The organism is Roseovarius arcticus (assembly GCF_006125015.1).
GTDB lineage: Bacteria > Pseudomonadota > Alphaproteobacteria > Rhodobacterales > Rhodobacteraceae > Roseovarius > Roseovarius arcticus.
In genome coordinates, this window is the sequence record NZ_SZZN01000001.1 from 3,241,024 (window position 1) to 3,356,366 (window position 115,343).

93 protein-coding genes and 4 pseudogenes (2 of these 97 only partly in view) are annotated in these 115,343 nt (G+C 57.9%); 52 read left to right on the top strand and 45 right to left on the bottom strand.

Going from position 1 to position 115,343, the window contains the following annotated elements:
- The 8 genes from sdhA to MK6180000_RS15630 form a co-directional block, all read right to left on the bottom strand.
- A protein-coding gene (gene sdhA / locus MK6180000_RS15595; protein WP_138935562.1) for a succinate dehydrogenase flavoprotein subunit crosses the window boundary here: on the bottom strand, nucleotides 1-1,402 show its 5' portion. It extends 404 nt beyond the left edge of the window; 1,402 of the gene's 1,806 nt are visible here — the first part of the coding sequence; its start codon is at nucleotides 1,400-1,402; the stop codon falls past the left edge of the window.
- 20 nt (nucleotides 1,403-1,422) lie between these two features.
- Nucleotides 1,423-1,794, bottom strand: a complete 372-nt coding sequence (gene sdhD, locus MK6180000_RS15600; RefSeq protein WP_138935563.1) for a succinate dehydrogenase, hydrophobic membrane anchor protein — start codon at nucleotides 1,792-1,794, stop codon at nucleotides 1,423-1,425.
- A gap of 11 nt (nucleotides 1,795-1,805) precedes the next feature.
- Nucleotides 1,806-2,189, bottom strand: a complete 384-nt coding sequence (sdhC, locus tag MK6180000_RS15605; protein ID WP_138935564.1) for a succinate dehydrogenase, cytochrome b556 subunit — start codon at nucleotides 2,187-2,189, stop codon at nucleotides 1,806-1,808.
- A gap of 229 nt (nucleotides 2,190-2,418) precedes the next feature.
- On the bottom strand, nucleotides 2,419-2,652 hold the full coding sequence (locus MK6180000_RS15610; RefSeq protein WP_138935565.1) for a TM2 domain-containing protein: 234 nt from the start codon (nucleotides 2,650-2,652) through the stop codon (nucleotides 2,419-2,421).
- A 69-nt stretch (nucleotides 2,653-2,721) separates the two neighbouring features.
- On the bottom strand, nucleotides 2,722-3,003 hold the full coding sequence (locus MK6180000_RS15615) for an NINE protein (protein ID WP_138935566.1): 282 nt from the start codon (nucleotides 3,001-3,003) through the stop codon (nucleotides 2,722-2,724).
- 76 nt (nucleotides 3,004-3,079) lie between these two features.
- Nucleotides 3,080-4,276 carry a bifunctional phosphopantothenoylcysteine decarboxylase/phosphopantothenate--cysteine ligase CoaBC gene (gene coaBC, locus MK6180000_RS15620; protein ID WP_138935567.1) on the bottom strand — a complete coding sequence of 399 codons (1,197 nt, stop codon included), beginning with the start codon at nucleotides 4,274-4,276 and terminating at the stop codon, nucleotides 3,080-3,082.
- Nucleotides 4,277-4,336: 60 nt separating this feature from the next.
- The gene (locus MK6180000_RS15625; RefSeq protein WP_138935568.1) at nucleotides 4,337-5,098 is read right to left on the bottom strand and encodes a ChaN family lipoprotein; all 762 of its coding nucleotides are present in this window, start codon (nucleotides 5,096-5,098) and stop codon (nucleotides 4,337-4,339) included.
- Nucleotides 5,095-5,970: an RNA polymerase factor sigma-32 gene (locus MK6180000_RS15630; RefSeq protein ID WP_138935569.1), complete on the bottom strand. Its 876-nt coding sequence runs from the start codon at nucleotides 5,968-5,970 to the stop codon at nucleotides 5,095-5,097. The genes MK6180000_RS15625 and MK6180000_RS15630 overlap by 4 nt, the downstream gene beginning before the upstream one ends.
- Nucleotides 5,971-6,078: 108 nt before the next feature.
- Here MK6180000_RS15630 and cobU point away from each other — a divergent pair, with 108 nt between their 5' ends.
- From cobU to MK6180000_RS15650, 4 genes are all read left to right on the top strand, one after another.
- On the top strand, nucleotides 6,079-6,627 hold the full coding sequence (cobU, locus tag MK6180000_RS15635; protein ID WP_138935570.1) for a bifunctional adenosylcobinamide kinase/adenosylcobinamide-phosphate guanylyltransferase: 549 nt from the start codon (nucleotides 6,079-6,081) through the stop codon (nucleotides 6,625-6,627).
- Nucleotides 6,624-7,196 carry a histidine phosphatase family protein gene (locus MK6180000_RS15640; protein ID WP_138935571.1) on the top strand — a complete coding sequence of 191 codons (573 nt, stop codon included), beginning with the start codon at nucleotides 6,624-6,626 and terminating at the stop codon, nucleotides 7,194-7,196. The genes cobU and MK6180000_RS15640 overlap by 4 nt, the downstream gene beginning before the upstream one ends.
- 59 nt (nucleotides 7,197-7,255) lie before the next feature.
- Nucleotides 7,256-8,122 (top strand): glutathione S-transferase, encoded by an 867-nt coding sequence (locus tag MK6180000_RS15645; RefSeq protein ID WP_138935572.1) that lies wholly within the window; start codon nucleotides 7,256-7,258, stop codon nucleotides 8,120-8,122.
- An 81-nt stretch (nucleotides 8,123-8,203) separates the two neighbouring features.
- Entirely contained in the window at nucleotides 8,204-9,718 is a 1,515-nt protein-coding gene (locus MK6180000_RS15650; protein ID WP_138935573.1) for a YifB family Mg chelatase-like AAA ATPase, read from the top strand.
- Here the strand turns inward: MK6180000_RS15650 and MK6180000_RS15655 are convergent.
- The 4 genes from MK6180000_RS15655 to rsmI form a co-directional block, all read right to left on the bottom strand.
- Nucleotides 9,696-10,595: an alpha/beta hydrolase gene (locus tag MK6180000_RS15655; protein ID WP_138935574.1), complete on the bottom strand. Its 900-nt coding sequence runs from the start codon at nucleotides 10,593-10,595 to the stop codon at nucleotides 9,696-9,698. The genes MK6180000_RS15650 and MK6180000_RS15655 overlap by 23 nt on opposite strands.
- The gene (gene gshB, locus MK6180000_RS15660; protein WP_138935575.1) at nucleotides 10,592-11,527 is read right to left on the bottom strand and encodes a glutathione synthase; all 936 of its coding nucleotides are present in this window, start codon (nucleotides 11,525-11,527) and stop codon (nucleotides 10,592-10,594) included. Before gshB ends, MK6180000_RS15655 begins: the two co-directional genes overlap by 4 nt.
- Nucleotides 11,528-11,603: 76 nt before the next feature.
- Complete coding sequence (locus MK6180000_RS15665; RefSeq protein WP_138935576.1) at nucleotides 11,604-12,017, bottom strand: YraN family protein; 414 nt, start codon at nucleotides 12,015-12,017, stop codon at nucleotides 11,604-11,606.
- Nucleotides 12,017-12,892 (bottom strand): 16S rRNA (cytidine(1402)-2'-O)-methyltransferase, encoded by an 876-nt coding sequence (rsmI, locus tag MK6180000_RS15670; protein WP_138935577.1) that lies wholly within the window; start codon nucleotides 12,890-12,892, stop codon nucleotides 12,017-12,019. Before rsmI ends, MK6180000_RS15665 begins: the two co-directional genes overlap by 1 nt.
- 72 nt (nucleotides 12,893-12,964) lie before the next feature.
- On the opposite strand from rsmI, the gene MK6180000_RS15675 reads away from it, so the two are divergent.
- Genes MK6180000_RS15675 through murJ form a run of 3 tightly spaced genes read left to right on the top strand, consistent with a single transcriptional unit; the run spans nucleotide 12,965 to nucleotide 18,548 of the window.
- Nucleotides 12,965-14,152 carry a penicillin-binding protein activator gene (locus MK6180000_RS15675; RefSeq protein WP_138935578.1) on the top strand — a complete coding sequence of 396 codons (1,188 nt, stop codon included), beginning with the start codon at nucleotides 12,965-12,967 and terminating at the stop codon, nucleotides 14,150-14,152.
- A 23-nt stretch (nucleotides 14,153-14,175) separates the two neighbouring features.
- Complete coding sequence (locus MK6180000_RS15680) at nucleotides 14,176-16,962, top strand: [protein-PII] uridylyltransferase (protein ID WP_138935579.1); 2,787 nt, start codon at nucleotides 14,176-14,178, stop codon at nucleotides 16,960-16,962.
- 56 nt (nucleotides 16,963-17,018) lie between these two features.
- A complete protein-coding gene (gene murJ / locus MK6180000_RS15685) occupies nucleotides 17,019-18,548 on the top strand; it encodes a murein biosynthesis integral membrane protein MurJ (protein WP_138936545.1) in 1,530 nt (509 codons plus the stop codon).
- Here murJ and MK6180000_RS15690 read toward each other — a convergent pair.
- Entirely contained in the window at nucleotides 18,539-19,225 is a 687-nt protein-coding gene (locus tag MK6180000_RS15690) for a rhomboid family intramembrane serine protease (RefSeq protein WP_138935580.1), read from the bottom strand. The genes murJ and MK6180000_RS15690 overlap by 10 nt on opposite strands.
- 95 nt (nucleotides 19,226-19,320) lie before the next feature.
- Here MK6180000_RS15690 and trpS point away from each other — a divergent pair, with 95 nt between their 5' ends.
- From trpS to MK6180000_RS15705, 3 genes are all read left to right on the top strand, one after another.
- Nucleotides 19,321-20,340 (top strand): tryptophan--tRNA ligase, encoded by a 1,020-nt coding sequence (gene trpS, locus MK6180000_RS15695; RefSeq protein ID WP_138935581.1) that lies wholly within the window; start codon nucleotides 19,321-19,323, stop codon nucleotides 20,338-20,340.
- A gap of 163 nt (nucleotides 20,341-20,503) precedes the next feature.
- Nucleotides 20,504-21,931, top strand: a complete 1,428-nt coding sequence (locus tag MK6180000_RS15700; RefSeq protein WP_138935582.1) for an efflux transporter outer membrane subunit — start codon at nucleotides 20,504-20,506, stop codon at nucleotides 21,929-21,931.
- Between the two features lie 221 nt (nucleotides 21,932-22,152).
- Nucleotides 22,153-23,193: an NAD-dependent epimerase/dehydratase family protein gene (locus MK6180000_RS15705; protein WP_138935583.1), complete on the top strand. Its 1,041-nt coding sequence runs from the start codon at nucleotides 22,153-22,155 to the stop codon at nucleotides 23,191-23,193.
- A 36-nt stretch (nucleotides 23,194-23,229) separates the two neighbouring features.
- On the opposite strand, the gene MK6180000_RS15710 is transcribed toward MK6180000_RS15705, so the two are convergent.
- Both MK6180000_RS15710 and MK6180000_RS15715 read right to left on the bottom strand, forming a co-directional pair.
- On the bottom strand, nucleotides 23,230-24,456 hold the full coding sequence (locus MK6180000_RS15710) for a hypothetical protein (RefSeq protein WP_138935584.1): 1,227 nt from the start codon (nucleotides 24,454-24,456) through the stop codon (nucleotides 23,230-23,232).
- 15 nt (nucleotides 24,457-24,471) lie between these two features.
- Nucleotides 24,472-25,911, bottom strand: a complete 1,440-nt coding sequence (locus MK6180000_RS15715; RefSeq protein ID WP_171054657.1) for an oligosaccharide flippase family protein — start codon at nucleotides 25,909-25,911, stop codon at nucleotides 24,472-24,474.
- Nucleotides 25,912-26,198: 287 nt separating this feature from the next.
- Between MK6180000_RS15715 and MK6180000_RS20750 the strand changes: the two genes are divergently transcribed.
- Nucleotides 26,199-26,738, top strand: coding sequence for a VPLPA-CTERM sorting domain-containing protein (locus tag MK6180000_RS20750; protein ID WP_246040548.1), 540 nt, complete (start codon nucleotides 26,199-26,201; stop codon nucleotides 26,736-26,738).
- A 74-nt stretch (nucleotides 26,739-26,812) separates the two neighbouring features.
- Here MK6180000_RS20750 and MK6180000_RS15725 read toward each other — a convergent pair whose 3' ends face one another.
- Genes MK6180000_RS15725 through MK6180000_RS15740 form a run of 4 tightly spaced genes read right to left on the bottom strand, consistent with a single transcriptional unit; the run spans nucleotide 26,813 to nucleotide 30,814 of the window.
- Entirely contained in the window at nucleotides 26,813-27,697 is an 885-nt protein-coding gene (locus MK6180000_RS15725; protein WP_138935586.1) for a glycosyltransferase family 2 protein, read from the bottom strand.
- Nucleotides 27,678-28,508 carry a CpsD/CapB family tyrosine-protein kinase gene (locus tag MK6180000_RS15730; protein WP_138935587.1) on the bottom strand — a complete coding sequence of 277 codons (831 nt, stop codon included), beginning with the start codon at nucleotides 28,506-28,508 and terminating at the stop codon, nucleotides 27,678-27,680. Before MK6180000_RS15730 ends, MK6180000_RS15725 begins: the two co-directional genes overlap by 20 nt.
- Before the next feature lie 40 nt (nucleotides 28,509-28,548).
- On the bottom strand, nucleotides 28,549-30,090 hold the full coding sequence (locus MK6180000_RS15735) for a GumC family protein (protein ID WP_138935588.1): 1,542 nt from the start codon (nucleotides 30,088-30,090) through the stop codon (nucleotides 28,549-28,551).
- 1 nt (nucleotide 30,091) lies between these two features.
- Nucleotides 30,092-30,814, bottom strand: coding sequence for an ExeA family protein (locus MK6180000_RS15740; RefSeq protein WP_246040549.1), 723 nt, complete (start codon nucleotides 30,812-30,814; stop codon nucleotides 30,092-30,094).
- Nucleotides 30,815-31,551: 737 nt separating this feature from the next.
- Here MK6180000_RS15740 and MK6180000_RS15745 point away from each other — a divergent pair.
- The 5 genes from MK6180000_RS15745 to xrtD all read left to right on the top strand — a co-directional run bounded on the left by MK6180000_RS15745 (nucleotide 31,552) and on the right by xrtD (nucleotide 38,820).
- Complete coding sequence (locus tag MK6180000_RS15745) at nucleotides 31,552-32,241, top strand: sugar transferase (protein WP_138935590.1); 690 nt, start codon at nucleotides 31,552-31,554, stop codon at nucleotides 32,239-32,241.
- A gap of 65 nt (nucleotides 32,242-32,306) precedes the next feature.
- Nucleotides 32,307-34,772 (top strand): tetratricopeptide repeat protein, encoded by a 2,466-nt coding sequence (locus MK6180000_RS15750; RefSeq protein WP_138935591.1) that lies wholly within the window; start codon nucleotides 32,307-32,309, stop codon nucleotides 34,770-34,772.
- Nucleotides 34,773-34,933: 161 nt separating this feature from the next.
- On the top strand, nucleotides 34,934-35,557 hold the full coding sequence (locus MK6180000_RS15755; protein ID WP_138935592.1) for a polysaccharide biosynthesis/export family protein: 624 nt from the start codon (nucleotides 34,934-34,936) through the stop codon (nucleotides 35,555-35,557).
- A gap of 11 nt (nucleotides 35,558-35,568) precedes the next feature.
- Nucleotides 35,569-37,074: a hypothetical protein gene (locus MK6180000_RS15760; protein ID WP_138935593.1), complete on the top strand. Its 1,506-nt coding sequence runs from the start codon at nucleotides 35,569-35,571 to the stop codon at nucleotides 37,072-37,074.
- Nucleotides 37,075-37,218: 144 nt separating this feature from the next.
- The gene (xrtD, locus tag MK6180000_RS15765) at nucleotides 37,219-38,820 is read left to right on the top strand and encodes a VPLPA-CTERM-specific exosortase XrtD (RefSeq protein ID WP_246040550.1); all 1,602 of its coding nucleotides are present in this window, start codon (nucleotides 37,219-37,221) and stop codon (nucleotides 38,818-38,820) included.
- Nucleotides 38,821-38,826: 6 nt separating this feature from the next.
- On the opposite strand, the gene MK6180000_RS15770 is transcribed toward xrtD, so the two are convergent.
- Together MK6180000_RS15770 and MK6180000_RS15775 are read right to left on the bottom strand one after the other, a co-directional pair.
- Nucleotides 38,827-40,092: a glycosyltransferase family 4 protein gene (locus tag MK6180000_RS15770; RefSeq protein ID WP_246040551.1), complete on the bottom strand. Its 1,266-nt coding sequence runs from the start codon at nucleotides 40,090-40,092 to the stop codon at nucleotides 38,827-38,829.
- Nucleotides 40,079-41,341 carry a nucleotide sugar dehydrogenase gene (locus MK6180000_RS15775; RefSeq protein WP_138935594.1) on the bottom strand — a complete coding sequence of 421 codons (1,263 nt, stop codon included), beginning with the start codon at nucleotides 41,339-41,341 and terminating at the stop codon, nucleotides 40,079-40,081. The genes MK6180000_RS15770 and MK6180000_RS15775 overlap by 14 nt, the downstream gene beginning before the upstream one ends.
- 315 nt (nucleotides 41,342-41,656) lie before the next feature.
- Here MK6180000_RS15775 and MK6180000_RS15780 point away from each other — a divergent pair, with 315 nt between their 5' ends.
- Nucleotides 41,657-43,174, top strand: coding sequence for an oligosaccharide flippase family protein (locus MK6180000_RS15780; RefSeq protein WP_138935595.1), 1,518 nt, complete (start codon nucleotides 41,657-41,659; stop codon nucleotides 43,172-43,174).
- A 170-nt stretch (nucleotides 43,175-43,344) separates the two neighbouring features.
- Nucleotides 43,345-44,154: pseudogene (locus MK6180000_RS15785) on the top strand (IS3 family transposase); the annotation flags it as partial.
- A gap of 264 nt (nucleotides 44,155-44,418) precedes the next feature.
- Here the strand turns inward: MK6180000_RS15785 and MK6180000_RS15790 are convergent.
- Nucleotides 44,419-44,910 (bottom strand): annotated as a pseudogene (locus MK6180000_RS15790) (transposase); the annotation flags it as partial.
- An 84-nt stretch (nucleotides 44,911-44,994) separates the two neighbouring features.
- Here MK6180000_RS15790 and MK6180000_RS15795 point away from each other — a divergent pair.
- A pseudogene (locus tag MK6180000_RS15795) lies at nucleotides 44,995-45,291 on the top strand (integrase core domain-containing protein); the annotation flags it as partial.
- Between the two features lie 173 nt (nucleotides 45,292-45,464).
- Here MK6180000_RS15795 and MK6180000_RS15800 read toward each other — a convergent pair.
- The 3 genes from MK6180000_RS15800 to MK6180000_RS15810 all read right to left on the bottom strand — a co-directional run bounded on the left by MK6180000_RS15800 (nucleotide 45,465) and on the right by MK6180000_RS15810 (nucleotide 49,429).
- Nucleotides 45,465-46,421: a glycosyltransferase family 2 protein gene (locus MK6180000_RS15800; protein WP_246040552.1), complete on the bottom strand. Its 957-nt coding sequence runs from the start codon at nucleotides 46,419-46,421 to the stop codon at nucleotides 45,465-45,467.
- Entirely contained in the window at nucleotides 46,418-47,668 is a 1,251-nt protein-coding gene (locus tag MK6180000_RS15805) for a glycosyltransferase family 4 protein (protein WP_138935596.1), read from the bottom strand. Before MK6180000_RS15805 ends, MK6180000_RS15800 begins: the two co-directional genes overlap by 4 nt.
- A gap of 465 nt (nucleotides 47,669-48,133) precedes the next feature.
- On the bottom strand, nucleotides 48,134-49,429 hold the full coding sequence (locus MK6180000_RS15810; protein ID WP_138935597.1) for a right-handed parallel beta-helix repeat-containing protein: 1,296 nt from the start codon (nucleotides 49,427-49,429) through the stop codon (nucleotides 48,134-48,136).
- Nucleotides 49,430-49,603: 174 nt separating this feature from the next.
- Here MK6180000_RS15810 and MK6180000_RS15815 point away from each other — a divergent pair.
- A pseudogene (locus tag MK6180000_RS15815) lies at nucleotides 49,604-50,767 on the top strand (IS3 family transposase).
- 974 nt (nucleotides 50,768-51,741) lie between these two features.
- Here the strand turns inward: MK6180000_RS15815 and MK6180000_RS15820 are convergent.
- Nucleotides 51,742-52,935, bottom strand: a complete 1,194-nt coding sequence (locus tag MK6180000_RS15820; RefSeq protein WP_138935598.1) for an O-antigen ligase family protein — start codon at nucleotides 52,933-52,935, stop codon at nucleotides 51,742-51,744.
- Nucleotides 52,936-53,136: 201 nt separating this feature from the next.
- Nucleotides 53,137-53,856 carry a sulfotransferase family 2 domain-containing protein gene (locus MK6180000_RS15825; RefSeq protein ID WP_138935599.1) on the bottom strand — a complete coding sequence of 240 codons (720 nt, stop codon included), beginning with the start codon at nucleotides 53,854-53,856 and terminating at the stop codon, nucleotides 53,137-53,139.
- 304 nt (nucleotides 53,857-54,160) lie between these two features.
- Between MK6180000_RS15825 and MK6180000_RS15830 the strand changes: the two genes are divergently transcribed.
- Nucleotides 54,161-54,997 (top strand): capsular polysaccharide synthesis protein, encoded by an 837-nt coding sequence (locus tag MK6180000_RS15830; RefSeq protein WP_246040618.1) that lies wholly within the window; start codon nucleotides 54,161-54,163, stop codon nucleotides 54,995-54,997.
- On the opposite strand, the gene MK6180000_RS15835 is transcribed toward MK6180000_RS15830, so the two are convergent.
- The 5 genes from MK6180000_RS15835 to MK6180000_RS15855 all read right to left on the bottom strand — a co-directional run bounded on the left by MK6180000_RS15835 (nucleotide 54,966) and on the right by MK6180000_RS15855 (nucleotide 62,380).
- Nucleotides 54,966-55,595 carry a sulfotransferase family 2 domain-containing protein gene (locus MK6180000_RS15835; protein ID WP_138935601.1) on the bottom strand — a complete coding sequence of 210 codons (630 nt, stop codon included), beginning with the start codon at nucleotides 55,593-55,595 and terminating at the stop codon, nucleotides 54,966-54,968. The two genes, MK6180000_RS15830 and MK6180000_RS15835, sit on opposite strands and share 32 nt — an antisense overlap.
- Nucleotides 55,596-55,730: 135 nt before the next feature.
- A complete protein-coding gene (locus MK6180000_RS15840) occupies nucleotides 55,731-56,516 on the bottom strand; it encodes a sulfotransferase family 2 domain-containing protein (protein WP_171054659.1) in 786 nt (261 codons plus the stop codon).
- A 260-nt stretch (nucleotides 56,517-56,776) separates the two neighbouring features.
- Nucleotides 56,777-58,921, bottom strand: a complete 2,145-nt coding sequence (locus MK6180000_RS15845) for a right-handed parallel beta-helix repeat-containing protein (RefSeq protein ID WP_212751919.1) — start codon at nucleotides 58,919-58,921, stop codon at nucleotides 56,777-56,779.
- 364 nt (nucleotides 58,922-59,285) lie between these two features.
- Nucleotides 59,286-60,647, bottom strand: coding sequence for an HlyD family type I secretion periplasmic adaptor subunit (locus MK6180000_RS15850; RefSeq protein WP_138935604.1), 1,362 nt, complete (start codon nucleotides 60,645-60,647; stop codon nucleotides 59,286-59,288).
- Entirely contained in the window at nucleotides 60,644-62,380 is a 1,737-nt protein-coding gene (locus MK6180000_RS15855) for a type I secretion system permease/ATPase (RefSeq protein ID WP_138935605.1), read from the bottom strand. Before MK6180000_RS15855 ends, MK6180000_RS15850 begins: the two co-directional genes overlap by 4 nt.
- Before the next feature lie 426 nt (nucleotides 62,381-62,806).
- On the opposite strand from MK6180000_RS15855, the gene MK6180000_RS15860 reads away from it, so the two are divergent.
- The 5 genes from MK6180000_RS15860 to MK6180000_RS15880 all read left to right on the top strand — a co-directional run bounded on the left by MK6180000_RS15860 (nucleotide 62,807) and on the right by MK6180000_RS15880 (nucleotide 69,054).
- On the top strand, nucleotides 62,807-63,847 hold the full coding sequence (locus tag MK6180000_RS15860) for a right-handed parallel beta-helix repeat-containing protein (RefSeq protein WP_138935606.1): 1,041 nt from the start codon (nucleotides 62,807-62,809) through the stop codon (nucleotides 63,845-63,847).
- A gap of 414 nt (nucleotides 63,848-64,261) precedes the next feature.
- On the top strand, nucleotides 64,262-65,275 hold the full coding sequence (locus MK6180000_RS15865) for a hypothetical protein (RefSeq protein ID WP_138935607.1): 1,014 nt from the start codon (nucleotides 64,262-64,264) through the stop codon (nucleotides 65,273-65,275).
- A gap of 217 nt (nucleotides 65,276-65,492) precedes the next feature.
- Complete coding sequence (locus MK6180000_RS15870; RefSeq protein WP_138935608.1) at nucleotides 65,493-66,515, top strand: UDP-glucuronic acid decarboxylase family protein; 1,023 nt, start codon at nucleotides 65,493-65,495, stop codon at nucleotides 66,513-66,515.
- Between the two features lie 2 nt (nucleotides 66,516-66,517).
- On the top strand, nucleotides 66,518-68,032 hold the full coding sequence (locus MK6180000_RS15875) for a hypothetical protein (protein ID WP_138935609.1): 1,515 nt from the start codon (nucleotides 66,518-66,520) through the stop codon (nucleotides 68,030-68,032).
- Complete coding sequence (locus MK6180000_RS15880; protein WP_138935610.1) at nucleotides 68,029-69,054, top strand: glycosyltransferase family 2 protein; 1,026 nt, start codon at nucleotides 68,029-68,031, stop codon at nucleotides 69,052-69,054. Before MK6180000_RS15875 ends, MK6180000_RS15880 begins: the two co-directional genes overlap by 4 nt.
- A 52-nt stretch (nucleotides 69,055-69,106) precedes the next feature.
- Here the strand turns inward: MK6180000_RS15880 and MK6180000_RS15885 are convergent, their stop codons facing one another.
- A complete protein-coding gene (locus tag MK6180000_RS15885; RefSeq protein WP_246040553.1) occupies nucleotides 69,107-70,597 on the bottom strand; it encodes an NAD(P)/FAD-dependent oxidoreductase in 1,491 nt (496 codons plus the stop codon).
- A gap of 618 nt (nucleotides 70,598-71,215) precedes the next feature.
- Here MK6180000_RS15885 and MK6180000_RS15890 point away from each other — a divergent pair.
- The 3 genes from MK6180000_RS15890 (at nucleotide 71,216) to MK6180000_RS15900 (ending at nucleotide 75,321) form a co-directional block, all read left to right on the top strand.
- Nucleotides 71,216-72,637, top strand: a complete 1,422-nt coding sequence (locus MK6180000_RS15890) for a UbiA family prenyltransferase (RefSeq protein WP_138935612.1) — start codon at nucleotides 71,216-71,218, stop codon at nucleotides 72,635-72,637.
- Between the two features lie 160 nt (nucleotides 72,638-72,797).
- The gene (locus MK6180000_RS15895; RefSeq protein WP_138935613.1) at nucleotides 72,798-73,769 is read left to right on the top strand and encodes an NAD-dependent epimerase/dehydratase family protein; all 972 of its coding nucleotides are present in this window, start codon (nucleotides 72,798-72,800) and stop codon (nucleotides 73,767-73,769) included.
- 22 nt (nucleotides 73,770-73,791) lie between these two features.
- Nucleotides 73,792-75,321, top strand: coding sequence for a GMC oxidoreductase (locus tag MK6180000_RS15900; protein WP_138935614.1), 1,530 nt, complete (start codon nucleotides 73,792-73,794; stop codon nucleotides 75,319-75,321).
- Nucleotides 75,322-75,327: 6 nt separating this feature from the next.
- On the opposite strand, the gene MK6180000_RS15905 is transcribed toward MK6180000_RS15900, so the two are convergent.
- The gene (locus MK6180000_RS15905; RefSeq protein ID WP_138935615.1) at nucleotides 75,328-76,590 is read right to left on the bottom strand and encodes a glycosyltransferase family 4 protein; all 1,263 of its coding nucleotides are present in this window, start codon (nucleotides 76,588-76,590) and stop codon (nucleotides 75,328-75,330) included.
- Nucleotides 76,591-76,867: 277 nt separating this feature from the next.
- Between MK6180000_RS15905 and MK6180000_RS15910 the strand changes: the two genes are divergently transcribed.
- A complete protein-coding gene (locus MK6180000_RS15910) occupies nucleotides 76,868-77,944 on the top strand; it encodes a glycosyltransferase family 4 protein (protein WP_212751920.1) in 1,077 nt (358 codons plus the stop codon).
- Here MK6180000_RS15910 and MK6180000_RS15915 read toward each other — a convergent pair.
- Together MK6180000_RS15915 and MK6180000_RS15920 are read right to left on the bottom strand one after the other, a co-directional pair.
- Nucleotides 77,941-78,861: a glycosyltransferase family 2 protein gene (locus MK6180000_RS15915; protein WP_138935617.1), complete on the bottom strand. Its 921-nt coding sequence runs from the start codon at nucleotides 78,859-78,861 to the stop codon at nucleotides 77,941-77,943. The two genes, MK6180000_RS15910 and MK6180000_RS15915, sit on opposite strands and share 4 nt — an antisense overlap.
- Nucleotides 78,858-79,913: a Gfo/Idh/MocA family protein gene (locus MK6180000_RS15920; RefSeq protein WP_138935618.1), complete on the bottom strand. Its 1,056-nt coding sequence runs from the start codon at nucleotides 79,911-79,913 to the stop codon at nucleotides 78,858-78,860. Before MK6180000_RS15920 ends, MK6180000_RS15915 begins: the two co-directional genes overlap by 4 nt.
- A gap of 151 nt (nucleotides 79,914-80,064) precedes the next feature.
- Between MK6180000_RS15920 and MK6180000_RS15925 the strand changes: the two genes are divergently transcribed.
- From MK6180000_RS15925 to MK6180000_RS15965, 9 genes are all read left to right on the top strand, one after another.
- Nucleotides 80,065-81,174: an NAD-dependent epimerase/dehydratase family protein gene (locus MK6180000_RS15925; RefSeq protein ID WP_171054661.1), complete on the top strand. Its 1,110-nt coding sequence runs from the start codon at nucleotides 80,065-80,067 to the stop codon at nucleotides 81,172-81,174.
- Nucleotides 81,171-82,355: a glycosyltransferase family 4 protein gene (locus MK6180000_RS15930; RefSeq protein ID WP_138935620.1), complete on the top strand. Its 1,185-nt coding sequence runs from the start codon at nucleotides 81,171-81,173 to the stop codon at nucleotides 82,353-82,355. Before MK6180000_RS15925 ends, MK6180000_RS15930 begins: the two co-directional genes overlap by 4 nt.
- Nucleotides 82,352-83,866 (top strand): PepSY-associated TM helix domain-containing protein, encoded by a 1,515-nt coding sequence (locus MK6180000_RS15935; protein WP_138935621.1) that lies wholly within the window; start codon nucleotides 82,352-82,354, stop codon nucleotides 83,864-83,866. The genes MK6180000_RS15930 and MK6180000_RS15935 overlap by 4 nt, the downstream gene beginning before the upstream one ends.
- Nucleotides 83,867-84,154: 288 nt before the next feature.
- The gene (locus tag MK6180000_RS15940; protein ID WP_138935622.1) at nucleotides 84,155-86,203 is read left to right on the top strand and encodes a hypothetical protein; all 2,049 of its coding nucleotides are present in this window, start codon (nucleotides 84,155-84,157) and stop codon (nucleotides 86,201-86,203) included.
- Between the two features lie 196 nt (nucleotides 86,204-86,399).
- Nucleotides 86,400-87,326, top strand: coding sequence for a glycosyltransferase family 2 protein (locus MK6180000_RS15945; protein WP_138935623.1), 927 nt, complete (start codon nucleotides 86,400-86,402; stop codon nucleotides 87,324-87,326).
- A gap of 47 nt (nucleotides 87,327-87,373) precedes the next feature.
- Nucleotides 87,374-88,822 (top strand): protoporphyrinogen/coproporphyrinogen oxidase, encoded by a 1,449-nt coding sequence (locus tag MK6180000_RS15950; protein ID WP_138935624.1) that lies wholly within the window; start codon nucleotides 87,374-87,376, stop codon nucleotides 88,820-88,822.
- A 2-nt stretch (nucleotides 88,823-88,824) separates the two neighbouring features.
- A complete protein-coding gene (locus MK6180000_RS15955) occupies nucleotides 88,825-89,586 on the top strand; it encodes a polysaccharide deacetylase family protein (protein WP_171054662.1) in 762 nt (253 codons plus the stop codon).
- 201 nt (nucleotides 89,587-89,787) lie between these two features.
- The gene (locus tag MK6180000_RS15960) at nucleotides 89,788-91,155 is read left to right on the top strand and encodes a nucleotide sugar dehydrogenase (RefSeq protein WP_138935626.1); all 1,368 of its coding nucleotides are present in this window, start codon (nucleotides 89,788-89,790) and stop codon (nucleotides 91,153-91,155) included.
- A 22-nt stretch (nucleotides 91,156-91,177) separates the two neighbouring features.
- Entirely contained in the window at nucleotides 91,178-91,576 is a 399-nt protein-coding gene (locus MK6180000_RS15965) for a GtrA family protein (protein WP_138935627.1), read from the top strand.
- Here MK6180000_RS15965 and asnB read toward each other — a convergent pair.
- Nucleotides 91,534-93,474, bottom strand: coding sequence for an asparagine synthase (glutamine-hydrolyzing) (asnB, locus tag MK6180000_RS15970; protein ID WP_138935628.1), 1,941 nt, complete (start codon nucleotides 93,472-93,474; stop codon nucleotides 91,534-91,536). The two genes, MK6180000_RS15965 and asnB, sit on opposite strands and share 43 nt — an antisense overlap.
- Before the next feature lie 32 nt (nucleotides 93,475-93,506).
- Entirely contained in the window at nucleotides 93,507-95,177 is a 1,671-nt protein-coding gene (locus MK6180000_RS15975) for a glycosyltransferase family 39 protein (protein WP_138935629.1), read from the bottom strand.
- A 330-nt stretch (nucleotides 95,178-95,507) separates the two neighbouring features.
- Here MK6180000_RS15975 and MK6180000_RS15980 point away from each other — a divergent pair, with 330 nt between their 5' ends.
- The 6 genes from MK6180000_RS15980 (at nucleotide 95,508) to MK6180000_RS16005 (ending at nucleotide 99,373) form a co-directional block, all read left to right on the top strand.
- Nucleotides 95,508-96,164 (top strand): class I SAM-dependent methyltransferase, encoded by a 657-nt coding sequence (locus MK6180000_RS15980; protein ID WP_138935630.1) that lies wholly within the window; start codon nucleotides 95,508-95,510, stop codon nucleotides 96,162-96,164.
- Nucleotides 96,165-96,188: 24 nt separating this feature from the next.
- Nucleotides 96,189-96,554: a DMT family transporter gene (locus tag MK6180000_RS15985; RefSeq protein WP_138935631.1), complete on the top strand. Its 366-nt coding sequence runs from the start codon at nucleotides 96,189-96,191 to the stop codon at nucleotides 96,552-96,554.
- A gap of 283 nt (nucleotides 96,555-96,837) precedes the next feature.
- On the top strand, nucleotides 96,838-97,050 hold the full coding sequence (locus MK6180000_RS15990) for a hypothetical protein (RefSeq protein WP_138935632.1): 213 nt from the start codon (nucleotides 96,838-96,840) through the stop codon (nucleotides 97,048-97,050).
- A 209-nt stretch (nucleotides 97,051-97,259) separates the two neighbouring features.
- Entirely contained in the window at nucleotides 97,260-97,454 is a 195-nt protein-coding gene (locus MK6180000_RS15995; RefSeq protein WP_138935633.1) for a hypothetical protein, read from the top strand.
- Nucleotides 97,455-97,554: 100 nt separating this feature from the next.
- Nucleotides 97,555-98,298: a metallophosphoesterase gene (locus MK6180000_RS16000; RefSeq protein ID WP_138935634.1), complete on the top strand. Its 744-nt coding sequence runs from the start codon at nucleotides 97,555-97,557 to the stop codon at nucleotides 98,296-98,298.
- Between the two features lie 208 nt (nucleotides 98,299-98,506).
- Nucleotides 98,507-99,373 carry a branched-chain amino acid aminotransferase gene (locus MK6180000_RS16005; protein ID WP_138935635.1) on the top strand — a complete coding sequence of 289 codons (867 nt, stop codon included), beginning with the start codon at nucleotides 98,507-98,509 and terminating at the stop codon, nucleotides 99,371-99,373.
- A 36-nt stretch (nucleotides 99,374-99,409) separates the two neighbouring features.
- Here MK6180000_RS16005 and MK6180000_RS16010 read toward each other — a convergent pair whose 3' ends face one another.
- The 5 genes from MK6180000_RS16010 to MK6180000_RS16030 all read right to left on the bottom strand — a co-directional run bounded on the left by MK6180000_RS16010 (nucleotide 99,410) and on the right by MK6180000_RS16030 (nucleotide 106,394).
- Complete coding sequence (locus tag MK6180000_RS16010) at nucleotides 99,410-101,500, bottom strand: TRAP transporter permease (RefSeq protein WP_138935636.1); 2,091 nt, start codon at nucleotides 101,498-101,500, stop codon at nucleotides 99,410-99,412.
- Between the two features lie 78 nt (nucleotides 101,501-101,578).
- Nucleotides 101,579-102,595, bottom strand: coding sequence for a TAXI family TRAP transporter solute-binding subunit (locus MK6180000_RS16015; protein WP_138935637.1), 1,017 nt, complete (start codon nucleotides 102,593-102,595; stop codon nucleotides 101,579-101,581).
- A 158-nt stretch (nucleotides 102,596-102,753) separates the two neighbouring features.
- Nucleotides 102,754-104,040, bottom strand: coding sequence for a crotonyl-CoA carboxylase/reductase (ccrA, locus tag MK6180000_RS16020; RefSeq protein ID WP_138935638.1), 1,287 nt, complete (start codon nucleotides 104,038-104,040; stop codon nucleotides 102,754-102,756).
- Nucleotides 104,041-104,152: 112 nt separating this feature from the next.
- Nucleotides 104,153-105,541, bottom strand: a complete 1,389-nt coding sequence (locus MK6180000_RS16025; RefSeq protein ID WP_138935639.1) for a 1-acyl-sn-glycerol-3-phosphate acyltransferase — start codon at nucleotides 105,539-105,541, stop codon at nucleotides 104,153-104,155.
- A 58-nt stretch (nucleotides 105,542-105,599) separates the two neighbouring features.
- Nucleotides 105,600-106,394 carry a bestrophin-like domain gene (locus tag MK6180000_RS16030; RefSeq protein WP_138935640.1) on the bottom strand — a complete coding sequence of 265 codons (795 nt, stop codon included), beginning with the start codon at nucleotides 106,392-106,394 and terminating at the stop codon, nucleotides 105,600-105,602.
- 268 nt (nucleotides 106,395-106,662) lie between these two features.
- Here MK6180000_RS16030 and MK6180000_RS16035 point away from each other — a divergent pair, with 268 nt between their 5' ends.
- The 3 genes from MK6180000_RS16035 (at nucleotide 106,663) to MK6180000_RS16045 (ending at nucleotide 109,736) form a co-directional block, all read left to right on the top strand.
- A complete protein-coding gene (locus tag MK6180000_RS16035; protein ID WP_138935641.1) occupies nucleotides 106,663-108,630 on the top strand; it encodes a protein meaA in 1,968 nt (655 codons plus the stop codon).
- Nucleotides 108,631-108,694: 64 nt separating this feature from the next.
- A complete protein-coding gene (locus tag MK6180000_RS16040; protein ID WP_138935642.1) occupies nucleotides 108,695-109,141 on the top strand; it encodes a GNAT family N-acetyltransferase in 447 nt (148 codons plus the stop codon).
- Nucleotides 109,142-109,289: 148 nt separating this feature from the next.
- The gene (locus MK6180000_RS16045; protein WP_246040554.1) at nucleotides 109,290-109,736 is read left to right on the top strand and encodes a DUF2244 domain-containing protein; all 447 of its coding nucleotides are present in this window, start codon (nucleotides 109,290-109,292) and stop codon (nucleotides 109,734-109,736) included.
- A 69-nt stretch (nucleotides 109,737-109,805) separates the two neighbouring features.
- On the opposite strand, the gene MK6180000_RS16050 is transcribed toward MK6180000_RS16045, so the two are convergent.
- Entirely contained in the window at nucleotides 109,806-110,267 is a 462-nt protein-coding gene (locus tag MK6180000_RS16050; protein ID WP_138936550.1) for a GatB/YqeY domain-containing protein, read from the bottom strand.
- Between the two features lie 210 nt (nucleotides 110,268-110,477).
- On the opposite strand from MK6180000_RS16050, the gene carA reads away from it, so the two are divergent.
- Nucleotides 110,478-111,644, top strand: a complete 1,167-nt coding sequence (gene carA, locus MK6180000_RS16055; RefSeq protein WP_138935644.1) for a glutamine-hydrolyzing carbamoyl-phosphate synthase small subunit — start codon at nucleotides 110,478-110,480, stop codon at nucleotides 111,642-111,644.
- A gap of 82 nt (nucleotides 111,645-111,726) precedes the next feature.
- Nucleotides 111,727-113,631 carry a glycosyltransferase gene (locus tag MK6180000_RS16060; protein WP_138935645.1) on the top strand — a complete coding sequence of 635 codons (1,905 nt, stop codon included), beginning with the start codon at nucleotides 111,727-111,729 and terminating at the stop codon, nucleotides 113,629-113,631.
- Nucleotides 113,632-113,672: 41 nt separating this feature from the next.
- Here the strand turns inward: MK6180000_RS16060 and MK6180000_RS16065 are convergent, their stop codons facing one another.
- Nucleotides 113,673-114,317, bottom strand: coding sequence for a GntR family transcriptional regulator (locus MK6180000_RS16065; protein WP_138935646.1), 645 nt, complete (start codon nucleotides 114,315-114,317; stop codon nucleotides 113,673-113,675).
- 110 nt (nucleotides 114,318-114,427) lie between these two features.
- Between MK6180000_RS16065 and MK6180000_RS16070 the strand changes: the two genes are divergently transcribed.
- Together MK6180000_RS16070 and MK6180000_RS16075 are read left to right on the top strand one after the other, a co-directional pair.
- Complete coding sequence (locus tag MK6180000_RS16070; RefSeq protein ID WP_138935647.1) at nucleotides 114,428-115,072, top strand: pyrimidine 5'-nucleotidase; 645 nt, start codon at nucleotides 114,428-114,430, stop codon at nucleotides 115,070-115,072.
- Nucleotides 115,073-115,152: 80 nt separating this feature from the next.
- Nucleotides 115,153-115,343: the beginning of a UbiH/UbiF family hydroxylase gene (locus tag MK6180000_RS16075; RefSeq protein WP_138935648.1), read on the top strand. 1,006 nt of this gene lie beyond the right edge of the window; 191 of the gene's 1,197 nt are visible here — the first part of the coding sequence; the start codon lies at nucleotides 115,153-115,155; its stop codon lies beyond the right edge, outside the window.

Consider the following 115,343-nt stretch of genomic DNA (forward strand, 5'->3'; position numbering starts at 1 on the left):
GTTGCATATCGTCGCGCAACTCTGCCGTTGGTGTGCCGCCGTTGGCGTTGCGGATGTTGTCAAAGCGGTCGAGCGCTTTATCAACGCCAGCCTTATCAGTGGCGGGAATGGCGGCATCACGGTCCACCACTTTGCCCGCGCGGATCGCGGCGGCGCGGCCGAACACGACTAGGTCGATCAGCGAGTTGGAGCCGAGCCGGTTGGCGCCATGGACGCTTGCGCAGCCGGCCTCGCCGACTGCCATCAGGCCGGGGACGATGGCCTTGGGGTCAGCCTCCGTCGGGTTGAGCACCTCGCCCCAATAGTTTGTGGGGATGCCACCCATGTTATAGTGAACGGTGGGCAGAACCGGGATCGGCTCTTTGGTGACGTCGACGCCGGCAAAAATCCTGGCCGACTCGGAGATACCCGGCAGGCGCAGATGCAACGCTTCGGGCGGCAGGTGCGACAGGTTCAGGTGGATGTGATCTGCGTCCTTGCCGACGCCGCGCCCCTCGCGAATTTCCATAGTCATTGAGCGGCTGACATAGTCACGCGGCGCGAGGTCTTTGTACTGAGGCGCATAGCGCTCCATAAAACGCTCGCCTTCGGAGTTGGTCAGATATCCGCCTTCGCCCCGCGCGCCTTCGGTGATCAGGCAGCCTGCGCCGTAAATTCCGGTGGGGTGAAACTGGACAAACTCCATGTCCTGCAGTGGCAGTCCAGCGCGCGCCACCATGCCGCCACCGTCACCGGTGCAGGTATGCGCGGAGGTCGCGGAGAAATAAGCGCGGCCATAACCGCCCGTCGCCAGAACGACGGTCTTGGCGTTAAAGACATGCATCGTGCCGTCGTCCAACTTCCAGCAGACAACGCCAGTGCAGGCGCCATCGTCCGACATCAGCAGGTCGATGGCAAAATATTCGATGTAAAACTCGGCCTTTTGCTTCAGGCTTTGGCCGTAAAGCGTGTGCAGGATTGCGTGGCCCGTGCGGTCGGCAGCGGCGCAGGTACGTTGCACTGCCGGGCCTTCGCCAAATTCGGTTGTGTGGCCACCAAACGGGCGCTGGTATATCTTGCCCTCTTCTGTGCGGCTGAACGGGACGCCGTAATGCTCTAGCTCATACACCGCCTTGGGCGCCTCGCGGGCCAGATATTCCATCGCGTCAGTATCGCCCAGCCAGTCAGACCCTTTGACGGTGTCATACATATGCCACTGCCAGTGGTCCGGGCCCATGTTGCTAAGCGACGCGGCGATACCGCCCTGCGCCGCGACCGTATGCGAGCGCGTTGGAAACACCTTGGTCACGCAGGCTGTGCGCAAACCCTGTTCGGCCATGCCAAGCGTGGCGCGCAAGCCTGCGCCGCCTGCCCCGACGACCACGACGTCATAATCATGCGTTTCGTATTCGTAATCGGCCATGTGTCGTCACTCCGGTCTATTCAAAAGGCAAGCTTGGCGAGCGCGAAAAGCCCGACCGCGACTGCCGCATAGGCTATGCATGTCATCACGATCCGCGTCACCTTCTGCGGTGTGCCATGCATGTAGTCCTCGATCATCACCTGAAAACCACCGACAAAATGTTTCGCGCCTACGATCAGCGTTAGTGCGGCTATGATTGCCGGGAAGGGGCGCGCGAAATACGCGGTGACTTCGGCATAGTCCGACCCCAAGATCGGGCCAAACGTGAATACGAACAAAGGGATTAGCAGCAACAGCGCGACTGAGCTGACGATCATTGACCAGTGGTGATGAACCCCCGATTTGGCCGATCCCAGCCCCTCGGCACGCTTGCGGTCTGTTAAATATCGCATCTCCGGCCCCCTCAGATAATGATGACTGTAAGGATTGTCAGCAGAACAGACCCGCCAACGCAGATCCAGCCCAGCATCTCGGCGCGGCCGATTTCCAGCATTGATCCGGTATCCCAAATCAGATGCCGAATGCCCGCCAGCGTGTGATACCACAGCGCCCATAGTGACAGGAGCATGACTAAATCGCCGAACCAACTGGTAATCACAGCGTTAGCCCAGCTGAACGCCTCGGGCGAGGTCGCAGCAGCGGCAAACCACCATACAATCAATAGCATCGCCACGATCATCGCGTTTCCAGTAATCCGCGTGAGGATCGAGGTGATTGATGTCAGCTGAGGGCGGTAGATCGCAATATGCGGTGAAAGCGGGCGATCGCCCCTGTCCACATCGGCCATGTCTATTTGTCCTTTGCTTGGCTTTCGCGCGGCATAGCGGGCGCCTGCGCGATGACTTGCCGATGATTTAGCGGGTTGAGCGCGCTTGCCCAGAGCAAAGTCAACAAATCGAGCCGCAACCGCAAGGATACGGCATTTTGTGATCACACAATTATCTGTGTGATCACATATTTCTATGGTCGCGCCGTTAGTGTGCTAGGGCGGCGTGGACAGATTCGTCACCAGTGCCTCAATGCTGAAGCGGAAGGCCATTCTTGTCCTTCATCGAGCCAACGATGAGGCGCACAAAGTCGATGATGGTCCAAATACCCAAGCCCCCCAGCGTCAGCAGCATTAAAATGCCGGTCACGGCCTTGCCCAGATAGAAACGGTGGATGCCGAGGCTGCCTAGAAAAAAGCAGAGTAGAACGGCCGGAACGAACTTCTTTTCGCTAACGGGGCCGGTCATGTTTGTCTGTGTCATAATATGCGTTCCTTTTAATTGCACATTTCCCGTACGTGCCAAATTTGGGCAAACTACGGCTTAAATAAGCTAAAGAAGAAAGGGCCGGCCTTGGCCGTCGCGCCATTTTTCTATGATGAGGAAGTAAAAGATGATGATCGTATGCAAGCCGTCGATCAATAAAACCAGTAGCGCCAGGCCCGGATAGCCCTGCACCGCAAAACCTACGGCAAGGATGACCAGAGCGGCGTCGGCCAGCCCATAAAGCCAGTCTCCAAGGTAGAAATGATGGACGCCGAGAATGCCGAAAATTCCGCATAGCATCACGGCAATGCCGTAGGATTTAGGGGATTTTTCGGGCGAATGCTGCATCAGCGGGGCGCTCTATTTGGTTAAAGCGGTCTTTTTGTCGCAATCGCGGCGGGCGCGCAACTTAATTTCAGCGCGCCTATTTGGCCAATGTCTCGGCAATGCGCGCGGCCAGCCTGTTCGCCACGTCTGCCTTGGACATGCGCGGCCAATGGTCGGCGCCTTCATCGGAAATCAGCGCTACCTCGTTGTCAGCGCCGCCCATGATGCCCGTTTCGGGGCTGACGTCATTGGCGACGATCCAGTCGCACCCTTTGCGAAGCCGTTTAGCTATGGCGTTTTGGATGACATCGTTGGTCTCGGCGGCAAAGCCGATGACAAGGGCGGGCCTCCCTGCGCTCAACTGCGCGATGGTGGCCAAAATATCGGGGTTCTCGGCAAACTCCAACTGCGGCAGGCCGCCTGCGCCCTTTTTGATCTTGGATGTGGAGGCACTCTTAACATGCCAATCGGCCACAGCCGCCGCGCAGATCGCGGCATCAACTGGCAGCGCGGCATGACACGCCTCCAGCATCTGCTGCGCCGTCTGAACGCGGTGCAATTCTACGCCATCGGGCGGGGGCGTATCCGCCGGGCCTGTGACAAACACCACCTCAGCGCCTAAGCGCACTAGCGCGCGCGCAATGGCCGTGCCCTGCGCGCCAGAAGATCGATTGGCGATGTAGCGAACGGGGTCTATCGGCTCATGCGTGGGCCCTGAGGTGACGAGGATGCGGCGTCCCTTGAGCGGCCCTTCCGCTAGCGCAGCGTCGATTGCGGCGACAATCTCCAGTGGTTCGGCCATGCGTCCCGGACCATGCTCGCCGCAGGCCATATCGCCGTCATTGGGGCCGGTAAATGCGATTCCGTCACCGTGCAGCGTGGCGATATTGCGCTGCGTCGCGGGGTGCTGCCACATGCGAACGTTCATCGCGGGCGCGATCAGGACGGGCGTGTCCGTCGCCAGCAAGAGGGTGGAGGCCAGATCGCTGGCGTGCCCTTGCGCCATCTTGGCCATAAGGTCGGCCGTGGCGGGCGCAACGACGATTAGGTCAGCGCTGCGGCTTAGTTGGATGTGGCCCATTTCGGCCTCGTCCGTCAGATCGAACAGATCGGTATAGACCTTAGCCCCTGCCAGTGCAGATACCGATAGTGGCGTGACGAACTCGGCCCCAGCGCGGGTCAGGACGGGCGTGACGACCGCGCCACGCTCGCGCAAGCGGCGGATCAGGTCCAGCGCCTTGAAGGCCGCGATGCCGCCGCCGATGATGAGCAGTATTCGTTTGGATGCCAGCATAACGCCCTCCTGAGCGGGGCAACGGTATGACCCCAACGCGCCCAAGACAAGGCCAAGCGCCTAGCGGAACACCTCGCAAGGGTCATCGCGTTTAGGGGCGGGGGCGTAGACAACCTCGTCAAAAGTGCCATCAGGCGCGATGCCATCCTCGCCTTGGCCCACAGTGTAGATTTTTGCAGCCGGGCCAGCCTGTGCGATCAGCGCGGGCATCCCCCAATCGGTGCGCGCATGGCCGTTACCTGTGATCACAGCTACTGGGCCGCCCGTCTGTGCCAGTGCGGCCAGCGCCGCGCGCGCAAGCGAAGCGTCACGAAAACGCTGTATGTCGACCATCAGAGGCAGCATCACAGGTGGCAGCGCGCCGCAATGGGCATCGGCCTGCAATTGCGCGCGCGCGCGTTGCTGCTCGCTGGGCAGAGGCGATGTTAGACCAAAAGCGACCGCATTCTCACCAAAGGCCGCGGCGAGACCGACCTGACCCACCTTGCGGGCCATTTCCCGAGGCACGCCCGCCCCAAAGATAACCGCCTCAGGTGCCGCGGCAATTATTGGAAAATATTGGGAAAAACTTGGCCATCCGTTGCCTTCCCAATTCAGCGCAGCGGCCAGCGCATCTGCATCATCACGCAGATCAGGGGTCACCTTTGCGGCGTCCTGAGGCGTCAACATTTCGAAAATCAACGCCTTCGGCGCAATTTCGGCCACGCGTGAGGCCTGAACAGCATGATGGGCCGGGTTGTCATGAACCTCGCCCAACACCCAGATATCTTGCGCCGCAACTGGCGCGGCAAAAAGCGCCAGAATGCATGCCCAGCGGATCACGCCAACAGGCTCTGAACCTCGCCGCCATTCGCCTCAAGCGTCTTGCGCATCTTTTGAAACGCGGCTGCTTCTAGCTGCCGGACACGTTCCTTTGACAGGCATAATTCCTGTCCAAGGCTTTCCAGCGTGCGAGGATCATCGCGCAACTTGCGCTCGCGCACGATAAAGCGTTCGCGCTCGTTCAACTTGTCCATCGCCTCGGTCAGCCAGACCTTCAGCGCGCCGTGGTCGTGGTCGACCTCTACCAGTTGATCCCCGCGCGGGGCATCATCCTCTAGCGCGTCGATCCATTCGCGGCCCTCGTCCTCACTGCTCTGCGTGGCATTCAGCGAAAAGTCTGACCCAGAAAGACGTCCCTGCATCATCTCTACGTCGCGCAGCGGAACGCCAACCTCTTGTGCGATCAATTCGCGCAGTTGATAGCCATCCAGCTCATGACCTTGCGCCATGGCCTCACGCTCCAGCCGGGCCTGAACACGGCGCATGTTGAAAAACAGCGACTTCTGCGAGGAGGTGGAGCCGGTGCGCACCATCGACCAGTTACGCATAACGTAATCCTGAATGCTCGCCTTAATCCACCAAACAGCATAGGTGGAAAACCGTACACCACGATCAGGATCGAACTTTTCAGCAGCCTTCATCAGGCCGAGACCCGCCTCTTGGATAAGGTCGTTCATTGGCGCGCCGTAGCGGCGGAATTTGGACGCCATCGAAATCGCGAGGCGCATATAGGCGGTAATCAGTCGGTGAAGCGCCTCCTCATCGCGCTGATCGCGCCAGGCGAATGCAAGTTTTAGCTCCGTCTCGGCATCGAGGAGTTCGGCCTTCATGGCCTTGCGAGACATGCTGTTTTGCTGAACGTCAATAGCCATGGAACTTCCCCTCAGATAAGCGAGCGTTTTCCTGTGCGCTCTTTTTCACTCATTCGCCAAGTGTTACGGGTTAGGAAACGTTTCGGATCATAAAAGGGTTCATATTTAATGTTGCCACCGCTCGCATTGGTGCTGGGAGGCGCGGCCTCGGGCAAATCAGCCTATGCCGAGGGATTGGTGCGCGCCGCATCCCCTGCCCGCATGTACTTAGCGACGGCTGAGGCGTATGATGACGAGATGCGTGCCAAGATCGCGCGCCACCGGGACATGCGCGCCAACGATGGATGGATGACCATTGAAGCGCCGTTGGACGTGGCCCAGGCGCTAATTGCCGCCACGCCGGATCAGGCAATCCTGCTGGACTGCGCGACGCTGTGGTTGAGCAATCATTTGCTGGCGGAAAGTGACGTGGATGCCGCCACCACGGCATTGATAGAGGCGCTGGCTGCCTGCGCCGCGCCCGTTGTCGTCGTATCGAACGAGGTCGGGCTGTCGGTCGTGCCGGATAACGCATTGGCGCGCCGTTTTCAGCAGGCGCAGGGCGCGTTGAATCAGCGGCTGGCTGCCGAGGCCGGGCTGGTGGCGCTGGTCACCGCTGGCCTTCCTCTTGCGCTAAAAGGAACGCTTCCGTGCGCCCCGAAGGGCACCCTTTCGTGAGCCGGTTCTTTTGGGTGCGGCACGGTCCGACCCACGCAAAGGCCATGGTTGGCTGGACAGACCTGCCCGCCGATCTGAGCGACACGGCACAGCTAACCCGCCTTTCGGATCACTTGCCGCAAGACGCGCTGATCGTGTCGTCGGACCTGATCCGCGCCCGCGATACGGCCAGCGCGATCATGGGCGCGCGGCAACGTTTGCCTGACGACCCGCGCCTGCGCGAGATTAACTTTGGCGCTTGGGAAATGGCCGATTTCGATAGTGCGCCCCAGCCGGACCGCTTGCGTGCATTCTGGGAAACGCCGGGCAATCTGACCGCGCCAGATGGCGAATCGTGGAACATGGCAAGCGCCCGCGTGACCGCCGCCGCGACCGCCCTCTGCACCGCCCATCCGGGACGCGACATCATCGCCGTCGCCCACATGGGCGCGATCCTGACACAGGTGCAGATTGCGATGGGGATCACAGCCTATCAGGCCTTCGGCCACCGGATCGATAATATGTCGGTAACCTTACTGCAACATGACGGCGTGCGCTGGCACGCGGGCGAGATAAATCATTTACCTTGATGGCATGCCGCACAATTGCTGACTTTGCGCACGGTGGGGCGCGGGGTAGCATCATGCGCATGACATATGACCTCATCATTGGCGATTACGCCTATTCCAGCTGGTCCATGCGCGCGTGGCTGCTGTTCGATCACTTCGGCATAGACCGGCGGCTGACCGAAATCGCATTCGCAGATGGCCACGTACCGGACCTGATGCCCGACTGGGCGCCTGCGAAAACAGTGCCGTCTGTCCGTACATCCGACGGCGCGCTGATTGGCGAATCGCTCGCCATTGCTGAGGAATTGGCAAGTCGCCATCCCGATCTGCCTCTCTGGCCCGCCGAGCCGCTGGCCCGCGCCACCGCCCGCACAGTGGCGGCAGAGATGCATGCAGGCTTTACCGCCCTGCGCAGCGATTGCCCGATGAACCTGCGTAAGGCCTATACGGATTTCGCGCCCTCAGACGCCGTTCTGGCCGATCTGTGCAGGCTCGAGCTGGTCTGGGATCACGCCCGCGCCACCTGCGCGCCAAATGGCCCATGGCTGTGCGGCGAGTACGGTATTGTCGATGCGTTCTACGCTCCGGTAGCGGCGCGTATCGCTGGCTACGACCTGCCTGTCTCGACCAGCGCACGGGCATATGTAGACGCGCATCTTGCCGATCCATCCTTTCGCCGTTGGCGCGCGCTGGCGCAGGTGGTTGGCGACGATCTGGAGCGTTACCGCCGCGACGATGCTACCGGCACATGGCCCGGCCCCTCGCCCCGCCCAGCAAAGGCGGTGGATGGCGGCACGCCAGAAAACGCCGCTTGCCCCTATTCCGGCAAACCAGTCACGCATCTGATGGAAATGGACAGCCGCATCTTTGGCATGTGCAATCCTCGCTGCCGCGACAAGACCGTCGCAGACCCCGAGGCCTGGCCAAAGTTCATGGCACTGGTCTAGCGGTTTTTCACCATTCGTTAACCATTCTTAAATCTCTGCGGCGCATTCGTTAACCAACGTTTCCGCCAAAAGGGGCAATGAATGATTGCGCGCGCCTATACGGTCGCCTTTGAGGGGGTAGAGGCCCGCCACGTGGAGGTGCAATGCGCCGTCACGCCCGGCGTGCCTGCCTTTTCCCTCGTTGGGCTGCCGGACAAGGCGGTCAGCGAGGCGCGCGACCGCGTGCGCACAGCCCTGACATCCATGGCGATCGCGCTGCCATCGAAGTGGATCACAGTTAACCTTAGCCCCGCCGATATGCCCAAAGAGGGGAGCCATTTTGACCTGCCGATTGCGCTGGCCCTGCTGGCCGCGCTGGAGATCATCCCCAAGGACGCGATTGAGGGAACCACGTCGCTGGGTGAGCTATCGCTGGACGGCACCATCATGCCCGTGATCGGCGCCTTGCCCGCCGCCATGGCCGCCGCCGAGGAAGACCGCACACTTCTTTGCCCCAAGGCATCAGGCGCCGAGGCAGCTTGGGTCGGGGCGGCACATGTCATCGGCGCGGCAACTCTGGCAGACGTTGTACGCCACTTTACCGGCCAATCCCCCCTTACCCCGGCCGAGCCCGGCGAGGTCATCGCGCCCGCCTTTGCCCGCGACCTACGCGATGTCAAAGGGCAGGAGCGCGCCAAACGTGCGCTCGAGATTGCCGCGGCTGGCCGCCATCACTTGATGCTGATTGGCACACCGGGATCGGGCAAGTCGATGCTGGCCGCCCGCCTGCCGGAGATCCTGCCGCCATTGGACCCGCGCGAAGCGTTGGAGACGTCGATGATCCACTCGCTAGCGGGCCTGCTGACCGAGGGCGGCATCAGCCGCTCGCGTCCCTTCCGCGAGCCACATCATACCGCATCAATGGCCGCCATCGTTGGGGGCGGCAGGCGCGCATCCCCGGGCGAGATTAGTCTGGCCCATAACGGCGTCCTCTTCATGGACGAATTCCCCGAGTTCTCGCGCACCGTGCTGGAAACGCTGCGCCAGCCAATCGAATCGGGCGAAGTAATGATTGCCCGCGCCAACGCGCACGTCACTTATCCCTGCCGCTTTATGCTGATCGCCGCTGCGAACCCATGTAAATGCGGATATCTCAGCGAGCCCGCCCGCGCGTGTAGCCGCGCGCCAGTCTGCGGCGACGATTATATGGGCCGCATCAGCGGGCCGCTGATGGACCGGTTCGATCTGCGTGTCGAAGTGCCTCCCGTCAGCTTTGCCGATCTGGATCTGCCGGCGTCCGGCGACAGCTCTGCCGAGGTGGCGGCGCGCGTGGCAGGTGCGCAGGCCCTACAGGCCAACCGCTATGCGGACATGCCAGGAACGAGATTAAACTCAGACGCTGAGGGCGGCATTCTCAGCGATGTCGCCACACCCGACGCTGAGGGCCGCGACCTGCTGACCCGCATGTCAGAGCGGTTCGGCCTATCGGCGCGTGGCTACCACCGGGTATTGCGGGTTGCGCGCACCATCGCGGACCTAGACGGATCAGACACGGTTCGCCGCCCCCACGTGGCCGAGGCCGCCAGCTATCGCATCACAAGCGCGAAAGAGACGTAATCCAGCCAGTGAGTTCGGCCAGCGTCTGGCCCGCCTCAGGAATCAATCCGTGCATCATTGGCCAAACATGCGGTAAATCCCGCTCGATCACGCAGGTCACATCAATACCCTGTGTCATCAGCCGGTCGGCGATCCGCCTTGTGTCGTCCAGCAGAATTTCCGTTGTTGCCGCGGCCAACCAAACAGGCCCTGCACCGGCGAAATCCGCAAACAGCGGCGACGCGCGCGGATCGGTGGCGTCCGACCCTTGCATATACATCTGCGCCATTTCCGCCGCCCGGTGCGCGGACAGCAGTGAATCAGCCTCTGCGTTCGTGATAAAGGTGCCCCCTGAAAAGGTCAGGTCCGTCAGCGGCGAAAAGCAGAAGGTGCCAATCGGCTGGCGCAACCCCAGCGACCCAATCTGCGCCAGAAGGGCCAGTGCCAGCCCGCCCCCTGCGCTATCGCCGCCCAGAATCACACCGCCTGGATGGTCCATCACGCCTCGATATGCGCTCAGCGCATCGCTTGGCGCGGCGGGAAAGGGGTGCTCGGGTCCAAGGCGGTACCGCGGCAGGATTGCCCGCATCCTGGTACGCGCGGCAAGATGCGCCACCATCGCCCTGTGCGTTCGCGGCGAGCCAAAAAGGTAGCCGCCGCCGTGAAAATAAAGGATCAGAGGACCGGCGACGCTGCCCGGCGGCCTGACCTCAATCGCCGGAAGCTGCGGCTCGCCCAAAGAGATATTGGAGAATTTAGTGCCGCGCGGCGGATGAAAGCAAAGTCTCGCGGAACGTTCTATGTGGCCGCGCAATACCGCTGGGTCAGTGACGCGCGCCAGATACCTCTTCTCGGTCTGGCGCAGCCAGCCATTCAGAAGCCGCGCGCGCAAACTCACGCGCGTTTCGCCTCGATCACATCCCAAATCTTGCCCGCGATGTTGACCCCGTCAAAGCGCTCCAACTCCTGAATGCCTGTTGGAGACGTAACATTGATCTCGGTAAGGTAGCGCCCGATCACGTCTATCCCGACGAAAACCTGCCCCTTTTCCCGCAGGCGCGGGCCGATAGCTGCGCAAATCTCGCGGTCACGGTCAGTCAGATCGACCTTTTCAGGCCGCCCACCGACATGCATGTTCGACCGCGTCTCGCCCTCGGCGGGGACGCGGTTGATCGCGCCCACAGGCTCGCCATCGACGAGGATGATGCGCTTGTCACCCTTCGACACGTCCGGCAGAAATTTCTGTACGATCAGCGGCTCGCGGCTGAACCCGGTAAACATCTCGTGCAGCGAGCTGAGATTACTGTCACCATGGTTAAGCAGGAACACACCCGCGCCCCCATTGCCATAAAGTGGTTTCAAGATCACGTCGCCATGACGCTTGCGAAAGGCGCGGATTGTGTCCAGATCACGCGCGATTGCAGTGGGAGGCATCAAATCGGGAAAGTCGAGGATCAGCAGCTTTTCCGGAAAATTTCGAACCCAAAAGGGATCATTCACCACCAGAGTATCCGGCGCGAGCCGATCCAGCAGGTGTGTGGTGGTGATATAGAACATATCGAAAGGGGGGTCTTGCCGCAGCCAAACCACATCGAAATCCGCCAAATCGACAGTTTCCAATTCGCCGAGGATCGCATGATCGCCTTTCACGCGCTGCACCTTCAGAGATTGGCCGCGTGCCGTGACGCGCCCCTCGTCATAGGCGAGGTGCTCGGGGGTGTAGTAGAACAGCTCATGCCCCCGCGCCTGCGCCTCTTCGGCAAGGCGGAACGTACTGTCTGCGTCGAAATTGATCGGCCCGATCGGGTCCATCTGGAACGCAATTTTCATGGGCTGGCCCCCTGTTTTGCTACCTTGGCTGATTTGCCACCCGGTCTACATGCGTCAAGGGCGGCAAGGGTGCAATTCAGAAATGCGAGAACAGACCCTCCATGATTTTGCAGCGACCCGCGCCATCGACCACGGCGAGATCAAAGCGTACGTCCGTCAGCTGTCCTTTGGGGCAATGAGCGAGATACTCTGATCCGGCGGCGTGAATACGGCGCATCTGTGCGGTCCGAAGGCTGGCAATGGCCGCGTCATGGGTGCGGGCCTGCTTGACCTCGGCAAAGACGATTTTCTCGCCATCCGTGAGGATCAGATCAATCTCCCCACTTTTTCCGCGCCATCGACTTTCCAGCAGATGCAGTCCGGCGGCCGCATAAAGCGCTACGGCACGATTTTCAGCGGCAAGGCCGGAGTTATAGGCGCGTTTACCTCGGTCGCGTCGCGCCGGAGCAGGCGCCCGCTTGCTGTCTTGGGAACCCACCAATTGTGTCATCAACCGCCCCCTTCGTCTTCGCTGCTAAGCTTCAGGGCGATCTGATAGACCTGTCGCCGTTTCAGGCCTAAATCGTGCGAAACCGCGTCTGCGGCGTCACGTACAGACATATCATTCATCACCGCGCGCAACGCCTCTTCTATATCAGATAGGTTAACGGTCCGTTCGCCCGCCCTGTCTATCAGCACCACCATTTCACCTTTGCGCGGAGTCTCAGCCATCTCGGCGGCAAGCTCGCCTAGCGTGCCGCGCAGAACTTCCTCGAATTTTTTGGTTAACTCGCGGCAAACGGCGGCCTGCCGGTCTTGGCCCAGCACGGATGCGGCATCGCGCAGCATCGCCGCTGCTCGCTTGGGCGATTCGTAGAAAGCAAGCGTCGCTGGCACATCGCTCAGACTGCGTAGCGCGGTTTTCCGCGCAGTGGCCGTGTTCGGTAAAAAACCCGCAAAGAGGAATCTGTCAGTCGGCAATCCCGACAAAGTCAGCGCCGTGATCACCGCCGACGGGCCAGGCGCCGAGATCAGGCCATGGCCATCTGCAATCGCAGCGCGCGCCAGGTCAAAGCCAGGATCGGCCACCATCGGTGTGCCTGCCTCTGATGCATAAACCACTGATTTTCCGCTGCTCAGCGCTTCCAACAGGCGGGGGCGCACACGTCCTCCGTTATGATCGTGATAGGCCAGCAGAGGCCGCCCCTCCAGCGGAACTGCGTGGATATCCATCAGCTTACGCAGGCTGCGCGTGTCCTCGGCGGCAATCACATCGGCCGAGGCGAGGATATCCAGCGTCCGCAATGTGATGTCGCGCGCTGCCCCAATGGGCGTCGCCACCAGATACAGACCGGGGGCAAGAGTTTGCCTGATATGATTCACCACTGGACCCGCCCCTCATGACGTCTATTATTGCCCGCAACGCGTGTTCAAACGTCCGAAACGAGGAATCTCCCCATGTTTGCTGTTTTGCCTTCCGCCCGCAAGATGCTGGCCCGCATTGTCGCGGTTTTGTCCATTCTGTGGATCGCCGCGTGCGAGCCTGCGGGGATGGCCGGTCTGGGCGGCGGCGCAGGACAACCGATTGACCCCGGCGCCCCTGTAATGGTGGCGCTTTTGGTGCCCCACGGATCATCCGGGCCCGGCGAGGCCGCGCTAGCGCGTGATCTGGAGGCAGCGGCGCGCATGGCAGTTGCTGACCTGTCCGGCGTGCAGATTGATCTACGCGTCTATGGCACCGCAGGCCAGCCAGCACAGGCGCAGCAGGCCGCGCTCAATGCCGTCGCCGATGGGGCAAAGATCATCATCGGGCCGCTGCACGCCGAATCTGCCAACGCCGTCGCGGTGGCCGTCGCGCCTAAAAACGTGAATGTTCTCGCGTTTTCCAACAACCCGACCATCGCGGGTGGCAACCTCTTTATCCTCGGCCAGACCTTTGACAACACAGCAGATCGGCTGACCCGTTTTGCCGCGCGACAAGGCAAGAAGCGTATTCTGACCGTCTATTCCAATAACCTCGCTGGTCAGTTGGGCCAGCAGGCTATCGCCAAGGCGGCTGCAAACTCCGGCGCGCAAATCGTCGCGAATGTGGGCTATGATTTCTCGCAGAACGGTGTCGTCGCTGCGGTGCCCCAGATCACTTCGGCGGCGCAGACCAATTCGGCTGACGCGATATTTTTGACTGCCAATTCTGCCGGCGCTCTGCCGCTGTTCGCTCAGATGCTTCCGGAAAACGGCCTGGACCCGGCGATGATGCAGTATATCGGCCTTGCCCGCTGGGATACACCGCCGCAGACACTGGCGCTTCCGGGCGTTCAGGGCGGTTGGTTTGCCATGCCCGATCAGACCAAGGCTGCCCGTTTCCAGTCACGCTTTGCACAGACGAATGGCAATCAGCCGCACCCAATTGCGGGCCTCGCCTATGATGGGATCGCTGCCGTCGGCGCGTTAATCAAGACGGGTAAGCGCAATGCGTTGTCCAAATCTGGCCTGACGCAATCGGCAGGTTTTCAGGGCGTCGACGGTGTCTTCCGCCTGCGCGGTGACGGCACGAACCAACGCGGCCTCGCAGTGGCGACAGTGCGCGGCGGCAAGGTTGTGATCCTTGATCCGGCGCCTCGTGGCTTTGGTGGGGCAGGCTCGTAATCCTGCCCCGGACACGGGACGCTATGATACACATCCCAGGCGATAGCCCGGTGCAGCAAGGCGCGCCGGGCGATTTAATCTGCGCGGCAGAGGACATATTTGACCGCGAGGCAGTGGATGCACGGCTCGCCGAATGGCAGCCCTCAGAGGTCGACGACCTGCGTAAATACGCTGTTGATATCCTTGGGGCCGAGATGCGGCGCGGGCGCGACGTCATCGCCGCCGCGCTGGCCGCCGAGCCGTTGCGCGCGCGCGCCGCGACGCGCGCCTATAGTTGGCTAACGGACTGCCTTGTGCTGGCTACGTACCGTCTGGCGACAGATGTCATGCATCCCCTGCCGACCCCAACTGAATCCCAGCGCCTCAGCGTCGTTGCTGTCGGCGGCTATGGGCGCGGCGAAATGGCGCCCGAATCAGACGTCGATCTGCTGTTTCTGACCCCCTACAAAATCACCGGCTGGGCAGAGAGCGTGATTGAGTCCATGCTCTACATCCTGTGGGATTTGCGCCTGAAAGTGGGCCATGCAAGCCGCACCATTCGCGATTGTCTGCGCCTTGGGTCAGAGGATTTTACCATTCGCACCTCCCTGCTGGAGCATCGCTGGCTGGCGGGTGATACTGAGTTGGCCGGCGATCTGCGCCACCGCCTCTGGAACGATCTGTTTTCCGGAACCGAACGTGAGTTCACCCAGGCCAAGCTGGACGAGCGCGAGACGCGCCACCAAAAGCAAGGCGGCCAGCGCTATATGGTCGAGCCGAACGTCAAGGAGGGAAAGGGCGGGCTGCGCGACCTGCAATCGCTCTTCTGGATCGCCAAATACACCTACCGCGTCACCGATAAGGCCGATCTCGTCCGGCAGGGCATGTTCACGCCCGAAGAGTTCGACACCTTTGCGCAGGCCGAGAATTTTCTCTGGGCCGTGCGCTGCCAGTTGCATCTGATCACCGGACGCCCCAGCGACAAACTGACCTTTGATCTGCAAGTCGCCGTAGCCGAACGGATGGGTTACTCCGACCGCGCCGGGCGGCGCGGCGTCGAGATTTTCATGCAGGACTATTTCCGCCACGCCACCGCCGTTGGCGATCTGACACGCATTTTCCTAACGCAGCTAGAGGCGGCCCATGTCAAATCCGAGCCATTGCTTCAGCGTCTTTTCCGCCGCAAGCGCAAGCTGAAGGACGGTTTTGGCGAGGTGCATGGCCGCCTCGCAATCGAAAACGACACTGCCTTTCTTGGCGATCCGCTGAACATCCTGCGCATCTTTGATGAGGCGCTGCGCACTGGCCTGCTGATCCACCCCGATGCGATGCGGCTGATCACGGCCAATCTGGATCTTTTCACTGATGAGGTGCGCAACGATCCAGCCGCGCAAAAGCTGTTTCTTGGCCTCATGCTGCGCCACGGAAATCCTGAGCGTGCGCTGCGCCGCATGAACGAGCTGGGCGTGCTGGCCGCCTTCATCCCCGAGTTCGAGCCGATCGTGGCGATGATGCAGTTCAATATGTATCACCACTACACGGTGGACGAACATACGATCCAATGCATCAGCCACCTCGCCCGGATCGAGCGCGGGGAGCTGATCGAAGAGCTGCCGATCGCATCCTCAATCCTCAAGAATGGCGTGAACAGGCGCATCCTCTATGTCGCGCTGCTGCTGCACGATATTGGCAAGGGCCGCAGCGAGGATCATTCGATCCTTGGCGCCAAGATTGCGCGCAAGGTGGCGCCGCGTCTGGGGCTTAAACCGCGCGAGGTGGATACCGTCGAATGGCTGGTGCGCTATCACCTCTTGATGTCGGACATGGCGCAAAAGCGCGACATCGCGGATCCGCGCACTGTGCGCGACTTTGCCAAGGCGGTGCAGGTGCGCGAGCGGCTGGACCTGCTATGCGTGTTGACGGTCTGCGACATATCTGGCGTCGGGCCGGGCACGTGGAACAACTGGAAGGCGTCACTCTTGCGTGCGCTCTATCGCCAAACCCTTGGCGCGATGGAAAACGGGCTGGAGGATCTGAACCGCGAGCAGCGCGGATCAGACGCCAAGCGCAAACTGCGACAGGCGCTAAAGGGTTGGGACGCAAAAGCACTCAAAGAGGAAACCGCGCGCCATTACCCGCCCTACTGGCAGGGTCTGCACGTCACAGCGCATGTCATATTCGCCCGCCTGCTGCAGGACATCGGCGGCAAAGACGGCGAGATCGGCATCGACCTGCACCCTGACGAGGACCGCGATGCCACGCGAGCCTGCTTTGTCATGTCCGACCATCCCGGGATATTTTCGCGCCTTGCCGGCGCTCTGGCTCTAGTAGGCGCAAATGTGGTCGATGCGCGCACATATACGTCTAAGGACGGTTATGCCACGGCGGTATTCTGGATTCAGGACGCGGACGGCCATCCCTTTGCAAGCGAGAGGCTGCCACGCCTGCGCCAGACCATCCTCAAGACGCTAAAGGGCGAGGTGGTGGCCCGCGACGCGATCAAGTCGCGCGACAAGATCAAAAAGCGCGAGCGCGCGTTTCGCGTGCCTACGCATATTACCTTCGACAACGAGGGGTCCGAGATCTATACGATCGTCGAAGTCGACACCCGCGACCGTCCCGGCTTGCTATATGACCTGACGCGCACGCTGGCGGCGGCCAACGTCTACATCGCCAGCGCCGTAATCGCCACCTTTGGCGAGCAGGTCGTCGATACTTTCTACGTCAAGGACATGTTCGGTTTGAAATTCTATTCGGATGCCAAGCAGAAATCGCTAGAGGCGAAATTACGTGCGGCAATTTCCGAAGGCACGCAAAGGGCCATCGAGTGAGCGACGACAAGACAATTCAGACACCGCGCCCAGCACATACGCCGCGCCCTGTACGCATGCTAACAAGCGTTTTCACCGTGAGCGGCTGGACGATGCTCAGCCGTATCTTGGGCTTCGTGCGCGATATTATGATCGCGGGGCTGATCGGGCCCGGCCCCATCATGGACGCATTTGTCGCAGCATTTCGCCTGCCTAACATGTTCCGCCGTTTTTTTGCCGAGGGTGCATTTAATGCGGCCTTCGTTCCGATGTTTTCTAAACGGCTTGAGGGCGGCGACGATCCCGAGGGTTTTGCGCAGCTGGCGTTTAGCGGCCTCGCGCTTGTGTTGCTATTCGTGGTCGCACTCGCGATGATCTTTATGCCCGCGCTGGTCTGGGCCACGGCTGAGGGTTTCGCAGGCGATCAGCGGTTCGATCTGACTGTCGAATTCGGGCGCGTCGTGTTTCCCTACATCTTCTTCATTTCGCTTGCAGCGCTTCTGTCGGGGGTCCTGAATTCCACCGGGCGGTTCGTTGCCGCTGCGGCCGCACCGGTGTTGCTGAACATCATGCTCTGCACCTCAATGAGCGTCGCTGTCTGGACGGGCGGCAGCGTTCCGGGCGCGTTGGTCTGGACGATCCCGTTCGCGGGCGTCGTGCAACTGGCGCTGGTTTGGGTCGCCGCCACGCGCGCAGGTCAGCGTATCGTACCCGTGCGCCCCCGCTGGACCCCCGCCATGAAGCAGTTGGTGCGCATAGCCGTGCCTGCGGCATTGGCGGGCGGCGTGATGCAGATAAACCTTCTGGTCGGCCAGCAGGTCGCGTCGAATTTCGAGAGTGCGGTTAGCTGGCTTTATGCTGCTGACCGCCTGTACCAGTTGCCTTTGGGCGTGGTCGGCATCGCCGTCGGTATTGTGCTGCTACCGGATCTGTCGCGCCGTTTGCGCGCAGACGATGGATCGGGCGCCCGCATGGCACTCAGCCGAGCGGGAGAGATCTCGCTCGCGCTGACCGTGCCGTGCGCTGTGGCGCTGGTCGTTGTCCCAATCCCTCTGATTACCGTGTTATTTCAGCGCGGCAATTTTGGCGTCGACGATACTGCTGCCACCGCGCTGGCGGTGGCGATCTATGGCCTCGGCCTGCCGGCCTTTGTGCTGCAAAAAGTGCTGCAACCGATTTATTTCGCGCGCGAGGATACCAAACGGCCGTTCCACTATGCCATCGTTTCTCTGGTGGTGAACGCAGCGCTGGCCATTGGCCTTTCGCCCTATATCGGCTGGATCGCAGCCGCCATCGGCACAACGATCGCTGGCTGGGCGATGGTCTTGCTACTGGCACGCGGCGTGCGCCCGTTTGGCGAGGTCGCCCGCTTTGATGACCGCTTTCGCAGCCGCATGTGGCGTATTTGCGCCGCATCAGCCGTCATGGGCGTTGCCCTGTGGGCGCTGATGGTGGCGCTGTCGCCTTTCTTTGGTGTGGCCAATTGGCGATGGATGGCACTGGTCTTGCTGATCGTGCTGGGCGGCGTCGTCTATTACTTCGCGGGTCGCATGTTTGGTGCATTCAAAAAGAGCGAGTTGAAAGCCGCGCTAAAGCGTCAGCGCTGAAGCAATCGCGCCCGCAGTTTGGACCAGCCTCCGGGGCGCAGCACGAATGACGCCGAGAAGCCGGTGCAGAACCCCGTCAGGTCCGCGACCCAGCGCAGCGTGCCGCCAAAGAGCAGGCTAAAGAGGAGTTGCGCGCCCATCAGGAAGCCAATCAGCACAAAGGCACGTGATTGGCTGCCACCCTGCTGGCCCAGCTTGAGCCATAGAAGGTAGGTAAACGCCCCAATCAGGCCATAGATGCCCGGAAAGGCGCCATAGAGCCACGGATTGTCCCGCGCGATCAGGCCATAGACCAGCGCGCCGCAGATGGCGGGGATAAAAAACGCAGCCAGCAATGCCATGGGGCGAAACACCTCGCCCACGAATTTGCCCATTGCCAGCAATAGCGCGGCGGCAAAGATCATCTCGCTAAAGCTGCCATGCAGAAACGGGTAGCTAACAAAGCGCATCAGCAATTCAGGCGGATACGTCCCGTTAGCGAACATCCAGCGCAGCAGATCACCGCTAAAGGCATAGTCCTGAATCATCGCCTGCCGCCAGCCCACAGCCTGCGGGCCGCCGATAACTCCCTTGGAGCCAAGGAAGAACGCAAGCTCAGGGATCACCACGGCAAGGAACAAGACCACCACGACCGGCGGCAGTGGGTTGAATGGGCTGGAATCGTCGGGATGGCTCATGGGGGGCGCTCATGCGTTGAGTTGACCCCTCGCTTGACGGGGCATGGGCGCATGGGTAGTTGAGGACGGCACGGAAATCCAGACGGAGACGCAAGATGAGCCAAGCGCAATTCACCCCGCGGGTGTTTTCGGGCATCCAGCCCTCTGGCGACCTGCATCTGGGCAACTATTTGGGCGCGCTAAAACGCTTTGCCGATGCGCAGGAACGCGGCGTGCAGTCGTTGTATTGCATGGTCGACCTGCACGCGATCACCGTTTGGCAGAACCCGGCAAAGCTGCGCCATGCCACGCGCGAGTTGACGGCAGGCTTCATCGCCTCCGGCCTTGATCCGGAAAAGTCGATCCTTTTCAATCAGTCCCAAGTGCCTGAGCACACCCAAATGGCGTGGATTTTCAATTGCGTCGCGCGCATGGGCTGGATGAAGCGTATGACGCAGTTCAAGGACAAGGCGGGCAAAAATGCCGAGAACGCCTCCCTCGGGCTCTTTGGCTATCCGGCGCTGATGGCTGCTGATATTTTGGTCTATCACGCCACGCATGTCCCCGTTGGCGAGGATCAAAAGCAGCATCTGGAGCTGACCCGCGACATCGCGGCCAAGTTCAACCACGACTATGACGTGGAGTTTTTCCCAATGTCCGAGCCGGTCATTGAGGGCGCGGGTACGCGCGTGATGAGCCTGCGAGACGGGTCGAAAAAGATGTCGAAATCCGATCCATCAGACATGAGCCGGATCAACATGACCGACGACGCCGACACGATCTCTAAGAAAATCCGCAAGGCCAAGACCGATCCGGAGCCTTTGCCCAGCGATCTCAAAGGGCTAGACGGCCGGCCAGAGGCGCGCAATCTGGTAAACATATATGCCGGGCTGGCAGGCATAACTGCCGAGGATGTCATGCGAGACATGGGCGGGCGCACCTTTTCAGAGTTCAAACCAATATTGGCCGATCTGGCGGTGGACCGCATGGCACCCATCTCTGCCGAGATGGGCCGCCTGATGCAAGACACGGCCGAAATCGACGCCATTCTGGGCCGTGGATCAGAGCGCGCACGCGAAATCGCCGCGCCAATCCTTGCCAAGACCTATGAGATCGTCGGATTGGTCGGCAGCTAACGCCAGAGGGCGACTGTGTGGTTTTTGCCCAGCTTTCGGGCTTGCCATGTGGGTTTGGGCGCCCGCGCTTGTTTTGAAATGTGGGTTGTGGCAGGCTCTGCGCAATAATTACCGCAATTGAACAAGGCCGCATAGACGGCCAAAGAGGCAGGCGGGCAGTAAAATGACGAAACATTCCAGGCGTATTTTGCCTGTTGTCGGGTTTTCCCTGACCTCTATTGTCGGCTTGGCAGGATGCTCTACGGAAGAGCCCTATATCCGACCGTTTTTCAATTTCTCGTCTTCTTATCAGTCCGCGCCGGGTGGGGCGCCGGTGCTGATGACAAATAACGCATGGTGGGAAAAGCTGAGTGACAAGACGCTCAATGCGCTGATCGCCCGCTCGCTTCACGGAAATATCGATCTGCGTATCGCACGCGAACGAGTGGTTGAGGCCTATACAGGTATTCAAAGCGTTCCGGCACAGGGCCAACTGACGCCATCCGGGTCGATCCGGCGGCAGGGCGGGATTGGCAGCGACTCGTCTAGCGAAACCCGCTCCGAGGCGGCTCTTGGTGCCAATTGGCTGTTCGATCCCTACGGCTTGCGCCGCCAACAGATACAGGCGGCCAGCGCACTGGTTGAGGTGGCCGGCGCCGAGGTAGACGCCGCACGCCTGACGCTGGTCCTTAACATGACCAACGCCTACGTTGACCTGCGCTTCAACCAGCGACTTCTGATTTTGCGGCGCCAGCAACTGGCGTCACGGCGCCAAACTTTTGATCTGACGCAAACGCTGTTCGACAAAGGCGCGACTACCAAGGTGGAAATCACCCGGACAGAGGCGCTGGTGACAGAAACTCAGACCCAGATTCCGCCGCTTCAGGCCCAGATACAAAGCCTCAAGAACGAGATCGCTGTGCTGGCAGGGATGGCGCCGGGAACGCTTGGCATTGATCTGGATAGCCGGATACAACAGCCAAAGCCGAACATGGCCCCCAACACCGGCATTCCAGCCGATCTGCTACGCAATCGCCCGGATATACGGATCGCAGAGCGCAGCTATTACGCCGCAGTGTCCGAGATCGGCGTCGCGCGCGCGGCGCTCTATCCGCAGCTCTCCCTGGGCGGCTCAATCGGGCCAGCCCGAGAAGGTGGCAGCCAGGGGATCGAATTCTTCTTTGGTCCGTCAATCGTCTTTCCCTCGCTTCTGGACACTTCCATCAAAGCCCGCGTGGCCGCCCGTCATTCGCAGGCGCGGCAGGCCCATGAGACTTGGAAAGCCACGGTTCTGGAGGCGTTGCAGCAGGTTGAAAATGCCCGCGCCGCCTATGACGGCAGCGCCCGGTCAGTCAGCAGCGCACGCCGCACCGCGCAACTATATCGCGAGGCTCTCGATCTGACCCGCGACCAAATGGGCCGCGGCGACGTCACCATTCGCGATATGATCAGCGCCGAAGAAGACATTGCCGATGCCGACGTGGTGCTGGCCGATACAATCCGGCAACTGGCCCTAAACTTCGTCCTGCTCAACGTCAGCGTGGGGGCAGGCAGCAATGTGAATGGGGATGGCCAATTGCCTGAAGCAGTCGCGCAGGTCAGCGCTGATTGATACGCTTTGCGCGTCGCGCGAAGCTGGCATTCACAACGCAAGCCGACTGAGCGCCTGCCTGCCCTAAGATGAGCAGTCCCTTATCTGGCTTTCCATCCCCGCAAACACGCCTCAGGATCATTTGCGGATCCGATGAACCAATTCGGCCTCTCGATAGCTTACTCGACAGAAGGAACTTTCTGTGCTGAACTTCGTTTCCTTTTATTGGGCGAGGTGTGTTGATGGACTGGACGTCAAAGAATGTTCTTGTCACCGGAGGGTGCTCTTTTATCGGCTCGCATCTGGTGGAAGGTTTGGTTGATCGTGGTGCGACAGTGCGGGTCGCCGACGATCTTTCTAGCGGAATTCGCGAAAATCTAGAGGGTGCGCTCCAAAGCGGCCGTGTTGAGTTGGAAGTGACCGATCTGCTAGATCCTCGCACCGCCGCGCGAGCCGTCTCTGACATGAATGTCGTGTTTCATTTAGCTGCCACGCATGGCGGCAGGGGTTACATCGACACTCATCAGGCCGCCTGCTCGTCGAATCTAGCGCTTGACGGGATTATGATCCGCGAGGCGCAGCGCGCAGGGGTCGAGCAATTCACGTTCGCGTCCTCAGGTTGCGTCTATCCTACAAGCATGCAGCACGATCCCAAAAAAGAGGTCTTTCTTACCGAGGATCTCGTAAAGCCGCCCTATGAGGCCGACGATATGTACGGCTGGGCCAAGCTAATGGCCGAGCTATCATTGAAGGCATATCATCGGGAGATGGGCCTCAAATGCGCGTCAGTGCGCTATTTTACCGCCTACGGAGAGCGTTGCCCCGCTAACCATGCCGTTATCGCCATGATCGGGCGCGCGTTCCTGCAGCAAGATCCGTTTGTCGTCTGGGGAACGGGCGAGCAAATCCGTAACTGGACCTATGTGTCGGACATCGTCGAAGGCACAATCCGGGCTGCCGAGACCATCGAGGATGGCACTGCAATCAATCTGGGTACGATGGAGCGAACGTCCGTCCTGCAGGCCGCAAAGATGATCCTCGAGAGGTGCAATCATAACGTCAAAATTCAGCCCGATACCAGCAAGCCGACTGGCCCGTATAACCGGGTGGCCGACAACGCCCTTGGAAAGGAGCTCATGGGATGGGAGCCGAGGGTCAGTTTCTCAGATGGTCTGGACCGCACCATCCGCTGGTATTTTGACTCGCACGATCGCGATGATGTTGCCGTTGATTTTGAGGCATCGCTGACAGAACGCGGCCTTGAGAAGGCGGGCCTCAGATAGGTCTCGCAAATGCGCGGTCAATCACGTTATGCCGCGTCAATCAGGTGCCTTCACCCGCGTGGTGTATGAATAGCAACGGCTGGCGAGCACCTTGAGCAGCCAGTCGAAGCCGTCCGATACGAAGCTGCGCGACATTACGGGCGGTCTAACCGCATGATGGCCGACACCACGTTTTGTGTTCAATTCGCGCGGATCTGAAGGGTTCACGATGATCCGGTCAGCGTCAACCGACACGACCTTCGTAACGCCCATTCCGCTTTCGGCGAGCCGACCCCAGATCGTGCAGATCGCACGGATGGAGGGTGCCAGCAACGGGCGCATTAGCCGCGCGTTGGCCTCAAAGGGTTGATGCGCATAGTTCAGATCCAGATAGTCCACCTCTGGGCTAATGGTCAGGGCCATCTCCCCCACCGCCGCGTGGCATTTTATAATATAGGCGCAGCGCGACAGCAGAAGGAAATCCACCAGCACCTCGACCCCGCGCGCTGCTTTCTTGTCGGAAAGATGGAAATTATTTTCATCTGAATCGCTTAAAGACCATTGCGAAAAGGACAGGATCTTGCCCGGATAGGCCTCCTCCAAAACCTTGAGCCACTGGCGCTGGTCGGTGGCGACAAAGATGCCGGTGCAACCCGGATTGTGCGCTAAATACTGATCTATTTGTGGAAAGTATTCCTCGGGCAAAACTTTGCGCGACAGGTTTGGTCCAGTGCCAAAATCAAACTTGTCTGACCCTCTCAGCTGCAAGCCCAAAGTTATTCCTGTAAAATTTTCGCTCGCGAATTTATCCACTTGATCGAGAATGGGCTTTTGGAACCTCACGGTTCCGTCCGCCAAGAACTGCCGAGCATGGTTTCGCTGCATCTGCCACCACTCATGCGGGTAATCGCCATCGGCGGTATTACGGACGCTGCGGTAATATCCGAACGGGTTCATAAACCAGCTATCGCGCTCCCACATATAGAGGCGCGATAACTCGGATGCAGTGGTCAGAGTCACCACCTGCCCCTGCGCTACCAGCGTGGACAGTTCCTGCGCAGGTCCAACCGGCTCATAATAGTAATCCCACGCGTTCGGTCCGCGACTGGCGTCGAAATAGGGGTTCGGTCCACCAAAATAGTTGCTGCGCTCATGCAGGTATATGATCGGCTCTAGCCTCATGCGGCGCGCAAGCTGAAGCTGAATGACGACGCCGTTCAGCTGCGCGACAAGCCCGTCCGAGGTATTGCAGATCAGCAGGTATCGCGGCGCGTTCCTCTTCATGCGACTCCCCCTTCTTCATGTTTGGCGCACGGCATCGATAAAGGACTTTAAGCGCAATAGGACTGCAGGGGACAAGAAAACGAGTATTGCGATGCACGATACCGCGCCGATGGTTATGGCCGATGCGACATAGGGAACGTCCGGCATCCGGCCCAGCGCGACCATGCGCCACAGGACAACGGTAGCAGACATTCCCAGCGCGATCAGCAACGGCGCTCTGGCCGCGCTTGCGTAATCGGCAAACGCAATCTTCTCTGGCGCGAGGGCAAGCCACGTCCGGACGGGAAAAAAGAGTGCCGCCCTCAGGGCAAAAGCGGCTGCAGCAGGTGCAGCGCCATACAGACTGGCTACAGAGATCAATCCGACAGAGAAGACGGCTTCGATCATCACCACATTCAGGTATCTGCGTGTCCGGTCCATTGCCATCAGGTAGGATTCCTGAAGATCACTCAATGCCTGGATCGCTCCGGCTAGACAGATCCACGGCATGATCGTGGCCGCACCGCGCCACGCATCGCCAAAAATGATCTCAATCGACGGATGCGCAATCAGTGCAAGCCCCGCAAATCCGGCAAAGCCTGCCAGCGCCACGATCTGCGTCAGGTCGAGAAAGAACTCGTCCGTGGCCGTGTTGAGTCGGCGCATTGAGGCGATTGTAGACTGGGCGACAGATTTGATCGGGGCGACGATCAAGGTTAGCAAAACCTCGACAAGGCGCCAGCTCAGCGCATAGAGGGCCACCGCATTCGGGCCGACAATCACCCCAAGCGCCACGGTAGGCGTCTGGAACATAAGAAGCGTGGCTGCGCGCAGTATCACCACGCGCGGCCCCAGCCCGCCAATCAGGTGGAACTCCGACATTTTCGGCAATCGCTTGGGCAGCCACCCTGCTGCAGTTATCGCAAACACGCTGTTTATCAGGGTCATTGTCAGACGCTGGCCCACAAGGCTCCAAGCGCCGTAGCCCTGCACCGCCATTAACAATCCGACAAAACCTCCGGCGATCACACCGGCTGTCGATCGTATCGCCAAAACGCGAAACGCCATTTCCCGCCGCAAAAGGGCCGTGGACACACCCGCGACCGAGATCAGCAAAACGGTTGGGCTGGCCACGATCATCAGCCCAACGACCTCCGGCTCGCCATAGATCACCCCGGCGATCTGCGAAAATATAAGGAGGGCGCCGAACACAGCCAGTCCGAACCCAACCAGCGCTACAAATGTGGCCTCCAGACACCCGTCCTTAAGGTCCAGCCGCTCAATGATCCCTTCGGTCAGTGTCTCCCGGACAAGAACTTCGCCGAACAAGGTGAACGCGATTGCCATTGTGGCAAGGCCGAAGCTCTCAGTGCCGACAAGTCGGGCGATCAGGATGAAAATCAGGAAATTGAGCGCCTGCTCGACCCAGGCCGCTCCGCTGGACCAGGCAGCACCGATGACGAAATAACGCTTCAAAGTGCAGGTCCTTCTGCCGATTGACTTTCTTATACTGTTAGCCAGATTCCGGTGTGCAAAGATACCACCAACATATTGACTGATTGACAAATTCTCTGAGTCTTGCAGATTTCCGACGTTATTGCGCTATGCACCTTAATACCGCCCTCAAAATGACCGATTCGGGGACAATCACCATTGACGAATCTTAATATTTGTTAATACTGAAGGGGTTCGTGGTCATATCGGAAGGTGTGACTGCGTGATAGTATGTAACGAGCGTACTTTTTGTAGTAAGGGGAAACGGAATGTTGAAGACTTTGAAGATAACAGCTGCTGCGCTTGCCGCCGTAGTTGTAATGAGCGGATCGGCCAGTGCGGTCACCGTGGCGACCGCAGGTAATTCTTATGATATTACTTCGGACAACCTGTTCGTTGGTGCCGTTGGTTCGAATGGCGGCGCAGGTTCATATTCGGTGAACTTCACCTCACCGACTGATCCTTTGACCGGCAAGTCGGATGCTTCGCTGACAAGCGGTGTCTTGGGTACGTTCTCAGGCCTGACGATCAGCTGGCTTGATGCCGCAACAAGTTCCGTTTTGAACTCTGCTGTGGTAATGGCGGGGATCACTTCGCTCAGCACCACGTTCAGCGGCGCAAACCTTAGCCAGAATCTGGTGTTCACTTGGACAGACTCGAAACTGTCAAAGAACGGTCTCCCGATTGAGTTCGATTTTGACGTCTCGGCTGTACCGCTGCCAGCAGGCGGGCTTCTGCTTTTGACTGCTCTTGGCGGTTTGGGCATGGTTCGTCGTCGCAAGACAGGCGCAACTGCAGCCGCAGCCTAATACCAGATCTATCCGGTAAATATATCAACGCTAAGGGGCCTCGCGGCCCCTTTTGCATTTTCAACTAGTGTCTTTTAGATCGTGCCACCGACCGACTGCCGTAGCATCCAGAGCATCCGTGTACATCTTAACCGGACCAGCGTGGCAATCGCCCTAGAGGTTTCACCGGTAGACGTCAGCTTGTCACTGGCCAGAACCTTTGGGATGTGCACAACGGCGCTGAGGGGCATTGCGAGCCCCCGTATGGCCCACTTCAGACGCTGCATGGGGTTGGTGCCGTTTAATTGATAGCCTTCGCGCGTCGTCCGGCGCCATTTTGCCTTCAGCGCTGGCCAGTCCTGCCGCGACGGGTGGCTGACACGCAGCCGGTCCTCGTAGATTAGGCTAAAACCATTGGCAACGGCGCGCATGGTCCATTCGCGGTCCTCCGAAACACCATTTACGAACCCGCCTATCACGTCGAAAACGTCACGACGCGTTAGCAGATTGCCGGTGCCTGAAAATCCCTGCACTTCGATGTATTTGCGGAAATTGAATGCAAACACAGCCTCAAACGCCTCGGCTCCGCTGCGCGGTGGTGGGGTTTCATCAAACACATCGACGCGCCCACCGATGAGGTCGCCGTTCGCGCTGACTGCGCGCCCCAGCGCAAGCCAATTCGGAGCCGGAACGCAATCCGCGTCGAGGAAAAACAGTCTGGGCGCCGTGGTCTCACTAACACCGCGATTTCGCGACGGTGCAGCCCCCTGATCGCGTTCGATGACAAAGCGCACCTGCGGGAATGCCGCGCGCACCCCGTCCAGCGATACTGGCGAGGCGTTGTCCACGACGACGATCTCGGTACCTTCGGTATCGTTCTGCATCAGCGCTGCAAGACAGCGCTCCAGTCGCAGGACATCGTTGTAATGAGGGATGATAACGGCATCGGCCGACCCCGCCTTAGTAGACGCCGTACTCATTTCCGTAAGCCCCGCTGATATAGCGGCATTTGTTCAAAACGACTCCCATTACGTTGGTGAGTTCAGACAATTGCCGCTCGGCTAGGTCGATATGGTCCATGCTAGTCTTCTCGGCGGCAACCAAAAGCAGAGCGCAATCGACGTTCTTTAGAAACCCGTGGCTGTCATCGCTGCCCATCAGCGGCGGCGTGTCGAACATGATGAGGTCGGGTTTGTATGTCGCCTCAATATGCTCCAGCGTCTCGACCATCTGCCGACTTTGCAGAATTTCCGACGGGTTGCGGGCTGCGACGTAATTCAAACCAAAGATGACGTTCTCACCATGGCGGACAGCATGGTCCTCGAACCGTACTTTGCCCTTTATCACATCGCCCATGCTGTTCTTGCCGGTCTGACCTAGCACTCCGGCCAGCCCCATACGGCGCATGTCGAAATCGATGACAAGGATGCGCAAATCGGTTTGCCGCCCAAGGCTGAACGCGAGATTGGCAGTCGACGTGCTTTTGCCCGCTCCGCTATACGGCGAGGTCAGTGCCAGACGTCGCCACCCGTTGCTGAGGGTCTGTTGCAGAACCTTTGTACGCAGCATGTCATAGGGCGCGGCGTCGTGCCCGCCAGCGTAGGACATCAAACGATTGCTTTTCACCGTTTTCGCATCGATGCTAATCTCTGGCAACGCTGTCCAGAGACCATCATCCGGCTCTTCTGCGACCAGCTGTTGGTCTTCGGTCAGTTGCAGCGGCTCGGACCGGGGATTGCGCGCAGCACGTTCCTGCCGGGCCTTTTGAATGGCCTGTTGAAGACGATCCATTACGCCTCTCCGCTATAGATCAGAAAACAAATGGCATGCATTACCAAAGTACCTCCAACTTGTTCATAACCTTTTCGGCAATCAGGTCCAGCGGTTCATAATAAGTGTGCACAGCCCAGATCCCCAGAGGCACTCCGATAACGATCGCTATAATCACCGACGCCCAAGCGACACGGTGTCTCATGCTTTCGCCGCGCGAGCGGATATAGGGGATCGTGGCAATCGGCCAGATCTCAAGCTTGCTAATCAGGTCCTCTGGGCGGCGGGGGCTGCGGTTCAGAAGCTCCAGAAGCACGACTAAGGCTAGCCCTAGCGCAATGCCAAAGAACATGCCGCCGCCTGCAACCATCAGCCGGTTCGGCTTGGCTGGGGCGCTGGGGACGGCTGGCTGTTCGATCACGGAAATACGCTGGCCTTGCGCTGTCGTCTCGATCCGCTCGCCGGTCGATGCCTGCGCCAGATTGCTAACCGCAGCGTTGTACTGCAGTTGAATATTGTCATGGTTGCGTTGCAACTCCGCCAAGGTGATGGCGTTCGCCGGCGTCTGTTCGATCGTGGCTGTCAGCTTGGCAAGGCGCTGCTCGGTGACGGACCTTTGATCCTCTAGCGCCTCAATCTGACTGTCGAGCTGGGAGAGTTGTATATCTAGCGTCGAATTGCCAGTCTGATCGGCGGGCTGGTCCGGGTTCGAGTTCTGTTCGGCCGCCACGATATCTTCCAGCTTCTTAACCCTTGCCTGAAGTATTATGATCCGCGGATTGCTGTCGGAATAGACCACTAGATCGTTGCTAAGCTGGGCCCGCAACTGCTCTAGTTGCTGCTCGGCTGGGGTCAGGTTTTGGCGAACGATGCCAACGACCTGTCCGGTCGAGTTGTAAATCTCCATCAGCTTTTCGCGCTGGCCTTTGAGAGAGAAAATCTGCTGGTCGAGCTGCTCCAGATTGGTCTGAAGCGCGCCCTGCTGCGCCTGCCGGAACTGAAGGCTGTCAGGAAGCGTGCCGGAATTCTCTTCCTTGAATTGCAAAATGCGGCCGCTGCGCCTGCCCAGTTCCTCGCTCAGGCGGTCCACTTCCTGCTGAAAGAACTCCAGCGTTCCAGTGGCGCGGTCCTTACGGTAGCTCACATCCAGTTTTTGGATCTCGGTTAGGTATTCGTTCAGCACTCCGGCTGCGGCCTTGCCGGACGGGGCTTCAAAGGTGATTGTCATCAGGCTGGCTTCATTGCGCCCCGCACTGATCCGGATCGCTGTTTGGTTTCGTAGCGCCTCGATAATCTGATCCGGGCTCGCATCGGCCTGATCGCGACGCACTTCGTACTTCTTCGCAATATCCAGCAGCACAGGCCGCGTCAGCAATCGCTGCTCAACGATCTGAAGCTGCTCTTGGGCGGGTGTTGTGACGGTGCTTGATGCCAGATTCGTAGGGATCTGCGGCGACTCGACGATAAGCCGCATCTGCGCCACGTAGGTTGGCGGCAACGTCAGCGCGAGAATGATCGAGACCGCCGACACAATCGTCGCAACGATCAGGAAATACGGCAGTCGTCTCAAAAATATAGAGGTATAATAGCGCGCTGGCCCCATCTCAGACTTTCGCCTCCTTTTTCAGAGAGTTACCGCCAAAAAATACGCCGTCCTCAATCACCTGGCGAACGATATCCTCGTCTACCGTACGGATTTCGTTGGTCCAAGCGTAAAGCAGCGCAAAATCGCAAAATTGGTTTATGAGCCTCGGGACGCCAGATGTCTTCTCAAATATCTGTTTGCAGGCCCCATCGGTGAATTCTTCGCCAGTGCCGCCAGCGGTTTTCAGGCGGTGGCGGATATAATCTGCGACGGTCGTCTCGTCCATCCGCTCCAAATGGAAGCTGGCAGCGACCCGTTGGGTCAACTGCGTCATTTTGGGGTCGAGGATCAGATCGCGCAATTCGGGCTGCCCTACCAACACAAGCTGGATCAACTCGTCAGTGTTTGAGTTGATGTTGGTTAGCATCCGCACCTCTTCCAGGCCTTCGACCGTCAGGTTTTGCGCCTCGTCAAAGATCAGCACGACCCTGCGTCCCTTGGCATACTGGCCAACCAGAAAATCCTCCAGCGCCTGGAACATTCTCACGTAGCTTGTGCCTTCCTCAAAAGGCACCCTCAGTGCGTTTAGCACCCACTGCAGCAACTCGCCGCGCCCACCCTGCGCGTTTGAGATCAGACCGACTGTAATCGACTCTTCCAACTCGCTCAGAAGGTATTGAATCAGGGTTGTCTTTCCAGCCCCGATTTCGCCAGTCAGCACGGTGATCGGCGCACATGTCATTATTCCGTACTCTAATACAGAATAGCCACGCCTGTGCAGTGGCGACCAATACAGGAATCCTGGATCCGGAAGAAGTGTGAACGGACGCCGATCAAACTGGAAAAAATCTAGATAAAATCCATTACTGGTGGACATGGTGACGTGGAAACCTCCCACCCGAACAAAACCAAACTTTGGTCCTTCGGGGATTGCCGAAACATGAACCCAGAATTACCGATGAAAAATACACTGTATTCATTGCCTTGAAGCGCGCCTTGCTGCGCCGAAAGAGCACCCTCAATCTATTTGACCACGAGGTCAAGCTTGGCAAGCATTTTACCCGCCTCAGTGGACGAATTAAAGGCCACAAATGAGGCAATTTGAACGGTTTTCTCACACTGTTTCTTATGCGTCGTCAATAGGTCGCTGGCTCAACTAAAAGGCGAGCGGCGCTATACAGCTTATGCGTGTGTCAGGTAGCGAATCTACGTAACCAGATCAAACTTATAGGAAAATTAACAGACTCGTGGCCGAGACCGATGTAGTATTGGTGTTATCCTTTACGATCCGAAGTTAAATTTCTTCTATCTTTCAAATGGTTAGTCAAATTTCCGCCTAATCCAACACTTAATTTCAGCGCGGCGATTCGCCGTTGATTGGTACTAACTACGCCTACCGAGCAGAGCTAATCGGCCGGAAACAAGGCCGTGCAAGAGTAACGAGGAACTTTTTGTGCCGCTGGGACTTAGGACAGTGTTATGCCAAATCAAACAGAAGAATTCTCCGGCGCTAACGCTGACCGCTCTGCAAAAGGAATTTTGCCGACTCTTCCGGGGCGTGCTTGCGTTTATAGAAAGTTTGGCAAGCGTCTTTTTGATATTAGTTTTGTTTTATTGGCCGCGCCGATCATAGTGCCAATCACGCTGGCTCTTGCACTCATTCTTGTCTGCCGGGGTATCGCGCCTTTTTATCGTCAGCGGCGGATCGGCCGGAACGGCAAGGTTTTCTATCTGCTCAAGCTGCGCACAATGGTTCGCGATGCCGATGCCGTTCTGGAGCGGCATCTGGCGGAAAATCCTGATGCCCGCGCTGAGTGGGAGCGAAATCAAAAGCTGCGGCAAGATCCACGGATAACCAAAGGTGGAACATTTTTGCGCAAATCCTCTCTGGATGAGCTGCCACAGTTCTGGAACGTTCTGACCGGCGAGATGTCTTTGATTGGCCCGCGTCCGATCATGGTCTGCCAGAAGGATCTTTACCCCGGCAACCGCTACTACAAAATGCTACCGGGCATCTCAGGCACATGGCAGATCTCCAAGCGTAACAATTCGTCATTTTCCGACCGGGCGTTTTATGACAACGCTTACTGGCAAGAGATGTCGCTATCGACCGACTTTTTGATCCTCTACCGAACCGTTTTCGTTGTCATTCGAGGAACGGGTTGTTGACACGCGGTATTTGGCGCATTCAGGTCACTTGATGTGATTTTGTATATGAGTACCGCGGGAAGGCTATGATGGTTCGGACTGGTATCTTGAGCGGCGCGCGCATGTTCGCCGCCGTACTTGCGGCTTTGGTGCTGCTGACAGCCTGCGACTCGGCAGAAGAGCGCGCTGAGGAACACTTCCAATCTGGAATGGCTTTTGTCGAGGCGGGTGACATTGACCGCGCTCTGATCGAATTCCGTAACGTGTTCAAACTGAACGGCAATCACAAGGAAGCGCGCCTCACTTACGCCCGGATTGAGCGCGAGCGCGGAAACATTCCTGCGTCCTTTGGCCAATTTCTGCGCCTTATCGAACAAGACCCAGACAATTTGGAAGGCCGCCGTGCCCTTGCCGAAATGGCACTGGAAACCGGCAATTGGGAAGAGTTGGAGCGCCACGGCGCCGCGGCGGCCGAGCTTGCACCTGATGATCTGGAAATTCAGGCCCTTAACAATTCTTTGGCCTACTCCCAGTCTATCAAAAGCGGCAATATCGCTGCGTCACGTCTCGTGGTGCAGAAGTCCCGCGACCTTATACAGGCCGACCCCGGCCTCATGAACGCTCGGCGCACCCTTATCGATTATCTGGTACGCAGCCGGGATTGGGACGATGCGCTAGACGAAATCGACGCGGCGCTGGCCTTGGACCCCAACACGAGCGGTCTCTATGCGGTTCGTCTGAGCATCCTGCAGGAACTGAATCGGCCAAGCGATGTTGAAGCCCAGCTTTTGCAGATGACCCAGCTTTTTCCCGGCGACGAGGGCGTGAAACAGCTGCTCATGCAGCATTACATTGATCACGAGGATCTGGACGCTGCCGAACGGTTTCTACGTAAAGAGGCGGCGACTGCCTCCGAAGATTTCATGCCCGTGCAGCGGCTGACTGTTTTTCTGGACCAGTATCGCGGATCCGCTGTCGCGATCTCGGAATTGGATAAGGTCATCGCGCAGGGCGGCCCCAGCACGGAACGGATGAGGGCGATGCGCGCGGTGCTAAAATTCCGCGCCGGAGATACCGATACCGCGATCACCGAGATGAGAGCCCTGTTAAAAGATGCCGAACGTTCTATCACGACCCGCGAAATCGAGGTGGAATTTGCCCGCTTGCTGTTTCAGGCGGGCAAACCGGACGAGGCGCGCGCCCTTGTCGAGGCAATGCTGGTCGAGGATCCTACGCAGGTTGATGCGCTCAAATTCAAGGCCGCTTGGCTGATAGAAGAGGATCAGACTGGCGACGCGATCGTTCTTTTGCGCAACGCCCTTGGACAGGCACCGCGCGATCCGCAACTGATGACCCTCATGGCACAGGCGCATGAGCGCAATGGCGATCGCGCATTGATGGGCGAGATGCTGGCTTTGGCGGTCGAAATTTCGCTGAATGCAGCGCCCGAATCGCTGCGCTATGCCCAATACCTCATCACAGAGGGCAATCAGACTGTTGCGGAAAGAGTTCTGATCGATGCTCTGCGTCTGTCACCGCAGAATCGCGAATTGCTGGCAGCGCTTGGCGAACTTTATCTACAGACCCAAGATTGGCCTCGGCTTGATTCCGTGATTCGCACAATCAGCAGTCTGGATGACAGCAACGCCGTGGCCATGGCCAATCAGCTAAAGTCCAAGATGCTTTCTGCGCAGGAGCGTACCGGCGATCTGACCGAATTTCTGACCCAGCTGGCAGATGATCCCGAATTTGAGGTGTCCGCCGAGCTTGCCCTCGTCCGCTCCGAACTGGCGCAGGGAGAGGTGAAGAGCGCTTTGGACCGTCTGGACGAATTGCTAGAGGCGAGTCCCGACTCGCTGCCCCTCCGCTTTGTAAAAGCGCATACGATGAACATAGATGGAAACCCGGATGAGGCGGAAACCCTCTATCGGGCGATCCTTGGGGATCATCCCGATGCGGTGGCTGTGTGGGCAGCCCTGCGTGAGCTGAAAGTTGAGCAGGGAGACATGGATGCGGCGCAATCTGTGCTGGACGACGCGCTCGCGAAACTGCCGAAAGATCTAAATTTGCTAATGATGCAGGCGTCCGAATACGAACGCACCGGGCAGCTGGACAACGCCATTGACGTCTATGAGAAGCTCTATGCCATCGATAGCAGGGCCTTGGTGGTTGCGAACAACCTCGCTAGCCTGCTGACGACACACCGCACCGATGACGAAAGCCTGGAGCGGGCCTATGCGCTGGCCCGGCGCCTGAAGAATACGCGCGTTGCCGCTTATCAGGACACATATGGCTGGGTCGCTTATCGGTTGGGTAATTATGAGGACGCGCTGCGCTATCTCAAATCCGCAGCCGACGCCCTGCCCCAAGAACCACTGGTTTTCTATCATCTAGCAAAAACCTATGTTGCGCTGGAACGCATTGACGACGCGCTAGTGGCCTACCAGACAGCCCTAGACGTGTCAGGGAGTGCCGAGTCGCCTACAAAGCTCACCACGGAGTTGAAGTCGGAAATCGAACGTTTGTCGGCGGAGCCTGAAGTATCTCAATAAGTGCCGCACAAGATGACACGCGGCGGCTTAAAACCGCCGTATTCCTGCGCAAAAACAAGCAACCGCGGCAATTCTGCCGCATATCGCGGAATGCGCGATAGCAGAGGATTGTTTCGCAACACGCGAAATGCCAGATTATCAGAAAAAAGGAAGAGAGACAGATGCGCATGATGTTTAAATCACTCGTTCTCCTCGCGATTGCGATGGCCTTTGGCACGGCATCCGGGGCCTTGGCGCAGAGTTCCTACAAGATCCAACCGGGCGATGCGCTTCAGGTTGAGGTGCTTGAGGATCCCAATCTTAACCGCACAGTTCTGGTTCTGCCCGACGGGTCGATCAGCTTTCCGCTTGTAGGCTCGATCAAGGCGTCCGGTCGATCAATTGATTCGCTCAGCTCTTCGTTGGCGTCGGGACTGGCATCTAACTTCAACACACAGCCAACCGTCTTCGTATCGCTTCAGGCGCTTGCGCCGCCGCCCGTTGCCACCGTCCCCGTTCCGGTCGTCGGGCCAACGGTGGATGTCTACGTGATGGGTGAGGTGGTCGCGCAGGGCAAGATCGCCGCTGCCGAAGGGACTACGTTGCTCCAGATTCTCGCCGAAGCTGGGGGCCTGACCAGGTTCGCCGCTCGCAAGCGCATCGAATTGCGCCGCGAAGACCGCGCAACGGGCAATGTCCGCAAGTACCTCTACAACTACGATGGCACGGGCGTGAGCATCCGGGGTAATACCGTCCTCGGAGCTGGTGACGTCATCGTCGTACCGGCACGCCGATTGTTTGAATAGGGGACGCTGGGGTGGCCATATTCTTGAACAGGCTGTCCTTCCTGCTGATCGGCGGAACGGTCTGTAGCGTTGCACTGGCCCCGGCGATTGGGCAGCAGGCAATGTTGCAGCCGATCGCCGGGCAGCCATCTGGCCAATCCGGCCTGACAGGCAGGTCAGTATCACCCGTCCTGGCCCCCCAGCCCACGACCGGTGCAGCGGGCACAGGGTCCGGCGTGTCTATCACGCTCGATTATCTGTCGACGCTCCGATACGATGAAAACCTCGGCTTGGACGATCCCTCGCTTGGTTCGACATCGCGCTGGGAAAACACGCTTGCGCTTGGCGTTATAAACCAGACGCCGATTTCCACGCTGACCTTTAATCTGTCAGGGCTGCACCGGCTCTCGGATCAACCGACAATCGGCGGCAATGCTGAATTCAACGATCCAGCGGCGCGCCTGAGCTATACGCGCAACACCGGCAACAGTTCGATTGCTGCGCTGGCGGAATATCGTGAAACCGACCTGACCTTTAACCAGACCCTCACTGACATTAATCAGGACGGCATCATTGATAACGCCGACATTGTCATCGACCGCGGCACCCGTGCCTCGTCTCGCGCCGGTCTGACATGGCAAACTGGCATCAATGATCCACTGGGGTTCATCTTTAACTATAACCGCCGCGAACGAGACTATCAGAACACCAACGATCCTGGTCTCTTTGACAATCTGATCAACGATTACACACTGACCGCCCTCTTGCGCCTGTCTCCGGTCCTGCAGGGGAACGTTCGCGTCAGATATACCGACTACACGGCCGAGGATGTGCCCGGGACAGATCGTCAGACCACAACACTAACCACTGGCGTGACGTATGATGCCTCGGCAGTGACCAAGGTCGATGCAAGTGTCGGCGTGACACAGGTCGACGAAACACTCAGTGCCGTACCTTCAAACACGACCGACGAAGACTTCGTCGCCTCCTTTGCCGTGACGCGTGATATGCCGAATGGCACAGCCACCGCACTGATCGACCGGACCTTTGGCACCAATGGCGACCGCACAAATGCCACTGTTGGGCGGGCACTTCTGCTTCCGACTGGTACGCTCGATTTCAATATCGGCGCATCCTATGGCGCCTCTGGGAACACGACGGCGATCGGGGATATCACGTATGTTCACACGCTACCTAGTTCGCAGGTCACCGCATCGCTCCGGCGCCAGGTAGGCACCAGCACTCAGAGTGTGGAAACAAAGCAGACGCTGGCCAGTCTCGATTATGACTATCTCATAAATCCGCTTTCAAGCGTCACGCTTGGCGTCGCGTACGTCGATCAGCAAAACGAAGGCTCCGGCTCCACCAACCGCCGCCAGCGGTCCAACTTCAACGCTGCCTATAACCGTGTGCTGACAGAGAACTGGAGCATGACGGTCGGATATCAGTACAGCTATAACGACGACAACGGACCGGGCACCGCTGATAGTAATGCCGTTTATGTGACCTTGGGTCGGCAGTTTCTCCTAAAGCCCTGATTTAGCAGCGTTTAAGGCAACACCTAGACCGGATAGCGCGCCGCACTACATAAGGTGGCTCGGGGATAGGCCGTATCCGGCTTGACCCCGCAGCGCTTTTCATATCACGGTGCAGGCTTCTCATCCCGACCAAAGAGCTCGACAATGCAGAGTAACAGCACAGTTTCCGCGCCCATGCGGCACGCCCTGCCTGGGTTAAATGTTTCCGGATTGGCGCTGTTTTTGCTTTTGCTGGCTGGATCAGTGCCGATCTTCTGGATCGGGCTCGTTTCGCTGGGCGAGGCGTGGAGCACGCCGGAATACAGTCACGGGCCGATCATACTGGTGGTGTCACTCTATCTTTTTCTGCGCGAGTTGCGACACGCACCCTTGCCTCGGCCGGATATAACTGACCGCTGGCCCGGCGTGGCCGTGATCGCACTGTCACTGGTGGTTGCCTTGCTGGGCAACCTTGCCCGCATTCCTGATATTGTTACCTATGCGATGATTATCTGGGTCGGCGGCGTCGTATTGACTGTCTTTGGCTGGGAACGTGGCCGCCAGCATCAGCTGCCAGTGCTGCATCTGGTGTTCATGCTGCCCCTGCCGCAATTTGTCTATTGGAAGCTGACGATCCTGCTGCAGTGGGTATCGTCGGAAATCGGCGTCTGGTTCGTCCAATTGGCCGGCGTTGCCGTGTTCATTGAAGGCAACATTATTGATCTCGGCGTATACAAGCTTCAGGTGGCCGAGGCCTGCTCAGGGCTCCAGTACCTGTTCCCGATCCTCAGCTTTTCCTACTTGTTTGCGATCCTTTATCGCGGGCCGATGTGGCACAAGGCGGTCCTGTTGTTGTCGGCAGCGCCGATAACGGTCCTGATGAATTCCTTCCGGATCGGCGTGATCGGCGTGTTGGTTGACCGGTACGGTATCGAACAGGCCGAAGGCTTCATGCATTTCTTTGAGGGCTGGGTGATTTTCGTGCTGTGCGTGGCCATCCTGTTTGGAGTGGCCATCGGATTACAGCGACTGACGCGCGAGCCAAAGAGCCTGGCAGAAGTAATCGACCTCGATTTTCAGGGCTTTGGCCATATTGGTGGGCGTGTCTTTGGAATTCTGCCTGCGCGGGCGCTCGCTGCCGCAGCGCTGCTGACCGTCGCGGTCTCGGCAGTCTGGGTGCTGAAAGCAAGTCCTGAGGTCGAGCGCGTTGAACGCGATCCCTTCGCGATTTTCCCGCGCCAAATCGGCGAATGGTCGGGATCGACCGCCCGGCTAGACCCGCAAGTGGAGCGCACGCTGGGCGCGAGCGACTACCTCAACGCCAGTTTCATCAACACCGGGTCTGGCGATGTCGTGAACATCTTTGTCGCTTTCTATGACAAGCAAACCGACGGTGACGGCATCCATTCGCCCGAAGTGTGCCTGCCCGTCGGAGGCTGGGAGATTTTCCGCCTAGAGCCATATACCCTTACCCCCGGCGACACGCCCTACGGCAGGTTCACAGTGAACCGGGCGATCATCCAGAAAGAGCTGTCCAAGCAGCTGGTCTACTACTGGTTTGAGCAACGCGGCAAACGCATGGTCAATGACTTTCGCGCGAAGCTGAGCGTCGTCGTCGACGGCTTCACCATGGGACGCACCGACGGCGCGCTTGTGCGTTTCGTTACTCCGATTTTACCGGGTGAAACCGACGCGGATGCCGACGCAAGGCTCCAAGGCTTCATGGATGATGCACTGGATCGTCTACCCCGTTTCGTCCCGGAGTAGAGCTTTTCAACCCTTCCAGGCCTTTTGGTAGGCTGCGATCAGCGCTGGCACCTGATAGGGCCACGCCATCTCAGCCTCGACCCGCTCAAGTCCATAGCGCCCCATCTGGGCGCGGCGGGCGTCGTCCGCCAGCAACTCGGCTATTTTCTCGGCCATATCCACCGGATCGTTAGGGCGGGCGTAAAGCGATGCATCCTGCGCCGAATATCGCCCTTCGGTCACGTCGAACTGCACGATAGGCTTTTCAAACGCCATGTATTCCAAGATTTTGTTCATGGTGGATTTGTCATTCATCTCGTTCACCCGGTCCGGGTTCACGCAAACATCTGCTGTCGACAAAATCTCAAAGAGCTCATCATCTGGCGCGCGCCCGGCAAAGGTGACGAACTCGGCCAGCCCCATTTCTTCGGACTGCTCTTGCAATTTTTTGAGGCTTGGTCCGCCGCCCACGAGGCAGAACTGGATATCGTCGCGCCCCATGGTCCCGACCAAATGCGCGACCGAGTCCAGCAACAGATCAATCCCCTCCTGATCCCCCATGACGCCGACATATCCCACCATGTAGCGCCGCCCGCGCCGCCACGCCGGATTTTCTGGCATGCGTTTCAGCCGCGACAGATCAGGCCCCGAGCGTACGATAAACACGTTCTCGGGCGCCATGCCGCCGCGCTCGATGGCGATCTTGCGATAGCTTTCGTTGGTCGCGATGGACACCCGCGCCGATGCGAAAGTCAGGCGTTCGAACGTGCGCATCAGCTTCCAGAAAAATCCGCGCTTGCCGAATTTGGCCTCATATAGCTCAGGGTTGATATCGTGATGGTCGAACAGATACCGCACACCCAACAGCTTGAAGGGCAGCGCCACGAGAAAGATCAGGTCGGGCGGGTTGCAGCCGTGGATGACGTGAAAGCCGCGCGTCATCTTGATCCGCAGCGCCAGCCAACTCTCCCAAAAAAGCGCGGCACCATATTCCAGCAAGTACCCCATCGCCCCGCTGGCATCCAGCGGCAGCGGATGGCGATAGACGCGAATGCCGTCCTCCTCCCAGAGGCGTTCCTCATGCCCCTTGCCGGTGGGACAGATGATTGAAACTACCGCCCCTGCCGCCGCGAGGGTGCGTGCCTCCATCCAGACGCGCCGGTCAAAGGGGACTGGCAGGTTTTCAACCACGATCAGCGTCTTCAGCCCTGCCAAAGGCTGCGTCTGGCGCAATTCATCCAGTGTGACCGCCTGTGCGGGCCCGGCGTCTGCGCCCCGTTCAATCATATTCATACGTACGCAAAACTTCGGCTTCGCCCAAATCCAGCCCTTTAATAATCGAGTTTGATGCGACCACCAGATCCCACGGCCCCGCTTCAGCGGTGGCTTTATCCACCAGCAGTTCCCCGACGTTTGGCAGGAAGGCAAAGATGTAACCAAGGTTCTGACCGCGCAGGTCCTCCGGCTTGATCGCGGGATCATAGACTGACAGCTGGTAGCCGCCCTGCAACAGCCGCCGGGCGATGTCTACATTCGGACTTTCGCGCAAATCGTCGGTTTGAGCCTTGAAGGCCAGTCCGACCATCAGAACTCTGCCGCCCTTTGGCAGTTTCGCAATGATGTCCTGCGCTTGATAGGTCTTGTGGGCCTCATTGCTCTGCACAAGGCTGTCGATCAGATGTGTATATGCGCCGATCTCACTTGCCATATGCTGGAGTGCACGCACGTCCTTGGGCAGACACGACCCGCCAAAGGCGCCGCCGGGGCGGGTATAATAAGCTGAAATGTTGAGCTTGGTGTCGGATACAAAAATCTCGTGCACCTTCTTGGCCGAAATGCCCATCCGGTGACACACCCTGCCCATCTCGTTGGCAAAGACTATTTTGGCGGCGTGCCAGCTGTTGTCGACAAACTTGGTGATCTCGGCCTCCTCGTAGCCGGTATTAAACACTGGCGCGTCTAGGCCCTCATTCAGCTTGTCCATCACCTTTGATCGCTTGCCATCGCGGGTGCCGATCACGATCTTTGGCGGTGCAAAGAAGTCGTTAACCGCGCTTCCCTCGCGCAGAAATTCGGGGTCATAGACGATCTCGACCGCCGCATCGGTCTGCGCGCCCAGACGAGACTGGAAAATCGGCTCGACAAGCTGCCTGACCGTGCCGGGCCGAAAGGTCGAACGATACGTGACAGTCAGCGGCTCTGTCCGGCCAGTCCCGAGGCAATCTGCAATTTGCTCGGTGACTTTGGCGATATAGCCCATGTCGTGAGAGCCGTCGATCGAGCTGGGCGTGCCGACGCAAACGATCGCAAGATCGACATCCACCAAGTCTGAAATTTCGGTTTGCGCCCGGATCAAACCCTTTTCAAGCGCGGTCGTCAAAAGCGCGTCGACCTGCGGCTCTTTGATCGGGGAGTGGCCCGAATTAATTTCATTCACCTTGTCGGCATTGACGTCAATGCCAATAACCTCATGGCCTTCGCGAGCAAGGCAACATGCCGCCGTAAAACCCACGTACCCAAGCCCGTATATAACTATTTTCATTTCGTCACGTCACATTGTGGATCGGCGTATTTCCACCGAAATTAATGCAACCTACGCGGTACTCGTCATCCTTACGCATATAGAAACCAGTTCCTTAGACCATTTCTAGCTTAACCGTCAAAGTGTGCGGAACATTCCGGCACTGAAAGTAGTTGGTGTGCTTTGAAAGCTAAACAGATAAATTACTCGTTAAGATTAGCAGCGGGCCATGCCTATTGCTAGCGTGTCGATTCTCAGGGTAATAGTTTGGAGTGTACAAGATGGGAAGCAAACTGTGCTGATTGAAACCTTTTCCTCTATTCGGAAAGACCGTACGTGAAGCGCACCCCAAAGCTCGATCCCACACCAAGCAAATTCAGTCGAAGCTCGTCGCTCGCCCTAGGGGCGGTGACACTTCTTGCCTCCGGCGTTTTTCGCCAGGGGCTTGGCGTCGTCACTTTGGCCGTCACCGCGCGAATGCTGCGGCCCGAGGATTTCGGCATCATTGCGTACTTCCTGATTTTTGTGGCCCTGTTGGAAATGATCCAGCGACAGATTTCGATGGTTTTGATCCGTCTCGATGCAGTCTCAAACGAGCATATTCAGACAGTCTTCACGTTGCAGGTCCTTTTCGGGGTGCTCGCCGCTGGTCTTATCTGGGCGTCAGCGCCGGTGATGGCGCTCTTCGGCATCCCCGAACTTGTCGAAATCCTTCCGGCCGTATCGGCTATCTCGCTACTGATCGCCCTGCGAAACCCGCGATTTCTTCTCTATGAGCGAGGCCTGAGGTTTTCGCTCGCAGCGGCGGAAGAGACACTAAACCGTATGGTGTATGCGGCGGTAGCCATATATCTGGCTTGGCTGTGGCGGGATTTCTGGGCGATCGTCGTTGCCACCTTCGCGGGGATTGCGATGCGAAACCTCTGGACATTCATAACCGCGCCGATGACGCCCAAGCTGTCTCTTTCACGGTGGCGCGACAGCCTTGCCTTCTCGTCTTGGGCGATCGGCGCTCAGCTCTCGCAGTTTTTCGCCAACAGCGTCCCGCAGATATTGATCGGCGCCGCGCTGGGGCTGGCTGATGCTGGCATTTTTCGTGTCGGCAGCCGTATTATCGACACTATGACGACGCAGCTCTTCGCGCCTCTGCAGCGGGTGATCTATCCTGGCCTCGCGGATCTGGCGCGCTCCAGTGATCGCAAGAAAGAGGCTTTCATCACTCTCAACGCACTTTTGCTGACCATCGTATTGCCCCTCAGTATCGGAAGTGCCCTGATTGCTGAGGACGCCATCCTTTTCGGCTTGGGCTTCAAATGGATCGCGGCAGCACAGGTGATCTGGGTATTAGCTCCATTTAAGGCCTTGGAAACCCTGCAGGCGAATGTGCGTGCGGCCAGCTATATCGAAGGCTCGACCCAGTCTCTTTTCATGCGCAATGCGCTGCTTTTAGTGCTGGTCTGCCTGTTCATGTGGGTTGGAACCCAGTTCGGCTTTAATGGTGCCCTAGCCGCCGTTGCACTATCGAGCTTCGCCGCGCTGGTCATCACGCTGATCCTTGCCAAAGCATTCGGGAATGGCGGCTTATTCGAGCCTCTCACGGTCGCCTGGCGTAGCTTTGCCGCCTGCGCGCTGATGGTGGCGGCCGTGATCGCTGCAGATCAAATAATGCGGTCGGGGGAAGATGTGCCACGCCTCCTTGTCATCGTCTCGGCGAAGGTAGGGGTGGGGGCCGTCGTCTACACGACCACGCATATTGCCCTGTGGCGCTGGACCGGGCGACCCGAGGGATTGGAAACGCTGCTCCTTTCGCTGACGTCCCGCTTGCGTGGTCGGTGGGCGCGCAAGCGGCCATGAAGCTGAGTCCCTGAAGCGGTCTGGAAACTACTGTCTCGATGGAGGAAAGACCAGTCATGCACTATCCTCTGATCGGAATTACTCCAGTTGCTGTGATCCCCGAAAACGCCCTCGTTTTTGGTTAGAGTTTTCCGTTAGATTTTCCTTGGCTGGGAGAGGAGCGGAAGGGCATGAAGGCATCGAAGTTCACGGACGTGCAGAAGGCGTTCATCATCAAGCAGGGCGAACAGGGCACGACGGCTGCTGAGATCTGCCGCAAGGCGGGGGTCAGCTCGGCGACATACTTCAATTGGAAGAAGAATTACGCAGGCCTGCTGCCAACGGACATGAAGCGGCTGCGCGAGCTGGAGGACGAGAATTCTCGGCGAAAGAAGATCGTGGCTGATTTGGCCTTGGACAAGGAAATGCTTCAGGACGTGTTGAAGCGAAAGCTCTAAGGCCTGCTCGGGAAACGAACGCTGGTTGACGAGATCAGAACCGATTGGCGGGTGTCGATCCGGCGGGCTTGCGCGCTGATCCGGTTCGACCCTCGGACCTATCGGTACAGGTTCCGCTGACCCGATCAGGCCGCGATAGAACAGTGGATCAAAGAGATTTGTCAGACGCGGGTACGATTTGGATATCGCCGTGTGCATGTCCTGCTGCGGCGTGAGGGCTGGGACATCAACGCCAAGAAGACCTATAGGATTTACAAGGAGTTGGATATGCAGCTGCGCAACAAGACGCCCAAGCGGCGCGTGAAAGCCAAGCTGCGCGAGGATCGTAAGGACGCGGTTTATCCCAATGATGTCTGGGCGATGGACTTCGTGCATGACCAGCTGGCGACGGGGCGAAAGATCCGCATTCTGACAGTGGTCGACATCTTCTCACGCTACGTCCCTGTTCTGGATGCCAGGTTTAGCTAAAAGGGTGAGAACGTCGTTTCCACACTGGACCGAGTGTGCCGTCAGATCGGCTACCCGAAAACCATTCGGGTCGACAACGTCCTATGCGCGGAATAACTGGCTGATTTGGCATCAGGTCATTGTCGTATCGAGGTGCCTCGACACGTTCAGAAAATGCCTCAGTTTGGCGATTTGGTCAACGACAGTCTCTCCCATAACAAACACAGAGTACGCTTTTGCGGCTCTCACCGTCCTTAAGACGAGATCATCGGGTCGCTAACACAGAAGGCCTAAACATTATCTACGAGGTCAGATGTCTGCCTCCACGGCCCTTACAGAGAAAGGTCCTTCTGTGATCAATCACCCCTCAAAGAAGGGGCGATAGGGTTCTCCGTGCTTGATGATCCCGTGAACGGTTCGGGCCATTTTGGCGGCGATTGCGGAATACGCCTTGCGGCGCAAATGGGTGTTGTGGCGATCTTTGGCGATGTAGCGTTCGAACTTGTCCCGGAAGCTGTTAGTCCTCTGTAAAATGGCAACCTGTCAAGCCATCCAGAGGGTGCGGCGCAGGCGGGCATTCCCGTATTTTGACAACTTGGTTTGGCCACGGAAGGTGCCGGACTGGATTGTAGCAAGGTCCATTCCGCAGAACTTCAAGAACTGCCGGTGGTGTCCAAAGCGGCGCAAGTCGCCAGCTTCTGCCAGGATGGTCAGGGCGTTGATCGGGCCGATCCCAGATATTGATGTCAGCAACTGATAGTCAGGCAGATCTTTGAGAAGCGCGACGGCGCGATCTTCGATTTGATTGCGTTGCGCAATGAGACTGCGGCCTTCCCCAAGAACCAAGCGGAACTGAGACCCGGCTATGACCACCTGCTGCGCTATTTGAGGGCTGCGCAGGTGGCCATAGCCTCTCAATCAGCGTCATTCCGAATGTGTTATGGCAGCGAATTTATCTCGCGAGATATGGATCTGTGGGCCTATCAAAGGAACGTCACCCTCGACTTCTCACGCCCCGGCAAACCAACAGAGAACGCCTACATCTAGGCCTTCAATGGTACGTTCCGCGCCGAGTGTCTGAACGCTCATTGGTTCATGGGCCTTGAAGATACGGCCGAAAAGTTGGAGGCTTGGCGTGTAGACTACAACGAAGAACGACCGCACAGTGCAATAGGGAACAAAGTCCCGGCAGCGCTGATGAAATTACCGGACGCATCCAGCCCGTCTGTGTGATCAAAGTGCGGAAAATCTAGCCCCAACCGGGGACACTTTGGGTAGCACAGCAAACCTGAACGGAGCTAACTCATAAACGAGGACCCCCAGGGGAGCAGGTCTCTAGTCTTTCCGTGTTAACTATGTCTCTCGACAATGACATGCAAATGCAACGACGTTGTGAGAACTAGATATCAGACCTCCATCCGTATGAAGGCAAGCTGGCCAGCAACTACTTGACGGAAATGGCGTGCTCGATCAAATGCCTCAGGGCGTCTCTGAATTAAGCTCATTAGGCTCCAGAACGATGCCCGACTGAGGTTGAACAGAAGCAATATCAGCCAAGCACTGACGGCAGCTAGGCGCCCACCATGCTTTGCATGTAAACGCACCATAGCATCGGTGAGCAGAAGATCACGGCGATGGTTAAGCTTGGAGGCCGAAGCGCTGCCGTAATGTATGATTTCACCCACCGGCGCGAAGACCAACCGACAACCTGCCATGCGAATCCGTCGACACCAGTCGGTCTCTTCGCCAAAAAAGAAAAAACTCTCATCGAGCGGACCTACCTGCTCCAACACCGTGTTGCGCACCATAAGATAGCAGCCTGTGATACTATCGACGTCGCGTTCGCTGTCACGCTGCCAATCCATCATCTGATAGCGGCCGAGGAAACGTGGCCAAGGCAGTTTGCACAGCCCGGAGGTTTGTAAAGTCAAATTGATCAGGCTGGGCCACATTGAACAGGTTCGTTGCATGGTGCGGTCGGGATTTAGAACCCGACATCCCATAGCACCCACATCTGGATGGGAGTTAAGGTATCTTACGGAAGCGGCCAGCACGTCGCCCAAAACAATCGTGTCGGAATTGAGCATTAGGACATACCGCCCAATAGCAACTTCAAAACCTTGATTATTAGCAGCGGCAAAGCCCCGATTTCGCAGGTTTCGGATAAGCAGAACTCCGGGAAATTCCCGCGCCACCATATCAGCCGATCCGTCTTCCGATGCATTGTCAATAACGATAATTTGCATCCTTATCGCGCCACAGTTATTGAACACAGAATGGAGCACCTGGTGCAGCAGACTGACCGTATTCCAGTTGACTATGACGACTGACAGTTCAGGCACAGCTCGTGAAGCATCGTTCACGGTTCCTCCTTTGCTCGCGCAGCTAATATTTCGTGATATTGGTTTATCATCTCTGCCGCCCTGTCGTCCCAACTACCGAAGGATTTTAGGCGTTTGCGCGCTCCGGCTCCTAGAGCAATACATTTTCTTGGGTCACCCGCGAGATCACGAATGGCAGCCGCGATATCGCTAGAAAACTGTCCCGGCGCCTTGACGGCCAATCGGATGCCGCAACTTTCGTCGATGATAAAATCCGGACCTCCCCGGGAGGCCGCGATAACCGCAAGCCCATGAGCCATAGCTTCAAAAAAAACGCCGCCCATAGGTTCTCGAAAGCTTGGAAAGCAAAATACGTCAGCCTTTGCATACTCCTCTTCGACGGCCCCCCGCGATATGCGCCCCAAAAAGGTGATTTGGTCTGTCACGCCCAAACGTTCCGCTTCGGCCTTACAAGCGCTAAGGTCCTCTCCATCTCCAGCACTGGTCAAACGAACGCCGGGCAGGTCGCGTAACTGCGCCATCGCCCGCACTACATCACGTAGTCCTTTGGTGCGTACGACTCGTCCAACGTGAAGAAGGTTCAAGCGACCAGGTTCAGGGTAACGCACCCGTTCGGGAGGAAAGGTGTCATATCCCCTTTCAAGTGTCGCGTGAAAACGTTGGATGGGTATAGACCTTAACTCACCAGCGACATAAGGGGCCACTCCCAGAACCAAGTCGGCCCCAGCATAACTGGCCCTAAGCCAAGGATCGTGACGCAGTCGAAAATGGTCCAAGGCACGCAGTCGCGAAGCAAACGAGGTGCTTTGTCGAACTTCGTCACGAAAGCCTGTTGGGGTATTGAGCGCGCCACCCAAAGGTCCGACCACATAGGGAATGCCTGACCCACGCAAAGCAGTGGCATAACGCATTGCTTGAGGCAGGAGTTGGTGTCCAATGTCGAAGGTTTCGCCGCGAGCCCGTGCTCTGCGCATCCATCGACGAACCTGCAAATTAAAAAATGGCAAAGACGGCTTGGCCAGTGCATTGAATCTTTCGAACTTCTTATAAAGAAAAGCCGGTTCTGGCCAAGTTATCACACGTGCCGCAGGAAGCTGTAGGGCCAGTGGAACCGCGCCGATCCGCGCCGTCGCAAGAACCGTTACGTCGGCCTGCCGCGACAATGCCTCTGTCCAGTTGAAAGCCCATTCGACTTCGCCGATATCGTTGCCGTCGAGTGACGGCGCGACAATCAAAAGTCGCAGTCTAGGATTGAACGATTCAAGCATGCTCGTCGGATAACACCATATCAGCGAAAAAACTATACTATTCCATAACATAGTGTGAGCTAAGGTGTACGCAAGAACTTAATGAAGACGAACCTTTGTTGGTTGGGTCACGCCCCATTGATCCGTTTATTGGGCCGCGGATTTCACCATGAACCCGGCATTGGCACACCTCATTTTCCCTCAGTGGCCGCCAAAATACTGTTATGATACCGTGAAATCGCGCTCGCTGCGACCTTCATGTTCTAATTTTATTAATCAACAAGTTTAAAGACAAATTTCTTTCACACTCCTTCTCGTAATGCTGCCTTTCATAAACGATGTCAGACGGCAAGATCTGGCCTGCACCACGTTGGGAAACTGATGGTTGCCACCACTGTAATCACGCGAGACCTCACCAGATTTTGTAGACACCATCACAAAAAAATGGAGAATGCCAACAAGGCTGGTGCGACCATTAGCTAAAATCTAGCGGCACGGCCTAAAATCCCTCAGCAGCCTCGCCCCCGCATTCAACCGATCTACGCTGCTGCCAAGGCGTACACTGTAATCATTATATCCATTTGCAGGGCTGGTGGAGGAATAGATGAACTGGCGATCATAAAAGCCAGCAGAGTTTGGAGATGTGTCTTGGATGATAGCGTTATTAAGAACAACCCAATTCTGCTGACCTTCGTATCCGCCTATCGCGCCAACAACGTTTTGCTCTATGACGACATACCGTGAATCTTTTGAGACACGGATTTTGGGTATCGAAATATTCTTAGTATTTGACCGTCTAACTCGAATCAGCGAGTTCCGACGTACCGACAAGCCCTCCGCAAGATTAATTGATATTCCGTGCGTATGTGCGTTATAGATCAAATTGTTTTCGATTAGAATATTTCGATGCCAATTCGTTGGATCATTAGCGCTTGCTCTGTCGCGGCCAGCCCAGATGGTTTGGGTCCAGTCGCCAGATGCCATGTCAAAAATATTGTCACGGATCGTCAAGTCATTGACGCCGGCCCCACTGGACCGTTGAATTTGTATCATGTCCCGGTGATCACTTAGCGAGTCCGCGCCCTTGAAGTCATGAATGTAGTTTTTTTCAACCAGCGCTGTTTGTATCCTTCCCAACTTGATGCCATCCGATCGAATGCCGTGAATGTTATTCCCCAAAACATGTATGTTCGAACTAGTATTTATAGTCAAACCTGTCCACCACGAATGAAATTCCGAATTCACCACATCAATATTTTTCGACCCTTTTACTACTAGCCCTTTTCCCGTTCCTAAACCATCTGCGGCGGTACCTGTTCCGCTCGCCGTATCGCCTTCGAAGAGAGACGCGGTGAAGGTGATGTCGCTGCTATTTTCTACGCGGAACTTGCTGGAATGGTAGGAGGCCCCCGGCGAATAAGTATAGTTGAATTTAATCGTGTCAAAGGTAATGTTCGATGCGTGATCCAGATAAGCCTCGGAAAAGCTTGCCATCGCCTTCGCATCGGCGGAACGGAGCGTTACGGGGGAACGGAAATTTGATTTGATAGACAGCACTCCATAGTTACCCGCAGCAAGCAAGAAAGTTTCGCCGCCCCGCGCGTGATTAAGCGCGGAAAAAAGCTCGTCTACGGTGCGGATGGTCTGACCATGAAGCTCAATTGAGTTCGAGGTAGCAACGTCCATATCAGTGCAGGTCGTCGTGGCGGCGAGCGGGAAAGGCATCAGCAAGAATATCAGACTTACGAGGGAAAACGGGATGAAAGGGCCTATTTTGCACATGAAAAGCCGTCCCTAAATCTGGTCTGCGGCAGAAGGAAAGACTAAGGAAGAAATTATTTCGTGTCAATGATAACATAAAGGCTTCTAGGCGATGCCATGCTCACGGTGGAATGCCCCCACTGAAGTGGTCCACCTTTTGGGATATAATTATCCCGTTTTCAGGAGGACGACGAGATGGCTGGCAAGCGAGAGAAGCCCGAAGATATTGTGCTGAAGCTACGGCAAGTTGAAGTGCTGCAAGGGCAAGGGCGGTCGACGGCGGAAGCGGTGCGTCAGATCGGTGTGACGGTTCAGACCTATTATCGATGGCGCAAAGAATATGGCGGCATGAACCGCAATCAGCTCAAGCGGCTTAAAGAGCTGGAAACAGAGAATACTCGGCTTAGGCGTGCGGTGTCGGATCTGACACTGGACAAGATGATCTTGACTGAGGCCGCACGGGGAAACTTCTAAGCCCTTCCCGCCGCCGTCGGTGCATTGATCATGTGCGGCAGACCCTTGGCGTATCTGAGCGCCGGGCCTGCCGCACACTCGGGCAGCATCGTTCGACACAGCGCAAGGAACCTTGCGGCTTGCCGGACGAAGCGCGGCTAACCGAGGACATCATTGCACTGACGGAAGAGTTCGGACGCTATGCGCTGCCCGGCAGGCGATGCTCGCATCGCCGAGAGGGGGTACCGCATGATCACCGGGATGTTGAACAACAGCGGATGGCATGTGAATCACAAGCGCGTAGAGCGAATTTGGCGGCGCGAAGGGCTGAAAGTTCCACAAAAACAACCCAAGAAGGGGCGGCTCTGGCTGAACGACGGATCTTGCGTGAGGCTGCGGCCTGAGCGCCCAAACCACGTTTGGTCGTATGACTTCGTCCAAGATCGCACACACGATGGGCGGGTCTACCGCACACTGAATATCATCGATGAGTTCACGAAGGAGGCGCTTGTGATCAGGGTTAAACGTAAGCTCAATTCAACAGACGTGGTCGACGCCTTGACCGATCTGTTTATCCTGAGAGGGCCGCCAGAATATATCAGATCGGATAATGGCGCGGAATTTATCGCAAAAAAAGTGCGTGCCTGGATCGGGGCAGTTGGCGCGAAAACCGCTTTCATCGCGCCAGGCTCACCATGGGAAAACGGATACTGCGAGAGCTTCAACTCCCGCTTCCGCGACGAGCTGCTGAACGGGGAGGTCTTCTTCACGTTGCGCGAGGCTCAGATCCTGATCGAAAGATGGCGCCGCCACTACAACACAGTCAGGCCACACAGCGCCTTGGATTATCGTCCACCGGCACCAAAAAGCATCGTACCGATAGACCAGAGACCGACCATGCATTAACATTTAAACTGGACCACCCGATGGGGGCACACCAACGGCAGTCATTCGGCAGCCCGTACAGTTTTACACGACTTTTCGTCAGTTCTTTCGCCAGTCAACATAAAGCTTCCAATAAGCGTATGGACTGTTGTGACTGCAGGGTGACTGTAGCTGTCACGTCAATTTTAGAAGAAGGGGTCCAATGGACCATTATTCAAACTTTGCGTCAGGCAGGGTCGCCGAATGACGGTCTGTGCCGGTCTAAGTCGGCGCGGGTGTTGCTTAGGGGTATCTCATGGCGTGGTTTCCTGCAGGGCATCTCAATGAGAACTTCGCGGCGGTTTCTAACGATGTGGATGGCTACAAAAACGGGGCCGGATCACGTCGTTTGGTCGAAGGTCACGATCAGCCTTCCAGGCCTACGAATTCTTGCAGAACCACTGGAGAGACGCGAACCTGGTCTGCCACTTGCGAAATTCGGAGGCTAGGAAGGCAGCCCTATGCTTAATCAGTGCGTCATTCCGAGGGCTGTCTCTAGGAGTTCATCGACCGCCTCATTAGCACGCCCAAACGCTTTCCTGCCGCTAAGCACGAATTCTATCTGCTGCGCGGCAAACCTGGCGTTGGCGTCCCCCACACACACCATCGCCCATCGCCCATCGCCGAGCGTCCAAACGGTCGGGTTGAGGGCGTTATGCAAAGCGTCTACTTCCGATCTGACCAGGAAATAGAAACCGCGCGCCACCGCTATCTACTGCTTTAAAGCCATCAGCTGCCCCAATCGGCCTTCGTCCGCAAAACACCATGCGGATGCATGCAATTAATAACGCAAACTTACGCCAAGCCTTTTCAGGAACCAAAACTCTTCAGATAAAGCCATGATATTTGCTAAAACGCGATACCTAACTTCTAAATTGGACAATCCAAGTTGGGTTGCAGCAATCCAGAAACTCCAAACTTAGGCTTACTGACACCGTTTTAAAATTAGATCGAAATCAATGCTGACGTGGAAACCGAGTGTATCTAACTTTTCTTCTAGTAGAGATGTCACTGGCGATTTCGCTCTGGTCTAACTGAATATTGTCGGAATTTCCAATCCATACCCCACTCCCAAGCAGGAACATGAACAAACAGTACGTCGCTTCCCAAATATGAACAGTAAATGCAGCTAATCCGATTCCAATCATTGAAATGAGGTATCCAGTGCGGGCTTGTGAGCTGCGTTCTGATAATTGCGATCGACAAGCTCTAAACAACATTGTGAGGAAAGTTGCAATCAATAGTAGGAAAGACACTAAACCGTATCTGAGGGCAACAATTAGCCAAAAATTATCAACGCTGCCTCTGAGCCAGCTTGGCCGCGTCCACTCTGCAAATCCAATTCCAAAAATAGGATTGCCCAAAATATCGTCTATAGAATGATTAAAGATCAAAATTCTATTATATCCTGAGCTTCTTGAAAATGTCAGCTCGGAAGCAATAATTTGAAAGGCATTTCGATTTGAAGCAAGCTCAATAAAAACGTATGTGACGCCAAAAACAACGGCAAATATCACCCACCTTTTCTTGACTTTATTCAACAACTCATCCCAGGAAATAAGGAATAATTGAACCAAGACAGCCAGGAAAGCGCCAGAAGACAGTGAACTAAACACAGCTAAGACAACAGAGAATGGTCGGAGAATCTTCCTGAAGGGAGCATCCGAGGAGCCAAGTACATACCACGATAGTGCAAGTGCAGGGGCACAAAATACTCCGAACAGAATAGGGTGGGGCATAGATACCTGCGCTCGATTCAGGCCCAATCTTTGACCCTGATCTACCGAATTATAGACGCTAAACACACCTCGAAAAAGGTCGAGAATAATCTTCCTTCCCGTAAGATTTTCTACAAGGGCAAACGGTAAAAGAGTTACTACCACTGCGAAAAACCACCAAACAAAAACTTGAAAACTTTTGAAATCCCGAATCATTACACGGGCAATAAAATAAGGTACCAGAGTCTCGATGAGTAGAATCCCAGCGAATTCCCACTGTGCAGAAATTCCGTGATTTACAATGAGTGATATTGCCATCCAAAAAGCTGATATGACCAGCAAAATATCAGGGATGCAGATCGAACCCGCCGTTCCGCGCAAAAGATGTACTGTCACTGGAATGACGGCAACAAGTAGGTAAATACGATACATGCTTAGCCGGAATCCACCCACATAAAAGTAGAATGGCAAAACGAAGGCTATCAAGAGGAGTGCAGTTAAATATCCCCGCGACGATATATCCGGGGGAATTTGAACTGCTCTGCGGCGGGATCGAGTAACGTTTGTCAAGTTGCCGATCCCACTATCGATAGCGTCATTCTGAAAGAAACAGTAGACTGAAGCTGTATCCAGTCAGGTCGCAAGTCGTTGCTCCACTGCATCTAGATCATAGAGGCCACCAAGCAGCCTGTAGTCTGGCTGAGTGATTTGCAATAATGTATCAAGCTGCTTGCGGGTTAGTCTATCGTTCCGGCAATCTAGGCTTGAGTTATTCGAGTGGCTCATTGGAAGCTCTCGCCCGAGTCGCTCCGTCAGGAATGCACTCATCTCGCTCATCTCCTCGATACTAAAGATTCGATCAAAAAATCCAATATCATCGCCCAGATGCCATGAATAGGACGTGGTGTGAACCCGAACAGGGCGACTGACCGCGCGGTAGTCGTGAAAGTGATCGATGAATTGCCCAAAATTCGGGTTTAGCGGCAGGCCCTCGTTCTCGATATCCATTTCTTCACCGCGCCATCGGAACTGGTCTATGTGGATCTTGTCGCGCCAAGCCGATTTGATGCGGGCGGCCGGATCGCGGACTAGAGTGAAGGTAACATATCCGTCTGGTACTTCCGCGAGGCAGAACTTCTGAGTCAGGTAACCCTTCTGCTCATGAATGTTGCGCGGCTTTGATAGCTTGGCCTTGGCCAATCGCCAGCGCAGGTTGTTCGCAACCCGCGCCAATCCACGGCCCGCGAACGGCGCGCCGTGGTCCAACTCCCAAAGGGTTTCCTTCAAAGTGCTGCTTCCAACCTTTGTTATGTCGAAATAAACTGCTTTCAATGCCTGCGAGACGACTGCCATCGCACCTACCTTTTTGGCCACAATCTTGCTGCGGCATTCATCGAATCATAGCCATCCGCACGACGATTACAACAGACGAGGCAAACAACCAATCTACGCACAGGTCAGCGGGAGGAACTAAACATGACGGTTGCCATGGCACGGCGGTATTTTCTAATCTCGTTTCCAAAATCACTGGTAGCCTATGCAGCGCTGGCCCATCCACAATTTGACAGCTAAGATCCCTATCAGGCAAGGTAATGAGGTAGATGTGCGCACTGCGAAACCCTGGATTTGGCTGTTTGTTCTCGTTGTAGGCGTCCGGATGCTTCCCACTCTGTGGCGGCGCGCAATTAAGAAGGTTAAGGGCAAGCCTAACCTCAGCGCGCAATCAGCGCCGCGCCAAATACCGAAAACTATCTGGATCTACTGGGATTGCGGCGAAGCAGTTGCCCCTGACTTGGTCCGGCATTGCATTACCTCTTGGCGTGATCGCAATCCCGGTTGGGAAGTAAGGGTACTGGACATGTCAACGGCCGCCAAGGCAGTCAGCTTGCCGCAAGACCCCTCGGCGATTTCCGTTCAGTCCTATGCCGATTTGCTTCGTCTGCGACTTCTGAGGCAACGAGGCGGGGTCTGGGCGGATGCAACTGCATATTGTCTTGCGCCGCTTGACGAATGGCTACCGCCGTTGGCACAGAGGGGGTTCTTTGCCTTCATGTGGACCAGGAACGACGCATGGTTCATCTGGCCGGGTATGCGGCGGAGCCTTACCAACTGGTTTATTGCCTCCGAGCGGGAGGGTGGGATCATTTCCCGCTGGGAAAAGGCCTCGTTCGACTATTGGGAAGACCGTAGAAGGCCGCACAACTACTACTGGCCGCACATCATGATCGACTATCTAAACTTGACAAGCTTCTCTTTTCGTAAGCTTTTTAACGATTTTCCAAAAATCGGCTGCTACGGTGCGCATCTAGTGCATGATTGCGTGACCCACGGTCGTGATCCCGCCGAGATTGCTGCTTTGCTGAAAACCGGAGCCGTGCCTGTGCAGAAATTGCGCTGGGACTGGAGTGAGGATCGCATCGCACTGGCGAAGCAGCTGCTCGGGATCGAAGAACCCGTTGCGATCATTCGTCCGGATCGTAACCAAGCTTCGTGAAATCCTCGGCAAACCTGTCCCGGATCACTTTGCGATTGCGCGCACCTAACTGCTGCCGGGTTAGCCGCCTATGTCCGTTGGTCGACTCGTTGCGCTTCGGCAATGATCGCGAACAACCGAACACGCGCTGGAAAATCGCCGGCATTCTATCTTTCAGCTCTTCGAACTTTACAATCTCATTGACGAGGCAAGTGCCGTTTTTATCAAAAAGGTACCGACTCTGGGGCACGACGTGCCGCGCTATGTCGAAATAGTCGTCACGGTACTGTTTTCTGAGAAACCAAAAAAGCGGCCCGGTCTTGCGGAAACTACGATACCGAAATTCGGATAAAATGCGGTCATAAGGATTACGAACAATAGCGAATTTGAAATAGGAGTCCCAACGGTGCTGGTCGATATGACCGTTCCGCACATACTCGTCAGCATAGAGATGGCCCAAATGCTGTGGGCCAGATGTTGGGTCGTCATTGTACCGCAAGTTCAGTATTTCGCGCTCGTCCCATGACAGCCCTAAATCATCGACAAAAACTTGCTCAATGCTCTGCCCTGCCGTTTTGGGAACGTGGACGAAAATAGTTTTGTGTCGATGCGAAATCATCCCTCTGCCCTATCTGTTAACTGTCTCAAACGTTCCATCCAGTCAGGATATTCACCGCTGCATTCCGGCTAACATTCAAAATGGCATTTGCATGCGAAGCATTTCAAGCGTCGGTCGTGCAAAAAAGAACGAGGGTCATGTTGTTGCTTTCGCTGACGCAGCCTTATAAAGTGTAATGTCTGCGGAATAATAGCTACTAATGAATGCCTGCACAGAGACGTCGTCAAACATCGGAAGCGGTGCTGTGCCTCCGGGCTTCATCAGTTTTCGCCGCGTATGTACGCGGAGCGCCTCGTGTACCGCGCCTGGTAACAGCCACCGAGCCGCGGAGCTACTACTGCGCAACAGCGCTTTTAGTTGCGGGTGACGAAACACCATTGTTTCGTTGGCATGACCAATCGGCAAATCGTCCGTGCCAATCAGTCGACCAAGCGCGGCACCAAGAAGATCGAGCCGTTCGATCGGATAAAGGTGCCGAACCAATTGCGTGCCATCAATAGCGACAAAGTCCGATTGCCGCGAAAAATGAATGAATTCGGGTTTGATTACGCGCGGTTCAGCTTGCAGATAGTCGAAGACCCGACCGATCTCGGCGCGGATGTCACTTTGATCGAGTTGGGCAAACTCCTTGCCGAGGTACATTTTAGCCCGCTGCGCCAAGGCCGAGCGGAAACGCTGAAACGGATCGCGAAGAAGGGCGAAACTGTCATAGGTCTTCAATTTTTCGAAGGCATCGGGATCGATTTCGCGAAGCAATGCGAGCGGCAGGTGTCTAAAATCAATGTCGCCAAAATCCGGGTGCCGCTCGACTTCTTTCAAGAACCGGCTGTCGGCATCATGAAATGGCAGTACCGCCGCGCGCACCGACGTTCCCGCACATTTTGGGACGTGTATGAACACAAAACGATAGCGGTCCGACAAGATCACTCCATGCTCTCCCTCAACCGTCGCGCCATAATAAGCGTTGGTCTGACGTCTATTGGCCACGCACCCTTAAAAAGAACAAGGCCCGGAGCCCGCGCCTTGTTCCATCGCATAGTTTCGCCTGCAGCTCCGCCATTCCCGGCGACCTGTTGCTCTGCGGTTTTCGCCCCCACATCGCTCAACTCCATTCTCCTGCAAACGCAACCTTAGGTGAAAAGGGTGCGGAAGAAATCCGTAAAGCCATTTGGTCAACGACACTAGGCGAACATATCGTCAGGTACCATAGGTGGGTCGATGAATTGCACATCATCTTCAATCGCAAAGCCGCTAACTTCGCCATCGATATAGTCACCCCACCCCGTGCCAAGATTCCAACCCCACTCGTTATTATCGCCCCCGACAAAATCGAAGTCAGTATCCGTTTCATCGAGAACGAGTTTGTCGTCAACCAAAACCTGTAAACGGTCCGACGCCTGATCGACCATAAGGCTAACCGTATGCGTGTCGGTGTCGTTGAGGCCGAGATTATCGACCCTGAAGCCCTTATGGAACGGATCATCGTTGTTTCGGACATGCGCGATGAGCCCATCATCGGTAAGGGTTAGGCCGACTTTACGGTGATTCCAGACAAGTCGCTGGGTGCTTCCATCAGCCTCATCCCGAGTGAATTCGACATTGAAGGCGATCTGTTCGGAATTCTCGAACTGCTTCAACCGCCCCATACTCACGACATCCCCGTGACCATCAAACTGAATAGCTGTACCGGACGCCGTATCCACCACGGTGGCATCGCCTCGAAATTCCGCCTGCCCGTTGGTCGCCAGAACGGCAATGTCTAGAACGAAATCGTCAAAAGTCATCCCGGTCTGCGATTCATTGTTGGTATCAGACACCACGGAGTCTGCGACCTCGTAGTCGCCAGTTTCTGCCTCACCAGTTTCGGTCTCGTCGGTTCCAGTTGCATCGATTTCAGGTGCTTCGGCGTCTCCAGCTTCGTTTTCATTGGTTTCAGGCACATTGGTGTCGCCAACGGTGGCTCCCCCGTTTTCGGGCATCTCAGGGACTTCGGCCTCGCTCGGTCCGGACGCTGAATCGAGTTCGGTCACACTACCTTCCGTTCCAGTATCGGTGTTGGAGCTATCCGTGCCGACGACCCCGCCGTTTCCTACTCCACCCGAGCTGCCCGGATTCGAGACAACCGTGCTCGCGGTTCCGACCCAGTCGTCGTAGGAGAAGGACGGCTGGTTGCTCAGGCTTGATCCTGCAGTCAGCTGATCCACCATGCTGCCGACAGCAATCTCAAACTGGTTATGACCGTTTGCCAGCGCCGTTGCATGATAGATAAACTGGTTGTCATAGTAACCCGGCGCGTTAGCATCTGTATTTTGAATGAACGCGTTGTTCTGCACACTCCAATCGGCCTGTCCCTGTTCGCCACCGATCGCTGGCGTGATGTTATTCTCTACAACAACGGACTTAGACTCCGATGAAACTAGAATTTTGGGAATAGAAATCCCACCTGTTTGAGCGCGATCAACAGCAATTAGTGAATTATCTCTGATCGTCAGCCCATCCGTCAGATTGAGAGATATCCCGTGCGTGTGTGCGTTATAGATAACATTGTTTTCAATCAGCACATTCTGGTGCCAATTCGTTGGGTCATTCGCGTTTCCTTTGTCGCGACCCGCCCAGATAGTTTGGGTCCAATCACCAGATCCCATGTCAAAAACATTGTCACGGATCGTCAAATCACTGACGCCAGTCCCGCTGGACCGTTGAATTTGGATCATGTCGCGATGATCGCTAAGCGTATCGTCTCCGTTGAAGTCATGAATATAGTTCTTTTCGACAAGCACTGTCTGAGAACTTCCCAGCTTCATACCGTCTGATCGAATATTATGAATGTTGTTTCCCGAAATATGTATATTCGAACTCGTATTTATGCTTAAACCAGTCCAAAAAGAGTGAAATTCCGAATTTACTACATCGACATTCGTGGACCCTTTTACGACAAGGCCTTTTCCCGTTCCTAACCCGTCTGCGGCAGTACCGGTTCCGTTTGCTGCATCGCCGTCGAAGAGCGAGTCGTTGAAGGAGATATTAGTGCTATTTTCGACGCTGAACTTACTGGCATAGTACGCCTCCCCAGACGAATAGCTATAGTCGAACTTGATGGTGTCGAACGTGATGTTGGACGAGTTTTTCAGATAGGCCTCAGAAAAGCTTGCCATCCCATTCGCATCGGCAGACTTCAGAGTTACATTCGATGCGAATTGCGTGCCGCTAATACTTAGCTTACCGTAGTCACCTGCGGCAAGGATAACGGTTTCTCCGCCAGTTGCCGCCGCCAAAGCGGTTTTTAGCTCTGTCGCGTTCGAGACATTTATAATTTGATTTGTCATCATTGACCTCTAATTTGCGGCGCAGACAGCACCAGGAATCCGTCCAGTCCATCCGATTGGATAGAGCAGCGGCAAATGGCCACAGAATGGCCGAAATACGGCTAAGTCTGGAAACTCGTACCTGGTTTGAGGCTAATGCCTCGGTCGCTCGCAATGCGTGGGCTAACCCACGCAGACTCAATGAACTCACATTTTAACTTTGGGGAATTGTTTCCTTCCCCTTATTAATTGTCGGACACTTGTCGGTTTGTTCATCAAGGCGCAACAGAACCGCCGCCGATTAATCTTACTAGGCATAGATTCGCGCAAATCGAACGGCTGTCAGCGCGTAACGGCTTAGTGACGTGGATGACACCTAAAAGTGTTATCCTTCCTTGAAAGCACGGTTGAGTTGATCTGCCAAGGGTTTCGTAAGGTAATCTAAGACAGATCTTTCACCGGTTTGCATAAACGCCTCGACGGGCATTCCCGGCACCAAGTGCACCGGCCCGAGGCTGCGAAGCTCCTCGGCAGGTAGAACGACTGTGGCGCGGTAATAGGACCGCCCTGTCGTCTGGTCCAAGATGGTGTTGGGCGAAATCTTGACCAACTCGCCATATAGGATCGGCGCTGTCTTTAGGTCGAACGCGGGAAACTGCACCTTAGCGGTCTGCCCAATGTAAATCTGATCGATCGCTGTCGGGTCAACCCGTACTTCGAACTCGACCCCCTCAGAAACCGGGATTATCTGCATGATGACGGATTCAGGCGCCACAACACCGCCGACCGTATAAACTTGAGACTCGTGCACGATTCCATCCACCGGCGCCAGAATATCGATACGATCAAGCTGCTTTTCGAGGGTCACTATCTCCAGCAGTAATTCTTCGTGCTTGGTGGTAGTTTCGCGTATTTCGGTCACCACCTCTTCCATCATCTGACGGTCCGATTGCAAGATCTCCATCTGCGTATCGCGGATGGAATTGTGGATACGAGCAAGCTCGGACTGATGCCCGACACTGTCACCTAATAAAGCCGCTTCCGAACGTTGCAATTCCAGCAGATCACCCTGACGCGCAAGGCCCTGCGCATTCAATGCGCGAACGCTCTCCAGTTCCTGGCGGATATAGCTCAGCTGACTGCGCTTGGCCTCAATCTGTCCTTTGACACCGTTAATCTGGTTTTTGAACTGCTCGATGCGCTCCCGAAGCTGCTCCTTCTTGCCAAGCTGCAACGCTCGGCGCGCCTGAAAGATTTCATACTGGCCGGCATACTGGGCCTCCAGGTCCAGCCCGGCCAGTTGCTCTGGCGGCTCGCTACGTTTGATCTTGTCGAGCCCGAGGTGTTCCGCCTTCAGGCGATCCCCGCGCACCACGACTTCTGCCAAGCGGTTGCGATAAATGTCGCGGGTGATCTCAAGAAGTGTCGGATCAAGACTAAGTAGCAATGCGCCACGTTCGACCAAATCGCCATCCTCGACACGGATGTCGGCCACCACGCCGCCATCGAGGCTCTGAACCACCTTGGGATTGCCACGCACCACCGCTTGCCCTGTCGCGATGACAGCACCGTTGATCTGAGTATACCCCGCCCACAACACGAGCAGGACTAAAAGTACGACGCTGCCGATCCCGCCTAGAATTGCGGGCCAGCGAAGGCCTGTTTTCAGGTCCGCCTGTCGCGCCTTTTGCTGACCGGCCCCTGTTGGCGCGCCTTTTATGTTTGCACTCTTTGCTGGCGTCTTCATCCTTGGCTCTCCGATGCCGCACGCGGGCTTGTTGTGGTTGAGATCGCCGCCCGGATAGTGTCTTCCTTGTCGCCGAAATAGGCAACGCGCCCCTCGCGCAACAGCAACAGCTTGTTCAGCGATACGAGCGCGCTAGGCCGGTGCGCCATTACGATGACCACGCTGCCATGATCGCGTAGCGTCTGGATCGCAAAGGACATCGCGTCATCCCCGTCTGTATCCAGGTTCGAATTCGGCTCGTCTAACACCACGAGTTTAGGGAGCCGGTAAACGGCGCGCGCCAGACCGAGTTGCTGGACCTGGCCGCTGGACAGAGGCTGCGCCCGCGCGCCGATAGCGGTCGAGTATCCGTTCGGGAAGGTCAGGATCATGTCATGAACGCCGGCAGTCTTTGCTGCTTCTACGATATCACTATCTATCGGGTGCGGGTCGAAGCGTGAAATATTCTCGGCGATGGTGCCTGGCAACACCTCGACCGATTGAGGAAGATAGCCGATATGCCGACCCAGATCCTCGGGGCGCCATTGATCAAGCGCCGCGCCGTCGAGCCGGACGTCGCCCGCATCTGGCCGCCACGCGCCTACAAGAAGCTTGGCAAGGCTGGATTTGCCGGCTGCGCTGTTGCCGATCACGCCCAGCCCGTCTCCCGGCGATAGCTCAAAGCTAACCTGATTCAGAATGCGCTGCCGACCCTTAATGTGCGATTGCGGCGGCATCAGCTTGACCAAGCTCCTGACCACCAAATGACCCTTTGGCTCGGGAAGCGCGAGGCGCTTAGTTTCCGCAGGCATGGCGTCAAAGGCAGAGAGCAGTCGCTTATGGGCGGCCATCCCGCGCGAAATGGCGCGCCATTGGCCCAGCACTTGGTCGATCGGTGCTAGCGCACGGCCAGCGATGATCGACGTCGCGATGATCATACCCGGCGTGATCTCTTGGCGCAGCGCCAGATAGGCCCCAACCGTCAGAAGGGCCGATTGCAACAGCAGCCGGAAAGAGCGCGAGAACGACGAGAAATATTCGGTCCGGTCAATGCCCTCTTGCCCCTTGGCAAGCGCGGCATCGTGCAGTTGCCGCCATCGCAATACGATCGCGTCGCGCATCCCCTGCGTCATGACCGCGGCGGCATTGCGCCCGCTCGATTCAAGGAATTCATTCTCTAATTCCTCGCGCTGCGCCGAGACCGAAGTTGAATCTTTGGTGAGCACTTGATTCAAAATTGCGGCGGCAATCATCACGCCCGCCCCCGCTAACGTCAGGTAGCCAAGCCAAGGATGGATCGCGAAGATCACAATCAGGAACAGCGGTATCCAAGGGACATCGAACACGCCCATGATGGCCGGACTGGAAAGGAAACTGCGCACCACACTCAGATCGCGCACAGGATTATGCCGTCGCGACTGATCGTTAAGGCATTCCTGCATCCAGAAGGTCATTGCCGGACCGCCAAGGTTCTGGTCGAGCCGATAGCCTGCGCGCGACAAAAGGCGTGAGCGCAGGAACTGGTAAAACCCGAGGAACACATAGAGGATGACGACAATAATAAAGAGGCCCTGAAGCGTTGGTATAGACCCGCTGGACAGAACCCTGTCGTAGATCTGCAGCATGTAGATCGGGCCAGTCAGCATCAGAACGTTGATAATGGCGCTGAAAATCCCGACAACGACAAGCGTTCTTCGACGCTGTCTAAGCGCATTTCTATAGAGGTTTTGCCCCTTAATTACAGCTCGTCGCATATGTTATCGCCCTCGCTCCACGCACGTAGTCGGCGCGGTTGCCCATCTGAGACATCTTTGTCAATTTTACCGCGATATCCAACCTGAACCGCTGTACACGCCGCCCGTTAATGTCAAATGAAGCAATAAGGGCGCATAATCCTGCCTGCGACAGAACTCAACCCAGTCAAGACGCGGCATGCGGCGCGTGTTTGCTGCGCAATTCAACGTTCGCGGCGCATCCGATTGCACCGACAAGAAAATTTTCGGAGCGGCCAGCAAAATCTGGTTGGCGGATCTGTGCCGATTTTCCGGTGGATGCTCGCTGCGCCTCCGATCCCGCACGCTGAACCAGACGTACATTTTTATCATCTCATGGACAAAGGACGTCGCTGAGCATAGGTTTCGAAATTGCCGGATGCGGTATAAAAAAAGGGGTGTTTACCCATGCATATGCCCAACGCTTTTGCCAAGGCACTGCCCCTCGCGGGGCTTTTGCTCCTGCTAGTGCCTATCCCGGCTGCTGCCGCGCCAGCTTGTTCGGGGGTGAGCACCGGTTCGACCGCGCAAAAGGACGACGCCATCGGCAATGCAGCCGATCTTTCTGCCGCGCTCAAACGCGCGGAGGGCGGCGAGGTTTTCCTGCTCGCGGCTGGCGACTACGGCGCACTGACGCTTAAAAAGGAGTTCAGTTCTCCCATGACGATCCGCTCAGCCAATGCCAAGGCGTCGGCTTGCTATACCGAGTTGAGGCTAAATGGTGGCGAGAATATCGTGCTCGATGGTTTGGTGTTCGACTACGCTTACACAGAAGGTGATCGCAATTCCGCCAATAGGTTTAGCATCGTGCAGAGCCGTGCGATAACAATTACCAATTCGATCTTCGACGGGGGGGATAACCGTGGGGCTGGCAGCGGGCGCGGCCTTCGGATCAAGGACAGTTCTGCAATCGAGATAGGCAACAGCGTGTTTCGTAAATGGTGTAAGGCCCTGACCGGCGGCAACAGCAGCAATCTGACACTCAGTGGCAACGAGTTCACCGACATCCGCTCGGACGGAATAGCGTTGGGCGGCGCCCAACGGTTGAGGATTGAGGGAAACCGCCTGCACAATTTCCGGGGCGTCGAAGGCGGTAAGGATCGCCGCGACATGGTGCAGATCATGCGTGCGAGCAACCAGCGCGGCACCAATATCGTGATCCGTGACAACATCTTTGACATGGGCGCGGGCGATTACGCCCAGACGATCTGGATGGGCGGCGTCGGCAAGATCGCTGGCTGCAAGAACCAGCGCGACTGGGCCATCCTAAACAATGCGATTATTCAGGATACCTCGCCCAGCAGCCCGGGCTTTTACGACCGCGAGTTCACCTACTATACATCCGGCCGGACGAACGAATACAATGAATACCGCGTGCGGCCCGGCAGCACCATAGACCGGCTGGATGCGGGATTGACCCTGACCAAGTCCTATCCGACGCGGCGGTAAGTGTATCCACGCAGCGGCCTTCAATTCAGCATTTTGCCCACGCGAGACACAGTCGCGCCAACCCTTTTTTAGATCTCAATTTTCATTTGCGACCGTATCAGTATGACTGAACCGGACAAAGACAGGCTCCATTTTAGCAACCGAAAATATCGAACGCATCTGATTTTTAGCTTTCTCACCATCGCGATCCTCGTCTCCGCCGCGCTGCGACTTTGGGGAATGGAACTGCGCAGTCTGCCTGATCCCGAAACCTACGTTACCGGCATTTTTCTCGCTTTAGGATCGATCCCGCTCATCTTCTTGATCGCGCGGCGTATCTTCGGATCGACCGTCGGCGGCGTTGCCGCCCTGATGCTAACGCTTCACGGCTTTCACATTTCCTTAAGTCTAACCGCGCCCATATATGTAAGCGGGATGTTTCTGTCGCTATTGGCGACATGGCTGCTGTTTCTCCTTATCAGGGCCCGCACACCCAGACCGTGGCTAGAAGCTGGCTACATCGCATCGGTCATAGCGGGCGCGCTCACAGCCGAGCCTTTCTGGCTACTAGTCGTAATCCATCTTTGTTGGGCGATGCTGGTTCTGCCGTGGAAGCTTGCCTTGCCAGAGGTATGGAGTCGGCAGATCGGATTTTTCAAAGTGCCGCGGCTAATTCAGACGCAGACGATCGCGATCATTTTAGCCGCGCCTGCAATCAGTCATTCGATTTATCGGGCGCGCAAAGGGGTCGGTCAGGGTCTGTCCGATGATTTCCTGATGGAGTACTTCTCTTTCGGCTTCCTCTTTGCAAAGGACGACCTCACCATACCAACGCATCATGCCGGGGCAGTCGGGGTGTGGTTTCTCCTGGCTTTCGCGCTGATACTTCTGGTTGCCGGGCTCAAGGCGCCCAAGCGCGAGGCGCCGCTGTTCGCCCTGGGCCAGTCCCTTCCTCCTCGGCTTCCTATTATTTCCGCCGTAGTATCAACGGCGTTAATGCTCTGGCTGGCACTGATCGCCCAACGGCGCACCGAGGACGTGATTGCATTAACCGTGCTGCCGCTCATGGCGTCAGGCATTCCAGTTCTAACCACGATCTGGCGAAATTACGTCCCGCGATTACCCTCCGGAGCACTGCATTTCGTGCAGGAGAGGGCGATATTTTTATGGCTGGTAGCTGTGGTTTCACCGCTGATTTTGTTTGCCGCATACTGCAAAGCCCCAACTCTCGCCCCAGCGTCCTTTATGATATTCGTTCCTTATTATCTCATTCTTTGCGCGGCCGGCGCAGTCTGGATGTTCCGCCGCCGGACGTTCAGATGGATAATCATTAGCCTGACCATTATCGTTTTCGCCGCAAGTGTGCCCTATGTCACCGGCCAAGCCGAAACGCCCGACAACAACAAGGACTCTGCCCAAGCCACGCATACGACGGTGCGTGCAGACTAAAAATCTAGTAGAATGCCTCCCCTCAACGGGCCGGAAACACACTGTCCGATAATTGTTCTTCGTGACCCAGAAATTTGTGTGTAGGCTAAAACTACGTGCTTGATCAGATATTAGGGTCTAAGTGTTTTTTGCGAGTAACCAGAGATATGACCGGACATTTCAGAGACATGAAACAATTACCCCTCTCCATCCAACAGACTGGCGGCCAGGTGTGCCGATGAGCGATCCTAAAATCCCACGGGGTGAATTCGATCCGGACGATCTGTTGCATCTGAGCGCCAAGCGCATTCTGGTGACGGGCGGTGCTGGGTTTCTGGGGTCACACCTTTGCGCGGCGCTGTTAAAGCAGGGGCACGAGGTGCTGTGCGCCGACAACTTTTTTACCGGGCGGCGCGGAAATCTGCGGCATCTTCTTGGCAATCCGCGGTTTGAGGTCATGCGCCATGACGTGACTTTTCCGCTATATGCCGAGGTGGATGAAATCTATAATCTGGCGTGCCCTGCCTCGCCATTTCATTACCAGCACGATCCGGTGCAGACGACAAAGACGGCCGTTCACGGGGCAATTAACATGCTGGGGCTGGCCAAGCGCGTCGGCGCTCGGATCTTGCAAGCCTCGACTTCGGAGATCTATGGCGATCCGCAAGTGCATCCCCAGACCGAGGATTATGTCGGCTACGTGAACCCGATCGGCAAGCGGTCTTGCTATGACGAAGGCAAGCGCTGTGCCGAGACGCTGTTTTTTGATTACCACCGCCAACATGGGATTGAGATCAAGGTGGCCCGTATCTTCAACACCTACGGGCCGAACATGCATCCCGATGATGGCCGAGTGGTGTCCAACTTTATCATGCAGGCCTTAGCGGGTGAGCCAATCACGATCTATGGCAAAGGCGATCAAACCCGGTCTTTCTGTTTCGTGTCCGACCTGATCGACGGGCTTATGCGCCTGATGGGTTCACCGTCTGAAGTCACCGGGCCGATCAATCTGGGCAATCCGGTGGAGCTGAGCATCCGCCAACTGGCCGAGACAATCATTCGTATGACCGGCTCGACCTCGAAGTTGGTGTTCGAGACATTGCCGCAAGATGATCCGATCAAGCGCCAGCCCGATATTACCCGGGCGCGCAATCTGCTTGACTGGACACCCAAGGTGCAGCTCGAAGAGGGGCTGGAAACTACAATAGAGTATTTCAGTAAGATCGTCGCGGCGACACAGGGCGCCGCAGAACGGAAGTAACCGTGAAAGATGTCTCAATTGGCCGGGCATGGCGGGCCGGACCGATACTGCTGCTAATTGCAGCCGTGATGATTTGCCTATCGGTTCTCGCGATCAATCGCGGCCCGCTCTATTATTTCGACACAGGCAGCTATTTCAAGCAAGGCAACGCAGCGCTGGCTCTAATTCTACCCGAGCGCAGGCAGGAAAAAGACCCGGCGACAGCAGGCCAGAGCGGCCAGAAAAAAGCCAAGGCCGAAGACGAGACGACCGACGGTTCACGCTCAATGGTCTATGCGCTGCTGGTTGCTGCGTTCTGGCGGATCGGAGCGCTTGGCGGAATCGCTTTGGTGAACATGACCGCTGTTTTTGCGTCTGTCTGGCTGGCCGCGCGCGTAGCCTGCCGCACGGTGCCTCTGGGCCGGAGCAGTCTACAACTCACGGCAATTCCACTCCTTGCCGCCGGGGCGACGTCGCTGCCTTTTTACATCGCCTACGTGATGCCCGACATTTTCGCGCCGGTCATGATCATCCTCCTCGCCGCCGTGGTGGCTATGGGGAGGGAAATGCGCCTGTCCGAACGGCTTGCTGCCTTTGCGCTGGCGGCCTTTGCTGTGGTTTTGCACCCGTCGCATCTGGGAATTGCGGTGCTGATGCTGCCGGTCATCATATTAGCGGCCTTGCTGCGCGTGGGCCATGGTCGGTGGTTGGCAGTCGGGTTTGCCGCCAGCCTCGTCGTCGTGGCAATTGCTGAGCGCAAGGCCTACGAATTCGCAGCAGAAACCGTCACGAGCAAGGACGTGATCTATACCCCCTACATCACAGCGCGGCTGATTGTGGACGGCCCGGGGTTGGCGTATCTCGACGAAAATTGTGCTCGCGCGGATCTGCGACAGGATCTGGCGACCTGCGCGCTGCATGAGGCTTTGTCATGGTCGGACGATCCCTATCGCCTGACCGCGACGCATATAGTTTTTGAACGCTCTGCCCGTCTCGGATCGTTTCTGCTGATGCCCATCGAGGACCAGAAAGCCGTGGCAGCCGAACAACGCGAATTCTTCCTTCGGGTATTGGCCGACAATCCGTTTGGCATAGTCTATGCACTGATGGAAAATGCCGGGGTGCAGTTGATGATGAACAGCGTCGGGATGACGATTCCCAACACATCGGTCATCCTCAACACAAAAGCTATGTCGGGCCTGCCAGAGGCGCAGCTTGACGTTTTGAACGGCGTGTTGAATCGGGATCAACGCTGGTTGGGCTTAGCTGATAAGGTCCATTCTGTGATCTATATCCTGTCATTCTTGATCGTCGTTGGGCTGCTAATCTGGCCCGGACGGATCCCCCCGCCACTGAATGTGTTCGTTCTTTTTCTGCTAATCGGGGTAGTGCTCAACGCGCTGGTTTGCGGGGGTGTCTCGCAACCAGCCGACCGCTACGGCGCCAGAGTGATGTGGCTGTTACCTTTTTTGGCTACCTTCCTTCTTCTTTGCCTGCCTCGACGCAAGTCACAGGCCATAACCGGAGCTCCTTCATGACCCAGAACCCTGCGCTAACGATCAGCGTCGTGATGCCCGCCTACAATGCCGAGCATCTGCTGGACCGTGTGCTTGCACCCTTGATGCGAATGCTAGAGGTCGGCGATGTTCAAGAGGTGCTGGTCGTGGATGACCGCTCTACCGACAATACCGCAGCGAAGGCCCATGAAATGGGCGCGACGGTCTTGATAATGCCGGTCAATGGCGGACCGGGCGCAGCGCGCAATCTCGCCGCGCAGCAGGCCACTGGCGATGTGCTGTGGTTCGTCGATTCTGACGTGATCGCCTTGCCCGATGGCCCCAAGTATGTGCGAAGCGCCCTTTCCGAAGACAATGTGGCCGCGGTCTTTGGCTCGTATGATGATGCACCGGATGGCCAGGCATGGTTTTCTCGCTATAAGAACTTGCTTCATCGATATCACCACCAGCGCGCGAAACGCGAGGCGCGTACCTTTTGGGCGGGATGCGGGGCGATTCGCGCCGATGTGTTCCGCGAAGTTGGCGGATTCGACGTGAAAACTTATGAAGTGCCATCGATTGAGGATATCGAACTGGGCTACAGGATCGCTGCGATCGGGCGACGCATCGTGGTCGAGCCACGCCTGCAAGGGAAACACCTAAAGGTCTGGACGATTCGCAATAGCCTGACCACCGATATATTCTGCCGGGCGCTGCCTTGGTCGCGGCTGATGATTTCGCGCGAAGGGCTGGGTGATGACCTCAATACCTCAGGCGCTGAGCGATTGCGGGCAGGACTTGCACTACTTCTACTTTTGTCGGTGCTGATCCTGCCGTTCCAGCCGCATTTGTGGCCGCTGACACTGCTTCTGCTAGCTTTAGCATTTGTGGCCAACCGCGATCTTGCACGCATGCTGGCGACTCATGGCGGACTATGGTTTTCCTTCAAGTGTATCCTCTACCACCAGTTCTACTATCTCTATTCGGCCAGCGTCTATGTATGGTGCTTATTCGAGTACCATCTGTTGGGGCAAAAAGAGAAACTTGGCGTCAAGCGCAACTGAAGCGCGTCAGCAGCATTGTCCCACGCGAACCTGTGGAAAACGCAGCCAGCGCTCAGAGCACGGTGCGTTTGCGGAATGGTCGTTTCCTCAAACCCTTTTTCGAGGCTTCTGCTTCAAATTCCTCGTGGTAGGAGCGCTCAATATTGACCTCCCACACGTCATGTTTCGCGCCCATGATATTCCGCGCGGCATACATAGCCGACAGCATCGAATGGTCCTGATTATTATAGCGGTGCAGGCCATTCCGGCCGACCGTCTCAAAGTTCTCTAGCGTTTTGAGCCATCCGCTAACCGTATCAAGCGCCTCCTTGTAGGCACCGTCATAGACGGGATAGGCCTTAGGCTGCCTGATGACAGTACCGTCGACGACGTGGCTCGCTTTGGCCAATCCGAGTTTTTCCAACTCTTCGCCGGCCAGCTTGATCAGGTCCTCATTCGAGGACGACCACAGCCCGTCGCCCTTCTGGCAAAAATACTCCATCCCGATTGACGCGGTGCTCTGATCGGGCAGCATTTCCTTTGACCAAGCGCGGAAGTTCTGGATGCGGCCGACTTTGACCTTGGGGCTGTGGATGTAAATCCAGTTGTCCGGGAACGGATCAGAGTGATCCAGCATCAACGTCACGATCAGGAAATCGCGGTATTTCAGGCGGTCGGCTGCATCGACTACCTCTTGCGGGGGCGGAGGGTCAAAGGCGTGGATTAGCTCGCGCACCGCCATCGAATTGATGAAATGCTCGCCTTCCACACGCTCTGTCTTGTCGCTTTTGCCGTTCTTTTCGTCCCAGCGCTGCACATCAATCGAGGTCACGCGATTACCGTCGCGGTTCACCTTCACCACTTCCGATTGCATCTGGACGGTACCACCATTGCCTTCGACCAAATCGCGGGTCTTTTCCCACATCATGCCGGGGCCGAGGCGCGGATACTGGAATTCTTCGATCAGGCTGGCAGTATCGTTGGAACCCGAAATGGCGTTCCAAACCGCCTTAGGCAGCGACAGGTTCTTGATCCGCTGTGCCGCCCAGTCGGCGCGGATTTCCGATGGCGGAATCCCCCATACCTTCTTGGTATAGCTGCGGAAGAAATGCATATAGAGCCGCCCGCCAAAGCGATTGATGACCCACTCCTCGAATGTGTCCTCCTGCTTCTTCGGGCGGAGCTTCCATTTGATGTAGCTGCCTATGATCCTGTAGGTCTCATAGGGGCCAATATTGCCGAGTGCGTTGAAGATGCGTAGCGGGTAGTCGTAAAACCGGTCCCGGTAATAGATGCGGCTTAGTCTGCGGACGGTGATAAAGTCATCACCCAGCACCTCGTGCCACATGTCCTCGACCTCGCGCACCTTGGTAAAGAAGCGGTGGCCGCCAATATCGAACCGATACCCTTTGTAGGTTGCTGTCCGCGAAATGCCGCCCACCATATCGGATGCCTCAAAGACATGAGGGACGTGCTTGTCGCTCAGCTTTTGAAGTTCATATGCAGCCGTCAGACCCGCTGGTCCCCCGCCTATAACGACAACCGGAATATCACTTTTAGTCACGCAAACACCTTCCATACCCTTACCCACTGTAATGGTACAGGAGATTCCAAAATAATCACAACAGATTCAGCAGAAACGTACTGTAATCATATCTGTTCCAATCTTAAGGGTCTTGGCTTGTGCGCGCAGGTGAAATCGGGAACCGACGTGTCTCTCGCTCCTTCCGCTCAACCTTAAGTTTATTGTGATTTATTGCGCAAGCCAGTTTATCGCTATGGGCGGCGTCCCGCTAGCGGGATTAAGTCAGCGCAGTACGGTCAGGTGGCGGGATCAGAACGAACTTGCGGGTCGAAAATTGTGCACGCACAGGCGCGAACTCACGGCGCATTGCCACTGCGGTGATGAACTGATCCGTCCGGTACGCAGCACTAGATGCCACATTTCCAGGCCTCGCGAGGCCACATCAGCCAATTTTCTGATAGTATTAGTAGGTTTTCGCTTGGCGGTTTCGAATAATTGACATGATATATAGCAGCAGTCCGCCAGAGCGGCTTTCAAGAGCGTGCGCGAAATCCATTTTTTAGAGATTGGTATGTTTATCGTCTGATCGCATTTCCTACCCAATGATAATTTTTTATCTGCCTATCGGACTAAGTAATTTTGCAAGAAGGGATAGACATGGAGACTACGGTACTCGTTGTGGATTTGGACGAAACGCTCGTCAAAACGGACATGTTGTTCGAAACCTTCTGGTCCTCGGTTTCTCGGGACTGGCGCGTGCTCTTTTCTGCCGTTTCTGCGATGTCGAAAGGACGTGCACAGCTCAAACGATTCCTTGCACAAACAGGTGAGATCGACATTGACCGACTTCCCTATAACGAAACGGTAGTCAACTATATCCAAGATTGGCGCGCAAAAGGCGGCAAGACGGCCCTCGTGACAGCATCCGATCAGACCCTCGCAGACCGAATCGCAACCCATCTAAATCTCTTCGACGAGGTTCACGGATCGGATGGCAGTCACAATCTGAAGGGGCGGCACAAAGCAGAATTTTTGGCCAAACAATACGGTGAAAGAAATTTCGCCTATCTGGGCGACCACGCGGCCGATCTGCCTGTTTGGGAGCGGGCCTCAAAGGCTGTCACATTAGACGTGTCCGGCGCGGTCAGTGCGAAAGTAGACGAACTGGACATCACGGCCGAGCATCTGACGTCGCGCTCACAGTCGATCAAGCCATATCTGAAAGAGTTGCGCCCGCAGCAATGGCTGAAAAATCTGCTGATATTGATTCCGATGCTGGCCGGACACCAGATCGAGGCAGAGACCATCTTGCAAAGCGCCCTCGCTTTCGTAGCGTTCTGCGCTGTCGCATCCAGCGTTTATGTCTTGAACGACCTTCTGGATCTCTCTGCGGACCGGGCCCACCCGACCAAACGCCACCGGCCCTTCGCATCCGGCGCAATCCCCATGGCGCACAGTATCTGGCTCGCGCTGGGACCGCTGGCTCTTGGATTGATCATTGCGGCATTTCTTGGCGTGCAATTCCTTGCTGTCATGCTTGTCTATTACGCTTTGACCTTCGCGTATTCCATGTGGCTAAAGCGGATCGTAATCATCGACATCTGCGTGCTGGCAGGGCTGTACACGTTGCGAATCTTTGCCGGCAGCGCCGCAACATCAATTACAATATCCGATTGGCTGCTTGAGTTTTCGCTGTTCTTCTTCCTCGCACTCGCAACGGTGAAGAGGCACGCAGAACTTGTCGATTGCGCGGCATCGGGAAAAACGACGGCGGCGGGGCGGGGGTATCATGTCGACGATCTTCCGGTTGTCAGCCAGCTTGGAACCGCCGCCGGGCTTGTTTCCGTAATGGTTCTGGCGCTTTATTTTCATTCACCAAAGGTGGCGGAAGACTATTCAAGTCCAGCAATTCTATGGGGAAGCTCAGTTGTGCTGATCTATTGGCTCGCTCGCGTGCAAATGGTCACTCACCGGGGCGGCATGACGGATGATCCGATCGTCTTTGCGATAAAGGACCGTGTCAGTTGGCTTTGCCTTTTTGCGATCATCGGGTTCGTCGTAGGCGCCCTTTATATCTGACGGCGACGCAGTTACCGTCGTGCAATACGTGAAATTTCGACGCTGAAATATTTTTCGGTTTTACGCAATTCAACTCAGTGCGTAGCGGTGTTGGCCGAACTCTACGCGCCATGCTATACGTCGGCAGATTGAGTATTCCAGTTACGCTTTGTGAGGATTTATGCACATTCTGATTACCGGTGGCGCCGGCTTCATTGGCTCTCACCTTTCCGAACGGCTTGTGGCTGACGGCCATGCGGTCACGGTTCTGGACGACCTCTCAACCGGGCAGATGTCGAACCTTGCGGCGCTGACGGATCAGCCCGGTTTCGACTTCGTCGAAGGCAGTATTTTGGACAGGGCGCTGGTCGCGAAACTGGTTGAGCCTGCTGAGGTGGTTTTTCACTTGGCCGCAGCGGTTGGGGTCAAGCTGATCATGGAAGAGCCGAGCCGGTCGATCCTTACCAATGTTGCGGGCACCGAAAACGTGCTGGACGCGGCGCTGCGGAACAATGCGCATACTTTCATCGCCTCTAGTTCCGAAGTCTACGGAAAGACCACGAAGTTCCCATTCAATGAGGACGACGACCTAACCATCGGCGCTACAAAAAACCTGCGCTGGTCCTATGCCTGCGCCAAAACGTTGGACGAGTTTCTGGCACTGGCCCATGCGCGCGAGTCCGGTTTACCGGTGACGGTCCTACGGTTCTTTAACACCACCGGCCCGCGCCAGACCGGACGCTACGGTATGGTGCTGCCTAGTTTCGTGACATCGGCGCTAGAGGGGAAACCGCTGATGGTGCACGGAACCGGCGATCAATCGCGCTGTTTTGGGCATGTCGCAGATGTGGTCGAGGCGCTGTGCCGCTTAATGGCGACCCCAAAGGCACGCGGCGAAGTCTTTAACATCGGCACGGATCAAGAGATCACGATTCGCGGTCTGGCCGAACAAGTCATCGAGGCGACGGGGTCGAGCTCTGAAATCCAGCTTATCCCCTATGACGAGGTCTACCCCGTAGGGTTCGAGGATATGCAGCGCCGACTGCCGGACGTGTCGAAACTAAAGGCAGCGATAAATTTCCGCCCCAAGTTGCCGCTCAGCCGGATCATCGACGACATCATCGCCGAAAGGCGCGCGCCAGTGCCTGCATGACGCCGCACGTCTTATCGTACCCATGATGGATCTGGTCATCGGCTCAGGGCCTGCGGGCGTATCGGTGGCGACGGCGCTCTTGGCGCGGGGCCGCCGGGTGCTGATGCTCGACGGCGGCGCCGTGCCTGGGGCGGAGGCGCGAGAGCGGCGCGCGCGTTTGGCGGCGACCGACCCCGCCGACTGGTCCGCTGCGACACACGCCGATTGGCAACAGCCGCAATTTGAGACGCCGCCGGGACAAGTGCGCCGCTTTGGTTCTGATTTTGCGATGGAGGCGGGCGAGAAAACTTTCGCCGCATCCGGCGAAATCGGGCTTCGGGCCTCGCGCGCCGAGGGGGGGCTGTCGAACCTATGGGGCGCGGCGGTGCTGCCGCACCGAAGCGCTGATATGGCAGACTGGCCGCTTGGCGCGGACGATCTGGCGCCGCACTACCGGGCGGTGGCAAAGTTCATGCCGATAAGCGGAACGCCCGACGACTTGGAGGCACTGCTTCCCGCCTTTTCGATGACCGGCAAAACACCGCTGGACCCGTCGCCGCAGGGCCGCGAATTACTGCGCAGGTTTGATCGGCAAAAAGCGCGGCTCTTGCAAATTGGCGTCCACGCTGGCGTCGCCCGTCTGGCCGTCGATCCCGCGTGCAAATACTGCGGCCAGTGCCTGCATGGCTGCCCTTGGGGCTATATCTATTCCGCACGTCAGACCCTGCTCGACCTGCGCCGTCATCCGGACTTCAGCCATCGCTCTGCCATCGTGCGCCAGTTTGAAGAAAGTGGCGACGGCGTGACGGTGACACTCGACAGTGGCGAGACGCTGACCACCAATCGTGTGTTCGTCGCATCAGGTGCTCTGGAAACGGCGCGGCTACTGCTGGCGTCGCGTCCCGATGCAGGCGGGGTGCTGCGCCTCAAGGACAGCCAGCATTTCTTTCTGCCCAGCCTGCACCGCTGGCGCGCGCCGCGCCTGCCTGATCGGCTGCCCTATCACACTTTGCCACAGGCCTTTGTCGAGATCGCAGATCCAGATATCTCTCCGCATCTGGTGCATACCCAAATTTATACTTGGAATGAATTTTATGCACGCGACCTGACGGCCAGTTACGGCGCCAAATTACCCGGCTCTGCCCCGCTCTGGCGGGCATTGGCGCGGCGGCTGATCGTGTCGCAGGCATTTTTGCACTCGGATCATTCGGCGCGGATAGATCTGTCGCTGGCGCCGGACGGGCGGCTGATACCATCCGTCTATGCCAATCCAGAAACGTCAGGCGTGATGGCTGCGGCCAAGACGAGGCTGGCCAAAGCGCTGGGAAAGGCCGGGCTTCTCGTGCTGTCTGCCGCCAGTCGGCCCGGCGCGCCGGGGTCCAGCTTTCACGTTGGCGGATCAGTCCCGATGTCGGCCCAGCCGGGGCCGTCCGACTCTGATGTTCTGGGCAGGCCCAAGGGGTTGGAGCGTGTGCATATCGTTGATGCCTCGATCCTGCCCAGCATTCCCGCGACGACAATCACGTTTTCCGTCATGGCGAACGCGCACCGGATCGGAACGCTGGCCCCCTAAAGCGGATCACGCACCATTCTCGAACGCGCCCGCCTCTAGGTCGCGCGCCAGATCGGTATCGCCCTTTGCCTGCGCGGCGCGTGCCAGCGCATCGCCGTAGGCCGCAAGAACTCGGTCCTCAATCCACATCTGTTCGAACGCCTGCCGCGCGTCACGGCCCTGCGCCTTGCGCTGGCCGGGCTCGTGCTGCAACTTGCGAAGAGCGGCGATCAGCTCTTCTTCGGTCTCGAACAAGGTGCCGCCGCCTGCCTTCTCCACGATTTCAGGGAACGGACCCAGGCGCCGCGCGATGACCGGCGTGCCGAGACGGAAGCTCTCAATCAGGATGATCCCAAACGTTTCGTAGCAGACCGACGGCACGATCAGCCCCAGTGCACCGCGATAATAGGCGTTCAGCTCCTCCAGCGGCTTGCGGCCCAGAAACTTGATGCGATCATTCCCCGCTGCAAGCGCCTTTAGCTGAGGCGCATAATCTCCGTCACCAAGGATCAGCAGATCGGCGTCGGTGTAGCTCTCAAAGGCTGGGAACACATCCTGTAGCCCCTTGATCTTTTCCAGTCGGCCGACGAACAGGAAATAGGGCCGCTCATGCACGGCGGGTTCGGGCAGCGCCGCAGGGTCAATGTCCGGCAGAAAATAGGGCAAAACCTGCATCTGCTGCCTCAGGCCAAATTCGCGATGCTTGGCGCGGCTAAATTCGCTTTTGGCAATAATCAAATCCATATGATCCAGCTGCCTGTCCAGATAACCAGTATATCGCCAAAGCTGGGGCGGACGGCGATAGGTCGTCACGCAGCGCAGGCACTGACGCTCATCGCAAAGCTCGCGGTCATGGCGCCAAAGCACATGTGTCGGGCACACCAACCAATGCTCATGCGCCTCGTAGATCTTCAGGCCGTCGCCTACGGACAAAATTCCCGGACCGCCCACCAAAGAGGCGTTGTTGTACCACAGGATATCGTATCGCCCATCCGCCACAATCTGCGCGATGCGGCGGCGATGCACCAGATTGCGCCCGGTCTGCTGCGTGATGAGGTTGGCGACCATGCCATGTCGGCTGCGCAGGCCAATCACTTGCACGCCGTCGTCTTGGGCCGTCCCAGCTGGCACACCGCCGAGCGACAGATAGGCGTCCTCATCATGCACAACGGTCACGTCATGCCCGCGCGCGGCCAGCGCGCGCGCCATCCGTTGTACGCCCACGGCATCGCCGCCAAAGGAATAGGGCGGGTAGAACGTGGTAAACATCAAGATGCGCAGCGATCTCATACTGGCTCGTGCCTTTGGGAATGTTGGCTGCTATAAGACACGATCGCTGCCGTAACCGGAAGGTTGAACAGCGCGCCGCGCACCGCGCGCCCCCGGTGTTGCCTACATGCTGCAGACCGCTCCTGCTTTGCGAGGCGCGCTGCGGGGGATGGGCGAACGGCGCGCGCATGCTATAATCGCGCCATGTCTTATGATTTTGCCACTTTTTGTTCCTGAAATGACAAGCGATCCCCCTCGCCAACCGCTTCGTGTGCTTGAAATGGGAACCCAGTTCGGCATGGGCGGGATAACCCGCCACATTCTGGGGCTAAGCGACTGGCTGCGCGCCCATGGGCACGACGTAACGTTGGCTGGCACTGCAGATGTCTGGGCCGGGCCTGAAACTGAACCTGCGTTCTTGGATCTGCCTACCCGGTTTGTTGCCGGGGACGGCGGCGGTATTGCCAATCGGCTTCGCCACACTGCGGCGGCGGCGTGGCATCTGCGCCGTTGGCTGTCAGCAAACCGCGTCGATCTGATCCATTGCCACGAATCCGCGCCGGCCCTCGTCGCTAACATCGCTCGAATGGGACAGGGCATCCCCCTTGCGATCACGTATCACGGGTCCGAACCCGAACGCATCGCCGCCTTTGGAAGGATAGCCGCCAAATGCGATCTGGTGATCACGCCCAGCCATCGCTCGGCCGAGGATCTGGCGACGATCGGCAACGTTCCGCGCGAGAAGCTGAAGGTGATCGGGCTGGGCGTCTCGCCCCCGCCCGACGATAGCGCCGCTGACATAGCCCGCTTGCGCGCCCAGCTTTTGGGCAACGGGGACCGCGTGGTCGTCACGCTGGCCCGGTTGCTGCACCAGAAGGGCATCGACATTCTGATCGACTGCGTCGCCCAAATGAAACAGACCCACCCCGGTTATCGTTTTGTCGTGGCCGGCGATGGCCCGGATGAGGCAAAGTTGCGGGCGATGGCGCAGGACCGCGGTCTTGGCGAACACCTCAATTTTATCGGGCGCACCGACCAGCCCATCCGTCACCTGAGGGCGGCCGATCTGTTCCTTTTGACATCGCGGTGGGAGGCGCTGCCGTTCACCATTGCTGAGGCGTTTCAGACCGGCACCCCCGCCGTTGCCACTGCCTGTTCGGGCGTGGTCGAGTTGATCGACGATACCGTAGGTGCGGTGGTGCCAATTGGCGACGTGGTTGCAATCTGCGCAGCGGTCGCGGAAATCCTGTCAAACGACGATCGCCGACTGCACCTTGCGGCGAACGCGCTTGAACGCAGCCGCGAAGATAGGTTTGACCCCGATTGGGTGCACCGCCAGTTCGAAAAGACCTACTATGAATTGGCAGGCCGCTAAGGCCGCTTTGTGATGTAGCCCCAGACTTCGCCCAGCGTCCATGCGGTCGAGAGGATCATCACATAGGGCAACGTGCGCAGATAGCGCCCCCCGCGCCCCTTGCTTGCCTGAAGCTTGTAGTGGCGCACCCACAAAAGCGGCGGGATCAGCGGCCCGGCAGCGATCATCGCCAGCCTTTTGGGCGTGCTCATGCCCCGCACCCGGATCTCGCCAAAAAGGCGGCCCCAAGCGAAACGTTCGGGCAGCAATTCGCTGAACTTGGCCGGGGGCCTCCGGTGATGTACGACCACCTCCTCGGACAGCCACAACTCTTCGCCTTGTTCAATCAGATGCCAATGGACAATCGGCTCGTGATAGCGGTCTTTCCAAAGATGCTCGGTCTCGTCCAGCGCCTTGCGGCTGTAGGTGAGGTTCACGTCCGACACCCAGTCGGCGGGGCCGGTCTGAAACGGGCGCCCGTAGCGGCCGAAATCGGTGACATAGAAGGCCCAGTTCAATGGGCTCGCCGGCTCCATACACTCGATGGCGCCGCCGATTACGTTTTTGCCGGTCTCGGCATAAAGCCGGACGATGGTGCGCGCCCAGTCGGCCTGCGGCAACCCGCGATCCTCCAGAATGCCAATGATACCGCCGTTCGCTGCCGCCAACCCGGCAGAGCGGCGACGGTCGTACAACTCATGCTTGCCAGCCTCGGAGGTGATCGGGCGGATCGGGTCAATCACGCCCAGATCAAGAAACCGCACCTCCGGGAAATCCGCGGCATATTGAGCCACATCCGCGACGCTGGCGTCATAGGGAACGATAACATCCAGAGGTGGCGGATTCTCAAAACTGCGCACCGCCTCTAGGAAGTCGCGCACATATGTCCCGCCCTGCACGATGGTCAGAACGATGGATAAGGTCGGATCACTGCTCATTTGATACTCATGTCTCCGATGTTTTCCAACTCGACCGGCTGCCCGGTGCGGGTGCTTTCCGCCACGGCTGCTGCGATTTCGATAGCTCGCAGCCCGGCATGGCCGTCGGCGCAGCGCAGCCCCGCCTCCCCATGTGTCAGACGGACGAAATCAGCCAATTCCTCGCCGAACGATTGAATTGCCGTCGTCTTCCACGACTTCAGCTTCTCGCGCAGCATGATCTCTGGGTAAAACTTGCGGGTCTTTTTCGCGGCACCGCCGGGCTTGTCCATCGTTATCACGAGGTTCTGCATAGGCGCATACGATGCCCGCACCATCCCGAGCGAGCCATAGACCTCGACCGCGCTTTTGTAGCCCTTCCAGTCGTTCCAACTGGCCTGATAGATCGCCGGGATGCCTTCGGGGTTCTTAAAGATAGCGACGGCGTTATCCTCTGAGCCGGGCACGTTCCACACGGTATTGGTGGCGACGCCGTAAACGCTAGTAATCTCACCTAGGATGTGGCGTGCCATGTCAGTCATGTGGATGCCAACATCCCAAAGCGCACCGCCGCCGGAAAATTCCGCCTGATATTCCCACTCATGGGCGAAATGCCCCAACCCGTCATGACCGCCATAGACGCGAACATGGTCAATCTGGCCGATCTGGCCCGATGTCACGACATCCTTCATATGCGCAAACGCTGGATAGTAGCGCATGTTGAAGCCGGTTCCGAGGGCCTTGCCAGCCTTTGCTGCGGCATCCACGATCCGCCGTGCCCCTGCCACGGTCGGGGAGAGCGGCTTTTCCGTCAGCACATGAAGGCCTCGCTCAAAGGCGCGCAGGCAAAGAGGCTCGCGCACATGCGCCGGCGTCGAGATCACCACGGCATCCATGGGAGTGTCGAAAAAGCGTTCCAAATCGCTGAAGGCAGGCGCATCTTGCGCGACCGCCACGGCGCGGTGCATTTCCATGTCCATTACGGCGGCAAGCACCGTGTCGGGATTGTCGATTATGTTCTGCACCCGCATCTGGCCGATCTTGCCGGCCGCACCAATTACCCCGATCCTCATCAACTTCCCCGTCTAAATTAGCGGTCTGCGCCGCTTCTTGGCTATCTATCGTATTCATCTAATACAAGAGGAGTAGCATGAGCTTCTAGGCCGCGCTAGGGTCCTGAAACGCCGTGGGTTAATGCGATGATCCAAATTGGAGTGCGTGCGAGTGAAGTTTGACGGGTCGAAAAAATTACGGGGACAGGCGGTTTTCGTCACCGGAGGCGCGGGCTTTGTCGGGCGAAGACTGGTACCGGCGCTGCTGGAAAACGGGGCGCATGTCACCGTCCTGCTGCGCAGCCGCCACGGTGCAAAAGCGCTGGAGCAGATGGGCGCCAAGGTCGTGATCGGAGCGCTAGATGACCGGGCCGCGATGGAGGCAGCTTTGCAGGGGCAGAGCGTGCTTTTTCACCTCGCCTACGACATGCGCGCCCCCGCCAACTCAAGTCTTGCCGCGTTCACAGGCCTGATGGCGGCGGCCAAGGCGGCCAGAATCGGGCGCATCGTGCATGCCAGTTCCATCGTGGTTTACGACGGCTGGCCGGGCGATGACCTGACCGAAGACAGCGGCGCTGCGCGCGCCAGCGGCACGCCCTACCGGCAGGCCAAGAGTGCGATGGAGGAGGCGCTGACTGCAAGCGAGATCCCAGCCGCAATCCTTCAGCCGACGCTGATCTACGGGCCCGGTAGTGCACTTTGGACGGACCGGCTTGCCGACTGGCTTAACACCGGAACCGTGGTGCTGCCGACCCCGGAGGGCTATTGCAATGCGGTGTTCGTGGACGATCTGGTGCAGGCGATGCTGCGCGCTGCGGTGCTGGAGGGTCTTGGCCAGGAGCGATTCATCGTGTCTGGTGCGAAGCCTGTCGCATGGTCCGGCCTGCTGGAAGGGTATGCACAAGCCATAGGTGTTGGCGCCGTCCGGCACGAGCCGCTGGAAGCGCTCCAATCCCGGCTGCCGCCGGACGTGCCGCAGCAGATGCCCGACAAACCACCGCTTGCGGCCCAGGTCAGCGCCGCCGCTCGCCAAGTTCTAGGGCGGGACCGTTTTGAGGCGCTGGTGAGGCAGGTAAAACGGCGGCTGGTGCGTCGCCGAGAGATATGGCCCGACCGTTATATGTTGGAACTGCTTGCGACCACCGGCACTTGCCGGATCGACCACGCCCGCGCGCGGCTGGGATACACGCCCGAATACGATCTGGCGAAAGGGTTGACCGCGACTGCGCCTTATCTACAAGCCCGCTATGGGCGCAAACATAGCAAGGGTGATCCAGCTTGATCCATATAGGTGTCGATGCCAGTTCTTGGGAAAACGAGCGCGGCTTTGGCCGCTTCACTCGCAATCTCATTCCAGCGTTGGCGGCGCGAGATACGGGTTTTCGTTATACGCTTTTGTTCGATCAGCCCCCGACACGGCCCGTGCCGGAGGGTGTGGGCGTCGTTATAGCGGGATCGGACCAGTCGATGTCCGAGGCATCCTCTGGCACCGCTGCGCGGGGCGGCGCTGACCTGCTGACCATGGGCAGGGCGGCGAAGCGATTAAACTGCGATCTATTTTTCTATCCGGCGGTCTATTCATGGTTTCCGTTGCCCGCGCGACGGCCCACCGTCGTCTGCTTTCACGACACCATCCCCGAGCGATTTCCGGATCTGATCTTTCCCCGCCGCCGGAATTTCCGGCTATGGCAGGTGAAATGCTGGTTGGCAAAGATGCGGGCGACACGGGTGATGACGATCTCGCAAGCGTCTGCAGCTGATCTGACGCGCATCCTGCGGATTCCCAGCAATCGCATCGATATTATCACCGAAGGGGCGGAACCGATCTTTCGTCCAGCCGTCGATGCCGCTCATTTGGCGCGTGCCCGCAGTAAATACGGTCTGCCGCAGGACGCACCACTGCTGGTTTATCTGGGCGGGTTCAACCGTCACAAGAACGTGCTGCGACTGATCGATGCGATGCAGGCAATTCTTGCCGACGTGCCACAAACCCGGCTGGCGATCGTTGGGCGCAACACTGGCGCGCGGTTCTGGGATAATGTCGAGGATCTCAAGTCCAGCGCCGCCGCTGATGTGGCGCGGTCGGCCAGCATCGTCTTCACCGGCGAGATTGGCGACGAAGACCTCGCGGCGCTCCTTAATACCGCCGATGCGCTAGTTTTCCCCTCGCTCTGGGAGGGGTTCGGCCTACCCGCGCTTGAGGCGATGTCCTGCGGCACGCCGGTCCTCAGCTCGGACCGCGGAAGCCTGCCCGAAGTGGTGGGCAACGGGGGGTTATACTTCGATCCGCTGTCAAGCGAGGCACTGGCCGCGCAGGCAATTCGATTGCTCACCGAACCCGGTTTGCGTGATACGCTCTCTGGTAACGCTCTGGCGCAGGCGGCACATTTCGGATGGGACAAGGGGGCAGAACTGACTGAAAGATCGTTCCTTCATGCACTCCAAAGGAAGGGCCAAGAATGACTGCACGCGTTTTTCGTAACTATATTTTTCGCACCCATTCGTGGGTCGGCCTTCATTTTTCCCTGTCTTTGGCATTTCTTTTCCTGTCTGGCACGCTCCTCGTCGCCGGATTGGAACTCCAGCTTGTCGGTCAACCGAAGGTTTGGAACATGTCGCCAGCCTCAGAGCGCACGGCGACGTTTGGCCAACTCTACGACGCGTTTGAAGCCGAGTATCCACTTGCGACCGTCTCCGTGATCGAGAAGCGCCCCCGACCCTGGCTTGCCAGTCAGATAATCGCGCGGATGCCTTGGAGGGAATCCGTGAGCTTCTGGGCCGATCCGGTCGATGGCACGTTGGTCGGTGCCTCCAGCACCAAGGGTTTGCATGATCTTCTGCGTGAGTTGCACGACAATTTGCTGCTCAAGAAACAGCCGGCCTATCTGCTTGTAACGAGCATGTCGATCATCCTGCTGGTGATGAGTGTGACAGGAATGGTCAACTATCGCCGTTTTTGGAAAGGATTGTTTCGATTGCCGCCCAAGCAATCGACACGGCGGATCTGGCTCGGCAGCGTCCATCGACTTGCGGCTGTCTGGGTGATCCCGATGCTGTTCGTAATTGCCCTTACCGGTTTCGTGTTCTTTCTTGACGGACTTGGGGTCGAAGGGAGCGAGCCGGAAGCTGCCCGCGCTGCCGAGCGTTCGGCAGCCTTGCCTGATGGGTTCAACGGCGGCGCAATCGACAGGGCCGAAGCAGTCGCTCGCGACGCGCTGCCGGGATTTGAGCCTCGTTTCGTTGTTCTGCCCGGCTGGCCCACGGGGGGAATGGAATTTTTCGGTGACCATGCTGATAGCCTCATGTCCATCGGAGTTTACCGCGTCGCGGTTGATCCTACGAACTTTGAGGTTTTGGGGGCGTTTGCCCCATCCGATGTAAAGGGCATCGCCCGGATCAGACCACTCGTTACGATGCTCCACTACGGAACGTGGGGGGGCATGTTTTCCCGAGCGTTTTGGATACTGTTCGGGCTTGCCGCCTTCGGGATCGCGCTGACGGGTATGCTGATTTTTGCCTCGCGCCGATCTTCTATTCCTTTGCAGGCGACTATGCACGGACCCCTCCGCCGCTTTTGGCGGGGTCTGGGGATCATGCGGTGGGGCTACCTGCTGCTTGTGCTCGCGATCACAATGGCGGGTATCTACACATATAGCTCGGCATTCGAACGGCAGATCCGGCTCCAGCCAGGATCGCCGGACGAGCTTATCCAGCTTATGGCAAAGCGTTCGTTGCGCGCGGGTGAGGCGTATTCACTGACCCTGCGGGTCACTGATCCGGATGTAAAAACCGCCACACTTCAGTTGAACGCAGGGCCAGAGCAGACTGTGCTGCTGCACGCGGGAGATGGCGCGCGCGCGGGCACGGCAGATATCCAGCCCGGCACCGGCGACAACACCATTTTGCTCCGCCTGACCGGTGCCGATGGTGAAACCCGTAGCTTAACCTACATGCTGGGCCGTCCAGTCTGGTAAGGGGCGCGCGGCCAATCCCGGCGTGACATCAACCCTTTACGGCACCATGCGTATAATGTTTGTGTGAAACAACTAAACTGGCAAATGCCATAGAAACGAGGCGGAGGACCGACCATAGCTACCCCTAGCACTCAGCCGAGCGAGCCATCGATACGCTCAACCCGGTCCCTCGGCGTCACGGTGGCTGTGAGGGTTTCACTCGCATTCGCCGCCGCAGCCCTATTCGCATTTGGATTGACGGGATACCTGCATCTCGATGAGCTCGCGCCTCGGCAATACTGGTGGCTCATGATTGACGCACTGGGCTTGGCGATTATCAGTTTGTCCATCCTCGGGAACTGGCAAAAAGCGGGCCTTGTGGCCGCGACCGCCCTAGTCGGCTTTGGCGTGCAACTCGCATTTAGGGATCCGTTCTGGTTTCAGCAGGTCCGCATAAGGCCGCAATCCGGGTTTCAGTACCTGATGCTGGCCTGTCTTGTCCTGCAGGGCGCTACTGCCGCTATGGTCCTTTGGCAGAACAGTGTCTTTCGGCGTATTCCCGGCGTTCTTGTCGGTCTGGGCATTTGGCGGGTTCTCTTGGTTGCCGCAGTCCTGGTTCTGGCATCCCGAAGTGTGATGGAGCCGATCTCCCGCCATGATCCTGCGCTTTACCTCAAGCAGCTTATTATCGCGCTGACGTTTCTCGGCATTAACATCGCCAGTTTCGTTGCACTCGTGATCGCCCTGCCGGGGCCGCAGTTGCACAAGTTGGCGGATGTTGTAACGACGCGGATCAGCCTTCCGGGCAGCGGTGATCGCCAGCAGAAATTCGACCGTTGGTTTCCCTGTCTGGCAGCGGGAATAGTCTTTGTGATCTGCCTCTTGATTGCTACGCTTTCATTCGGGGGCGTTCCGCATCTCGACGACATAATCTACCTATTTCAGGCCAAGTCCTATGCGAGCGGGCTGATGACTCTTCCGCTGCCGCCATCGCTAGAGGCGTTCGATCACTATCTTATGAATTCCTACCAAGGCAGATGGTTCTCGATCACATTCCCCGGATGGCCCCTCGCACTCGCAATCGGCGAGCTTGTGCACATGCCTTGGATCGTTAACCCGGCTCTGGCCGCTGGCAGCATTTTGTTGCTCCACAGATTTGCGGCGTCGATGACGGATCGCGGAACCGCCAATCTGGTTGCGCTTCTGATGGCGGTATCACCTTGGTATGTGTCAGTCTCCTCGACGATGTTGATGCATACTTTTACTTGGGCGCTGATTCTGGGCGCGTGGGTGTTGCTGATCCGGACTCGGGAGCGGCCGTCGATCCTACTGCCACTAATCGCGGGCGCGCTCATGGGATGGCTCTTTCTGGCGCGACCGCTCGAAGGGGTGCTGATCGGTACACTTACAGGCGTGTGGACGTTAGCGTTTCTGCAAGATCGGCGTCATTGGAAAACTGTAGCACTCTATAGCATTGGCGCCATTGCCGTCGGCGCGCTGATATTCCCCTATCAGGCGTATCTAACTGGCGATCCGCTGCTCACGCCGCTGAACGCATATTACGACGTGTATTGGGGACCACACTCCAACGCACTAGGCTTCGGACCCGAAATGGGGGCGGTTCCGGATTGGGGAGACATTGATGTCTTTGCGGGGCACAGCCCGGCCGAGGCGCTGATAAACGCGCATCAGAATCTCTACGAGGTTAATTCCTCGCTATTTGGATGGGGTGGGGCGTCGCTTATATTCGTCTTGATCTTTGTCATGTGGGGACCTTGCACGCGTTTCGCCGCAGCGATGATGACCATTATCGTCGCGACCGTAGCGCTCTATTCGCTATATTGGTTCTATGGCGGGTATTATGCCGGCGCGCGGTACTGGTTCATGACCCTCATCCCATTCTTGGTCCTGACCGCCCTTGGCATCACCGCCTGCATCAGAGAGTTTCACCGCATTTTTCCAGACGCAATGGTGGCAAAGCGTGTGGGTATCGGAATCGGATTCTTGTGCCTGTCTTCGCTCTTGGTTTTTGAGAGCTGGCTGGCGTTCAACAGATATCCTGAAATCAACGGCTATCACACCGAATACAGCCAGCTTGCGCAGCAGGATGAATTCCAAAACGCATTAGTGTTCGTCAGCACCGATTCCCCTCAGGAATATGGCAGCGCTTTCTGGCTAAACGATTTCAGCCCGCGATCCCAAAGCCCGCTCTTTGCCCGCGATTTGGGCGCAGAGAGCAATCGGCGCGCCGCTTCCGCTTATCCGGGACGTAAAATCCTGTTTGTGAACGGACGGTCTAGCGATCATCGTCACGTCACCGTAACCAAAGGCCCATTAACCCTGAATGATCTGGAATAGCGCCGCAAAGAGAGTTTGGCCCAAAACTTGACGCCGGATCGTGCCATCTTGGTCTTATTTGTTGCCTATTCTCACGCGACGTATGTTTGAATAGCATGCCCAGAAAGCCGACAGGTCGGCCCGGCGGTTCCACTCAAAAATGGGATCGCGGGGGCATAATAGTATTAGTAATTGAACTTAGGGAGATTTCACCTCGATGAACAAGATTAAGGAGCGGACCGAACCGGGCAGCACCAAGGTCAGTGAATTGGCTACACCGGATACGACCGGTATGGAGCTGAGCGTGATTATTCCCGCCTATAACGAGGAAAACGCAGTGAGCGGCACTGTTGAGGATGTGCGCCGCCATCTCGAACCGCTCGGAATACCCTACGAAATCATCGTGGTAGATGATGCCAGCCAAGACGCCACCCGCGTTAAGGCAGAGGCGAGCGGCGCAACCGTCATTTGGAACGACGTAAACTCCGGCTATGGTGCCAGCCTAAAGCGCGGCGTGAAACGCGCGCAGTATGAGTATGTTGCGATCCTCGACGCCGACAGCACGTACCCGGCCCGGTACCTGCCCGAGATGCTTGCGCTCTGCCGCGATCAGGACATGGTAGTCGGTGACCGGGGTGCGGCCATGAAAAACGTGCCGCTCATTCGACGTCCGGCAAAATTCATGCTGAACAAGCTTGCCTCGTTCCTTGCTGAGCGCAAACTGAATGACATCAATTCTGGATTGCGTGTTTTCCGCCGCTCAGAGCTGGTGCCGTTCCTGCCGCTTCTGCCGCAGAACTTCTCGTTCACCACGACCATTACGCTGTGCATGTGCTGCAATGGAAAGCGTATGATCTACACCCCGATTGAATATGGTCTGCGCGTGGGCAAATCGAAAATTCGCCCGGTCGACTTTATCAATTTCATCATTTTGGTACTCAGGGCGATCATGCTCTTTAACCCGCTGCGAGTCTTTATTCCGTTGGGACTGATCTTTTTCATGTTGGGTCTGCTCAAGCTGGTGATTGACATCGGCTACTGGAATCTCAGCGAAACGACGGTCTTTTCTTTTCTGACCGCGATCATGATCTGGTCGCTCGGTTTGATCGCCGACATGATCTCGCGGCTGCATCTGAGGCCCTGACACAAAAGTGCCTGCTACTGCAAAAGGCCGAAAAAGGAAGAGTATAAGTGAAGGATGTTTCCCAATCCACCGAAGGGCGGACCAAGCCACACATCGTTATTCTGGGTGCAGGACCGGCCGGACTGGCCGCAGCCCATGCACTAACCCGCAGCGGCCAAGCAAAGGTGACGGTGATCGAGCGCGCGCCGCGCGCGGGCGGCAATTCGGCCTCTTTTGAGGTGGACGGGGTTACCTGTGACTACGGCTCGCACCGTTTTCATCCGGCAGCGGAGCCGGAGGTTATGGACGACGTCAAGGCGCTTCTGGGGGACGATCTGTTGTTGCGGCCACGGCATGGCCGCATTCGGCTGGGCGGGCGCTGGATCCACTTTCCTCTCAAACTCACCGATGCGTTGATGCGCCTGCCAAAACCTTTTGCGCTGTCCCTGATCGGCGATATGGTTCTGAAACGGTTTCGCCAGAAAAACGAAGGTCCCGCTACGTTCTCCACTGTTCTCTACGACGGGCTGGGACCGACGATTTCGGAGCATTTCTATTTTCCCTACGTTCGCAAGCTTTGGGGACTCGACCCAAAAGAGCTGGCGGTGACCCTCGCCGAGCGGCGGGTTGGCAGCGGGTCGGTCGGCAAGATCCTGATGAAGATGGTCCGCCTGCTGCCGGGATTGCGCAGTGAAACGGGCGGGCGGTTTTACTACCCGCGCCGCGGGTTTGGGCAGATTCAGGAGGCGCTGCAGAGTTCTGCGCGCGAAAATGGCGCCGAATTCATGTTCGACACCGAAATTACGCGGATCGAACGCGATGAGACGCGCATCGGCGCCGTACATATCCGTGATGGTGATGGCACGCGGCGCATCACCGGCGATTTAATTCTGTCAACGATACCGCTGACCGGCCTGACGCGGCTGATTGACGAGCCTCCGGCCGAAGTCGTTGATGCCGCACGCGCAATTCGGTTCCGCGGTATGATCTTGCTCTACCTCGTGCTGGAAACCGACCAGTTCACCGAATTCGACGCGCATTACTTTCCTGAATTGTCGATCCCTATTAGCCGCATGTCCGAGCCCAAGAATTACTCGGCCAGCACAGAGCCGAAGGGCGTGACCGTGCTCTGCGCCGAATTGCCGTGTGATCCCGGCGAGGAATGGTGGGACATGCAGGACGATGAACTGGGCCGGCATTTCACCGACTGGCTGGACCAACTTGGCCTGCCAGTTACCGCACCCGTCCGGCGCTGCGAGACGCGGCGGCTGAGCCATGCCTACCCGGTCTATGATCTGGAATACCAATCGCGCTTCGAGACGGTTGATAACTGGCTGCTAGGGCTGGACGGGCTTCTGGTGTTTGGCCGACAAGGGCTTTTTGCCCACGATAACACCCATCACGCCTTTGCCATGGCCTATGGCGCGGCGGATTGTATCGATGCGGACGGACAGGTGGACCGGGCGAAATGGAACCGCTACCGCGAGGTCTTTGCCACGCATATCGTGGAGGATTGAGCGTGCCGGCCGGCAAGGTCGATATTTTGATGTATCATTCGATCTCGGACGCGCCGGGACCGACCTCGATCGCGCCGCGGACCTTTGCGGCGCAGATGCAGGCGCTGGCCGATTCGAAGGTGCCAGTTGTGTCGCTTGATAGGCTCGCGAATGCACGTGCCGATGTGCCCGCACGGTCTATCGTGATCACCTTCGATGACGGGTTTGTCGATTTCGCCGATACCGCCTGGCCGATCCTGCGCGATCACGGCTTCGCGCCGATGGTCTATCTGCCCTCAGGACGCATGGGCGCCCCTGAGAATTGGGCCGGATGCCATGCCCCGCCGCGCCCACTCATGGGCTGGGACCAGATCAAAGAGTTGGCTGCGGACGGCGTGCTTTTTGGGGCGCACAGCGTCAACCATCCGGATCTGACCGCGCTGGACCCCGAGACGCTAGACCACGAAGTCGCCAGCTCTGGGCGCGAGATTGAAGCGCAACTCGGCGTCCCCGTGCGCCATTTCGCGCCGCCATACGGATATTCAACGCTGACGGTTAGGCACTGCATCGCGCGCCACTACGCAACGTCTGTTGGCACAAGGTTAGGCACTGTCGGGCCGGGTGCGGATATCTACGACCTACCAAGGCTCGAGATGTTCTACTTCACAGACATCGCGCGCTGGACCGCGCATCTCGCCGGGAATGGTGGGCCCTACCTGACGGCCCGCCGGGCATTGCGAAGTGTTCGGCAGGTAGCGCGCAGAATCACCGGCGGGACCCTTTGACCATGACGCTGCGCAGTAATTTTGACAACAATCTTTGAGGCAGGCACCCATTGCGACAGGACGCGAAACACTCCTGTGGTCGATTCACCAAATTCGACAAATTCATTGGATTTACTGCATAATCCGTCCTAGCGTTAACTTCATCGGGGCCTCTCGAACGCCCCGCCTATTGGACTATTCTCGAACTGATATGACCAGAACATGAATTTTGAATCCTCACATCATATTTCCCTTGGGCAAAGCATCCCGTCGCGCAATGCAAAGATCGCGGTTGTCGGCCTCGGCTATGTCGGTCTACCGCTGGCGCTTACCGCCTATGACGCTGGCTTTGACACTATCGGGATCGATCTGAACGGCACGCGTGTCAGCCGGATCATGCAAGGCGCGCAGGTCATTTCCTACCTCGCACCCGATCGTATCGCCAGCGCCGTGGATAGCGGGCGGTTCCGGGCAACGCAGGACCGTGCGGAACTCGCCGATGCCGATATCATTCTGATCTGCGTGCCGACACCGCTAACGGCGGACCAGAAACCGGATATGCGCTTTGTCACTGCCGCCGCCGAAGATGTTGCGATGCAACTACGGCCCGGCCAACTTGTGGTACTTGAGAGCAGCGTCTGGCCCGGGGCGACGGCAAATCTGGTGCGCCCCATCCTGGAATCTAGCGGGCTGCGCGCAGGTCGCGACTTCTTTCTCGGATTTTCGCCAGAGCGCGAAGATCCTGGCAATCATACATTCGGGACGCAGAACATTCCCAAGGTCGTGGGCGCCGACGATCCGCTATCGCTTCAACTGATCGAGGATTTCTATAACGCCATCATCACCCGCGCGGTGCCGGTAAGTTCGGCAGCGACGGCCGAGGCGGTAAAGCTGGTCGAGAACAGCTTTCGTACCGTGAACATCGCGCTGGTCAACGAGATGAAGACCGCGCTTGAAGCGATGGGCGTGGATGTCTGGGAGGTGATTGCAGCCGCCGCAACCAAGCCGTTCGGCTTCATGCCCTTCTACCCCGGCCCTGGCATTGGCGGGGCATGTATCCCAGTTTCGCCAGCGTATCTGTCGTGGCGCGCGACCGATGCTGGATCGGCCACACCGCTTATCGATCTGGCCCGCCATAGCAATGATGCCGTGCCTGCGACCTTGGCGGCCCGGATCGCCGCAGATCTGTCACGCGAGTCCGGCCCGCCTGTTGATCCTGCACGGCCACTTGGCGGGCAGCGCCTGTTGCTGATGGGCATCGCATACAAGCGCGATGTCGAGGATACGCGCCGCAGCCCGGCGCTGGTTTTGCTGGAGCAACTTGAAATTCTTGGGGCTGAGGTGGATTACCACGACCCGTTTTTCCCGCACCTCCCCGAAGGGGGCGAATTTGCGAATCTCGCAGGCCGCCAATCCGTGCCGCTGACCGCTGAGAGTGTAAAAACCTACGCCGCTGTGGCCGTCATCACCGACCACAGCGCCCCCGATTACGCGCTGGTTGCGTCCCATGCCACCCGGATCTTTGACACGCGCAATGTGTTTCATAGGATCGGTATTGCAGTAGATGGTGGGCGCCTGATCAAGATCTGAATCCGCCACGGACTGGAGCCGCATGAAGGATCTAAAAGACAGACGGCAGTTCCTGCGCTTTACAGGCGTAAGCGTCATCGGCACGGTCGCAGATTACCTGCTGGCGTTGCTGTTGGCCTCGGTCGGGGTGTCATACATCGCCGCCTCGACCTGCGGTTTCGTCCTCGGCTCGTTCGTCAATTACTGCGGGCACAGCATATTCAGCTACGAGCATACCAGCCACAAAACCATATCTCTCAAAGGCTTTGGCAGATACTTTCTGGCGGTACTGTTCTCGCTTGTCATCCGGCTCGCTGCTGTGGCGGGGCTGGAATACGCGACCTCGCTGCCATTCTGGCTGGTGCTATTGATCGCGATCGGCGCATCATTTGTGGCGAGCTATGTCATCTCGACTTTGTGGGTGTTCCGCAAGCCGGGCTGATTTTGAATGTATAACTCATACCACATCATATAGTTGAGCAGCCCCCAGAGCGGCCGACCATTGTCGCGGCGACCGGCAATGTGGTCGTCGATCAGCGCCTTGATCGCCTGCGGGCGGAACAGGCCGGTTTTCCCGATATTCTCCGGCCCCAGATACTGCATCATCAGGTCTTTCAACTCATGCTTGAGCCAGCGTGAATACGGCATCTCCAAACCGACCTTCTTCTTGTCCAAGATGGACGCGGGTAGCTCATTCTCCATCGCGCGGCGCATAAGGTGTTTTTTGCGACGGTTCTTCATCTTCATCTTTGACGGCACCTTGGCAAGGAACGCGGTCAGGTCCGGATCGGTGAAAGGCACGCGCGCCTCCAGTGAATGTGCCATCGTCATCCGGTCGTTCTTGATCATCAGATCGTCGGGTAGAAAGACGGTCGAATCTATGTACATCAGCCCCGACAGCGTCTCGGCTGCGCCGGAATGCTCAAAAGCGCGGGTGAAGTGGCGAACCGCCGGTTCCAGCGGCGCGGCGTCCGTCACGGCATCGGTATAGAGGTCACGCTTCTCGGCCTCGCCCAGCACGATCCGCCACCAATGGTGCGCCTCTTCGGGCGGCAAATCTAGACCGCCGAGGAATCGCTTCACCTTGAACTCAAAGCTCAGCTTTTTGTCTGAGACCGGCAGGCAGTTCGCCAGCCGCTTGAGAATTCCGTTGCGGATAAAGGCGGGGATCTTGCGGGCTTGGCGATACACCTCGTAGGCGGCATGGGTATCGTAGCCGGCAAAAGCCTCGTCGCCGCCTTCGCCTGACAGGACGACAACGACCTCATCCTTGGCCAGTTCGCTGACATAATAGGTCGGGATGGCCGATCCGTCGCCATATGGCTCATCAATGAAGCTCAGATATTTTGGCAGCATGTCCCGAACCATATCGGCGGTGATCATTACTTCGCGGTGCACCGTTCCGAACTGCTCTGCGACGATCCTAGCGTAGGGCAATTCGTTGAAACTTTGATCCTCGAACCCGACGGAATAGGTGTGAACAGGCGTGTTCACGTGTTTATCCATGAGCGCCACCAGAGTGCTGGAATCCAGGCCACCTGATAGGAACACGCCGATCGGAACATCGGCGATAAGTCGGCGTTGCACGGCCTTGTCCATCAGTTCGTAAGAGCGTTTTATCGCCACTTCCTCGGTAATGTTGTGATCGACGGTGAAGTCCAGATCCCAGTAGCGCTTTGTGGTGATATCGCCCGCGAGGCTGACTGTCATGTGATGACCCGGGGCAATCTCGTGGATACCCTCGAACGCAGTTTGGGTGCCGGGGATGTAGTTGAAGCTGAGGAAGTCGTGCAGCGCTTGCATTGACGCGCGCCGTACAACGCGATCATCCGCGATGATTGCCTTAATCTCTGACCCGAACCGAAAGTGATCGTCGTCCTTTTGATAAAAGAACGGCTTGATGCCATACCGGTCGCGCACCAAATGCAGCGATTGCGTGCGGCTATCCCATAGCGAAAAGGCGAACATCCCATTCAACTCGGGGATCATGTCGAGGCCGATTTCCTCGTAAAGATGGATCAGCACTTCGGTGTCTGTGCGCGACTTGAACACATGGCCGCGCTCTTCAAGACGGTATTTCTCTTTCAACTCCTGAAAGTTGTAGATCTCACCGTTGAAGACAATGACGATGCTACCGTCCTCGTTGGTCATCGGCTGATGCCCGGCATAGGATAAGTCGATCACCGACAGCCGCCGAAAGCCGAGGGCAATCCGGTCATCTAGCCAAGTGCCGTCATCGTTCGGCCCGCGATGCGCTAGCGTATCGGCCATCTTCGAGATCAGCGCCTCGTCTGTCGCTGGCCCCCGATTAAGCCGCAAGATCCCACAAATTCCGCACATCTCAGCCGCTTCCCTTCAAAAATGCTATGCCGTCAGGACGCCGCGGCTGCTTCTTCTACGCACACGATCACGGCCCCGCCATTGAGAGACCCGTAAAAGCGTTCGACAACCCTATAGTTCCGGTCGATCCGCGCAAGGATATCGGGATAGGCCCCTTCGGCCTGAACCGGCATGGTGTAAACCAGCCAGGTTCGCCCCTCCGCTGGGCCGAGACTGTCAAGCTCGGCAGTGGTCGTTACGTTAGCCCAGTCCTTGCCGTAGTAGGAGTTGAACGGAAACTCGGCGATGCCGACGGTAACGATCCGGTCACCCGGCAGCTGCTGTTGCTCGATCAATTTTATTGCAGCGGCAAAGCTCTGTTTTGGCGCGTAGACATGGCGAAGTGACAAGAGCGACACCGCCACGATACCTGCGCATAGCAGCGCCCCCGCCCATTGTGGACCGCGGCCGGGTAGCCGCACTAGGCGCCCGATAACCTGGCCCGTCAGCGCGGCCCCATGAATCACAATGAGTATCCCGAACCCCATCGCGAAAAAGAAAAACCGTGGAAACAGCGTATAGCCAATGCTGGTCATAGCCCCGAACCCGACCAAGGTCGGAATCAGGAACAACGCTGCGAGTGCCGTGCGCTTCCGCAGGAAGTCACCAAGGCCGATTGCGAAAATCGCCACCGCCACTACGGCGACCCCGCCACCCGCAAACCCAACCTGAAGGCCATTCACGACCTCCATCAGCGCCCAGAGCGGGTTCGTCCATTCGCTGTCCGGTCCCTGCAACCCCGAATTAAGCAGCGCACCGCCGACGACGTTGGGCAGGACCAGCGCATATGCCAGAAACGTCAGGAGACCGACCGGAATAAACCCAAAAAAGAGGCCATTCCACCGATATGGCATCCCCCGGATCGCTGCGGCGGCCCAGATCGCGAAATGCGCAAACACCACCAGCCCCATGGTCAGATGGGTAAAGGCCCCCAGTGCGACGGCAGCGCTATAGAGAAGCCATTTGCGTGGGTTGCCGTGGCGGACGGCGTCCATGAACCAAGCGCTAGACAGGATCGTGAAAAACAGCAGCGCGGTGTAGCCGCGTGCGTTTTGGCTGAACCAAATGTGGTGATAGGAGACCGTCATCAATGCCACGGCAAGCAGGCTCTCGCGAGTGTTGGTCACTCGGCGACCGAAGTAATAAAGCGCCGCGATACTGGCGACGCCGAAACCGACTGCTGGCAGTCTTAGGGCCCATACGCTGTCTCCGAAGGCAGACAGGGACAGCCGCGCCAGCACTGTAAACAGTACGTGGTTATTGGCATCGTCGTAGGTGCTGATAATTTGCCCGACCGACAACGGCATGTAGCGCACATAAGTCAGCATCTCGTCATACCAGATGCCAACGTCGAGGCGGTAAAGGCGCATAGCTATAGAAACAAGGATCAGTCCGGCAAAGATGGCCGTCTGCGCTGGGCTCGCCACCGCGAGTTCCGGACCATCCGCGCGCGGCGGAGTGTACCGGGGCATGAACGCCAGCAGCAGGACATACGTCCCGATACCGACGAGGCCACCCTTGAACAACAACGTGCCAAGAACGAGCGGGCGATCGTCCGGCGCCTCAATGCCTTGTAGTATCCAGATCAACTGCTCAGAGGATGCCAACACCCCCAGCAGGATCAACACCAGACCGGCAGCGACTTTGAGATAGACCGTGTTCATTTGATGTGCGATCTTTTTACTCGTTAAATACAGATACTTTTAAAGTTCTCTTTGAAATCCACAGTCGCGCCATGACATCTTTTTCTACGCAGGGTGATATATCTCAGAAATCACAATTCCGAAAAGTATTTCGTTTCGAAGCTGCGCCTGCAAGGATAACGGAGCAGAACTAGTTTTCAATGTGGTTTTTGAATGAAATGCGGTTTGTTCTGACATTTTAGCAACGAGCGCGCCAATTGTGCCGGACGCTGGCAGCTAAACGCCCTGTTCGGCAGCCTTTCGCGTCACGATGGGCGCCAAAACAACGCCTTTTTAGTGGAGACGCCGGACATGGCCCAGCACCGACCTGCGGATATTGCGAAGATCGCCCGCCAAATATACCGCAGCGGCCCGCCGATAATGCGAAAGCTGCAACACTGGCGACCCATGATCTGTCCCTATCACATTTTAGTCGATCAGGTTCCAACCGGCGCGCGGGTGTTGGATGTCGGCTGCGGAGCGGGGCTCTTTCTGGGTACGCTTGCCGCCACAAACCGCATTGGCGGCGGACTTGGCTTTGATAGCAGCGCGCCCGCAATTGAGATGGGTAATTCCATGACCGGCGAATTGCCGCAGGCCAACGACGTCAGCTTCGAATGCCTTGATGCGACCCGGCCCTGGCCGGAGGGGGCGTTCGATCTGATCTCGCTCATTGACGTGATGCACCACGTGCCACCCGCCGCGCAGCGCGGCGTCTTTGCCAAGGCCGCAGCCCGCACCGCACCAGGCAAGTGGTTTCTATACAAGGATATGGCGCGGCGCCCATTCTGGCGCGCGACGGCAAATCGTCTGCACGATCTGGTCGTTGCCCGCGAGTGGATCAACTATGTCGACTTGCAGGACATCCTGAGTTGGGGCACCGAAGAAGGCCTCACCGTTCATGCCAGGCAAGAGATCGATATGCTCTGGTATCGCCACGAACTAATCCTTTTTCGGCGCCCTCAATAGGCGTCAGTCCTTAAGGAGACGAAGATGCTATTTTACTGGTGTGTTTTGCTAATCGCCGTCTGCGCAAACGTTTTCGCTAATGTGGCGTTCAAATCTGCGATGCGCGATATTCCGGCCCCGCTCGACCTGGGGGCCATATCGACGCTTTTCGTCGCTCCATGGATGTGGGCAGGCATGGCCAGCGCCGTGTTACTTCTTACCTGTTTTCTCATCGCGATCCGCGGCATCGATCTTAGCGTCGCTTATCCTGCCATCACCGGGCTGGCGATGGTTGGGATTATTTTGGCAGGAAATTTTCTGTTCGCGGAGGCCCTGTCATTGCAGAAACTCGCAGGCGTCGGATTTGTAATCGTCGGGATCATTATCCTTTCGCAGGTCAAACAGATCTGATGCAAATTGCCTGCGCCTCTAACGCGCTGTTTGGTACATAAGCGGACGGCAAACGCCAAATATGGTAGGTCACTCTATGATCCTGTGTGCCATTCTGCATAGTTCCTCTTCTTGACAGACGCGTTTAGGTTGCAGCTTATGATAGCGCACACGTTTACCAAAAATTAACTTGAATCGCCCAAGATCGGTGATGAGGCGGAGGCAGCCTGAAGTGAGAAGAGTACGCGACCTCCTCCGCACGCGCATTTTAGGGTTACCCTGACCACGCTGGGAGCAGTTAGAGATGATACTTGGCATTATCACAATCGGAATGCTCACCGGCTTTACTGCTGCATTCATTGCGTTTTTTACCGGATATTCCATTCTAATGTCTCTTTGCTTCTACAGTCTGTTCGGCTGCCTCGCAGCTCTGGCGATCGGTTTCTTTGCCTTCGTTGTCGATGTTGCATTACGGATTCTGCGTCAACGCGAGGCGCAGCAAAGGCAAACCCAGTGAATTGAGCCGCGTTGACTGCATCCGGGCTGATCCATGTCCCGAGGCGGGATCAGCGTAGTTAAAGTGTCCTGCTTTGACTCTTATTTAAACACTACCGGCAAAAATAAAGCTGCTCATCATAATTGCGCCCAATTTCACGGACATGCTCAATCCCAGAGACAGGTCGAGGGTTTGCCCCGAAGCCTAGCGAATTTAGAGGAAGAGTACCCATGATTTTTGCATGCCTGATATGTGGAGTTGTTTTGGGTTTCATCTCGGCGATCGTCACTGCGGTGATGGGATATGGCCTTACCCTGGCGCTGCTCGCCTACATGCTCGGCGGGATCGCAGGCACTGTGCTGTTGCTAACCTTGGCGCTGGTACAGCAGCCACGATACGCTGGACTGGTTGCAGCCGAGAGTTGATCGGCGCTAAGATACCCTGCCCTTGAATAGTCAAGGTTTGGGAGGTGCCATGCGCAGCCTACGCGATCTCTTATCCGGGGGCCGGCCACAAACGGAGGCAATGGCCGCGTTCGCCCCTCTGCCCTGCCCTCAATCCCCCATCTGCATCGTCGGCGATTTGCATGGCCGTCTGGACTTGCTGCAGCGTATGCTGGACGCGATAGACGCGCGCCCAGATGCAGGCGCGCATCGGATCGTATTCGTGGGGGACATGATCGACCGGGGACCACAGAGCGCCGCTATACTGAACCAGCTTTCCGAGATGAGCAGCGCTGCGCCCGGGCACGTCATCTGCCTCATGGGCAACCACGAACGCATGATGCTCGATTTTCTTGATGATCCTGCCCGGCACGGACCACTCTGGCTAGGCAACGGTGGCAACGAGACCCTAGCAAGCTTCGGACTCGCACCTTGGACACGGAATGCAGGCGTCAGTGCAGACAAGCGGCTGGAGCGCCTTGGCGCCGCCCTTGCTGCGGCCATGCCGAGCGAGATCGCGAAATGGCTGAAAGCCCTCCCGCTTGTCTGGCGCGAAGACGGGCTTGTCGCGACGCATGCGGGTGCCGACCCCAGTCGTGCTATCGAAGATCAATCAGCGCAAACGCATCTTTGGGGGCATCCATCCTTTTTACGCCAAAAGCGCTACGATGGGCTGTGGGTCGCACACGGCCATACGATCATGGATGAGGGACATGCCCAATCAGGGCGGATCGCTGTCGACACCGGCGCGTGGCGCACAAATCGCCTGTCGGCCGCTTGGCTTAGCCAAGACGGGCTTGAGTTCATCGAAGTATCGACTGCATAGGGCGGGCCAAAACCTGCCATACGCGACGAGCAGATTGAGATAGCACCCTCGCACGGGCTGGCCCCAATCCCAACTCACACTCACGCCCCAAACCACTAGCCTCTCGGGGTTTTCAAAGGGGGTTGGGGCGCCATAAGAACATATGATACGAAGCGGACACCCCTCCGGCGGTGGGTATTTTTTGCAAAAGTGAACGAAGGGGCAATCAATGGCGACTGGCACCAATATCCGGACGTATTTCGAGGGCGCATGGCATGAGGGCGACGCGGCTGTCATGCGGGCCGCGGATCATGGGATGTGGCTGGGCAGTGCGGTCTTTGACGGGGCACGGCTGGCGCATGGGCTGGTGCCGGATCTGGATCTGCATTGCGCGCGGGTCAATGCTTCGGCCAGGGCATTGATGCTAGAGCCGACTGTGGATGCGAGCGTTATGGTGCAAATTATTCGCGAGGGTTTGCAGACTTATGCACCGGGGGCGGCGGTTTATATTCGGCCCATGTATTGGGGGCAGGATACCGGCTATATGGCGATTGTCCCTGATGGCACCTCGACTGGGTTTGCCATCAGCCTCGAAGAAATCCCGATGCCGCTTGAGGGTTCATCCACCACGCTGACGCGCACCCGGTTTCGCCGCCCGGTGATGGAGGATGCGGTGGTCAACGCCAAGGCCGCTTGCCTATACCCCAACAACGCGCGGATGCTGGCCGAGGCGCGGACCAAGGGATTTGGCAACGTGCTGTGCGCCGATGCGCTGGGAAATGTCGCCGAAAGCGCGACGGCCAATGCCTTTATGGTCAAGGATGGCGAGGTGTTCACACCCGCGCCAAACGGCACGTTTCTGGCCGGGATCACGCGGGCGCGGCACATTGATAACATGCGCAACGCTGGGATCCGCGTACATGAGACGACGCTCAGCTTTGAGGACTTTCATGGCGCCGATGAGGTGTTCCTATCCGGCAACATGGCCAAGGTGACGCCGGTCACTGCGTTCGATGACACGTCCTATCAGGTCGGTCCTGTCACGCGCCGCGCGCGCGAGATGTATTGGGATTGGGCCGCCGGCAGCCCGCTGTAGGTACCGCGCCGGGCGTATGTCGCCCGGCGCTGTTTTCTATGCCGCTATCCGCTCTGCCGGTGTCATGCGCAGCATGGGTAGCTGTCTTAGGAACACTGGCGAGATTATGGCGAGGCCCACGAGCGTCGCATAGATATTTGGCGCAACCAACAGGATCGCAGCGACAGCCAACAGCGCGCGCTCATAGGCGCGCATCGGGCCGATCAGCCAGTCCGCGAAGGCCGCAGACAGCATCCAGATACCAGCCATCGCGCCCGACACACCAATCACAAATTCGGTCCACGTGAACCCATCAACCACCAGCAGCAGCGACGGCGAAAAGACGAATACGAACGGCACAAGCGCCTTGCCCATACCCAAGCGGAAGGCCGTGTTCCCAGTCTTGAACGCGTTGGCGTCCGCGATGCCCGCCGCCGCATAGGCGGCCAGCGCCACGGGCGGCGTAATGTCGGCCATGACCCCATAGTAAAAGACAAAGAAATGCGCGACCAGCGGTTGCACCCCCAGCATGCTCAGGATCGGCGCGGCGACGGCGATCATAATCAAGTAGTTCGCCGTCGTCGGAATGCCGCAGCCCATCAGGATGCAGACTACCGCCGTCATAATAAGCGTGAACATCAGGGTCAGGGCCGGGACCGACATTACCTCGAACGGCATAAACGACAGGAAATCCCAGACATTTCCGGCCCAGACAGCCGCGACCGACGTGACCATGTAGGCGATCTTGAACCCGACGCCCGTCAGCGTGACAACACCGATGATCACGCCAACCAGCGCCGCTGCCGCCGTGACCGAAAGCGAGAATTTTGCGCCGGTGACAAAGCTGTCCCACAATTCTGTCGCGGTCTGTTTGGCAAATCCCGCAAGGTCGCTGCCGTGGCGCAGCAGGTTCTGGATGACCAGCACTAGGATACATGCAGAGATGCCGTAGAAGGCCGCCAGATAGGGCGTTTTGCCCGACAGCAGCGTCGCCACCAGTACGAATAGCGGCAGTGTGGTCAACCAGCCGGCCTTGAACACGACCCATGCGACGGGCAATTCATCCTTGGTCATGCCGCGCAGGCCGCGGCGCCGCGCCTCGAGGTGGACCTGCACCAACACGCCAAAAAAGTGCATGAAGGCTGGAACCAGCGCCGCCGTCAGGATCGTCGTCAGCGGGACGCCAAGGTATTCGATCATCAGAAACGCAACCGCGCCCATGACGGGCGGCGTGATCTGGCCCCCGGTGGACGATGCTGCCTCAACCGCCGCCGCAAAGTGGCGCGGATATCCGATGCGGATCATTGCGGGGATGGTCAGCGACCCAGTGGTGACGGTATTGGCTATGGACGAGCCCGAAATGGAGCCAAGCATCGCAGACGACACGACTGATACCTTGGCAGGGCCACCCGCGAAACGGCCCGCGAGGGCCGAGGCGAGGTCAATGAAGAGCTGGCCCAGACCGATGCGTGTGGCCATTACACCAAACAGTACAAAGTGAAACACGTAGGTCGAAATTACGCCCAGCGCGGTGCCGTAGATGCCTTGGCTGGTCAGATACAAATGATTGACGATGTTTGTCCAACTGGCGCCGGGATGCGTCAGTACACCCGGCATCGAGCGGCCGAAATACGCGTAGGCCATGAACAGGATGGCGATCACTGGCAGGGGCCAGCCCATGGCGCGGCGCGTCGCCTCCATCAGAACGGCGATCAGAACGGTGCCCATGACGACGTCGATCATCAGCGGATTACCGACGCGGAACGCCAAATCGTTGAATACCCACGGCACATAGAGAGCAGAGGCGATGCCCGCCGCGGCAAGGATCCAGTCGGTAATGGGGATGCCCATCGGTGTCGCTAACGTACTACGCGGCGTGGGCCGCGCGCCAAATGCCGTGAACGAGAAGAAGATCAGTCCCAGAGTGAACGCAAGATGCGTCCCGCGATGGACGGTCGCCTGCGGGATGCCGAACCCGGCGGTGTAGTAGTGATAGCATGACAGCACGAAAAGCGCGCTACCGACGAGCCATTTCATGCTGGGCAGCAACGGGCGAAAGCGGACTTCTGGATCGTATCTCTCTTCCAGAGCCCTCATTTCCGCGTCGGTCATTTCCTTGACGCGTTCCGCTTCGGATGCCTGTGACATTGCCGCCTCGCTGGTAGTTGTGTGGGGATACAAAAAAACCGGCCCGCGCGTGGCGGGCCGGTGTGTTCTGGGGGCTGATTACTCGATCATGCCCTGCTCGCGATAGAACTTCTCGGCGCCCGGGTGCAGCGGGATGCCGATACCGTCTAGGGCCGTCTCGACCGTGATGGCCTTGCCCTTCTGGTGGCCGGAATCCAGCAGCTTGCGGGTGTTTTCATTCCACAAGGCGGCGGTAATGCCATAGATCAGATCTTCGGGCTGATCGGCGCTGGTCACCCACTGGGCGCCGACCGACAGGGTGGTGACATCATCGGTCACGCCCTCATAGGTACCGCCGGGCACGATGTTCTCGGCAAAGAAGGTGTACTCGCCGGTCACCGCTTCTGCCTCGGCGCCTGAGATCGGGATGAGAACGATATCTTCTTGGCTCGCCAGCTCGGCAATGGCGCCAGCAGGGAAGCCGCCGACGAAGAAGAACGCATCCATCGCGCCGTCACGCATCCGGTCAGCTGCCTGATCCGGCTTGAGGAAGTTGGCCTCGATGTCAGCCTCGGTCAGGCCATAGGCACCCAGAATGATGCGTGCGTCGACCAGCGTGCCGGAACCCGGCTCGTCCAGCGACACGTTCTTGCCCTTCAGATCCGCGACAGAGGTGATACCCGATGCGGCGGAGGCGACCAGGTGGATCGTCTCGGGGTAGAGGTTTGCAATGGCGCGCAGGTTGTCGACCGCGTCACGGCCTTCCCAGATGCCAGTACCTGTCTGCGCCCATGTGGCCACATCTGACTGCGAGAAACCCGATTCCAGCGTGCCGCCAGCAATCGCGTTGATATTGGCGACAGAGCCGTTGGCCGACAGGGCCGATGCGATCAGGCCAGGGTAGCCGCACGATCCGCCCTCTTCGCATGCACGCGAACCGGGAGGCGCCGAAATCGCGTTCGCGATCAGGCCGCCGATTGGATAGTAGGTGCCGGACGTACCGCCGGTGCCGATGCGGAAAAACTGCGGTTCCTGCGCAGCGGCGACAGAGCCGACGACCATCATCGCCGCGCCCAAAGTGGCAGTACGGATGATGCGTTTGAAACTTGTTTTCATGAGGGTTCCTCCCTGAACTCTATGAGATATGAACCGCGAATAAACTACAGCGCATAGGGCAATGCAATGAGGAAGGTTGTCATGGCATATGCGCCTGCCCCGCCCGAACGAACATATGCTCGCTCGGGCGGCCAGGCGCTTGATGTCGGGTCGGCGCCCTACTTTCCCGCGTCGACCGCATCCTCGACGGTGCGCAGACCGGTGCGCGGGGATTGAACCAGCACGGCCATATTGCCGGGCTTATGCTCATTGCGCAGCATTTTCAGGTGCGCGGCGGGGATGTCTGCCCACGGGAACACTTCGGACATGCAGGGGTCCAGCCGCCGCTCGACCATCAGATTGTTGGCCGCGCTGGCTTGTTTCAGGTGGGCGAAATGCGAGCCTTGCAGGCGTTTCTGGTGCATCCACATATACCGCACGTCAAAGGTGCAGTTAAATCCGGTAGTGCCGGCGCAGATCACGACCATGCCGCCTTTTTTGCATACCAGCGCCGATACTGGGAATGTCGCCTCGCCGGGATGCTCGAACACTATGTCGACGCTGACGCCCTTGCCGGTGATCTCCCAGATCGCCTTGCCAAATTTGCGCGCCTCTTTGAGCCAAGCATTGTATTCATCGGTATTCACCTTGGGCAACTGGCCCCAGCAGTTAAAATCCTTGCGGTTGATCGCGCCCTTGGCACCCAGCGCCATAACAAACTCGCGCTTGTCCTCTTCCGAGATGACCGCGATCGCATTAGCGCCCGCCGTATTGATTAACTGGATTGCGTAACTTCCCAGACCGCCCGAAGCGCCCCAGACCAGTACGTTCTGACCGGGCTTCAGGTCGTGCGGCTCATGCCCGAACAGCATCCGATAGGCGGTGGCAAGGGTCAGAGTGTAGCAGGCCGATTCCTCCCATGTCAGATGCTTGGGTCGAGGCATCAATTGCTGCGCTTGCACATTCGTGAACTGGGCAAAGCTGCCATCGGGCGTCTCGTATCCCCAGATGCGCTGCGAGGGCGAGAACATGGGATCGCCGCCGTTGCATTCCTCGTCGTCGCCATCGTCTTGGTTGCAGTGGATGACCACCTCGTCGCCCACCTTCCAGCGGCGCACCTTGTCGCCCACCGCCCAGACAACGCCAGCGGCGTCGGAACCTGCGATATGGTATTCGGCTTTGTGCACGTCAAACGGGCTGATCGGCTGGCCTAGCCCGGCCCAGACGCCGTTGTAATTAACGCCAGCGGCCATCACCAGCACCAGCACCTCGTTGCTGTCCAGCACGGGCACATCGACGACTTCCTGCTTGAAAGATTTATCTGGCTCGCCGTGCCGTTCGCGGCGGATGGTCCATGCATACATCTGCTTGGGGACGTAGCCCATTGGGGGCATTTCGCCGACCTCATAGAGATCTTTTTCAGGCGCGTCGTACTGCGCGATGCCGGTATCTGTGTCCAGAGCCATGATGGGGGCCTTTCTGTCTAAGCGGTGCCGCGATGCAGAATCGCGTGCGTCGGTCTTTGAAATATCGAGGCTTACGCAACAATGCAATGACCGGAGGACGATTCTTGTAACTTTATGACCCAGCAGGTGCAGAAAGTTCCAATGCAGGTGCAGCATCATGCGGTAACAGATGCGCAATTGAGTTGGCATAGTAGCGCAGCAAGGGCGCGCCCTCAGGTGTCATGGACCAGCCTGCATCACTGCCGGTTATGGCATCACGTGCGGCTAACATTTCACACGCCTTGGCGACCCCTGCCGCGATATCGGCAATCATTACCGGCGCCTCTGACCTAGCTTTCAGCATCCCTTGCGCCTCAGCAATCAACGCGGCGTCATCCAGCGGCGAGGTGCTTTGAAGCAGGGCCCGCGACACCATTGGTACGCACAGCATCGGCATCATCGTATCAATCCGGGCCATCAGGTCGCGTCCCAGATCCGCCAGCGACGGCGTGTCGCCATAATCGCTAAGGTGGATGGGGTCAGCGAATACGACAGCCGCCGTCCCGAACCGGGCGAGCCGACCCAAAATACGCTGCCACGCGATCCGCATTGCCGCCCGGACTACCGCAGTTTTGCGTGCGGGAAATCTACGATCGCCGCGCGTACCGGCGGCGATCAGCACATTATCCTCGAGCACCCGGTCGTAATTGATCGCGACTGGCACGAACACCACGTCGCGCCCGCCGGGCTTCCACCCTTCAACCACGTAGGACAGCAATCCCAGCTTGGCGGGCCGTAGCTTGCCAGTAAGGGTCAGGCCACCCTCGGGAAAGATCGCCTGCGTGACGCCGCCCGTCGTCGCCATCTGCACGTACCGCGCCAGCACCGTGCGATAGAGACCCCCGCGCGACCGGCGGCGGATAAAGTATGCGCCCATCGCCTTGATGATCCGGTTCAGCGGCCAGACGCGCGCCCATTCGCCCACCGCATAGGACAGCGCCGATGATTTTGCGGCGAGCGTCGTGACCAGCACGTAATCCATGTTACTACGATGGTTCATGATAAAAATTATCGTGGCATCCTTGTCGATGCCCTCAATGATGGCACCGTTTCGCGGCCCGGTCCGCACCTCATACAGTGTCTGCGCCAGCCAGTTGGCAAGCCGCGTGCCAAAGCTGAAATAGGCGAACGCGCTAAAGCTGGGGATAATCTCGCGCGCATAGCGGCGCGCCTGTTCAAAGGCGACGTCCTCGCGAACCATATTTTTGGCGGCATACGCCACGATGGCCTGCGTCACGTCCGGGTCATAGACCAGCCGTTGAATCATGTCGCTGCGCCGGGCCAGTTTGAACGGCTCAATTGGACGCGTCAGCCGGGTGTTCAGCTTGGCCACTGCCTTCTCTAACCGGCGGCGAAAAAACCAGCGCACAGATGGAAACAGGAAGTGCGAGGCAAAGGTAACCGCCGCGAAAGCAACTAGCAGAAACAGCGCCCAGAGGGGCATATCCACGGTGGATGTCATCGTCGCCCCTCTGAATGGCCGCGCCCTGCTGCACACGTACGGCAGGGCGCGGCGCGCGTCACTTTTGCTGCATTCCGGCCAGCACCGCGATCAACGCCCTTTGATCCACTTCGATCAGACCGCGCCGGGGCCGGTCAAGGTCGATGATCATGAACACCAATAGCACAATAAGCGCCATCATAAGATAGACGGGAGTGGCCGGCGCCGTCCCAGCAAGGCCAGACGAAAAGCCCAGCATCGCGCCCGACAAGACAAACGTGCCAAACAGCATGAACAGCACGATCTCTGGCACATGCCGCTCGATCGCGGCGTCGCGGGTGCCCAGCGCATCAATCATATCGTTCAGCGACGCTGCATAGCTGACGGCAGCGGGGCCGCCCTTGGACCCGGCATAGGCCGATGCCTCGACCCATAGACCTGCGAACGCCGTCTCTGCATTGGCGATAAGGCGCGCGCGGCGCTGATGCTGATCTGCCGATACCTCGGCCGCCTCTAGCCGCAGGCGGGCATAGCGGCGCAAATCGGCCTTCGCTTGCGTGCGCATCTCCTCGGGTAGGAAATCCGTGCGCAGCCATGCGGTGCCAATTGCGTTCGCCTCCTCCACCACCGCGGACGAGCGTGTGTCATGCCGAGAAAGACCCAGCGAAAAGGTAAAACCCAAGAGCAGAGCCAGCAGACCCAGCATCGATCCTTGGACAGCGGTCGTTTGAGTGCGTCCTTCCTCGGATTGGTTGCGATGACTGCGCCGGCCGATTAGCCATGCAATTGTCATGGCAATCAGCATCAGGGCCAAGAGGCCCATAGCAATGAAGATGGATGGGATATCGTACATCAATTCGCGTGGTCCTGACATTGCGGCCCCTCATGGCATTGGCGCCACAGGCACCTCGGGTGTCTCGTTTGGGCGGCTCTTAAGGCAAGAACGGCCATGCCGCCAGTCCCAAGCGTCCGGCAGCACGTTCCGCATGATATATTTGCGTGGGCGCCATATGAGAGCCGCCGGGCATCATCGCACGCAGCCTTTTCCCGAAATTGCCGCAACGCAGCGAATTGACAATAGCGCAATCTTTCGCATAGTGACGCCGGAGCGCAATAATCTTACTATCCCGCGAGGCCCGCAAATGTCCAACCCGACCCCAGACCGTCCTTGGTTGATCCGCACCTATGCGGGACACTCTACCGCGTCGGCGTCAAATGCGCTTTATCGCGCGAACTTGGCCAAGGGGCAGACGGGCTTGTCGGTTGCCTTCGATCTGCCGACGCAGACGGGTTACGACAGCGATCACGTCCTGTCGCGCGGCGAGGTTGGCAAGGTCGGCGTCCCGGTTTGCCACTTGGGCGACATGCGGCAGCTGTTCACGGATATCCCGCTGGACCAGATGAACACCTCGATGACGATCAACGCCACGGCGCCGTGGCTACTATCGCTCTATATCGCGGTGGCAGAGGAACAGGGCGTCGATCCGCGCACCCTGCAAGGCACAGTTCAGAACGACCTGATCAAGGAATACCTGAGCCGCGGCACATATATCTGTCCGCCGAAACCGTCGCTGAAGATGATCGGCGACGTGGCCGAGTACTGCTACACGAATGTGCCAAAATGGAACCCGATGAACGTGTGTTCCTATCACCTGCAAGAGGCCGGCGCGACACCGGAGCAGGAGCTGTCCTTTGCCCTCGCCACCGCCATTGCCGTGCTGGACGAGCTGCGTCCCCGGGTCCCTGCTGCCGATTTCCCAGCGCTGGCCGGGCGAATCAGCTTCTTCGTCAATGCGGGCATCCGTTTCGTCACCGAGATGTGCAAAATGCGCGCCTTCGTTGATCTGTGGGACGAGATACTGCTGAAGCGTTACGGCGTGGACGATCCGAAATTTCGCCGCTTTCGCTATGGCGTGCAGGTGAACTCACTTGGCCTGACCGAACAGCAGCCCGAAAATAACGTCTACCGCATCCTGATCGAAATGCTGGCCGTGACCCTTAGCAAAAACGCCCGCGCCCGCGCTGTGCAGCTGCCCGCATGGAACGAGGCGTTGGGCCTGCCGCGCCCGTGGGATCAGCAATGGTCAATGCGGATGCAACAGATTTTGGCGTATGAGACGGACCTGCTGGAGTTCGACGACCTTTTTGACGGCAACCCGGCGGTGGATGCCAAGGTCGAAACGCTAAAGGACGGCGCACGGCGCGAGTTGGCCAGCCTTGATGGCATGGGCGGCGCAATCGGGGCCATCGACTACATGAAGTCGCGGCTGGTAGACAGCAATGCCGCGCGTTTGGGCCGGATCGAGCGGAACGAGACAACCGTGGTCGGCGTCAACAAGTGGACAACCGGCGAGCCGTCGCCGCTGGTGAGCGAGGATGGCGGCATCATGACCGTCGATCCTGCGGTCGAGGCCGAACAGATCGCCCGGCTGAACGCTTGGAAAGCCGCGCGTGACGCCAGCGCCGTGACCGACGCACTGGCCGAACTGCGCAGCGCCGCCTCGGACGGGCGCAACATCATGCCTGCCTCGATCAAGGCAGCCCGCGCCGGGGTCACTACGGGCGAGTGGGCGCAGCAGATGCGCGCTGTGCATGGCGAATATCGCGGGCCAACGGGCGTCAGCTCCAGCCCGTCGAACATGACCGAAGGGCTGGATGACATCCGCGAGGCCGTCGCCGCCGCCTCTACCCGGCTAGGGCGCCGCCTGAAATTCCTCGTTGGCAAGCCGGGGCTGGACGGCCATTCCAACGGGGCCGAACAGATCGCGTTCCGCGCACGCGATTGTGGAATGGATATCGACTATCAGGGCATACGCTTGACGCCCGAAGAGCTGGTACGCGCCGCAATGGACGACGGCGCGCATGTGGTCGGCCTGTCGATCCTGTCAGGCAGCCACATCCCGCTGGTCGAGGATCTGATGGCGCGGATGCATGCTGCCGGGCTGGGCCATATCCCCGTTATCGTCGGCGGCATCATTCCCGAGGAGGACGCGAAACGCCTGCGCGCCTTTGGTGTGGCGCGCGTCTATACCCCCAAGGATTTTGAGCTGAATACGATTATGCGCGACATCGTCACGCTGGTCGATCCCGGCCCTGTCGCTGCGGAATAACCCTCGCGCCGCGTCCGGCTTTGGCTAGACTGCCAGCAAAGCAGAATCAGCCGGAGCGCACATTATGCCAGATACAATCACCATCCGCCCGCTGACCTCTGGTGACGAAGCCGAGTGGCGACGCCTCTGGACCGGTTATCTGGACTATTACGAGGCGTCCGTGCCAGAGGAAGTCTACACCACGACGTTCGCGCGCCTGTTATCGGCAGACCATCCTAATCAGAACGCGCTGCTGGCCCTGAAAGACAACCAGCCTGTCGGCCTCGTCCACTACATCTATCACCCGCACAATTGGAAGGTGGAAGAGGTTTGCTATTTGCAAGACCTCTATGCCGACCCCTCCGCGCGGGGCACTGGCATAGGTCGCCGCCTGATCGAGGCGGTTTATGCCGCTGCCGATGCAGATGGGCGCCCCTCGGTCTACTGGATGACCCAGGATTTCAACGCCACAGCGCGGCGTCTTTATGACCGCATCGCCACGCTCACGCCTTTCATCAAATACGCGCGCTGACCCCCGACGTTCCCGGGCTTCAAACCTTGGCGGAGCGGCAAAAGATCGCAGCCTCGCTGCTTTTCAATCTATCCGACAAGGCTACATTTATATCATGCCGTATAAATGGTCCCCTCCCGCGATAAGTAGCGAGGCAAAGCGTCTCGATATGTGGCCGCACCGCTCGCTGCCACGTCGCGGCTTTGCCGGTTTCATGCTGGCGACCTCCCTGATGATTTCTCTGCCGCTATTCGCTGTTTTAGGCACGCCGGTCTTGTGGGTTATTCTGCCATTTCTCGCTGGGGCGGTCGTGCTGATGTGGTGGGCGCTGGAGCGCAGCTATGCAGCCGGGCGTCTGCATGAGGAGCTGGTGATCGACGCGCAAGAGGTGCTGCTGACACGCACCAATCCGCGCGGTGAAGTCCAAAAGTGGGATTGTAACGCCTACTGGGCGCAGGCGCAGATTTATCCGACCGGTGGTCCCGTGGCGTATTACATCACGCTGCGCGGCGCTGGCCGCGAGGTTGAGTTGGGCGCGTTTTTGTCTGAGGATGAGCGCAAGGCGCTATTTGACGAAGTGCGCGGCGCGTTGCGTATGGCGCGGGGCGGCGCCTAGAAAACCAGGCGCCGAGCATGAGTATTGTCGCCAGGATGAACTGCGGGCCAATCCCTGGAGAGGCAAGCCTTACCCGGTCATGCGGTCCTTGATCTTGGGGCCGACAGCGCCGAAATCCATTTGGCCAGTGTATTTGGCCTTCAGCACGCCCATGATCTTGCCCATGTCACGGATCGACGTCGCCTCGGTTTCCTGAATAGCGGCTTCGACGGCTTCGTTGACCTCTTTTTCAGACAACTGCCGGGGTAGGAATTCGGCGATCACGGCCACTTCCTGCTCTTCGCGTTCGGCCAGATCGATACGGCCGGCCTCCTCGTAGGCGCGCACCGACTCGTAGCGCTGCTTGGTCATCTTGCCCAAAATCGCCAGCACATCATCGTCGCCCAGTTGCGTGTCGCCGCCCTTGCCGCGGGCCGCAATTTCCTGATCCTTGATGGCGGCATTGATCAGGCGCAGTGTCGCAAGGCGCGCGGCATCTCGATCACGCATCGCCTGTTTGAGGGCCGCATCGACCCGGTCGCGCAGTGTAATTTGCATGTTATTCCCCGAATTACATCGACCTAGAAGGGCAGACTCGCCCTCTCGCGAAGCACGCTACCTATACAATCGCGCCTGCGCTTGCAACTGACGCATGTTCTTCCGCCGCGTCAGTCGCAAGCGGTTCGCCCTTGACCCGCTGTGACCCCGCCCCTAGTTTCACGCAGATTTTGCCCCACCCATACCCTGACCCGGAGAGCCGCCATGACGATGCACGCGCCCCAGAGCCGCCCAACCGCATGCCTTGCACTAGCCGATGGCACGGTATTCTACGGGCACGGCTTCGGCGCGACGGGCGAGGTGGTGGCGGAGCTGTGCTTTAACACCGCGATGACCGGGTATCAGGAGGTGATGACCGACCCCAGCTATGCCGGGCAGGTCGTGACATTCACCTTTCCGCATATTGGCAATACCGGCACAAATACCGAAGATGACGAAACCGCCGATCCCGTGGCCGCCGGTATGGTGGTCAAGTGGGATCCGACAGCGCCCAGCAGTTGGCGCAGCACACAGACCTTGCAAGACTGGCTGATTCAGCGCGGGCGCATTGCGATAGGCGGCGTCGACACACGCCGCTTGACCCGCGCAATCCGCCAGCAGGGCGCGCCGCATGTGGCATTGTCGCATGACCCTGAAGGCAATTTCGACATCGCCGCGCTGGTCGAAAAGGCACGCGGCTTCGCCGGTCTTGAGGGGCTGGATCTGGCCAAAGACGTGACCTGCGCGCAATCCTACCGCTGGGATGAGATGCGCTGGGCGTGGCCGGACGGCTATCCACAGCAGACGAACCCCAAGCATAAGGTCGTCGCGATCGACTACGGCGCCAAGCGCAACATCCTGCGCTGTCTTGCATCGGCAGGCTGCGACGTGACTGTGTTGCCCGCCACCGCAACCGCGGAGGATGTACTGGCGCACAACCCAGCCGGTGTATTTCTGTCGAACGGCCCAGGTGATCCTGCGGCAACAGGCGCCTATGCCGTGCCGGTCATTCAGGATCTGCTAAAGGCGGATCTGCCCATTTTTGGTATCTGTCTGGGGCACCAGATGCTGGCGCTGGCGCTGGGCGCCAAGACCGTCAAGATGAGCCATGGCCACCATGGCGCCAACCACCCGGTCAAAGATTACACCACTGGCAAGGTCGAGATCACGTCGATGAACCATGGCTTTGCCGTCGACGGCCAAAGCCTGCCGGACGATGTGGAGGAGACGCATGTGTCGCTCTTTGACGGATCGAACTGCGGAATCGCGCTAAAGAATCGCCCCGTATTTTCGGTCCAGCACCACCCCGAGGCGAGCCCCGGACCGCAGGACAGCTTTTACCTTTTCGAGCGATTTGCAGACTTCATGGCGTTGAAAACCCCTGTTTCCTAAGGTTTTCACCTAAAAAATCTTTACTTTCTGTTAACCGATATGAACGAAACTCATCGCTGGAATTTAAGGCGAAGGGTAATCAATGGGCATCTCGGAACTGCGGCAGCTGGACACGCAGTCTTGGGCATCGACCAGTCTGCGCCAGGGCGCAGCGCCCGGCGGCAACCTGTGTGCGCTGGGCCGGAACCTGGTGCAGACTGGCGTAATTTCCCAATCAGACGCCAAATTGGCCCAGATCGTGCAGACGCATTGCGACGCGCCCATTGATCGCGTCCTGTTTGCTGAGGGGCTGGTAGATGCGCCTGATCTGCTACGCGCACAGGCCGCGCGCGCGGGTCTGCGCCTTGCCAGCGCGGATGAGCTTCGCCTTGGCGCCGAGGAGGTGCCGGGCATCGACGCGCGCAGCCTGATCCGGCGCGGTATCGCGCCCCTGCGCGGGGCGGACGGGGAACTACGCATCGCCGCTGACCGTATTGAGGCAACCAGGGGTCTGCACGATCTGCCAGAAGCGTTGCAAAATACACCCCCCATCATCGCATCCCGGCGCGAGGTTCAGGCCGCGATGGCAGGTGCCGCACGCACCGCGCTGACAGCCGCAGCCGAGGCGCGCACCCCTGCCGCCGAAAGCTGCCGAACATGGAGCGCGTCACCTGCACGGCGTCTGGTGTTGGCCCTGTCGGCCATCGCGATTTGCATCGGGGCGAGCATACTTTATCCCGGCGCCGTCTTCGGCGCATTCGCCGGCTGGGCCACCCTTACATTGGTCATATCTGCGGCTCTTAAAATGGCGGCTGTCTGCTCGCGCATCGCGGCCGGAACGCCCGTTGCGGTGCAACCGCCGCTGCCACAGGGCGCGAAACTGCCCAAGGTTTCGATCCTCGTTCCGCTCTTTCGGGAGACGGAAATTGCACATGCCTTGATTGCGCGACTGACGCGCCTGACCTACCCTAAATGTCTGCTGGACGTCATACTGGTGCTGGAGGAAGACGACGACACGACCCGCAAAACGTTGGCGCAGATTAACCTGCCCGCGTGGATGCGCGCCGTTATCGTGCCAGACGGCCAGCCCCGAACTAAGCCGCGCGCGATGAACTATGCGCTGGATTTCTGCGAGGGCGATATTGTGGGTATCTTTGACGCCGAAGACGCGCCAGATCCAGACCAGATCACGCAGATCGCCCGCCGCTTTGCCGCAGCGCCGCCTGAGGTCGTCTGCCTGCAAGGCATATTGGACTATTATAACCCGCGCCAGAACTGGCTGGCGCGCTGTTTCACCATCGAATACGCAACATGGTTCCGGGTGATGCTGCCGGGCATGGCGCGGCTGGGTTTTGCCATACCGCTGGGCGGCACGACGCTGTATTTTCGGCGTGAGGTGCTGGAGGAACTGGGCGGCTGGGACGCCCATAATGTGACGGAGGATGCCGATCTTGGCTTTCGCCTGGCCCGCCACGGCTACCGCACAGAAATCATCGGCACTGTCACCCATGAAGAGGCAAATTGCCGCCCTTGGCCATGGATCAAGCAGCGCTCGCGATGGCTCAAGGGGTATATGACCACCTATCTGGTGCACATGCGCCGCCCGCTGTTGCTATACCGGCAGTTGGGCGCATGGAAATTCTGGGGATTTCAGGCGCATTTCATAACCGCGCTGTCGCAGTTTATGCTGGCGCCGTTTCTTTGGTCGTTCTGGCTGGTCCTTCTTGGCCTGCCGCACCCACTGGATCCGGTGCTGCCGCGCGGCGGTATGCTGCTATTCGCCCAGCTCTTTCTGGCGATTGAGGTCCTAAATATCACGTTCCACATGCTCGGCGTGTCGGGACGCGGGCATCGGCACCTGTTGCCGTGGCTGCCAACGATGCATTTATATACGCCACTTGGAACCATCGCCGCGATCAAGGCGGTCTACGAGATGATCGTCGCGCCGTTTTACTGGGACAAGACCAGCCACGGACACTCGCTGGTACAGGGCAAGATTGAAGGATGACGTCAGGGCGCCCGTTGCCCGGCTCCGCGCGCTCTACATAGTCACAGCGTAGACTTTACCTCGCCCGATTCCAGCTCAAGCCGGGTCATGAATGCCTTGGAAATATGCGCCTTGAGCGCGTCATGCGCCGCCTCTGCATCCCCCGCCTCGATCGCGCCCACGATCGCGTCATGCTCGGCCAGTGCCACCTCGGTCCGGCCCTCAGCTGCTAGCGACGTGGTGGCCATTAACGCCATCGAGCGGTGGACGAGGTCCAGCTGCTGCACCAGAAACCGGTTATGCGACGCCAGATGGATTTGCTTGTGAAAGCGCCTGTTGGCGCGCGCCATCTGGGCCGGATCCCCAATCAACGCGCGGTCCTGTTCGACCATGCCACGCAGCACTGCGACCTCTTCGGGGGCGGCGTGGCGCGCGGCGAGGCTGGCGGCCAGCCCCTCCAGCGCGGCACGCACGACGTATAGCTCGGCGCGCTGATTGTGATCGAGGGACGCCACGATCAGGCTGCGACCGTCGCGCGTTAGCAGCGATTGTGTCTCCAGCCGCTGCAACGCCTCGCGGATCGGAGTACGGGAAACGCCGAACCTCTCGGCCAGATCGCTTTCGACCAAGCGGTCACCAGGGCGAAAATCGCCCATATCGATCGCGCCAAGGATCAGCGAATAGGCATCTGTTTGCGGCAATTTCATAAGTGATAGTTCCGGCTATTGCATGCTAGTTCGCGACGGTAGGTGCCCAAGGCGGCGCGATCAAGCGCGCATCCATTGACAGCCGCCTTCGCTCGCCTACCCTATGCCCCATGCCAAAGCAGGATTTCAGTCATGTCGGTGCTTGGGTGTTCGACCTGGACAATACCCTTTACGCGCCCCACGTCCGGTTGTTCGACCAGATCGCCGTGCGGATGACGCGCTTTGTCATGGAGACGCTGGGCGTCGACGAGCCGGAGGCGAATCGCCTGCGCACGCAATATTGGAAAGAGCATGGGACCACGCTGGCAGGCCTGATGCGTGTGCATGGCATGGACCCCGAGGCGTATTTGATCGAGGTGCATGACATCGATATGAGCGCACTGACGCCCGATGCCGACCTGCGTGCGCGCATCAGCGCGCTGCCGGGGCGCAAAATTATCTTTACCAACGGAACCGCGCCATATGCTGAGCGTGTCGCAGCGGCGCGTGGGCTGAACGGAATCTTCGATGCGATCTACGGCGTCGAACATGCGGGCTACCTGCCCAAGCCTGAGCGTGGGGCGTTCGAGACGGTATTCGCCGCCGACGGTCTGAACGCTGTCGCAGCCGCCATGTTCGAGGATGATCCCCGCAATCTGGCCCAGCCGCACGCGATGGGCCTGCGCACCGTGCATGTCGCACCGGGCCCGATCAGGGCCGCGCATATTCACCACCATACCGATGATCTGGCCGGGTTTCTGGCGCGGCTGGTCTAGGGATCTGCGGCCTCTTGCCCGCTGGCCCTTGGGTGTGTGCAAGGCTATGTTCAAATCACAGACAGTAAAGAGGCGCGCAGATGGACAAGGTCGATATTTTGATCTCGGGTGGGGGCATTGCGGGCCTCACCGCGGCCTGTGCGTTTGGCAGTGCCGGGTTTTCCGCGCTGTGCGTCGATCCTGCCGTGCCAGTGACGACACGCGCAGCGGACGGCGCAGACCTGCGCAGCACCGCGTTCCTACAACCGGCTCAAGCGCTGCTAGAGCGCAC

Coding starts and splice junctions, on each gene's coding strand:
- sdhD (WP_138935563.1), bottom strand. CDS start 1,794: ATGCGATATTTAACAGACCGCAAGCGTGCCGAGGGGCTGGGATCGGCC.
- sdhC (WP_138935564.1), bottom strand. CDS start 2,189: ATGGCCGATGTGGACAGGGGCGATCGCCCGCTTTCACCGCATATTGCG.
- MK6180000_RS15610 (WP_138935565.1), bottom strand. CDS start 2,652: ATGACACAGACAAACATGACCGGCCCCGTTAGCGAAAAGAAGTTCGTT.
- MK6180000_RS15615 (WP_138935566.1), bottom strand. CDS start 3,003: ATGCAGCATTCGCCCGAAAAATCCCCTAAATCCTACGGCATTGCCGTG.
- coaBC (WP_138935567.1), bottom strand. CDS start 4,276: ATGCTGGCATCCAAACGAATACTGCTCATCATCGGCGGCGGCATCGCG.
- MK6180000_RS15630 (WP_138935569.1), bottom strand. CDS start 5,970: ATGGCTATTGACGTTCAGCAAAACAGCATGTCTCGCAAGGCCATGAAG.
- cobU (WP_138935570.1), top strand. CDS start 6,079: ATGTTGCCACCGCTCGCATTGGTGCTGGGAGGCGCGGCCTCGGGCAAA.
- MK6180000_RS15645 (WP_138935572.1), top strand. CDS start 7,256: ATGACATATGACCTCATCATTGGCGATTACGCCTATTCCAGCTGGTCC.
- MK6180000_RS15650 (WP_138935573.1), top strand. CDS start 8,204: ATGATTGCGCGCGCCTATACGGTCGCCTTTGAGGGGGTAGAGGCCCGC.
- gshB (WP_138935575.1), bottom strand. CDS start 11,527: ATGAAAATTGCGTTCCAGATGGACCCGATCGGGCCGATCAATTTCGAC.
- MK6180000_RS15665 (WP_138935576.1), bottom strand. CDS start 12,017: ATGACACAATTGGTGGGTTCCCAAGACAGCAAGCGGGCGCCTGCTCCG.
- MK6180000_RS15675 (WP_138935578.1), top strand. CDS start 12,965: ATGTTTGCTGTTTTGCCTTCCGCCCGCAAGATGCTGGCCCGCATTGTC.
- MK6180000_RS15680 (WP_138935579.1), top strand. CDS start 14,176: ATGATACACATCCCAGGCGATAGCCCGGTGCAGCAAGGCGCGCCGGGC.
- murJ (WP_138936545.1), top strand. CDS start 17,019: ATGCTAACAAGCGTTTTCACCGTGAGCGGCTGGACGATGCTCAGCCGT.
- MK6180000_RS15690 (WP_138935580.1), bottom strand. CDS start 19,225: ATGAGCCATCCCGACGATTCCAGCCCATTCAACCCACTGCCGCCGGTC.
- trpS (WP_138935581.1), top strand. CDS start 19,321: ATGAGCCAAGCGCAATTCACCCCGCGGGTGTTTTCGGGCATCCAGCCC.
- MK6180000_RS15700 (WP_138935582.1), top strand. CDS start 20,504: ATGACGAAACATTCCAGGCGTATTTTGCCTGTTGTCGGGTTTTCCCTG.
- MK6180000_RS15705 (WP_138935583.1), top strand. CDS start 22,153: ATGGACTGGACGTCAAAGAATGTTCTTGTCACCGGAGGGTGCTCTTTT.
- MK6180000_RS15710 (WP_138935584.1), bottom strand. CDS start 24,456: ATGAAGAGGAACGCGCCGCGATACCTGCTGATCTGCAATACCTCGGAC.
- MK6180000_RS20750 (WP_246040548.1), top strand. CDS start 26,199: ATGTTGAAGACTTTGAAGATAACAGCTGCTGCGCTTGCCGCCGTAGTT.
- MK6180000_RS15725 (WP_138935586.1), bottom strand. CDS start 27,697: ATGAGTACGGCGTCTACTAAGGCGGGGTCGGCCGATGCCGTTATCATC.
- MK6180000_RS15730 (WP_138935587.1), bottom strand. CDS start 28,508: ATGGATCGTCTTCAACAGGCCATTCAAAAGGCCCGGCAGGAACGTGCT.
- MK6180000_RS15735 (WP_138935588.1), bottom strand. CDS start 30,090: ATGGGGCCAGCGCGCTATTATACCTCTATATTTTTGAGACGACTGCCG.
- MK6180000_RS15740 (WP_246040549.1), bottom strand. CDS start 30,814: ATGACATGTGCGCCGATCACCGTGCTGACTGGCGAAATCGGGGCTGGA.
- MK6180000_RS15745 (WP_138935590.1), top strand. CDS start 31,552: ATGCCAAATCAAACAGAAGAATTCTCCGGCGCTAACGCTGACCGCTCT.
- MK6180000_RS15750 (WP_138935591.1), top strand. CDS start 32,307: ATGATGGTTCGGACTGGTATCTTGAGCGGCGCGCGCATGTTCGCCGCC.
- MK6180000_RS15755 (WP_138935592.1), top strand. CDS start 34,934: ATGCGCATGATGTTTAAATCACTCGTTCTCCTCGCGATTGCGATGGCC.
- xrtD (WP_246040550.1), top strand. CDS start 37,219: ATGCAGAGTAACAGCACAGTTTCCGCGCCCATGCGGCACGCCCTGCCT.
- MK6180000_RS15770 (WP_246040551.1), bottom strand. CDS start 40,092: ATGAATATGATTGAACGGGGCGCAGACGCCGGGCCCGCACAGGCGGTC.
- MK6180000_RS15775 (WP_138935594.1), bottom strand. CDS start 41,341: ATGAAAATAGTTATATACGGGCTTGGGTACGTGGGTTTTACGGCGGCA.
- MK6180000_RS15805 (WP_138935596.1), bottom strand. CDS start 47,668: ATGCTTGAATCGTTCAATCCTAGACTGCGACTTTTGATTGTCGCGCCG.
- MK6180000_RS15810 (WP_138935597.1), bottom strand. CDS start 49,429: ATGTGCAAAATAGGCCCTTTCATCCCGTTTTCCCTCGTAAGTCTGATA.
- MK6180000_RS15820 (WP_138935598.1), bottom strand. CDS start 52,935: ATGTATCGTATTTACCTACTTGTTGCCGTCATTCCAGTGACAGTACAT.
- MK6180000_RS15825 (WP_138935599.1), bottom strand. CDS start 53,856: ATGGCAGTCGTCTCGCAGGCATTGAAAGCAGTTTATTTCGACATAACA.
- MK6180000_RS15830 (WP_246040618.1), top strand. CDS start 54,161: ATGCTTCCCACTCTGTGGCGGCGCGCAATTAAGAAGGTTAAGGGCAAG.
- MK6180000_RS15835 (WP_138935601.1), bottom strand. CDS start 55,595: ATGATTTCGCATCGACACAAAACTATTTTCGTCCACGTTCCCAAAACG.
- MK6180000_RS15845 (WP_212751919.1), bottom strand. CDS start 58,921: ATGACAAATCAAATTATAAATGTCTCGAACGCGACAGAGCTAAAAACC.
- MK6180000_RS15850 (WP_138935604.1), bottom strand. CDS start 60,647: ATGAAGACGCCAGCAAAGAGTGCAAACATAAAAGGCGCGCCAACAGGG.
- MK6180000_RS15855 (WP_138935605.1), bottom strand. CDS start 62,380: ATGCGACGAGCTGTAATTAAGGGGCAAAACCTCTATAGAAATGCGCTT.
- MK6180000_RS15860 (WP_138935606.1), top strand. CDS start 62,807: ATGCATATGCCCAACGCTTTTGCCAAGGCACTGCCCCTCGCGGGGCTT.
- MK6180000_RS15865 (WP_138935607.1), top strand. CDS start 64,262: ATGTTTCTGTCGCTATTGGCGACATGGCTGCTGTTTCTCCTTATCAGG.
- MK6180000_RS15870 (WP_138935608.1), top strand. CDS start 65,493: ATGAGCGATCCTAAAATCCCACGGGGTGAATTCGATCCGGACGATCTG.
- MK6180000_RS15880 (WP_138935610.1), top strand. CDS start 68,029: ATGACCCAGAACCCTGCGCTAACGATCAGCGTCGTGATGCCCGCCTAC.
- MK6180000_RS15890 (WP_138935612.1), top strand. CDS start 71,216: ATGGAGACTACGGTACTCGTTGTGGATTTGGACGAAACGCTCGTCAAA.
- MK6180000_RS15895 (WP_138935613.1), top strand. CDS start 72,798: ATGCACATTCTGATTACCGGTGGCGCCGGCTTCATTGGCTCTCACCTT.
- MK6180000_RS15900 (WP_138935614.1), top strand. CDS start 73,792: ATGATGGATCTGGTCATCGGCTCAGGGCCTGCGGGCGTATCGGTGGCG.
- MK6180000_RS15905 (WP_138935615.1), bottom strand. CDS start 76,590: ATGAGATCGCTGCGCATCTTGATGTTTACCACGTTCTACCCGCCCTAT.
- MK6180000_RS15910 (WP_212751920.1), top strand. CDS start 76,868: ATGGGCGGGATAACCCGCCACATTCTGGGGCTAAGCGACTGGCTGCGC.
- MK6180000_RS15915 (WP_138935617.1), bottom strand. CDS start 78,861: ATGAGCAGTGATCCGACCTTATCCATCGTTCTGACCATCGTGCAGGGC.
- MK6180000_RS15920 (WP_138935618.1), bottom strand. CDS start 79,913: ATGAGGATCGGGGTAATTGGTGCGGCCGGCAAGATCGGCCAGATGCGG.
- MK6180000_RS15935 (WP_138935621.1), top strand. CDS start 82,352: ATGACTGCACGCGTTTTTCGTAACTATATTTTTCGCACCCATTCGTGG.
- MK6180000_RS15940 (WP_138935622.1), top strand. CDS start 84,155: ATGATTGACGCACTGGGCTTGGCGATTATCAGTTTGTCCATCCTCGGG.
- MK6180000_RS15945 (WP_138935623.1), top strand. CDS start 86,400: ATGAACAAGATTAAGGAGCGGACCGAACCGGGCAGCACCAAGGTCAGT.
- MK6180000_RS15960 (WP_138935626.1), top strand. CDS start 89,788: ATGAATTTTGAATCCTCACATCATATTTCCCTTGGGCAAAGCATCCCG.
- MK6180000_RS15965 (WP_138935627.1), top strand. CDS start 91,178: ATGAAGGATCTAAAAGACAGACGGCAGTTCCTGCGCTTTACAGGCGTA.
- asnB (WP_138935628.1), bottom strand. CDS start 93,474: ATGTGCGGAATTTGTGGGATCTTGCGGCTTAATCGGGGGCCAGCGACA.
- MK6180000_RS15975 (WP_138935629.1), bottom strand. CDS start 95,177: ATGAACACGGTCTATCTCAAAGTCGCTGCCGGTCTGGTGTTGATCCTG.
- MK6180000_RS15980 (WP_138935630.1), top strand. CDS start 95,508: ATGGCCCAGCACCGACCTGCGGATATTGCGAAGATCGCCCGCCAAATA.
- MK6180000_RS15985 (WP_138935631.1), top strand. CDS start 96,189: ATGCTATTTTACTGGTGTGTTTTGCTAATCGCCGTCTGCGCAAACGTT.
- MK6180000_RS15990 (WP_138935632.1), top strand. CDS start 96,838: ATGATACTTGGCATTATCACAATCGGAATGCTCACCGGCTTTACTGCT.
- MK6180000_RS15995 (WP_138935633.1), top strand. CDS start 97,260: ATGATTTTTGCATGCCTGATATGTGGAGTTGTTTTGGGTTTCATCTCG.
- MK6180000_RS16000 (WP_138935634.1), top strand. CDS start 97,555: ATGGCCGCGTTCGCCCCTCTGCCCTGCCCTCAATCCCCCATCTGCATC.
- MK6180000_RS16005 (WP_138935635.1), top strand. CDS start 98,507: ATGGCGACTGGCACCAATATCCGGACGTATTTCGAGGGCGCATGGCAT.
- MK6180000_RS16010 (WP_138935636.1), bottom strand. CDS start 101,500: ATGTCACAGGCATCCGAAGCGGAACGCGTCAAGGAAATGACCGACGCG.
- MK6180000_RS16015 (WP_138935637.1), bottom strand. CDS start 102,595: ATGAAAACAAGTTTCAAACGCATCATCCGTACTGCCACTTTGGGCGCG.
- ccrA (WP_138935638.1), bottom strand. CDS start 104,040: ATGGCTCTGGACACAGATACCGGCATCGCGCAGTACGACGCGCCTGAA.
- MK6180000_RS16025 (WP_138935639.1), bottom strand. CDS start 105,541: ATGACATCCACCGTGGATATGCCCCTCTGGGCGCTGTTTCTGCTAGTT.
- MK6180000_RS16030 (WP_138935640.1), bottom strand. CDS start 106,394: ATGTCAGGACCACGCGAATTGATGTACGATATCCCATCCATCTTCATT.
- MK6180000_RS16035 (WP_138935641.1), top strand. CDS start 106,663: ATGTCCAACCCGACCCCAGACCGTCCTTGGTTGATCCGCACCTATGCG.
- MK6180000_RS16040 (WP_138935642.1), top strand. CDS start 108,695: ATGCCAGATACAATCACCATCCGCCCGCTGACCTCTGGTGACGAAGCC.
- MK6180000_RS16045 (WP_246040554.1), top strand. CDS start 109,290: ATGTGGCCGCACCGCTCGCTGCCACGTCGCGGCTTTGCCGGTTTCATG.
- carA (WP_138935644.1), top strand. CDS start 110,478: ATGACGATGCACGCGCCCCAGAGCCGCCCAACCGCATGCCTTGCACTA.
- MK6180000_RS16060 (WP_138935645.1), top strand. CDS start 111,727: ATGGGCATCTCGGAACTGCGGCAGCTGGACACGCAGTCTTGGGCATCG.
- MK6180000_RS16065 (WP_138935646.1), bottom strand. CDS start 114,317: ATGAAATTGCCGCAAACAGATGCCTATTCGCTGATCCTTGGCGCGATC.
- MK6180000_RS16070 (WP_138935647.1), top strand. CDS start 114,428: ATGCCAAAGCAGGATTTCAGTCATGTCGGTGCTTGGGTGTTCGACCTG.